This window comes from Streptomyces sp. NPDC042100, assembly GCF_055582325.1.
The window spans coordinates 339,269-450,706 of sequence record NZ_JBVJDK010000005.1 but is presented as its reverse complement, the minus strand read 5'-3'; the positions used below and the strand labels follow the sequence as shown (position 1 = coordinate 450,706).

Below are 111,438 nucleotides of genomic sequence, written 5' to 3'. Positions count from 1 at the left end.
GTGGCGTGCTCGACGCAGTCGATGCCCGCCTCCACCAGGTCCCGCAGCGAGTCCTCGGCGAAGCAGTGCGCGGTGACCCGGGCGCCGAGCCGGTGCGCCTCCGCGATGGCCGCCTCGACCTCGGGGCGCGGCCACGAGGGGGCCAGGTCGCCGAGGTCCCGGTCGATCCAGTCGCCGACCAGCTTGACCCAGCCGTCGCCCCGGCGGGCCTCCCGCCCCACGTAGGCCACGAGGTCGGCGGGCTCGATCTCGTGCGCGTAATTGCGGATGTAGCGCCGGCTGCGGGCGATGTGCCGCCCGGCCCGGATGATCTTCGGCAGGTCCTCGCGCTCGTCGATCCACCGGGTGTCGGAGGGCGAGCCCGCGTCGCGGATGAGCAGCGTGCCGGCGTCCCGGTCGGTGAGGGCCTGCTTCTCGGCGGTGGCCGCGTCCACCGGGCCGTGCCGGTCCAGCCCGACGTGGCAGTGGGCGTCGACCAGGCCGGGCAGCGCCCAGCCCTCGACCCGGACGGCCCCGTCGGCCAGGCTCCCGGGCCGCTCGAAGGTGATCCGCCCGTCGACGCACCACAGTTCGTCCCGTACGTCCTCCGGGCCGACGAGCACCCGCCCCTTCACGTGCAGCACCGTGTGATCGCTCATGGCGGCACTCTACGGGCGCCCGCCGCCGGCGGTGCGGGGGCCGTGGCGGGTCCGGCGGGGCCGGGTGGAGGAACCCTCTACGCTGGCAGGAGCTCCACCCGCCGCACGCGGGTCCGCGAGTGCGCACCACGCATTCGACACCGAATACCGAAGACCGAAGAAGGCACCGCCGTGACCGTGACACACCCGCTCCTGGACCTGGCCCCGCTGACCGCCGCGCACTTCGCGTCGATCGAGCGCCGGGTCGCCGCGCTGCTCTCCACCGAGCAGGACGTGGTGATCACCCAGGGCGAGGCGCTGTTGCCCCTGGAGGGCTGCATCCGCAGCGGCGCCCGGCCCGGCTCGACGGCCCTGAACATCGTCACCGGACCGTACGGGCAGACCTTCGGCGACTGGCTGCGCGACTGCGGGGCCACGGTCGTGGACCTGGAGGTGCCGTTCCACACGGCGGTCACCGCCGAGCAGGTGGCACGGGCGTTCGCGGAGCACCCGGAGATCGACTTCGTGTCGCTGGTGCACGCGGAGGCGGCGACCGGCAACACCAACCCGGTCGCCGAGATCGGCGAGGTCGTGCGGGCGCACGACGCGCTGTTCTACCTGGACGCGGTGGCCTCGATCGGCGCCGAGCCGGTGCTGCCGGACGCGTGGGGCGTGGACCTGTGCATCATCGGCGCGCAGAAGGCGATGGGCGGCCCGGCGGGCGTCTCGGCGGTGTCGGTGAGCGAGCGGGCCTGGGAGCGCTTCGCGGCCAACCCGCGGGCGCCGCGCCGCTCGTACCTCTCGCTGCTGGACTGGAAGGAGCGCTGGATCGACGGCGGCCGCAAGGCGCTGCTGCACGCGCCCGCGCAGCTGGAGATGCTGGCGCTGGAGGCGTGCGTGGAGCGGATCGAGGCGGAGGGCCTGGACGCGCTGATGGCCCGGCACGCCTCGGCCGCGGCGGCGACCCGCGCGGGCGTGCTGGCGCTGGGCGGGGGCCTGGAGCCGTACGTGCGCGAGGCGCGGGACGCGGCCCCGGTCGCGACGACGCTGCGCTCCCCGGCCGGGGTGGACGCCTCGGAGCTGGTCGCGAAGGCGCTGGCCGCCGACCCGTCGCTGCCGCTGATCGCGGGCGGCGGGGCACTGGCCAAGGAGATGATCCGGGTCAACCACTACGGGGTGGACGCGACGCCGGGCGCGGTCCAGTCCTCGCTGGCGGCGCTGGGCGCGGCCCTCACCGAGACGGGCCGCGCGGTCGACCTGGAGGCGGCCCGCCGCGCGGTCACGGAGGCCTGGGGGCGCTGAGCCGTCCCCGGACGGCCGGGCGCGCACGACCGACCCCGGTCACCCGCGCCCGGCCGTCCGGACCGGGACGACCCGTACGCGTACGGGTGCTCGTACCCCCTACTCGTACCCCCTGCTCGTACCCCCTGCTCGTACCCGTGCTCGCGTACGGCTCAGTCCGCGATGATCTCCAGCGCCCGCTCCACGTCCGCCGAGGAGTTGTAGAGGTGGAAGGAGGCGCGGAGGTTGCCCGCGCGCGCGGAGAGGAGGACACCAGCCTCGCGCAGGGCGTCGGCGCGGCTGCCGAGCCCCGGGACGCCGACGACCGTCGACTCGTCGGCGACGGGGGTGTGGCCGAGCTCGGTGAGGCCGGCCCGGAAGCGGGCGGCGAGCGCCTTGTTGTGGGCCTCGATCCGCTCGATGCCGATCTCCTCCAGGAGGGCCAGCGAGCGGGCGGCGCCGTGGTACGAGAGGAAGGCGGCGGGCTCGTCGAAGCGGCGCGCGGAGCGGGCCAGTTCGCGCACCGGGCCGTAGCTGTTGACCCACAGCTCCTCGCCCGTCACCCAGCCCGCGTGGATCGGCAGCAGCGCGTCCTGCGCCTCGGCCGTCACGGTCAGGAACGAGGCGCCGCGCGGGCACAGCAGGTACTTGTAGCCGCCGGCGACGGTGAAGTCCCACTCCCCCGCGTACAGCGGCAGCCAGCCCGCCGACTGGGTGGCGTCGAGGAGCGTGCGCGCCCCGTGCGCCGCGGCGGCGGCCCGGATCGCGGCGAAGTCGGCGGTCCGGCCGTCGGCCGACTGCACCGCCGAGAAGGCGACGAGCGCGGTCTCGGGCCGCACCGACTCGGCCAGCAGCTCCAGCGGCACGAAGCGGACCTTCAGGTCGCCGCGCACGGTGAAGGGGGTGATGACGGAGGAGAAGTCGCCCTCGGGGAACAGGATCTCGGCCCCGGCCGGCATGGACTGCGCCACCATGCCGACGTGGACGGAGACGGAGCTGCCGACCGCGACCCGGTCGGCGCCCACGTGGGCGAGCCGGGCGAAGGCCGCCCTGGCCTCGTCGACGATGTCGAAGCTGCCGGCGCCGTCCGGCCGACCCGCCGCCGTCTCCTCGGCGAGCAGGGTGACCGCCTCGACCGTCCGCCGGGGCAGCAGCGCGCAGGCGGAGGTGTTCAGATAGGTCTGCTTGGGGGCGAACTCGGCTCCGCCCAGGGGCTCCAGGATGTCCATGCCCCCAGCCTGGATTCCCCACGATCTCCCGTCAATCGCTATAGATCATGGAGAATCCCCAAGCGGCGCTTATGAGTCAGCCAGGCCGGACGGGTCCGCCAGGCGAGCCGGCCGAACCGGACGGGCCCGCAGGGGCTCAGCAGCCCTTGCCGTCGATGCCGCAGGCCTCGGCCTCGGCTTCGGCCTCGCCGCCCAGCGGCTGGAGCGCCCGTCCCTGCCAGGCCTGCTCCAGCGCCCGGGTGAAGACCTCGGCGGGCTGCCCGCCGGAGACCCCGTACTTCCGGTCCAGGACGAAGAACGGCACGCCGTTCGCGCCGAGCTCGGCGGCCTCGCGCTCGTCCGCCCGTACCGCGTCGGCGTACGCCGAGTCGTCGGCGAGCACGGCCCGCACCTCGGCCTCGTCGAGACCGGCCTCGACGCCGAGCGCGACCAGGGTCCCGGACTCGAAGACGGAGCGCTCCTCGGCGAAGTTGGCCCGGTAGGCGAGGTCGAGCAGCTCGTTCTGCCGGCCGCGCTCCTTCGCCAGGTGCAGCAGGCGGTGGATGTCGAAGGTGTTGCCGTGGTCGCGGCCCTCGGTGCGGTAGCCCAGGCCCTCGTCGTGCGCGTTCGAGGCGACGTGCGCCTCCATGGCGCGGGCCTCGTCGAGGGTGCGGCCGTACTTCGCCGCCAGCATCTCCAGGACGGGCGCCGTGTCGCCCTTGCGGCTGTTCGGGTCGAGCTCGAAGGAGCGGTGCACGACCTCGACGTCGTCGCGGTGGGCGAAGGCCGCGAGGCCCTTCTCGAAGCGGGCCTTGCCTATGTAGCACCAGGGGCAGGCGATGTCGCTCCAGATCTCGACGCGCATGGTGGGGCTTCTCTCCAGACGGGGGCGGGGTCGGGTGTCCGAAGGACGGAACGCCCCGCCCCGCCGGTTTCATTCCGCCGCCGCCTCCGGGGTCAGTGTGAGCCGGAGCACCAGGTGGTCCCCGGCGCGCGGGGAACACGGGCATGACTGGCCTGATAAACGGCTGGCACAGACGAGCGGGTGCGGCGGCTTTCGCGTTCATTTCGGAAGCAGTTTCGCCGGGGTCACCAGACGCGCCCGCTCGAATAGGTCACGGGCCGCATGGTTCTTCAAGAACGGACGAATTCGGCTGTGCATGGTGCGGATCCGCTCGTCCGCCCTTCCGGATTGAAGGCTGGGGTAATCCTCCAATGCGAGAGCCCACGTCTGACAGGCAGCTTCAAGGTGACCCATTTCGAGCTGCCTCTCGGCGAGGGTACAGCGATGCCGGACCCTGGCACGGCGATATACACTCTGCCGAATCCGGTCAGACTGTTCCATGGCTTCGATAGATCCGGCGATATCTCCGAGTTCGTATCGGACCTGGCTCGTGTGATACAGGAGTGACGACGGGTCGTAAGAGCCGAAAGCCTTGGACTGCGACTCTGCCTTTTCCATCGCCACTTCGGCTTCTCGCAGGTAGTGCCGCGCCTGGACACGAGCCCCCGTCTGCGCTGCCGCATGGGCTTGCTGCCCGACGAGAAAGGCACGCATTCGCGGGCCGGCTTGCGGTGAGGCAGCCGCAGCGGCGTCTGCGAGGCGCATCGCTTGCGCGCCGTGCCCCAAATCGACCGCCTGAACGCTCATCCCTCGAAGGGTCGTGCAGAACGTCAAGTGATCTTCAGAAGCGCCGGCGAGTTCAAGGGCTTTTAGGTAGTATTTCTGCGCGAGTCCGTGAAGCCCCTCGTCCACTGCCATATAGCCCGTGAGGTAACAGAGATCCGAGACCGCACCCATCATCGCTTTACGGACGGATTCCGGAGCTTCCATCCTCAGATACGGGGCCGCCGTATTCACCAAGAATGCGGCAGCCATGGGCCGGGCCGTGCGCCCTCCGAACTGGTCGTCCAGCTCAGAAATTCGCTCGGTCATCGCGGAAACGGTCTGGACATCGGCCATCCCTATGCGCTGCGCGTCGCCCTTCCGGACGGCTTCCATCCTGCCGACCACGTCCGGCCAGTTGGGAATGGTCAGCGCGACGGAGAAGAGGCCGACGCCGAGAACGCTCCGGCGGGACGGGTCCATGTCGTACCTCCCCAGGTCCAACAGCCCCTCCACCGTACTGGGGTGGGCGGGCTGCCGATCGATGAGAGTCGTGCGGAACCCGGCCTCACTGTGGGTCACTGGGCGCCGCAACTTGCGGGCAAGGGCTTCCAGGATCAGAGGCCGCACATCCTCTTTCGGCATGTGGCCCTTGAGCCACTGGTGCACCGATGGCTCTCGGTATCGCAGGGGCGTATCGCGCTCCGTCCCCAAGCGGTTGATCGCCTGCGCGAACTGCCGCAGCGTCCAACCGGTTTCCCGGTACAGCCGCTCAAGCCCCGCGTTCGGTTCCGGGTTGCCCACCGATCCTCAACTCCCCGCGCTGTGAAGCCGCTTAAAGCTCTTAAATCCTGCCCCTGTTGCAACGGTACCGCCGGGCGTAGTGGCGCGGTTGCCTAGTGCGAGCAGAGCTCACCGCATGGGACGACGCCACAGCGAAGGACCCCGGACATGGATTACAGGCCCGCCCACGAGACCGAAGGCCTGGACGAGTTGGCCGCCCTGATACGGGCGGGCGGGTTCTGGCGGCTCGCCCCGGAGTGGGTGCCCCGGAGCGGCTACACGCCGCCCACTCGGCCCGTATTGCTCCGGGTGCGCGACGGGTTGGAGCGGAAGGGGCGCCGTGAGCACACCTGAGAGCCCGCGCGAGCACCCGCGGGTGTGGGAGCCGGGAGAAGTCGTCCAGGACACGAGAACGGGCCGTGTGGGGCGCGTGATGGGCCACGTCGGTCCGCGCTACCAGCTTCGCCCGCTGAATGGGGGTAGGGAATGGGAAGCCGACCCGGCAGAGATGTCCCCGGCGCGGCAGTCGGACGCGCTTATGGAACGCGTGGCCGAAGCGAATCGGCTCAGCCGGGAGTACGTACCCCGGGCGTGGTGAACCACAAGCCCAAGCCGTACGGGAACACCGGTCTCTTCGTCGGGCTCAGGGTCTACGAGTCCTCGCACGAGATGGTTGGTGTTGTCGCCGGATTCAACCCCGGGGGCGTCGTCCGCCTTGTCCGGCCGACCGGCTACGAATGGGCTGCCCCTTGGACCCGCGTGCGGCCCGCCAACGAGCGGGAGCAGCGTCAGCTTGCCGCCCTCGCCAGGCTCCACCGAACGCGCTGTGCGGGGCTCGCCACATAGGCCGGCTCACGGCGCGAACCCATGAACTCCGCTCTCCTCCCGTGATCTCACAACGGAGGCTCCCCCGTCTTCTGTCCGGGAGGAGAGCGGCCACCACTCCCGCCCGTCGAGTGACGGCAAGGACGGTCGGGTGCAAGTGCAGTACTCCACACCCAACAGGAGGAAATAGCCATGACGGCTACCGCCAATGACCTTCGCACCGGCCGCGCGCTGGTCGAGTCGGCGCTGTTCGACAGCATCGCCGAATTCACCGTGACGCGCTTCGGCTACGACCAGGCGAAGGCGGAGCGCGCCACCGACCAGGCGTTGGCGTTCCTCGCCACGGTCGGCACCGCCACGGTCAAGATGGTTCCGAGCGACGACGTGTTCGCGGGCCGGTGCCAGCGCGGTCCACGCGTGCGTCTTCGTCGGATAGCCGACTTTCACCGCATAGGGACCAAGGTCCGTCTTGATCTCCCAAGCTGCGATTCTTCGGCAGCTCACCCATGAACGCATCCTGAGCGGGGAATGGGAGCGCGGAACGTGGAGCGCTCAGCCATGGCGACGGGGTGACAGCCTTTATGAGCTGTGGGAGCCACACCGAATCGAGGCGGACTCGCCCACGCCGAATCTCGGCGAAGCACTGTCGTGCGCCGTCGCCCTCGCCGCCCTGCATGAAAAGGGTTGGGTCCACGGGGACGTCCAGCCGGCCCACTTCATCATCGGGCGTTCTGCCGGAACGTTCCTGATTGATCTCGCCCTCACTCAGGGTGGCAAGGTTCCCCGTGGCTATGACTTCCCCTATCGGGGATGTCTCGTCCACTACGAAGCGCCGGAAATCTCGGCGAGCGTCCTGGAGTCGGGCACAGCCACGCCGACGCGGGAAGCCGACGTGTACGCACTGGGAGCCGCGCTGTTCATCAGCGCGACCGGGTGGCGTCACGTCGACTACCCCGACGACGCGCCCCGCGAGATCCAGCGGCAAGCCATCGTCGCGGACCCTCACCGACCGGTGAACATGCCGGGGGTGCTGGGGTCGCTCATCCCCCACATGCTCAGCCGCTCCCCCGCCGACCGGCCGACGAGCGCCGAGGTCTGCGAGACCCTGAGCGCTGCCCTGTAGGACCCTCTACGCCCCGTCCATGCGGTCTCCCCCGAGCCGCGTGGGCGGGGCTTTCGTGCGTTCATCCGCGCAGGTCAACGCCCCTGCGATAACCTGTGGTTCCGTTGGTTCACGCGCAGGCGATGTCGCTCCAGATCTCGACGCGCATGGTGGGGCTTCTCTCCAGACGGGGGCGGGGTCGGGTGTCCGAAGGGCGGAACGCCCCGCCCCGCCGGTTTCATTCCGCCACCACCGCCGGGGCGAGTGTGAGCCGCAGCACCAGGTGGTCCCCGGCGCGCGGGGTCTCCGGGTCCGGGCGCCAGCCGTGCGCCGCGTAGAACGCCTGGGCGCGGGTGTTCGGCGCGAACACCTCCAGGCGCGCGGCGGGCACCCCGGCGGCCCGCCAGGCGGCGACGCAGGCGGCGTGCAGGGCGGTGCCGACGCCGCCGCGCCAGCGGTCCGGGGCGACGTGGAGCTGGGTCAGGTGCATGACGCCCTCACGCTCCCCGTACGCGGCGACGCCGACGAGCGCGCCGTCCGCGTCCCGGGCCCGCAGCACCCGCCCGGCTGCGATCGCCGAGGCCCAGCCCGCCCGGGAGCGGGCGAGCTCCTCGGGCCCGGCGTAGGCGGCGTCGGGGAGGTGGCCCCGGTAGTAGGTGGCGCGGGCCTCTGCGTGGACGGCGACGACGGCGTCGAGGTCGGCGGGGACGGCGGGCGCGAGGTCGGGTCCGCCGGCAGGCGCGAGGCCGGGTCCGGCGGCGTTGTCGTGGCTGCTCTCGGTCATGGACCCTCAGGACGCGGCGCCGCCGCCCCCGGTTCCCGCACCGGGCCGCTCGGCCGGCGGCCCGCTGGTGCCCGGGGGCGGTCCCGTGCTCCCGCTCAGGCGCGCGGCACGCCCAGCGGGTTGTCGTCGCGCAGCTCCGGCGGGAGCAGGTGCTGCGGGGTCGACTGGTAGGTGACCGGGCGCAGCCAGCGCTCGACGGCGGTCGCGCCGACGGAGGTGGCCGTGGAGGTGGTCGCCGGGTAGGGCCCGCCGTGGTGCTGGGCGGCGGCGACGGCCACGCCGGTCGGCCAGCCGTTGACGAGGATCCGCCCGGCGAGCGGGGTGAGTTCGGCGAGCAGCGAGGCGGCGCCGGGGTCCTCGCCCGCGATGTGCAGGGTGGCGGTCAGGTTGCCGGGCAGCAGCGCGAGGACGGCGCTGACCTGCGCGCGGTCGGCGTAGCGGGCGACGACGGTGACGGGTCCGAAGCACTCCTCCAGGAGCGGTCCGTGGCCGCCCTCGGGCAGCAGCGCCGCCTCGACGGTGAGCACTCCGGCGCTGACGGTGTGCGCACCGCCCGCGCCGGGGGTGACGGGCGCGGTCACGCCGGGCAGCGCGGCGCGCTCGCTCACCCCGTCGAGGAAGGCCCCGCGCATCCGGTGGTCGAGCATCACGCCGGGTTCGGTCTCGCTGACGGCTGCGGTGAGGGCGGTGACGACCCGGTCGCCGGCCGCGCCCGAGGGCACGAGGACGAAGCCGGGCTTGGTGCAGAACTGGCCCTCGCCCAGGGTCATCGACCCGGCGAGCCCGGCGCCGATCTCCTCGGCGCGCTCCTCGGCGGCGCCCGGGGTGACCACCACCGGGTTGAGGGAGCCGAGTTCGCCGTGGAAGGGGATGGGTACGGGGCGGGCCGCGGCGGCGTCGAAGAGCGCCCGCCCGCCGCGTACCGAGCCGGTGAAGCCGGCCGCGGCGACCAGCGGGTGGCGGATCAGCTCGACACCGGCGTCGAAGCCGTGCACGAGGGAGACGACGTCCTCGGGGAGCCCGGCCTTGACGGCGGCCCGGCGCAGCAGGGCGGCGCAGAGCTCGGAGGTGGCGGGGTGGTCCGGGTGCGCCTTGACGACGACAGGGCAGCCGGCCGCGAGGGCGCTGGCGGTGTCGCCGCCGGGGACGGAGAAGGCGAGCGGGAAGTTGCTGGCCGCGTAGACGGCGACGACCCCGAGCGGGAGCTTCATGCGGCGCAGGTCGGGGGTGGGCGGGGTGGTGGCCGGGTCGGGCCGGGAGATCCGTACGTCGAGGAAGGCCGCCGCGTCGACGGCCTCGGCGAAGGAGCGCAACTGGGCCGTGGTGCGGGCGAGTTCGCCGGTGAGCCGGACGGGCCCGAGGGCGGTCTCGGCGTCGGCGGCCTCGATGACGTGGTCGCGGGCCTCGTCGAGGAGGTCGGCGGCGGTCCGCAGTAGGGCGGCTCTGGCGGTGCGGTCGGCGAGCGCGCCGAGGGTGCCCCGGGCGGCGCGCACCGCCCGGTCGATCTCCTCGGGGGTGGCCTCCACCGCGACCTGTTCGCGCGCCTTTCCCGTCCGGGGGTCCACGCTCCACACTGGTTCTGCCGCCAACGCCACACACCTCGTTCGCTATTCTGAACACCGTCCCGGTAGGTGAACCGAGGGACTCGGGGGACTCTATTGACGCCCGAGCCGTCTCCACAAGTGCTTCGGAAGAGGGGCGAGCGATGCCGACGAGCGACGCGGGCGGGGCGCCGGTCAAGTCCGCCGTGCGGACCGTGGAGTTGCTGGAGTACTTCGCCGGGCGGCCCGGGATGCACTCGCTGGGCACCGTGCAGGAGGCCGTCGGCTATCCGAAGTCGAGCCTGTACATGCTGCTGCGGACCCTGGTCGAGCTGGGCTGGGTGGAGACCGACGCGACCGGCACCCGGTACGGGATCGGGGTGCGGGCGCTGCTCGTCGGCACCTCGTACGTCGACGGCGACGAGGTGGTGGCCGCCGCCCGGTCCACGCTGGACCGGCTGTCCGACGACACCGCCGAGACCATCCACCTGGCCCGCCTGGACGGCGCCAGCGTCGTCTATCTGGCGACCCGTCAGTCTCCGCATCACCTCAGGCCGTTCAGCCGGGTGGGGCGCAGGCTGCCGGCCCACTCGACGGCGCTCGGCAAGGCGCTGCTCGCCACCCACAGCGACGCGCAGGTGCGGGCGCTGCTCCCCGAGACGCTGCCCGCGCTGACCGAGCACACGGTCACCGACCGGGAGTTGCTGATCGAGGAGCTGCGGGGCGTCCGGGAGCAGGGGTACGCGGTGGACCGCGAGGAGAACACGCTGGGGCTCCGCTGCTTCGGCGTCGCGCTGCCCTACCGGACCCCGGCCCGCGACGCCGTCAGCTGCTCGGTGCCCGCGGCCCGGCTGACCCCGGTGCACGAACAGCTCGTCAAGGACGCGCTGTTCGACGCCCGCGACCGGCTGGCCCTGGCGACCCGCCGCCTCTGAACGCGGACACCACGGCCCCTCGCCCCGACCCTGCCCCCACCTCTGCCCCCGCCTCTGCTTCCGCTCCCGCCCCGCCGCCGCGTCCGCCCCCGTCCCCTGAGGACCGGGCCGTCTCCCCCGTGCGGCGGAGGCGGTTCACCTCACGGCAGGAGGCGCGGGGGAGGGTCCGGACGGGACCGTGGGGGCATGACCTCACCGACGCTCCCCGTCCGCGCCGCCGCCGTCCCGCCGGGCCCGCTCCGCCCGGTGCTGCGCGCCCTCGCGATCGTGGCCTGCCTGCCGTACATCGCCCTGAAGGCCGTCTGGGTGGCGGGCGGGCGGCTCGGCATCCCGGACGGGAGTGTGCTGCTCGACCACCCGACGCTGATGGGCGTGGCCAACGGGCTCTCCGTGCTCGCCGACGCGGCCGTGGTGCTGCTCGCGCTGCTGCTCACCCGGCCGTGGGGGCTGCGGGTGCGGGCCTGGCCGCTGCTCTTCCCGCTGTGGGCGGCGATCGGCCTGATCGGGCCGATCATGGCGGCCTATCCGGCGCAGCTCCTGGCCGGCGCGCTCAGCGGTGCCGGCGGCGGCACGGCGGGCCCGCCCGACGAGCCCTTCCTGGACACCTGGGTCTTCCCCGTGGTCTACGGCGGCTTCATCGTCCAGGGGCTCTGCCTCGGCACGCTGTTCGCCCTGTACACCCGCGACCGCTGGGGACGGGTCTGGCGCGGGCGGCTCGGCGAGCTGCCCGCCTCGGTGAGCGGGCCCGGGACGCGCGCCGCCGCCGTCGCCGGGGCGCTGCTCGCCCTCGTACCGGCGGCCCTGTGCTTCCTGTGGGCCACCGGGCTCGGCGGGGGCCTGTCGCCCGCGTTCGCCGTCGCGTACGACACGGACCGGGCGGTCGTCGACGCCGTCCGGGGCGCCTTCCTGCTGCTCGCCGCCGGGTCCGTGCTCCTGCTCGCGCTGCGCCGGCCCGCCGGGCCGAGGGTGCGCACCGTGCTGGGCGTGGCCTGGGTGTCCACGGGTGCGGCCGGGTGCTGGGGCGCGTACATGACGCTGGTCTCGCTGCTGCCCGCCGCCGAAGCCGGGAAAGAGCCGTCGGGCCTGATGGTCACCGCCTACGCTGGCGAGATGATCACCGGATTCCTGCTGGCGGGCTGCCTCGCGGCCGTCCTCGGCCGCCGGAGCGCCGCGGCGTGACCCTGTTCCGGGACGCCCTGTTCGGGCAGCGGGCCCGGCGGCGCTGGCTGCATCTGATCCTGGGCGGCGCACTGTTCATGCCGTACTGGCTGGTCGGCACCGTCGCCGTCGGGCCTTTCACGCCGGACGGGAACGTCCTGGGGGGCGGCCTCGGCTTCCAGCTCGCGGCGTACGCGGTCGGGCTGCCGGTCGCCGCGCTGAGCGCGCTCTTCCCGCTCGCCCGGCCGATGTCGGTGGCGGCGGCGCGGGCGCTGTGCGGGGTCCCGCCCGGCCGGTTCGCCGACGGGCCGGCGCGGGGCGCGGGCGGGCGGGCCCGGACGGCAGCCTGGTTCGGACTGCACCTGGGGACGGGCGCCCTGCTCAGCGGGGCGACGCTGGCGCTGCCGCCGTTCGCGCTGGCGGTGTGCGCGCTGCCGTTCTCGGCGGGGCTGCGCGCCTCGGAGCTGGGCCGCTTCTGGGGCCTGGACCGGCCCTGGCTCGCCTGGGCGGGGCTGCCGCTCGGCCTGCTGATGCTGCTCGGGCTGGCGGGCGCCGCCGCCGGGACCGGCGCGCTGCTGGCCCGCGCGGCGCCCCGGCTGCTCGGGCCGGGCCCGGCGGACCGGCTGGCGGCGGCGGAGCGGCAGGCCGCCGAGCTGGCCGTGCGCAACCGGCTCGCCCGGGAGCTGCACGACTCGGTGGGGCACGCGCTGAGCGCGGTCACCCTCCAGGCGGGCGCGGCCCGGCGGGTCCTGGCGGCGGGCGGCGGGAGCCCGGCGGGCGCGGACCTGGACTTCGTACGGGAGGCGCTGACCGCGATCGAGGAGACCACCCGGCGCACGGTCGGGGAGCTGGACGCGGTCCTGGGGCTGCTGCGCCGGGGCGAGGACGACGGCGAGCTGGCCGCGCCCGGGCTCGACGCGCTGGACGCGCTGGTGCGGGGCGCCGGTCCCGGGGTGCGGCTCACGGTCGCGGGAAGCCTGGCGGAGCTGCCGGAGGCGGTGTCGCGGGAGGCGTACCGGATCGTGCAGGAGGGGCTGACGAACGCCGTGCGGCACGCGCGCGGGCAGCGGGTGACGGTGCGGATCGCGCTGTCGGGGGACGCGCTGGAGATCACGATGGAGAATCCGCTGCCCGGCGTCCCGCCGGTGGCCCGCCCGGACGGCGGGCGGGGGCTGCGCGGGGTCGCCGAGCGCGCCCGGCTGCTGGGCGGCACGGCCCACGCCGGCCCGGTGGACGGCGACTGGCGGCTGACGGCCCGGCTGCCGGTGGGGCGGGCGGGCCTGGTGGGCCAGGCAAGCCTGGCAGGGCAGGTGGGCCCGGTGGGCCCAGTGGGCCCGGTGAGACAGACAGGGCAGACGGGCCCGCTCGGAGGGGAGCGCTGATGGCGGGGGACGGCACGATCAGGATCGTGGTGGCGGACGACGAGCGGATGGTGCGGACGGCGCTGCGGGTGATCCTGGACGCCGAGCCCGGACTGGAGGTCGTCGGGGAGGCGGCCACCGGCGCCGAGGCGGTGTCGGTGGTGCGGGAGCTGCGGCCCGACGTGGTCCTGATGGACGTGCGGATGCCCGAGGTGGACGGCATCCAGGCGACCCGGACGATCCTGGCCGCGCTGCCGGAGCCGCCCAGGATCGTGGTGGTCACCACCTTCGAGAACGACGCCTACGTGTACGACGCGCTGCGGGTGGGCGCGGCCGGCTTCCTGCTCAAGCGGGCGGCGCCGGAGGAGCTGGTGAGCGCGGTGCGGCTGGTGGCGACGAGCGAGTCGCTGCTCTACCCGGCGGCGGTGCGCGGGCTCGCCGCCGAGCACGCGCGCCGGAACCCCCCGACCGCCCCCGTCTGGGCCGCGCGGCTGACCGAGCGGGAGGCGGAGGTGCTGCGCCGGATGGCGAAGGGACTGACCAACGCGGAGATCGCGGACGGGATGGGGGTCGGTCCCGCGACGGTGAAGTCGCACGTGGCCGCGGTGCTGGCGAAGACCGGGGCGCGGGACCGCACGCAGGCGGTGATCGCCGCGTACGAGTCGGGGTTCATCACCCCGCGCTGAGCCGCGGGGCCGGCCGGACACGGGGGTGCCGGCCGGCCCCGCTCCCCCGCGCGGGCCCGTACCGGCGCCGGAGGAACGTTCCCTGAGGAACCTGAGAAAGCTGAGAAAGCTGAGAAAGCTGAGAAAAGGGACACATCCGGAACGGCGCACCCCTCGCCGCTCGTCCCCTTGAGTGGGATGAACAAGACGATCAGGCGCGCCTCGGTCTTCTCGCTGCTCCTGGTGCTGGCCCTGCTGGGCCGTGCCACCTGGGTGCAGGCGTACGAAGGCAAGGCCCTCGCGGACGAGAAGAAGAACCGGCGGAACGTGATTGCGCAGTACGCGCATCCGCTCGGGAACATCATCGTGGCCGGTTCACCGGTCACCGGTTCCAAGGAGACGAAGGGCGGCGACCTCGCTTACAAGCGCGACTACACCGACGGGAAGCTCTACGCGGCGGTCACCGGGTACAGCTCCCAGGCGTACGGCGCGACGCAGCTGGAGGGGATCTACTCCGACGTGCTGGACGGCACGGACCCACGGCTGAAGAACCCGCTGGACGCGATCACCCGCAAGCAGACGGATCCGGGCTCCGTCGTGACGACCATCGACCCGGCCGTGCAGAAGGCCGGCTACCAGGCGCTGGGGAACAAGAAGGGCGCCGCCGTCGCCATCGACCCGAAGACGGGCCGGATCCTCGGCATGGTGTCCACGCCCTCCTACGACCCCTCGAAGATCGCCGGGCTCACCGACGGCGACACGTGGAAGCAGCTCACGGACGACCCGGACAAGCCGCTGGTCAACCGGGCGCTGCGGCAGCCGCTGCCGCCGGGTTCGACGTTCAAGCTGGTCGTCGCGGCGGCCGGTCTGGAGGAGGGACTGTACGACTCGGTGGACACGCCGACGCGCAGCCCCAACCCGTACAAGCTGCCCGGTACGACCCGCTACCTGGAGAACGAGAACCCCTCGGCGCCCTGCGAGAACGCGAGCCTGCGCACCGCGCTCCAGTACTCCTGCAACAACGTCTTCGCGAAGCTCGCGGTCGACCTGGGCCAGGACAAGGTGAAGGAGACGGCGGAGAAGTTCGGCTTCAACGACAAGGAGCTCGACGTCCCGGTCCGCGCCTACGCCAGCGTCTACCCCTCCGGCATGGACAAGGCGCAGACGGCGCTGACCGGCATCGGCCAGTTCGACGTGACGGCCACCCCGGTGCAGATGGCGATGGTGTCGGCGGCCATCGCCAACGACGGTCTGCTGGCGAGCCCGCACATGGTCTCCGAGGTCGTCGACTCGAACGGGGACGCGCTGAAGAGCTTCGAGGACGGGAAGGCGGACCGGATCATGTCCTCCAAGACCGCGTCGCAGCTGCGCAGCGCCATGCAGACGGTGGTCGACAAGGGCACCGGCTCCAACGCGGCGATCTCCGGCAAGGAGGTCGGCGGCAAGACGGGCACCGCGCAGCACGGCGAGAACAACAGCAAGACGCCGTACGCCTGGTTCACCTCGTACGCCAAGGACCCGGCCACCGGCAAGGAGGTCGCGGTGGCGGTGCTGATCGAGGACTCGGGCGCGGCGCGCTCGGAGGTCAGCGGCAACGGGCTGGCGGCGCCGGTGGCGCAGAAGATGATGAAGGCGGCGCTGAAGTGACACAGCACGGGTGACGGCACGGGAAGTGACGTAACGGCCGAAGTGCCGTGGAAGCGGGGGCCGGTGGCGCACCGGCCCCCGCTCCGCGATATGCAGGGCACATGCTTTCGACCGCACGTCTGCCCCGTTCCCCGTCCGGCTGGACCATGGCCGTCTTCGGCGCGCTCGCCGCCGCCCTGGGGGTGGTGGGGCTGGTGTCGCCCGACACCACGATCCGGCTCATGGGCCTGGACCCCGTCACCGCCGCGGACCGCGCGGACGGGGACCACACCCTCCTCTTCCTGACGGCTTCCTCCATGGCGGCGCTCAACATGGGCGTCTACTACCTGCTGGCCGCCCTGGCCGACTGGAAGCCCTTCTTCCGCTGGACGGTCCCGTTCCGGCTGCTCACCTGCACGGTCTTCACCCTCGCCGTCGTCACCGGCCGCGCCCCGGCCGGCTTCCTGGGCGTGGGCCTGTGGGAGGGCCTGGGCGCGCTGGCCACCGGGCTGGCCCTGAGGTACGAGAAGCGCGCGGCGGGCCTCCGGGGCCGACGGCCGACGGGCGCCGAGAGTTAGGGAATCCGCCCGATCCGCGGGCGCCTCCTCAGAGGCCAGCCTGCGGAGATGCGTCTTCCTCTCTATCTGTGCGCCGTCCTGGTCTCCGGCTTCGGCACCACCGCCCTGTGGCTGGTCTCCGGGATCTGGGTGAAGTCCCTGACCGGCTCCGACTCCCTCGCGGCGCTCACGGCCTTCGCGCTGTGGGCGCCCGCGCTGCTGGGCCCGCTGCTGGGCGGGCTCGTCGACCGGGTGCCCCGCCGGCCGCTGCTGGTGGCGGCGAACCTCGCCATGGCCGCCCTGCTGCCGTCGCTGCTGTGGGTGGACCGGGCGGACCGGGTGTGGCTGCTGTTCCTCGTGCTCTTCGTGTACGGGACGCAGGGCGCGCTCGTCGAGGCGGCGGAGGCGGCGCTCGCGGCGGGCGCGCTCGACCCCGAGCGGCTCGGCTCCTTCAACGGGCTGCGGCTGACCGTGAACGAGGCGGTGAAGCTGGTCGCCCCGCTGGTGGCCGCCGGGCTCTTCGCCCGGTACGGGGGCGGGCCCGTCGCGCTGCTCGACGCGGCGAGCTTCGCGCTGGCGGCGGGCGTCTTCGCGCTGCTGCGGGCGCGGGAGGCCCGGCTCCCGGCTACGGCCGGGGAGCGCGGCCGGCTCGCGGACGGGGCGCGGCTGCTGTGGGCCGCGCCGGTGCCGCGGGCGCTGGTGGCGGCGGGCGGCTTCACCATGTTCCTGGCCGGGCTCAACGGGGCCGCGCTCTACACGGTGGTGGACCGGGGCCTCGGGCACGCCCCGGCGTACGTGGGCGTGCTGTACGCGGTGCAGGGCGCGGGGTCGGTGGCGGCGGGGCTGGTGGCGGGGCCGCTGCTGCGGCGGCAGCCGGAACGGCTCCTCGCGGCGGCCGGGCTGGCCCTGTTCGCCCTGGGCGCGGCGGCGCGGGCCGTGCCGTACGACGCGGCGGCGCTGGCCGGGAGCGCGCTGGTCGGACTCGGGCTTCCCTGGGTGCTGATCGCCGCGCTGACGGCCGTCCAGCGGGGTGTCCCGCCGGAGCTGACGGGGCGGGCGGCGGGCACCGCGCACACCCTGCTCTTCGCCCCGAACGCGGTGGCGCTGGCGGCGGGCGCGGGCCTGGTCGCGGTGGCGGACGTCCGGCTGCTGCTGCCGCTGCTGGGCGCGGCGGGCCTCGCGGGGGCGGCGGCGCTGGCGCGGGCGCCCGATGCGCGGGTGGTGCCGGCCTCTTGAGGCGGAGGGAGGCGTGGGCTTCGATGGCGGGCAGGCGCCCACCGGCCCGACGAACGGAGCTCCGCCCATGCCGCCCATGCCGCCCCTGCCCAGCCCTCCCCGCACCGTCCTGCTCACCGGCGCCGCCGGGGGCGTCGGCACCCACATGCGGGAGCTGCTGCCCGCGTACGGCTACGCGCTGCGCCCGCTCGACGCGCGGCCCGTGCCCGGCGCCCCGGACGCGGTCGTCGCCGACCTCTCCGACCGGGCCGCGCTGCGGGAGGCGGTGCGCGGGGTGGACGCGGTGGTGCACCTCGCCGGGATCGCGCTGGAGGCGGAGTTCGACGCGATCGTGGCCGCCAACGTGACCGGGCTCCAGCGCCTGTACGAGGCGGTGCGCGAGGAGGGGGTGCCCCGGGTGGTGTTCGCGTCCAGCAACCACGCGGTCGGCTTCACGCCCCGCCCGCGCCGGGGGCAGCCGCCCGTCCCGGTCGCCACCCCGCACCGGCCCGACACCTTCTACGGCCTGTCCAAGGCGTTCGGCGAGGACCTGGCCCAGTACTACTGGGACCGGCACGGGGTGGAGACCGTGTCGGTGCGGATCGGCTCCTGCCTGCCCGAGCCGCAGTCGGTGCGGATGCTGTCCACGTGGCTGAGCCCGGCGGACTGCGCGCGCCTGTTCCACGCGGCGCTCACCGCGCCGGAGGTCGGGCACACCGTGGTCTACGGCTCCTCCGCCAACACCCGTGCCTGGTGGGACCTCGGCTCCGCGCGGGCGCTCGGCTACGCGCCGGAGGACGACGCCGAGGTGTTCGCGGAGCGGATCGTCGCCGCGCGCGGGCGGCCGGCTCCGGGCAGCGCCGAGGACGTGTACGTGGGCGGGGACTTCTGCGTGGACCCGCCGCGCCTGCCGCGCTGAGAGGGGCGGGCCCGGCCGGACGATGCGGGGGAGCCGGCCAGGCCCGGGTCGACGCGTGCGGCGGGCGCACGCGGACATTCCGACGATATGACCCGACCAAGATCGTCGCGAGCCGCGGAACGCGGCTGCCGTCCGGAAAGCGCGGAGCGTTCCCGCCACCCGGCCGGTCCGCGCCCCTCCGGCGGTTCCGGTCCGCGCCCCTCCGGCGGCCCCGACGGCCCCGGCGGCTCCGGCAGCCCAGGCGGCTCCGGCGGGCGGCCGTCAGCGGCGGAGGGTCTCCGACGGGGACTCGCCGTACCGCTCCCGGTAGCGGGCCGCGAACCGGCCCGGGTGGGCGAAGCCCCAGCGCCAGGCCACCTCCGTCACGCTCAGCCCGTCCGGCGCGCCCGCCCGCAGCTCCTCGTGGACCCGCTCCAGGCGCACCTCCCGTACGTACGCCATCGGCGACATCCCCACGTACTCCCGGAAGGACTCCTGGAGGCGGCGCACGCTGACCCGGGCGAGGGCGGCCAGCTCGGTGCTGGTGAAGGGGTGTTCGGGGCGGGCCCGCACCGCGTCCATCGCGCGTTTCACCGGTCCGGGGCGGGCCGGACCGCCCGGGTGGGCGAGCTCCTCGCGCCAGGGGTGCTCGGCGGCCAGCAGCAGCCCGTTGAGCAGGGCCTCCTGGAGCGGCCTGGAGACCAGCTCGTGGGTGGCGAGGCCGTCCCCGGCGAGCGCCCCGGCCGCCACCTGCCGGGCGAAGGTCACCCAGCTCAGGCCGGGGCCCCGGGTGATGTCGAGCCCGGCGGCGAAGGCGAGCCGGCCGCGCGGCGGGCGCCCGATCAGCCGCTCCAGGCGCTCGTGCAGCGCGGTGGCGTCGATCTTGACCGAGAGGGCGCGGCAGTCCCCGCTCCACCGGTCGAGGAAGGTGTCGCCCGCCGGGTCGAGGAGCACCGCCTCCCGGCTCGTGGCCACCATCCGGCGGCCCCCGGCGCCCTGGCGGAGCTCCATGGAGCCGCTCAGCGGGGCGTTGAGGTGGAAGGCGCCCAGCTCGCCGAAGCGCATCCGGACGTCGGCGCCGCAGGTGAGGTCGCCGATCATCAGCGGCCCGAGCCCGACGGTGTCGAAGCGCGCGGCGAAGGGCCGCTCCCCGACGTCGATGACGTCCATGAAGTTGGCGTAATAGCGCGCGCCGATCTCCTCGCGCGCCTCGTCCACGTCCCGCGTCCGGAAAGAACTCCCACCCACGGTTCGTAAGAATATTCGCATGACGGGGGCGGGCGGGAACGGCAGGATGCCGCCCATGCCGGCACCCCAGGGATTCGTCCACACGCACCGCGCCGACGGCACGGTCGTCATCACCCACCGCGGCCGCGCCGCGGCCACCCTGCGCGGCGCCCGCGCGGAGCGCTTCCTGGCCGAGGTCGAGGCGGGCGACCCGCAGCGGGTCATGGCCCGCTGGACCGGCTCGTACCGCTTCGGCAACGAGCGCACCGCGCGCGAGCACCCCCGTAACCGGAGTGGCCGAACGGGACGAAGGTAAGGGAACGGCAAAAGCGCCTCGCTCGTTACTCCCGGCATGACCGCAATGACCCCCGGCTCGAACATCCCTCTCACCGCCGCGCGCGTGGCGGTGGACGTCGCCGCGCCCGTGCGGCTCGACGTGTCGGGCCTGCTGCTCGGCGCCGACGGCAAGGTGCGCTCCGACGCCGACTTCATCTTCTACAACCAGCCCGCCGGCCCCGGCGTCTCCTACCGCTCCGGCGGCGGCACCGCCCCGGACGCGATCGTGGTGGACACCGCCGCCGTCCCGGCCGGCATCGAGAAGATCGTCGTGACGGCGAGCCCCGACGCCGCCGGTCAGACCTTCCAGGGCATCGAGCCCACGGCGACCGTGCGCGACGCCGACGACGGCAGCGTCCTCGCCACCTTCACCCCGCCGCGGCTCGGCACCGAGACGGCCCTGGTGGTCATCGAGATCTATCTGCGCAACGGCGCCTGGAAGGCCCGCGCGGTCGGCCAGGGGTACGCGAACGGGCTGGCCGGGATCGCGACCGACTTCGGCGTCAGCGTCGACGAGGAGCCGGCGGCCGTGCCCGCCGCCGCCCCGGCCGCCGCGCCGGCGCAGGCCCCCGCGCCCGTCGCCGTCCCCCCGGTCCCGGCCGCGCCGCCCGCCGCGCCGGCCGGCAGCGGGAAGATCAACCTGGACAAGGGCCGGGTCAGCCTCCAGAAGAACCAGACGGTGTCCCTGGTCAAGGGCGGCCGCCCGCTGCTCTCCCAGGTCAAGATGGGCCTCGGCTGGGAGCCCGCCTACCGGGGCAAGGACATCGACCTCGACGCCTCGGTCATCGCCTACGGCCCCCAGCGCAACCACCTGGACAGCTGCTACTTCGGCAAGCTGTCCATCCTCAACGGCTCGATCAAGCACTCCGGCGACAACCTCACCGGCGAGGGCGCGGGCGACGACGAGGTCATCGTGGTGGACCTCGGCCGGCTGCCCGCCGAGGCGACCGGCCTGGTCTTCACGGTGAACTCCTTCTCCGGGCAGAAGTTCACCGAGGTCGCCAAGGCCTACTGCCGGCTCATCGACGCCGCCACCGGCGAGGAGCTGGTCCGCTTCGACCTCACCACCGCCGAGCCGCAGACCGGCGTGATGATGGCCAAGCTGATCAAGCAGTTCACCGGCGAGTGGGAGATGACGGCGATGGGCGAGTTCGTGAAGTCGCGGACCGTCCGCGGCATGGTCAAGCCGGCGGCCCAGGCCCTCTGAGGCCCGGACCGCCCCGGGGCGCGCGCCCGCGCGCCCCGGCCGGGACAGCGCGCTGTCAGAACAGCGCGCTGTACGCGTTGAGGGCCGGCTGGCCGCCCAGGTGGACGTAGAGCACGGTCGAGTCCGCGCCGATCTCGCCCCGGTCCACCAGATCGACCAGACCGGCCATCGACTTCCCCTCGTAGACCGGGTCGGTGACCATCCCCTCGGTCCGCGCGGCCAGCCGCATCGCGTCCAGCGTCGCCTCGTCCGGGACGCCGTACACGCCCGCGTGGTAGCGGGCGTCCAGCTCGACGTCGGCGGCGGTCAGCGGGCGCTCCACGCCGATCAGGGCGGCGGTGTCCCGGGCGATCCGGGTGATCTGCTCGTGCGTCTCCGCCGGCTTCGCCGAGGCGTCCACGCCGAGCACCCGCCGGGACCGGCCGCCCTCCTCGGCGAGCGCGGCGAAGCCCGCCACCATTCCCGCCTGGGTGGAGCCGGTCACCGAGCAGACCACCACCGTGTCGAAGAAGACGCCCAGTTCGCGCTCCTGGTCGGCCACCTCGTACGCCCAGCGGGCGAAGCCGAGGCCGCCGAGCCGGTGGTCGGAGGCGCCCGCCGGGATGGCGTACGGCTTGCCGCCGGACTCCTCGACCTCGCGCAGCGCCAGCTCCCAGCTCTCCTTGAAGCCGATCCCGAACCCGGCCCGCACCAGCCGCACGTCGGCGCCCGCGAGCCGGCTGACCAGGATGTTGCCGACCTTGTCGTAGCCCGGGTCGGGCCACTCGACCCAGCTCTCCTGGACCAGCACGCAGCGCAGCCCGGCGTGCGCGGCGACGGCCGCGACCTGGCGGGTGTGGTTGGACTGCACGCCGCCGATGGAGACGAGGGTGTCGCAGCCCTGGGCGAGGGCGTCGGCGACCAGGTACTCCAGCTTGCGGGTCTTGTTCCCGCCGTACGCGATGCCTGAGTTGCAGTCCTCCCGCTTGGCCCACAGGGTGGCCCCGCCGAGGTGGGAGGTGAGCCGCTGGAGGGGGTGCGTGGGCGAGGGCCCGAAGAGCAGCGGATAGCGCTCGAAGTCGTCGATCGTCGGCATACGGGCTCCCTGGGTGGTCGCGGTCGTGCGGGTCCTGGACTGTCCGGCGGCGATCCGGCCGGTCCCGGACCGCCACCGCGCCGGCCGGGGCCTGTCCGGTGGATCAGGGTCGGACAGGTCCTGGCGCCGGCCGGGTGGGTGGGTCCGTCGCCTCGTCGGCGAGTTCCTCCAGGGCGCGCCATATCTCCGTCGTCACCCGCACCGCCTCCTCCGTGTCGCCCGCCTCGCACGCGTCGATCAGGCGCGCGTGGAGCTCGGTGGAGCCGCAGCTCCCGGCGTCCCCGAAGAGGCGGCGCTCGACCCGGCGGATCAGGGGCGTGTAGCGGTCGATGGTGGCGGCCACCGCGTGGTTGCCGCTCGCGCCGACGAGCACGTCGTGGAGCTCGTCGTCGGCGCGCAGCGCGGCCTCGACGTCCGAGGAGCGCACGGCCTCGGCGAAGCGCGCGTTGGCCTCGCGCATCGCGCGGATGCCCTCGGGGCCGAGCAGCGGCACGGCGGTGCGGGCGGCGAGTTCGTGCATCACCCGCACCACGGAGGCGGCGTCCCGCACCACCCGGCTGACCAGCCGGGTGACCCGGGTGTAGCTCTGCGGCTTGGTCTCCACGAGGCCCTCGTCGCCGAGCCGCACCAGGGCCTCGCGCACGGGCGCGCGCGAGAGGCCCAGACGGTCGGCGAGATCGGCGTCCTTGACCACGGATCCGGGTGCGAGCTCACCGCGCACGATGGCCTCGCGCAGCGCCTCGTACGCGCGGTCGCGCAGCAGGGTCCGGCCCACCGGCCGTAAAGCGTCCATGGGCTGACATGTTAGGTGTCAGCCCATGGGGGCACCAGGTCCTCAGACGTCAGCGACGGGGCTGCCGACGCCACGGTCCGGTGATGGCGAGCATGATGCCCGGCTCCTGGATGTTGGCGAAGAGGGTGTCGCCGTCGGGCGAGAAGCACACGCCGGTGAACTCGCTGTCGTTCAGGTCGTTGCGGGCGATCGGGTAGGTCCGGCCGCTCTCGGTCGCGCCGAAGAGGTGCTGGACGCCCTCGCCGTCCTCGGCGATGACGACGCCGCCGTACGGGGAGACGGTGATGTTGTCGGGGCCGTCGAAGGCGCCGTCCTCGTCCGGGGCGGCGTTGACGCCGAGCAGCACCTGGAGGGTGAGGGTGCGGCGCTTGGGGTCGTAGAACCACACCTGCCCGTCATGCGCGGCGCCGGGGCTCTCCGCGCGGGCGTACGAGGAGACGATGTACGTGCCGCCGTCGGCCCACCACATGCCCTCCAGCTTGCGGGCGCGGGTCACCTCGCCGGCGCCGAACTGCTTGCGGACGGGGGTCTTGCGGGCGTCCCGGTCGGGCACGTCGACCCAGTCCACGCCGTAGACGGTGCCGATCCTGGTGGCGCGGGAGAGGTCGTCGACGAAGCGGCCCGCCGAGTCGAAGCACTTGAAGGCCTGGAGGACACCGGCGGTGTCGGCGAGGGTCGCGAGGCGGCCCCGGCCGTGCTCGAAGCCCTTCGGCGGGACCCAGCGGAAGAACAGGCCGTTGGGGCCGGAGGCGTCCTCGGTGAGGTAGGCGTGGCCGCGCTTGGGGTCGATGACGACGGCCTCGTGGGCGTACCGGCCGAAGGCCTTGACCGGCTTCGGGTTCCGGTTGGCGCGGTGGTCCTGCGGGTCGACCTCGAAGACGTAGCCGTGGTCCTTGGTCATGCCGTTCTTGCCGGCCAGGTCCTCGGTCTCCTCGCAGGTCAGCCAGGTGCCCCAGGGGGTGCGCCCGCCCGCGCAGTTGGTGGAGGTGCCGGCGATGCCGACCCACTCGGCGACGGTGCCGTCGCGGTGCACCTCGACGACCGTGCAGCCGCCGGCCGCCGCCGGGTCGTAGACCAGGCCCTCGGTGAGCGGGACGGGGTGCGCCCAGCCGGAGCGGGGGCCCTTGAGCTCGTGGTTGTTGACGAGGTACGTGGTGCCCCGGCGGCCGGCGAAGGTGGCGGTGCCGTCGTGGTTGGAGGGCGTGAACTCGCCGGACTCCAGGCGGGTGACGCCACTGTGGGTGAGGACCCGGTACGTGAAGCCCTCGGGCAGGGCGAGCACGCCGTCCGGGTCCGGGACCAGCTCGCCGTAGCCGAGCCGGTGGCCGTGCCCGTGGCCGTGGCCGTGCCCGTGGCCCTCGCCGTGGCCGCCGAACTCCTGCGGATCGTCGGCGGCGAGCGCCTCCGGCGCGGTGGCGAGCGCGCCGACCGAGCCGGTGAGCGCGAGGCCGGCGCCGGTGGCGGCGGACTTCTTGGCGAACTCTCTGCGGTTGAGAGACATGACGGTTCTTCTCCCTGTCGTCACCCGGTGTCGCGGCACACGGTCGCGCCCCCGTATAAACGGCGGTTGAACAGAAAGGCGATCCTTCATGAACCTGCCACAGAGCGGCCGGCGTGTTCTGGTCAGCGGTGCCTCGCGCGGCCTGGGCCGCGCGGTGGCCCGCGCCTTCGCGGCGAACGGCGACCGGGTGGCCGTGCACTACGGCTCACGCGCGGAGGAGGCCCGGGCGACCCTCGCCTCCCTGGCGGGCACCGGCCACGCGCTGGTCGGCGGCGACGTGTCCGACCCGGCGGCCGCGGCGCGGATCGCGGACCGGGCGGCGGAGGCGCTGGGCGGACTCGACGTGCTGGTGAACAACGCGGCCGTCAACCTCCCGCACCCGCCCGCGACCACCCCGTACGAGGAGTGGGTGGAGCTCTGGCAGCGGCACGTCTCGGTGAACCTGCTGGGCACCGCGTATCTGAGCCAGCTGGCGGCCCGGCGGATGATCGAGGCCGGAGTGCCCGGCCGGATCGTCAACATCGGCTCGCGCGGCGCCTTCAAGGGCGAGCCCGACCACCCCGCCTACGGCGCCACCAAGGCGGCCGTGCACGCCCTGGGCCAGTCGCTGGCCGTGGCCCTCGGCCCGCACGGGATCGGGGTGGCCTCGGTCGCCCCGGGCTTCTTCGCGACCGAGCGGGTGGCGCCCCGGCTCGCGGGCCCGGAGGGGGAGGCGATCCTGGCGCAGAGCCCCTTCGGCCGGGTCGGCACCGCGGAGGAGGTCGCGGCGGCCGTCCGCTGGCTCGCCTCCCCCGAGGCCCAGTGGGCCTCGGGGACGGTGCTGGACCTCAACGGGGCCTCGTATCTGAGGACCTGAGGACCCGAGGACCCGAGGACTTGAAAGGCGGGGGCCGGGTCCGGGCCGCGTCCGGGCCGCGTCTGGCTCAGCCCTTCGAGCGGGCCTTGAAGGCCGCCTTGCGGGCCTCCTTCGCCGTGGGCTTGTCGCGGTGGAGGCGGCCCATGGCCTCCAGGACCTCGGCCGTCGCCGGGTGCTCGACCCGCCAGGCCGCCTCGAAGAAGCCGCCGTGACGGCTGGTCAGGCCCTCGATGAGGTCCTGGAGCTCGGTCAGGTCGCCGTCGGCGTCGAGGTGGGCCGCGATGGTGTCGATGGCCAGCCAGAAGATCATCGACTCCGGCGGGGCCGGGATGTCCGCCGCGCCGTGCTCGGCGAGCCAGACCCGGGCGAGCCCGCCGAGCTGCGCGTCGTCCAGGACCTCCCGCACGGCCGGCTCCGCCTCGGCGCCGACCAGCGACAGGGCCTGCTGCGCGTGGAGCCGGCGCAGCGGCGAGGCCGGGTCGGCGCCCCGGGCCGCGGCGAGCAGTTCACGGGCGGCGGTGCCGGCCTCGCGGGCGGCGAGCCAGCCGGCGGTCTCGGCGCGGGCGGCGTCCTGCGGGTAGCCGGCGATGCCGTCGAGGAGGACGTCGGCGCTCTGGTCGGCCAGCTCGCCGACCGCGGGGACGGCCAGTCCGGCCTCCAGCATCCGGGCGCGCACCCCGTACAGGCCGAGCGGGGTGAGCCGGACCATGCCGTAGCGGCTGACGTCCTCGTCGTCGATGTCCGGGACGGGCGGGGCGGGCTCCTCGCCCTCCTCGACCATCAGGGCCTCGTCGACGGGGTCGTACTCGACGAGCCCGATCGGTTCGAGGACGCGGAACTGCTCGTCGAGCCGCATCATCGCGTCGGAGACCTGCTCCAGGACGTCGTCGGTGGGCTCGCCCATGTCGTCGGGGACGACCATCGAGGCGGCGAGCGCGGGCAGCGGCACCGGGCCCTCGCCCGCCCCGCCCTCGCTGACGGTCAGCAGGTAGAGGTTGCCGAGCACGCCCTCCAGGAACTCGGCCTCGCCCTCCGGGTCCCAGTCCAGGGCCTCGAAGTCGATCTGCCCGTCCTCGCCGACGAGCGCGTCGAGGTCGTCGAAGAAGGGCGCGGCGGCGTCGGCGAACACGGCGTCGAAGCCCTCCAGCCAGATGGCCAGGACGTCCTGCGGGGAGCCGCCGGTGACCAGCGCCAGGTTCTCGCCGGGGGTGACGGTGCCGTCGGCGGCGCCCGGGTCCTCGGCGGACCCGTCCTCGGCGGACCCGTCCTCGGCGGACCCGTCCTCGACGTCGACCAGGCCGGTGTCCACGGCGATCCGCCAGGCCTCGCTCGCGTACGCCTCGGCGTCCGGGTCGCCGGTCAGGCCGAGGACCTCGGCGGCGGCGGGAAGCTGCTCGTCGACGAGCTCGCCGCCCGCCCCGACCCGGGTCTCGGGTCCGGCCCAGCGGGCGAGCCGCACGGCGCGCGCGAGGAGGGGGGTGGCCAGGGCGTCCCGCGCCAACTCCGCGTCCGAGTGAAGGCGGACGGGGGGAAGGGTCTGGCGGTCGGGTGCCATCTGGGGTGTTCTCCTCGACGAGTGCGGGGCCTTCGCGGCGCTGCGAGCGCCCTTCAGCGTAGACGCATTCGGCGGACGGTCCGGCGGTTCACGGAGGCGTCAGCCTTCGTACACCCGTCGACCACCCGCCGACCCTTGACAAGTGGAAGGGTCTGGAACGAAATTGACGCGCGTAGAACGTTTCGATCGTTTCTCCAAGCCCTCACGGAGCTCCCTGATGTCTTCCTCCATACCGAGATCGGCCGCCGTCGCCGCCGTCGTCTCCGCCGCGCTCGCCGCCGGCCTGCTGGGCGGCGCGTCCGCCTCGGCCGACGACGTGACCGCCGGGGCGGCCCCCGTACGCATCCACGACATCCAGGGCACGACCCGGGTCTCGCCGCTGGCGGGCAAGCCGGTCGCGGGTGTCACCGGCATCGTCACCGGCGTGCGCACGTACGGCTCGCGCGGCTTCTGGATGCAGGACCCGCAGGCCGACGACAACCCCGCCACCAGCGAGGGCATCTTCGTCTTCACGAGCTCCGTGCCGACCGTCGCCGTCGGCGACGCGGTCAGCGTCAACGGCTCGGTGACCGAGTACGTGCCGGGCGGCCTGACCTCGGGCAACCAGTCGCTGACCCAGATCTCCAAGCCGGTCGTCACCGTCCTCTCCCAGGGCAACGCGGTCCCGGCGCCCGTCACGATCTGGCCCTGGTCCGTCCCCTCCGCGTACACCCCGGAGGGCGACCCGGCGGCCGGCGGCTCCGTCAACGGCCTCACGCTGGAGCCGAAGAAGTACGCCCTGGACTACTACGAGTCCCTTGAGGGCACCAACGTCCGCATCGGCTCCTCGCGGGTGGTCGGCGCCACCGACCCGTACTCCGAGCTGTGGGTGTCGGTGAAGCCGTTCGAGAACCCCAACCTGCGGGGCGGCACGGTCTACGGCTCGTACGACTCCCAGAACACCGGCCGCCTCCAGATCCAGCAGCTCGCGCCGATCGCGCAGCAGCCCTTCCCCAAGGCGAACGTGGGCGACTGGCTGGTCGGCTCCACCGAGGGCCCGCTGGACTTCAACCAGTTCGGCGGCTACACCCTGGTCGCGAACACCCTCGGCAAGCACGTGGGCCTCGGCCTGAAGCGCGAGGTGACCCAGAAGCAGCACAAGAACGAGCTGGCGGTCGCCACGTACAACGTCGAGAACCTCGACCCGACCGACCCGCAGGAGAAGTTCGACGCGCTCGCCAAGGCGGTCGTCGAGAACCTGGCCTCGCCCGACATCGTCGCCCTGGAGGAGATCCAGGACGACAACGGCGCCAAGAACGACGGCACGGTCACGGCCGGCGAGACGGTGAAGAAGTTCACCGACGCGATCGTCGCGGCCGGCGGCCCGGCCTACGAGTGGCGCTCGATCGACCCGCAGAACGGCAAGGACGGCGGCGAGCCCGGCGGCAACATCCGCCAGGTCTTCCTCTTCAACCCGGAGCGGGTCTCCTTCGTGGACCGCGCGGGCGGCGACGCGACGACCGCGACCGGCGTCACGGGCACCAAGGGCGACGCCCACCTGACCCTCTCCCCCGGCCGCGTCGACCCGGCGAACACCGCCTGGGAGAACAGCCGCAAGCCGCTCGCGGGCGAGTTCCGGTTCCGCGGCCGCACGGTCATCGTGGTCGCCAACCACTTCGGCTCCAAGGGCGGCGACGAGTCCATCGTCTCGCACCACCAGCCCCCGACCCGCTCCTCGGAGACCAAGCGCCTCCTCCAGGGCCAGGCCGTGAACGCCTTCGTGAAGGACGTCCTCGCCCTGGACAAGCAGGCCGACGTGCTGGTCCTCGGCGACATCAACGACTTCGAGTTCTCCGGGACCACGAAGGCGCTGACCGACGGCGGCGCGCTGTACCCGGCGATCAAGTCGCTGCCGCGCAGCGAGCGCTACTCGTACGTCTACCAGGGCAACAGCCAGGTCCTCGACCAGATCCTGACCAGCCCCGGCGTGCGCCACTTCACGTACGACAGCGTGCACATCAACGCCGAGTTCGCGGACCAGAACAGCGACCACGACCCGCAGGTCCTGCGCTTCCGCCCGTAACACCCCCTTGGCACGGGTGTGCGAGACTGCGGGCCGTGATCCTGCGCCCCGCCACCCGTGCCGACCTGCCCGCCGTCCTCGCGCTGCTCGCCGACGAGGAGCGGGTGGTCGACCCGGCCTCGGTGCCCGTGACCCCCGCGTACGAGCGGGCGTTCGCGGACATCGAGGCCGATCCGCGCAACGAGGTCCTCGTGCTGGTGGAGGACACCCTCGTCCTCGGCTGCCTCCAGGCCACGTACATCCCCGGCCTCGGCAAGGGCGGCGCCGAACGGGCCCTGATCGAGGCGGTCCGGATCCGGGCCGACCGGCGCGGCGGCGGCCTCGGCCGGGACCTGATGGAACGCGCGGTGGCCCGGGCCCGCGCCCGAGGCTGCGCGCTGGTCCAGCTCACCAGCGGCAAGAGCCGGACGGCCGCCCACCGCTTCTACGCGTCCCTGGGCTTCGCCCGCAGCCACGACGGGTTCAAGCTGAGCCTTTAGCGGCGCACGGGCGACAGACGTCGTCGATGGGCTGATCAACCGATGGCGGGTACCCGGTGACGGTTCGTCGGCCGAGGGACCAATCCGGCGGACGGTCGCTAGCCGAGCAGATGGCCCCCGCCGTCCACGAGCAGCACCTCGCCCGTGATGTACGAGGCCCTGGCCAGGTCGTGGACGGCCTCGGCGATGTCCTCGGGGCGGCCCACCCGGCGCAGCGGCACCACGGAGGCGACGTGCTCCTTCGCCGCCTCGGCGCCCTCGACGCCGTCGAACCACGGGGTGTCGATGAGGCCGGGCGCGACCGCGTTGACCCGGACCTCGGGGCCGAGGGTCTTGGCGAGCAGCAGGGTCATGTGGTTGACGGCCGCCTTCGTCACCGCGTACGGGATGGAGCTGCCGCCGGGCCGGACGCCCGCCTGCGAGGAGATGTTCACGACGGCGCCGCGCGCCGCGCGCAGGTGGGGCACGGCGGCGGTGACGGTCTGCCAGACACCGATGACGTTGACGTCGTAGAGGTGGCGCCAGACGTCGGGCGAGGCGGCCTCGAAGTCGTCGTGCGGGATGAAGCGGGTGGTCCCGGCGCTGTTGACGAGCAGGTCGAGCCGGCCGAAGCGCGCCACCGTCTCCTCGACGAGGCGGGCGGCCTGGGCCTGGTCGGAGACGTCGGCCCGGAGGTAGTGGGCGCCGGGCAGTTCGGCGGCGAGCTTCTCGCCCGCCTCGACGGAGCGGGCGGAGTTGACGGCGACCCGGTAGCCCGCGGCGGCGAGCCTGCGGGCGACGGCGGCCCCGATCCCGGAGGAGGATCCGGTGACGAGGGCGACGGGCTGCTGTGCGGTCATGGTGCGGGTCCTTGTCTCGTGGCCTCCTGTCGCGCAGGGGGATCATGCCAGAGACGCGCGACGGCCCGCCGCCCCGGGCGGGGCGGCGGGCCGTGCGGCGGTGCCGGGGTCAGACGGCGCCTGGGTCAGGCGGAGTCGGTCGTGCGGGTGCTGCCGAGGATGGCGGCGTGCTCCAGGACGTCCTCCAGCGGGTCGTCGATCTGCCCGGTGGAGATGAGGGCGACCTTCGGGCCGTTGTGCGCGTGGCTGTGCGTCTCGTCGGCCTCGGCCGCTCCCGCCGGGAGCACCACGGCCGCGACGGCGAACGCGCCGGTGAGCACCGACCGCTTCCGGAGCGTCTCGCTGATCCTGGTCGTCATGTCGATCGACCTTCCCCTCGCCTGTGTGACTGTCGTACGGAACCCCCGCGCTCTGATAACGCGGGGACCCGTGCGTCAGTTGTGGCTGTGGAGGATCTCGTTGAGGCCGCCCCAGTTCGCCTTGTACGGGCGGGCCTCGACGGCGCCGGTGACCGAGTTGCGGCGGAACAGGATGTTGTCGGCGCCGGACAGCTCCAGGGCCTTGACGACCTGGCCGTCGGGCATGGTGACGCGGGTGCCCGCGGTGACGTACAGACCGGCCTCGACGACGCACTCGTCGCCGAGCGCGATGCCGATGCCCGCCTCGGCGCCGACCAGGGTGCGCTCGCCGATGGAGATGATCTGCTTGCCGCCGCCGGAGAGGGTGCCCATGGTGGAGGCGCCGCCGCCGATGTCGGAGCCGTCGCCGACGACGACACCGGCGGAGATGCGGCCCTCGACCATGGAGGTGCCGAGGGTGCCGGCGTTGAAGTTGACGAAGCCCTCGTGCATGACGGTGGTGCCGGCGGCGAGGTGGGCGCCGAGGCGGACCCGGTCGGCGTCGGCGATGCGGACACCGGCGGGCACGACGTAGTCGGTCATGCGGGGGAACTTGTCGATCGAGGTGACCTGGAGGTGCAGGCCCTCGGCGCGCGCGTTGAGGCGGACCTTCTCGATGTCGTCGACGGCGACCGGGCCGAGCGAGGTCCAGGCGACGTTGGCGAGCAGGCCGAAGACGCCGTCCAGGCTCTGGCCGTGCGGCTTGACCAGCCGGTGGCTGAGCAGGTGGAGGCGGAGGTAGGCGTCGTGCGCGTCGAGCGGCTTGTCGTCGAGCGAGGCGATGACGGTGCGGACGGCGACCACCTCGACGCCGCGGCGGGCGTCCACGCCGAGGGCCTTGGCGGCGCCTTCGCCGAGGGCGTTGACCGCCTCGTCGGGGCCGAGCCGCTCGGTGCCGGCCGGGCCGGGGTCGGCGGTCAGCTCGGGGGCGGGGAACCAGGTGTCGAGAACGGTGCCGTCGCCGGCGAGGGTGGCGAGGCCGGCGGCGACGGCGCCGGTGGTGCGAGGAGCAGTGGTCATGACGGAGAACCTAACCGGCGGGCCCCCGCGCGGGCCAACCGGTCTCAGGTGTCGGTCCCGCTCCTGGCGGTTCGGACGAGCCCCGCCCCGGCCGTTTCGGCGCTTCGTTCAGGCCCGGCTGAGGGCCCGGCTGAGGGCCCGGCTCAGGACCCGCCCAGCACCCGCCGGAGCATCTCGCGGGTGTACTCCTCGTCGTACCGGCCGCCGGTGAGCAGGACCTGGAGGCAGATGCCGTCCAGGAGGGCGATGACGGCACGGGCGGTGGCCGGGTCGGTGCGCGGGGCGAGGCAGGCGGTGACGTCCTCGGCCCATTCGTCGGCGACGGGCCGCAGGGCGGGGCGGCGCAGGGCGGCGAGGTAGAGCTCGTACTCCAGCTCCACGCCGGTCCGGTCGCCGCCGATCCAGACGCCGACGAGCCGGGCGAGGACGGCGGCGAGGTCGCTGCCGGGGTCGGCGATGCCGGGGTCCTCGCGCAGGGCGCGCCCGAGGTTGTCGTTGGCGCGGCGCAGGGCGGCGACGAGGAGTTCGTCGAGGGAGCCGAAGTGGTACGTGGTGGAGCCGAGCGGCACGTCGGCCTCGGCGGCGACGGTGCGGTGGCTGAGCCCGGCGATGCCGGCGCGGCCGACGACGCGCAGGGCGGCGTCGACGATCCGGTCGCGGCGGTCGGGGTCGTGGCGGCGGGGCCGGGCCATCAGTGGGCGCCGCCCATGTTGAGGACGGCGACCCCGGCGATGATCAGGACGATTCCGGCGATCTTGGCGAGGTTCATGGACTCGCCGAGGAAGAGCGCGCCGATGGCGGCGACGGCGGCGGTGCCGACACCGGACCAGATGGCGTAGGCGGTGCCGACCTGGAGCGTCTTGAGCGCCTGGGCGAGCAGGGCGAAGGCGATCAGATAGCCGGCGCCGGTGATCAGCGAGGGCACCAGCCTGGAGAAGCCGTCGCTGTACTTCATGGAGGTGGTGGCGACGATCTCCGCAGCGATCGCGCCCGCGAGCAGTCCGTATCCCATGTGTACGAGCGTACACAAGGGCGGGAGCTACCGTGTGGCCATGACATATCCCTCGGGGCCGCCCGGACACGGGCACGGATACGAGCACGGGCCCGGGTCCGGGTACGGAACCGGATACGGGCCCGCCTACGGCTACGGCTTTCCGCCCCCGCCCCCGCCGCCGAAGCCCGGCGTCATACCCCTGGCGCCGATGACCTTCGGTCAGGTCCTGACCGGCGCGTTCAGCGCCTTCGGCCGCTACTGGAAGCCGCTGCTGGGGATGGCCGCGACCGCGTACGGCATCGCCACGGCGGTCGTCGCCGGCGCGCTCCTGATCGCGTGGCACACGGTGTCCGACAACATCGACCGCCTCGCGAACCTGCCGCACGGCCGGGAACCCGACCTCGCGGACGTCCAGGGCCTGTTCGTCGCGCTCGGCTGCGTCTGGCTGACCGGCGCGGTCTGCCTGGTGCTGGCCAACGCCCTGCTCTGCGCCGCCGTCCCGGCCGTCGCGCAGGAGGCGGTCCTGGGCCGCCCGATCGGCTTCGGGGCCGTCTGGCACCGCGCCTGGTCGCGCGTGGGCGCGGTGCTGGGCTCGGTCGTCCTCTCGATGCTGGCGATGTTCGCGCCTGCGCTCCTCTTCATGGCCGGCGGCGGCGTCCTGCTCTTCGGCAGCGTCGCGCGCCTCGACGCGACGGACGGCGAGTACGCCGGCCCCGACACGGGATTCCTCGTCACCGCCCTGGTGCTCCTCCTCGTCGCCATGGCGACCGTCCCGGTCGGCCTGTGGCTCTGGGCGAGGTTCGCCCTGGCCCCCTCGGTCGCCGTCATCGAGAACGCGGGCGCCATGGGCTCCCTGCGCCGCTCGGCCGCCCTGGTCCGCGGCTCCTGGTGGCGGACCTTCGGCTGCATGATGGCGGCGGGAGCGCTCGTGGGCGCGGTGAGCGGGGCGATCCAGCAGGTGCTCTCGCTGGTCGCGTGGATCCCGATGTCGACCCTGACCTTCGACGCCGACGCCGGCCCCGCCGAGGTCCTCGGCTCGATGTCCGTCGTGATGAGCGTGGTCCTGGTCGGCAGCATCGCCTCCCAGGCCCTGCTGGCCCCCCTCCAGCCCCTGGTCGCCTCCCTCCTCTACGTCGACCAGCGCCTCCGCAAGGAGAACCTGGGCCCGGTACTGGCACGGGCGGCGGGCGTGGCCTGACCGGCCCCGGACACGCGTGAGGGCCGCACTCCCGAAGGGGTGCGGCCCTCACGCGTACGTACCTCGGCGAAGATCAGACGTTGAACCCGAGCGCGCGGAGCTGCTCGCGGCCGTCGTCCGTGATCTTGTCGGGGCCCCACGGGGGCATCCAGACCCAGTTGATCTTGAGCTCGTTGACGATGCCGTCGGTCGCGGACTTCGCCTGGTCCTCGATCACGTCGGTCAGCGGGCAGGCCGCCGACGTCAGCGTCATGTCCAGCGTCGCGACGTTCGACTCGTCGATGTGGATGCCGTAGATGAGGCCCAGGTTGACGACGTCGATGCCCAGCTCGGGGTCGACGACGTCGTACAGCGCCTCGCGGACTTCTTCCTCGGAGGCCGGCTTCATCGTGGCCTCGGCGTTCTCGGTCATGCCGACTTCCTCTCAGCGTCGGAACCCAGGGCCTGGGCCGTCGCGTCCTTCCACGCCATCCAGCTGAGCAGCGCGCACTTCACCCGGGCGGGGTACTTCGAGACCCCGGCGAACGCGACCGCGTCCTCCAGGATCTCCTCCATCGCGTCGTCCGGCTCGATCTGGCCCTTGGACTGCATCAGCTCCAGGAACGTGCCCTGGATCCGCTGAGCCTCGGCCAGCTCCTTGCCGACGAGCAGCTCGTTGAGGACGGACGCCGAGGCCTGGCTGATGGAGCAGCCCTGGCCCTCGTACGACACGTCCTCGATGCGCGAGCCGTCGTACTTCACGCGCAGCGTGATCTCGTCACCACAGGTCGGGTTGACGTGGTGCACCTCGGCGTCGCCGTCCCGCAGACCGCGCCCGTGCGGGTGCTTGTAGTGGTCCAGGATGACGTCCTGGTACATCGAATCCAGCTTCACGAGGCGTCCCCTAGCCGAAGAAGTTCCGTACGTGCTCCAGACCCGCGACGAGGGCGTCGACCTCGCCAGGGGTGGAGTACAGATAGAACGACGCTCGCGTGGTCGCCGGAATTCCGTAGCGCAGGCAGACCGGGCGCGCGCAGTGGTGGCCGACGCGGACGGCGATGCCCTGCTCGTCGAGGACCTGGCCCACGTCGTGCGGGTGGATGTCGCCGAGCGTGAAGGAGATCGCCGCGCCGCGGTCCTCGGCCGTGGTGGGGCCGATGATCCGCAGGTCCGGGACCTCCTGGAGGCGGCGGACGGCGTATTCGGTGATCGCGTGCTCGTGGCGCGCGATGTTCTCCATGCCGATCGCCGACAGGTAGTCCACGGCCGCGCCGAGGCCGACGGCCTGGGCGATCGGGGGCGTACCCGCCTCGAACTTGTGCGGGGCCGGAGCGTAGGTGGAGGAGTGCATCGAGACGGTCTCGATCATCTCGCCGCCACCGAGGAACGGCGGCAGGTCCTCCAGCAGCTCCTGGCGGCCCCAGAGCACGCCGATGCCGGTCGGGCCGCACATCTTGTGGCCGGTGAAGGCCACGAAGTCGGCCTGCAGCGCCTGCACGTCGAGCACCATGTGCGGGGCGGCCTGGGAGGCGTCGATGCAGACGAGCGCACCGACCTCCTGGGCCCGGCGGATGATCGTCTCGACCGGGTTGACCGTGCCGAGGAGGTTGGAGACCAGGGTGAAGGAGACCACCTTGGTCTTCTCCGTGATCAGTTCCTCTATGTTCGACAGGTCGAGCCGGCCGTCGTCGGTGAGGCCGAACCACTTCAGTTTCGCGCCGGTGCGCTGCGCGAGCAGCTGCCACGGGACGATGTTGGAGTGGTGCTCCATCTCCGTGATGACGATCTCGGTCTCGTGGTCCACGCGGTAGGGCTCGTCGGCCCAGCCCAGCATGTTGGCCACGAGGTTGAGCGACTCGGAGGCGTTCTTGGTGAAGATCACCTCGTCGCGGCTCGGCGCGTTGATGAAGGCGGCGACCTTGTCGCGGGCGCCCTCGTACAGCGCGGTGGCCTCCTCGGCGACCGTGTAGACGCCGCGGTGGACGTTGGCGTTGTGCCGCTCGTAGTACGCGTTCAGAGCGTCGAGGACCTGGCGCGGCTTCTGCGAGGTGGCCGCGGAGTCCAGGTAGACGATCTTCTTGTCGTCGTGGACCAGACGATCCAGGAGCGGGAAGTCCTTGCGGATCGCCTCGGTGTCGAGGAGGCCGGTCAGCCCCTGATGGGCGGAAGTCACGCGGATGCGCCACCCTTCACGTACTTGTCGTAGCCCTCGTTCTCCAGCTGGTCGGCGAGCTCGGCGCCACCGGACTCGACGATGCGGCCGTTCGCGAAGACGTGCACGAAGTCGGGCTTGATGTAGCGGAGGATCCGCGTGTAGTGCGTGATCAGCAGGGTGCCGACCTCGCCGGTCTCGCGGACGCGGTTGACGCCCTCGGAGACGATGCGAAGGGCGTCGACGTCGAGGCCGGAGTCGGTCTCGTCGAGGATCGCGATCTTCGGCTTGAGCAGTTCGAGCTGGAGGATCTCGTGGCGCTTCTTCTCGCCGCCGGAGAAGCCCTCGTTGACGTTGCGCTCGGCGAAGGCCGGGTCCATGGAGAGCTGCTCCATCGCGGACTTGACCTCCTTCACCCAGGTGCGCAGCTTGGGGGCCTCGCCGCGGACGGCGGTGGCGGAGGTGCGCAGGAAGTTGGAGACCGAGACGCCGGGGACCTCGACCGGGTACTGCATGGCCAGGAAGACGCCGGCGCGGGCGCGCTCGTCGACCGACATCTCCAGGACGTCCTCACCGTCGAGGGTGACGGTGCCGCCGGTGATCGTGTACTTCGGGTGGCCTGCCAGCGAGTACGCCAGGGTCGACTTGCCGGAGCCGTTCGGGCCCATGACGGCGTGGGTCTCGCCCTGCTTGATGGTCAGGTCGACACCCTTGAGGATCTCGCGCGGACCGTTCTCGGCCTCGACGGAGACGTGCAGGTCGTGGATTTCAAGCGTTGCCATGGGTGACTCAGGACTCCTGGGTGACGGAGACGAGCACATCGTCCCCTTCGATCTGTACGGGGTATACGGGGACGGGGCGCGTCGCGGGGAGACCGGACGGCTTGCCGGTGCGGAGGTCGAACGCGGAGCCGTGCAGCCAGCACTCGATCTGGCAGTCCTCCACCTCGCCCTCGGAGAGGGAGACGTTCGCGTGCGAGCAGATGTCGTGGATCGCGTACACCTCGCCCTCGGTGCGGACGACGGAGACCGGCGTGCCGTCGAGTTCCACCCGCTTCGGGGTGTCCTCCTCCAGCTCGCTCAGCGCACAGGCGCGGACGAAGGCCATCAGACGGACGCCTCCAGCTCCGTCTCGATCTTGGCGAGCAGGCGCTCCTGGACGTCCGGGAGGCCGATCTGCTGGACCAGCTCGGCGAAGAAGCCCCGGACGACGAGGCGGCGGGCCTCGGCCTCCGGGATGCCCCGGGACATCAGGTAGAAGAGCTGCTCGTCGTCGAAGCGGCCGGTGGCGGAGGCGTGGCCGGCCCCGGCGATCTCGCCGGTCTCGATCTCCAGGTTCGGCACCGAGTCGACCCGGGCGCCGTCCGTGAGGACCAGGTTCCGGTTGAGCTCGTACGTGTCGGTGCCCTCGGCCGCGGCCTCGATGAGGACGTCGCCGATCCAGACCGCGTGGGCGGCCTCGCCCTGCAGCGCGCCCTTGTAGGCCACGTTGGACTTGCAGTGCGGGACGTTGTGGGTGACCAGGAGGCGGTGCTCCTGGTGCTGCCCGGCGTCCGTGAAGTACAGGCCGAAGAGCTCGGCCTCGCCGCCGGGGGCCGTGTAGGTGACCCGGGGGTGGATGCGGACCAGGTCGCCGCCGAAGGTCACGACGACGGACTTGAAGGAGGCGTCGCGGCCGATCAGCGCGTTGTGCTGGGCGACGTGGACGGCCTTCTCGTCCCAGTCCTGGACGGAGACCACGGTGAGCTTGGCGCCGTCGCCGAGCACGTAGTCCACGTTGGCGGCGAGCACCGCGTCGCCGGTGTGGTCGATGACCACGACGGCCTCGGCGAAGGCGCCGAGCTCGATGATCTGGTGGCCGAAGGCGACCCCGCCCTGGCCGTGCACCGCGATGCGGATCGGCTCGGTGAGGACGGCCTCCTTGGCGACGGTCACGACCGAGGCCTTCTCGAAGGAGGTGTACGCCTGGGCGGCGACCCGGTCGACCGGCTTGCCGGCCTTGCCGAGGCGCGCGTCGTCGCGGCCCACGGTCTCCACGGTGACGCCCTCGGGGGCCTCGACGTCGACGCGGACGCCCTCGCCGGACACGACGGCGGTGCCGTCGTGCAGGCCGCGCAGGCGCTCCAGGGGAGTGAAGCGCCACTCCTCCTCGCGGCCGTGCGGGACGGGGAAGTCCGCCACGTCGAAGGACGGCGGGGCGCTCATGCGCGTGGCGACGGTGGACTCGGCGGCCACCGCGATGGAGCCCGCGGTGGTGGAGCCCGCGGGGATGTTCTGACCCTCAGCCATGGCTGTCGTCTTGCTCTCTTCCTGCGTACGTAAAGAAAATCGGTCGCTGCGGGGCGGTGCGGTGGGCCTTAGCCGACCGAACCCTCCATCTGCAGCTCGATCAGCCGGTTGAGCTCCAGGGCGTACTCCATCGGCAGCTCCTTCGCGATGGGCTCGACGAAGCCGCGGACGATCATGGCCATCGCCTCGAACTCGGTGAGGCCGCGGCTCATCAGGTAGAAGAGCTGGTCCTCGGAGACCTTGGAGACGGTGGCCTCGTGGCCCATGGAGACGTCGTCCTCGCGCACGTCCACGTAGGGGTACGTGTCGGAGCGGGAGATCGTGTCGACGAGCAGCGCGTCGCACAGGACGTTCGACTTGGCGCCCGGGGCGCCCTCGCCGATCTCGATGAGACCTCGGTAGGAGGTGCGGCCGCCGCCTCGCGCCACCGACTTGGAGACGATGTTGGAGGAGGTGTTCGGGGCCATGTGGACCATCTTGGCGCCGGCGTCCTGGTGCTGGCCCTCGCCCGCGAAGGCGATGGAGAGGGTCTCGCCCTTGGCGTGCTCGCCCATCAGGTAGACGGCCGGGTACTTCATGGTGACCTTGGAGCCGATGTTGCCGTCGACCCACTCCATGGTGGCGCCCTCGTAGGCGACGGCGCGCTTGGTCACCAGGTTGTAGACGTTGTTCGACCAGTTCTGGATGGTCGTGTAGCGGCAGCGGCCGCCCTTCTTCACGATGATCTCGACGACCGCGGAGTGCAGCGAGTCCGAGGAGTAGATCGGCGCGGTGCAGCCCTCGACGTAGTGGACGTAGGCGTCCTCGTCGACGATGATCAGCGTCCGCTCGAACTGGCCCATGTTCTCCGTGTTGATGCGGAAGTAGGCCTGGAGCGGGATCTCGACGTGCACGCCCTTCGGCACGTAGATGAAGGAGCCGCCGGACCACACGGCCGTGTTCAGCGAGGCGAACTTGTTGTCGCCGACCGGGATGACGGTGCCGAAGTACTCCTTGAAGAGCTCCTCGTGCTCCTTCAGGGCCGTGTCGGTGTCGACGAAGATGACGCCCTGCTCCTCCAGGTCCTCGCGGATCTGGTGGTAGACGACCTCGGACTCGTACTGCGCGGCGACGCCGGCGACGAGGCGCTGCTTCTCCGCCTCCGGGATGCCGAGCTTGTCGTACGTGTTCTTGATGTCCTCCGGCAGGTCCTCCCAGGACTCGGCCTGCTTCTCGGTGGACCGCACGAAGTACTTGATGTTGTCGAAGTCGATGCCGGAGAGGTCCGAGCCCCAGGTCGGCATGGGCTTCTTGCCGAAGAGCCGCAGACCCTTGAGGCGCAGCTTCAGCATCCACTCGGGCTCGTTCTTCTTCGAGGAGATGTCGCGGACGACGTCCTCGTTGAGACCGCGCTTGGCGGTGGCGCCGGCCGCGTCCGAGTCGGCCCAGCCGTACTCGTACCGACCCAGGCCCTCGAGCTCGGGGTGGCTGATCTCGGTGGTCATGCGGGGTTCCTCCCGGCCGTGCTTGCGGATGCAGGTGATGAACTGGTCTGTGGGCCCTGGGGGCCGCTGTGCGGGATGAAGGTCGTGCAGACGCCGTCACCGTGGGCGATGGTGGCCAGGCGCTGGACGTGGGTCCCGAGGAGGCGGGAGAAGATCTCCGTCTCCGCCTCGCACAGCTGGGGGTACTGCTCGGCGACGTGGGCGACCGGGCAGTGGTGCTGGCAGAGCTGCTCGCCGACCGGCGCGTGACGCGCAGTGGCAGCGTACCCGTCGGCGGTGAGCGCCTTGGCGAGGGCCTCGGTGCGGTCCCGGGGGTCGGCCGATTCGACGGCCTCGCGGTACGCCTCGGCCTGGGCCTCGACGCGGTCGCGGGCGAAGGCGGCGACGGCCGCCTCTCCCCCGGCGTTGCGCTCGATCCAGCGGAGCGCCTCGACGGCCAGGGAGTCGTACGACTGGTCGAAGGCGTCGCGACCGCAGTCGGTCAGCGCGAAGACCTTCGCGGGGCGGCCCCGGGTGCGGGTGCCGTAGACGCGCTTCTCGCGGGCCTCGACGACGGAGTCGGCGACCAGCGAGTCGAGGTGGCGGCGGACGGCGGCCTGGGTGAGGCCGAGCCGCTCGGCGAGATCGGCGACGGTCGAGGGCCCGTGATCCAGGATCGACCGCGCGACCCGGTTGCGCGTGGAACGCTCCCGAGTCGCGAGTTCCTCCACCGGAGCCGCGCCAACGTTTTTCACAACGCCATTGTTGCGTAATTAATCGGGGAGTGACAAGCCGCCCCGTCGGCGGTGACGATGTCGTACATCACTCAGGTAAGGCTTACCTGACCTGCGGAAATGATCATTCGTGGGATGTTTCCGGCCGCCCGGTGAACCAGTACGAGCCCCCCACCAGCAGCCCTCCGCCCACGATGTTGCCCGGCACCGTGTACAGCAGATTGCGCAGCAGGTCGCCGAAACCGGCCGTCCCGTCGAGGATCGCGAGCGAGAACAGCGACATGTTCGCGACGCAGTGCTCGAAGCCCACCGCCACGAACACCAGCACCGGCAGCCACAGCACGAACAGCTTCGCCGCGTCCCCCTTCGCCCGGTAGAACATCCAGACCGCCAGGCACACGAGCATGTTGCAGAGCACCGCCCGCCAGAAGAGCTGCCCGCCCGCGAGCGCCTCCTTGCCCGCCACCATCTCCGCCAGCATCGCCTTCGCCGACGGCGCCGACAGCACCCCGGAGGCGTGCACCATCGCCCCGAAGACGAAGGCTCCGACGAAGTTGCCGCCCAGCGACAGACCCCAGCTGGCGGCGAGATCACGCCAGCCCGTACGGCCCGAGAGCGCGCCCAGCAGCATCACCATGACGTTGCTCGTGAACAGCTGCGCCCCGGCGAACATGACGATCGTCAGCGCGATCGGGAAGACCGCCCCCTCCAGCAGCTTCACCGCCGCCGAGTGCTGGGCCACGAACGGCGACACCGCGACCAGCATCAGCACCTCGCCGACGCCGATGTACGCACCGGCCAGCACCGCCGAGACCGCGTACCGGCCCGGGCGCACCAGTTCATGCGCCTTGTGCTCGGCCTGACCGACCGTCTCCCGCAGGTTCTCCGCAACACTGATCACCCTGTCGACGCTAGTCCCGCCCCGGCCGGTGAAGCGCGCGTAAAGGTCCCGACTCAAGGGACCCGGGCCCCGCGCCGGAGGGACCTTCGCCCCCTCTCTAGACTTCCGGCATGCGAAACGAGTCCGACGCGCCCGCCGTCCGGGTCCGGGGCCTGGTCAAGCGGTACGGCACGAAGACCGCCGTCGACGGCCTCGACCTCGATGTCCGTGCCGGCACCGTCACCGCCGTCCTCGGGCCCAACGGCGCCGGCAAGACCACCACCGTCGAGACCTGCGAGGGGTACCGCCGTCCGGACGCCGGCACCGTGCGGGTCCTCGGCCTCGACCCGGTCGCCGACGCCGCCGCGCTGCGCCCCCGGGTCGGCGTGATGCTCCAGTCCGGCGGCGTCTACTCCGGCGCCCGCGCCGACGAGATGCTCCGCCACATGGCGAAGCTGCACGCCCACCCGCTGGACGTCGACACGCTCATCGAGCGCCTCGGCCTCGGCTCCTGCGGCCGGACCGGCTACCGGCGCCTCTCCGGCGGCCAGCAGCAGCGCCTGTCGCTCGCCATGGCCGTGGTCGGCCGCCCCGAGCTGGTCTTCCTCGACGAGCCGACCGCGGGCCTCGACCCGCAGGCCCGCCGCGCCACCTGGGAGCTGGTCCGCGAGCTGCGCGCCGACGGCGTCACCGTCGTGCTCACCACCCACTTCATGGACGAGGCCGAGGAGCTCGCCGACGACGTCGCGATCATCGACGCCGGCCGGGTCGTCGCCCAGGGCAGCCCCGAGGAGCTGTGCCGCGGCGGCGCCGAGAACACCCTGCGCTTCACCGGCCGCCCCGGGCTCGACCTCGGCTCGCTGCTCAAGGCGCTGCCGGACGGCACCGCCGCGGCGGAGCCCACCCCCGGCGCGTACCGGCTCACCGGCACGGTCGACCCCCAGCTGCTCGCCACCGTCACCAGCTGGTGCGCGCAGCACGGCGTGATGCCCGAGCGGATCTCGGTCGAGCGGCACACCCTCGAAGACGTCTTCCTCGAACTGACCGGCAAGGAGCTGCGCGGATGAGCACGGGTACGTACGCGCCGAAGCCGGGGGCCGCGCCCGTCGGCCGCATGATCGCCGCGCAGACCGCGCTGGAGACCCGGATGCTGCTGCGCAACGGCGAGCAGCTGCTCCTCACGGTGATCATCCCCTCGCTGCTGCTCGTGCTGTTCTCGACGGTGGACATCGTCGACACCGGCGCGGACAAGGCCGTCGACTTCCTCGCCCCCGGCGTCCTCGCGCTCGCCGTGATGTCCACCGCCTTCACCGGGCAGGCCATCGCGACCGGTTTCGAGCGCCGGTACGGGGTGCTCAAGCGACTGGCCGCCTCACCGCTGCCGCGCTGGGCGCTGATGACCGCCAAGACGCTGTCGGTGCTGGTCACCGAGGTGCTCCAGGTGCTGCTCCTGACCGCGATCGCGCTCGGGCTCGGCTGGTCGCCGCAGGGCGACCCGTTCTCCGTGCTGGTGCTGCTCGTGCTCGGCACCGCCGCCTTCTCCGGGCTCGGCCTGCTGATGGCCGGCACCCTGAAGGCGGAGGCGACGCTGGCCGCGGCCAACCTGGTCTTCCTGCTGCTCCTGGTGGGCGGCGGGGTGATGGTGCCGCTGGAGAAGTTCGGCGCCGCCGGCGACGTGCTGGCCTACCTGCCGATCTCGGCGCTCTCCGACGGGCTGCGGGACGTGCTCCAGCACGGCGCCTCGCTGCCCTGGGGCGACGCGGCGATCCTCGCGGTGTGGGCGGTGCTGGGCCTCGGCGCGGCGGCCCGGTTCTTCCGCTGGGAGTAGCCACGCGGCCGGGGCGGCCCGTCGGGTCCGGTCCGGGCCGGCCGGGTCCGGAGGGTGACCGCGCGGTGACGTTTCGCGGCACAAACGCCCGGAACACACCCCTCGTGAAAACGCGCACAAGCCCGCGCCTACGATAGGGCCCGTGCAGACCCCCCTCGCCTTCATCGCCCAGCGCTGGACCCCGTCCCCCCGGACGCTCCGGCGCGCCGCGCTCTCCGCCGTCGTGATGAGCGTCGTCATCATCGTCACCGGCGGCGCGGTCCGGCTGACCGGCTCCGGTCTCGGCTGCGACACCTGGCCCAAGTGCACGGACGACAGCCTGATCGTCACCTCCGAGCAGGGCATCCACGGCGCCATCGAGTTCGGCAACCGGATGCTGACGTACGTCCTGTCGGCCGCCGTCGGCTGGGCGATCGTCGCCGCCCGCTCGGTCAAGCCGCGCCGGCGCAGCCTCACCCGGCTCGGCTGGGCCCAGTTCTGGATCGTGATGAGCAACGCCGTCCTCGGCGGCATCACGGTGTGGATGGGCCTCAACCCCTGGACCGTCGCCGGGCACTTCCTCGCCGCCAACGCGCTCCTCACGGTGGCCGTGATCACCTGGCACCGCACCGGCGAGGGCGACGGCACCCCCAAGCCCCGCGTCCCGCGCCCCGTGCGCAAGCTGTCCTGGGCGATCGTCCTGGTCACCGTCCTGCTCATCGCGCTCGGCACCACCGTGACGGGCGCCGGCAAGCACGCGGGCGACTCCAGCGACGTGCCCCGGATGCCGTGGGACTGGACGAACGCGGCCCACATCCACGCGATCGCCGCCTGGGTCGTCTGCGCCCTCGCGGTCGCCATGTGGCTGGTGCTGCGCGTGGTGGACGCCCCCGACGACACCCGGGCCCGCGCCCGGGACCTGCTGATCGTGCTTCTGCTGCAGGGCGGCATCGGCTATGTCCAGTACTTCACCGGCGTCCCCGAGGTCCTGGTCGGCGCCCACATGCTCGGCTCCTCGCTGATGTGGGTCGCGGTGCTGCGGCTGGCCCTGAGCCTGCGCGAGCGGCCGACGGCCACGGCGCCCATCCCGGCCCAGGCCGACCCGGAGCTCGCGACCGCCTGACCGCGCGCACCGCGCCGCTCTCCACTCCACCCGGCCCCGGCCCGAGCCCCCCGCTCGCGCCGGGGCCGTGTCGCGCACAAGGCGGGGGCGCTCACTCCAGCCCGTACACCCGCCGCGCGTTGTCCGCGGCCAGCATGGCGGCGACGCGCCGCGCGTCCGCGCGGGACCAGGCGCCGTCGCCGACCCAGTCGCCCAGGACCCGGGCCAGCGCGCCCCGGAAGACGCTGGCGGCGACCACGTGGAGCTCGGGCAGGCCGCGGGCGCCGCTGGAGAACAGCAGCTTGCCGAAGGGGGCGAGCTCCAGGAACTCGGCGAGCACCCCGGCCGCGCGGGCCCCGGTGCGCGCGACGACCGGGCCGAGGTCCGCGTAGACGTGCGGGAAGTGCGCGGCGAGCCGGGCGGCCTGGCGGTGGTGCGGATAGCCGTGCAGCAGCACCAGGTCCGCGCCGAGGCCGCCGCCCGCCTCCGCGAAGGCGGCCAGGCCGCCGGGGTCGCGCTCCCCCACGTACAGCTGGAGGGGCCGTCCGGTGCCGAGCGCGATCCACAGCAGGTGGCGCAGCAGCACCGGGTCGTCGAGGGCCTCGCCCGCCCGGCGGCGGGCCAGCCAGCGGCCCGCGGCCCCGCGCACCTCGCCCGGCCAGGGCGGCTCGGGCGCGGCGACGAGCCCGCCGTGCGCGGCGGCGACGGAGAGGAAGGCGACGGCGCCCGCGGCGGCCCCGTGGACGGCCTCGGCGAGGTTGGCGAGGAGGGCCTCGACGGTGCCGGAGGTGTCGGCGACCTGCTGGGCGAGGAGCTCCAGGCGGACGATCTCGTGCGCGGCGGCGGCGCCGGTGGCGGCGAGCTCGGCGGGTCCGGTGAGGTCGCCGGGGAGTCCGGTGTCCACCAGGTAGGCGCCGATCCCGGAGGCCCGCAGCAGCCGGCGGCCCGACTCGGCGGCGCCCAGCTCCCGGCGGCGGGCGAGGTAGCGCGCGGGCGGGCAGTGGGGTTCGAGGCCGAGCAGCGGGGGGCACCAGCGGCGGACGGCGAAGCCGGTCTGGGTGTCGAAGAAGGTGGTGCCGGCGGCCGGGAGCCCGGCGGCCGGGGCGAGGTGCGTCTCGAAGCTGCCGAGGCCGAGCTCCGTACGGAGCACCCCGTGGCAGTACTGGTCCACCAGGCTCGGAGTGTCGATCATTCGGGGGGCTCCCACGTGTGGACGGGCTTCCACCCCTCCTAACGGGTGAGCCCCGCGCGAGGTTGTCGCCTTGCCGTGTCAGCTGTTGGCGGGGCCGCCGATCTGGATACCCGCCATCCGGGTCCACTCGTACGGGCCGGTGACGACCTTGGCGGCGAACTCGCCGTCGAACTCGTCGTGCAAGGTGAGGCCGGCCCGCTCGGCCGCCAGCTTCGCGGTCTCGTAGGTGGGGGCCACCAGGTCGCCCCAGCCGCCGTCCTCGCCGACGAGGACGATCCGGGTGCCGGCCTGGCCGATGTGGGCGAGCTGGCCCTCGGCGCCGCCGTGCTTCCCGGCGAACGCCCGGATCTCCTTGGCCAGCTTGGCCGCCCTGCGCTCCGCCTGCTTCGTCGTGTCTGCCATGGCAAGGATGCTACTCGCGGGTAGATCGACTGGCGACGGCCGGGGCACGTGGCGTGGGCCACGCGCCCCGGCCGTCGCCGGGGTCCGAGAGGACGAAGCGCTAGCGCAGGAAGGGGTCCACCGCGACCGCCACGAAGAGCAGCGACACATAGGTGATGGACCAGTGGAAGAGGCGCATCTCCTTGAGCTTGGCGCCGGTGGCGCCCGCCTTGGCCCGGTGGAGCAGCGCGTGCGCCTCCCACAGCCACCAGCCGCCGGTGGCCAGCGCCACGGCCGTGTAGAACCAGCCGGTGTAGCCCAGCGGGGTGAGCAGCAGGGAGACCGCGACCATGATCCAGCTGTAGGCCACGATCTGCTTGGCGACGACCTTGTTGGAGGCCAGCACCGGCAGCATCGGCACGCCCGCGCGGGCGTAGTCGTCCTTCACCTTCATGGACAGCGGCCAGTAGTGCGGCGGCGTCCAGAAGAAGATGACGAGGAAGAGGATGACCGCGGCCCAGGACATCGAGTTGGTGACGGCCGACCAGCCGATGAGCACCGGGAGGCAGCCGGCGATGCCGCCCCAGACGATGTTCTGCGCGGTGCGCCGCTTCAGGATCATGGTGTAGACCACGACGTAGAAGAGGAGCGCGCCGAGCGACAGGGCGGCGGACAGCCAGTTGACGAGCAGTCCGAACCAGAGCGTGGAGATCACGGCGAGGCTGAGTCCGAAGACCAGGCCCTCACGCGGCGTGAGCACGCCGGTGACCAGCGGACGCTGGGAGGTGCGGTCCATCAGGGCGTCGATGTCGCGGTCGATGTACATGTTCAGCGCATTCGCGCCACCCGCCGACAGATATCCGCCGAAACACGTGGCGAGCACCAGCCACAGATCGGGGACGCCCTGCTCGGCGAGGAACATCACCGGAACCGTGGTGATGAGCAGCAGCTCGATGATCCGCGGCTTGGTCAGCGCCACGTATGCCTTGACGCGGGCCCCGAACGGCCGATGGCCCCCCGGGCTGGGAGTCAAGACGACCCCTGCGGGTCGGGACTCGACGGCCGTCACGCACACCCCTGACAGAGAAATTCCCAGCAAGCTCCCCGGATGAAGACGGGGTGAAGACTTGCGCGTACCACGCCACTGTAGACGTTGCCCATACGCCGATCTTCGCGGGGGTGGGGTCGTGTTGGCGGGACCCACGCGCGGGTGCGCCCGGGGTACGTCCCAAGGGGTGGACACGCCCCGTGTCCGGCTCGGGAGGCGAACTCGCGCGACCCCCGGCAGTCTTTGCTGTGAGCGCACATATGAGCGGCATGAACACGAAAAGAGGGACGAATTCCGGGGGTAGGCTCGACATCGCCGGGACACCCTCAGTCACCGGCTACAGACATGCGGAGAGGAGCCCTGACTCAGGGTGAGCACTAAGCCGACGACCACAGACCTCGAGTGGACCGAACTGGACCAGCGGGCCGTGGACACCGCCCGCATCCTTGCCGCCGACGCCGTGCAGAAGGTCGGAAACGGCCATCCCGGTACGGCGATGAGCCTCGCGCCCGCCGCGTACACCCTCTTCCAGAAGGTGATGCGGCACGACCCGGCCGACCCGGAGTGGGTGGGCCGTGACCGCTTCGTGCTCTCCGCCGGGCACTCGTCCCTGACCCTCTACACCCAGCTGTACCTGGGCGGCTTCGGTCTCGAACTCGACGACCTGAAGGCGTTCCGCACCTGGGGCTCCAAGACTCCGGGCCACCCGGAGTACGGCCACACGGCCGGAGTGGAGACGACCACGGGCCCGCTGGGCCAGGGCGTCGCCAACGCCGTGGGCATGGCCATGGCCGCCCGCTACGAGCGCGGTCTGTTCGACCCGGAGGCGGCCCAGGGCACCTCTCCCTTCGATCACCACGTCTACGTGATCGCCGGCGACGGCTGCCTCCAGGAGGGCATCTCCGCCGAGGCGTCCTCGCTCGCCGGCCACCAGAAGCTCGGCAACCTGATCCTGCTGTGGGACGACAACCACATCTCGATCGAGGGCGACACCGAGACGGCCGTGTCCGAGGACACGATGAAGCGGTACGAGGCCTACGGCTGGCACGTCCAGCGCGTGGAGCCGCAGGCCAACGGCGACCTGGACCCGGCCGCCCTGTACGCCGCCGTCAAGGCCGCCGAGGCCGAGACCGAGCGCCCCTCGTTCATCGCGATGCGCTCGATCATCGCGTGGCCGGCGCCGAACGCCCAGAACACCGAGGCCGCGCACGGCTCGGCGCTGGGCGACGCGGAGATCGCGGCCACCAAGCGCGTCCTCGGCTTCGACCCGGAGCAGACCTTCGAGGTCACCGACGAGGTCATCGCGCACACCCGCGCCCTCGGCGACCGAGGCCGCGAGGCCCGCGCCGCCTGGGAGAAGTCGCTGGCCGAGTGGCGCACCGCCAACCCGGAGCGCGCGGCCGAGTTCGACCGCATCGAGGCCAACGAGCTGCCGGCCGGCTGGGAGGAGAAGCTCCCGGTCTTCGAGGCGGGCCAGGGCGTCGCCACCCGCGCCGCCTCCGGCAAGGTCCTCCAGGCGCTCGGCGCGGTGATCCCGGAGCTGTGGGGCGGCTCGGCCGACCTCGCCGGCTCCAACAACACCACGATCGACAAGACGTCCTCGTTCCTCCCCGAGGGCAACCCGCTCCCCGAGGCGGACAAGTACGGCCGGACGATCCACTTCGGCATCCGCGAGCACTCCATGGCCGCGGAGATGAACGGCATCGCCCTGCACGGCAACACGCGCGTCTACGGCGGCACCTTCCTGGTGTTCTCCGACTACATGCGCAACGCCGTGCGCCTGTCGGCCCTGATGCACCTGCCGGTGACGTACGTGTGGACGCACGACTCGATCGGCCTCGGCGAGGACGGCCCGACCCACCAGCCGGTGGAGCACCTGGCCTCGCTGCGCGCGATCCCGGGCCTGAACGTGGTCCGCCCGGCCGACGCCAACGAGACGGCGATCGCCTGGCGCGAGATCATGAAGCGTCACACCAAGGTGTTCGGCAAGGGCGCCCCGCACGGCCTGGCCCTCACCCGCCAGGGCGTGCCGACGTACGCGCCGAACGAGGACGCGGCCAAGGGCGGCTACGTGCTGTTCGAGGCGGACGGCGGAGAGGCGCGGCTCGTGCTGATCGCCACCGGCTCCGAGGTGCACCTGGCCGTCGAGGCCCGGGAGCGGCTCCAGGCCGAGGGCATCCCGACCCGCGTGGTCTCGATGCCGTCGGTGGAGTGGTTCGAGGAGCAGGAGCAGGCGTACAAGGACTCGGTCCTGCCGCCGGCCGTGAAGGCGCGCGTCGCCGTCGAGGCCGGGATCGGGCTGACCTGGCACAGGTACGTCGGCGACGCCGGCCGGATCGTCTCGCTGGAGCACTTCGGTGCCTCGGCCGACGCGAAGGTGCTGTTCCGCGAGTTCGGCTTCACGCCGGAGGCGATCGTCGCCGCCGCGCGGGAATCCCTCGCCGCCGCCACGCGCTGACGCCCATACGTACGACTTAATGGAGATGCAACTCTCATGACAGACGCTCTCAAGCGCCTCTCCGACGAAGGCGTCGCGATCTGGCTGGACGACCTCTCGCGCAAGCGGATCACGTCCGGCAACCTGGCCGAGCTCATCGACCAGAGCCACGTGGTGGGGGTGACCACCAACCCGTCCATCTTCCAGAAGGCCATCACCTCGGGCGACGGTTACGAGCAGCAGCTCGTCGACCTGGCCGTCCGCAAGGTGACGGTGGACGAGGCCATCCGGATGATCACGACGGCCGACGTGAGGGACGCCGCCGACATCCTGCGCCCCGTCTTCGACGCGACCGAGGGCCAGGACGGCCGGGTCTCCATCGAGGTCGACCCCCGGCTGGCCCACCAGACGGCCCCGACCATCGCCGAGGCCAAGCAGCTGGCCTGGCTGGTGGACCGGCCCAACACCCTGATCAAGATCCCGGCCACCCAGGCGGGTCTGCCGGCGATCACCGAGGTCATCGGCCTCGGCATCAGCGTCAACGTGACGCTGATCTTCTCGCTGGAGCGCTACCGCGCGGTCATGGACGCCTACCTGGCGGGCCTGGAGAAGGCCCGCGAGCGCGGCCTGGACCTGTCGAAGATCCACTCGGTGGCGTCCTTCTTCGTGTCCCGCGTGGACACCGAGATCGACAAGCGCCTCGACACCATCGGCACCGACGAGGCCAAGGCCCTCAAGGGCAGGTCCGCCCTGGCCAACGCGCGTCTCGCCTACGAGGCGTACGAGGAGGTCTTCGCCTCCGAGCGCTGGGCCGCCCTCGACAAGGCGCACGCCAACAAGCAGCGTCCGCTGTGGGCCTCGACCGGCGTCAAGGACCCGGCCTACAAGGACACCCTCTACGTGGACGACCTGGTCGCCCCGGGCACGGTGAACACCATGCCGGAGGCCACCCTGGAGGCCACCGCCGACCACGGCCAGATCGTGGGCGACACCATCCGCGGCACCTACGACGAGTCCCGTCAGGTCCTCGCCGCCGTGGCGAAGCTGGGCATCTCGTACGACGAGGTCGTCCAGCTCCTGGAGGACGAGGGCGTCGACAAGTTCGAGGCGTCCTGGAACGACCTGCTCAAGTCGACCGAGGCGGAGCTCGCCCGCCGCGCACCTTCGGAGGCGTAATCACCTTGAGCGCAGTCACCGGAGCGAACCCGCTCCGTGACGCCGCAGACCGACGGCTCCCGCGCATCGCGGGGCCGTCGGGTCTGGTGATCTTCGGTGTCACGGGCGATCTGTCCCGCAAGAAGCTCATGCCCGCGGTGTACGACCTCGCCAACCGCGGTCTGCTCCCGCCGGGCTTCTCGCTGATCGGCTTCGCCCGTCGCGAGTGGCAGGACGAGGACTTCGCGCAGGAGGTCCACGACGCCGTCAAGCAGCACGCCCGCACCCCGTTCCGCGAGGAGGTGTGGCAGCAGCTGATCCAGGGGATGCGCTTCGTCCAGGGCGACTTCGACGACGACGACGCCTTCGAGCAGCTGAAGGCCACCATCGAGCAGCTGGACAAGGCGCAGGGCACCGGCGGCAACTTCGCCTTCTACCTGTCCGTGCCGCCGAAGTTCTTCCCGCTGGTCGTCCGCCAGCTCAAGAAGCACGGTCTGGCCGACCAGAAGGACGGCTCCTGGCGCCGCGCGGTCATCGAGAAGCCCTTCGGGCACGACCTGACCTCCGCCAAGGAGCTCAACGAGGTCGTCCACGAGGTCTTCCCGCCCGACGCGGTCTTCCGCATCGACCACTACCTCGGCAAGGAGACCGTCCAGAACATCCTGGCGCTCCGCTTCGCCAACACCCTCTTCGAGCCGATCTGGAACCGGTCGTACGTCGACCACGTGCAGATCACCATGGCCGAGGACATCGGCATCGGCGGCCGGGCCGGGTACTACGACGGCATCGGCGCCGCCCGTGACGTCATCCAGAACCACCTGCTCCAGCTGCTCGCGCTGACCGCGATGGAGGAGCCCGCCTCCTTCGACGCCGACGCGCTCGCCGCGGAGAAGACCAAGGTGCTCGGCGCGGTGAAGCTGCCGAAGGACCTCGGCAAGTCGACCGTGCGCGGCCAGTACGCGGCCGGGTGGCAGGGCGGCGAGAAGGCCGTCGGCTACCTCCAGGAAGACGGCATCGACCCCCAGTCGAAGACCGACACCTACGCGGCCATCAAGGTGGAGATCGACAACCGCCGCTGGGCGGGCGTCCCCTTCTACCTGCGCACCGGCAAGCGCCTCGGCCGCCGGGTCACCGAGATCGCGGTGGTCTTCCAGCGCGCCCCGCACTCCCCCTTCGACCAGACGGCGACGGAGGAGCTCGGCCAGAACGCGCTCGTCATCCGCGTGCAGCCCGACGAGGGCGTCACCATGCGCTTCGGCTCCAAGGTGCCGGGCACGCAGATGGAGGTCCGGGACGTGTCGATGGACTTCGCCTACGGCGAGTCCTTCACCGAGTCCAGCCCCGAGGCCTACGAGCGGCTCATCCTCGACGTCCTGCTCGGCGACTCCAACCTCTTCCCCCGCGTCGAGGAGGTCGAGCTGTCCTGGCAGATCCTCGACCCGATCGAGCAGTTCTGGGACAAGCACGGCAAGCCCGCGCAGTACCAGTCCGGGACCTGGGGTCCGGTCGAGGCGGACGAGATGCTCGCACGAGACGGCAGGAGCTGGCGCCGGCCATGAAGACCGACCTGACGGACACCACGTCCTCCAAGATCAACAAGGCGCTGGTGCTCGGGCGGCGGGCCATCGGCACCCCGGCCGTCGGCATGGTGCTCACCCTCGTCATCGTCACCGACGAGGAGAACGCCTACGACGCGCTGAAGGCGGCCAACGAGGCGTCCCGCGAGCACCCCTCGCGGACCCTCGTCGTCATCAAGCGGGTCTCGCGCTCCCCGCGGGACCGCGCCAAGGCGCGGCTCGACGCCGAGGTCCGCCTCGGCGCCGACGCCAGCACCGGCGAGACGGTGGTGCTCCGGCTGTACGGCGAGGTCGTCGACCACGCCCAGTCGGTGGTGCTGCCGCTGCTGCTGCCGGACGCGCCCGTCGTCGTCTGGTGGCCGGTGAACTCGCCGGTCGACCCGGCGAGCGACCCGCTGGGCGCCCTCGCCCAGCGCCGTGTCACCGACACGTACGCCGCCGAGCAGCCCATCCAGGAGCTGACCGCGCGCGCGGACGCGTACACCCCGGGCGACACCGACCTCTCGTGGACCCGGATCACCCCGTGGCGCTCGATGCTGGCCGCCGCGCTCGACCAGGTCGCCTGCGAGGTCACCTCGGCCGTGGTCGAGGGCGAGGAGTTCAACCCGAGCGTCGAGCTGCTCGCGATGTGGCTGGCCGACCGGCTGAAGGTGCCCGTGCGGCGCGCGAAGTCGGCCGGGCCCGGCCTCACCTCGGTGCGGATGGAGTCGGACTGCGGCCCCATCGTGCTCGACCGCGCGGACGGCTCGCTCGCCACGCTCTCCATCCACGGGCAGCCGGACCGGGGCGTGGCGCTCAAGCGCCGCGAGACCGCCGAGCTGATCGCGGAGGAGCTGCGCCGCCTCGACCCGGACGACACCTACGCCTCGGCGCTGCGCTTCGGCCTGGAGCGGCTGGACGAGGAGGCGGCCACCACCGCCCCGCCCGTCCCGGCCGAGGAGGCCCCCGAGGCCGCCACGGAGGCCCCGGCCCCCGCGGCGAAGGCCGCGAAGAAGGCACCGGCCAAGAAGGCGGCGGCCAAGTGAGCGCCCCGCAGCTCGTCGTCCACCGCGACAAGGAGCTGATGGCGCGGGCCGCCGCGGCCCGGCTCATCACGAAGATCGTGGACGCCCAGTCCTCGCGCGGCTCCGCCTCGGTGGTGCTCACCGGCGGGCGCAACGGCAACGGGCTGCTCGCGGCCCTCGCCGCCGCGCCCGCGCGGGACGCGGTCGACTGGTCGCGGCTCGACCTGTGGTGGGGCGACGAGCGCTTCCTGCCCGAGGGCGACCCGGAGCGCAACGTCACCCAGGCCCGCGAGGCGCTGCTCGACAGCGTCCCGCTGGACCCGGCGCGGGTGCACGCCATGCCGGCCTCGGACGGCCCGTACGGCTCCGACGTGGACGCCGCGGCCGCGGCCTACGCGGCGGAGCTCGCGGCGGCGGCCGGCCCCGGCGACCACGGCGGGGTGCCCACCTTCGACGTGCTGATGCTGGGCGTCGGCCCGGACACCCATGTGGCCTCGCTGTTCCCGGAGCTCCCGGCGGTCCGCGAGACCGAGCGGACCGTGGTGGGCGTGCACGGCGCGCCCAAGCCGCCGCCGACCCGGGTCTCGCTGACCCTGCCGGCGATCCGGGCCGCGAAGGAGGTCTGGCTGCTCGCGGCCGGCGAGGACAAGGCGAAGGCCGCGGCCATCGCGCTGTCCGGCGCGGGCGAGGTGCAGGCACCGGCGGCCGGCGCCCGGGGCCGCGCGCGCACGCTGTGGCTGCTCGACGCGGCGGCGGCCTCGGAGCTGCCGCGCGCGCTGTACCCGCCGCACACGGCCTGAGGACACGTCACGGAGGCCCGGCTCACCGAGAGGTGAGCCGGGCCTCCGGCGTTGTCAGGGCCTCGCGGACCCGTCGGACACGGGCTGGTCGCGCACGGGCTGGTCGCGCACGGGCTGGTCGCGCACGGGCTCCAGGAAGGGGGCGAGGAGGTCCGGCACCGCGTCCGCCGCGAAGGTCAGGCCCTCGCTCTCGGCCGCGTCGTAGACCGCGTACGCGCCCTCCCCGGCGGCCGTCGTGGCGTTCAGCGTGAGCACGCCCGCGCGCCGCTGGAACCAGGACTGCTTGACGGTCCAGCCGATCACCCCGGCGCGCTGGAGGGCGACGGTGGAGCGGCGCACGGTGCCCGAACGGGTGACGAGGTAGGCGCCGCTGACGCCGTGTCCGAGATTGCGGTACGCGTCGAGGGCGAGGGCGACCCAGACCGGGGTCAGCAGGACCGCCGTCGCGCCCGCCACGTAGAGCAGCACCGGGGTCAGCCAGAGGCCGAGCCCGGCGAGCAGCGCGGCGGGGCCGAGTCCGCCCCACAGCGCCCAGCCGATCCGGCGGCGGCGCGCGGCCCGGGGGTGCCGGACGAGCGGGGCGCCGGTGGGCGGCTCGGTCTCCCGGAGCACCTGCGCGGCGATCCGGTCGGCGAGCGCGCGGGGCACCGGCGGGGCCAGGTTCTTGAGGTCGCCGTGCTTGTCGTCGTCGCTCTGGGCGAGCCCGGTGGCGACGGCGTCGACGCGGGCGGCGCGGAACAGGCGCACGCCGAGCGGCTCGACCAGCTCGACCCCGCGCAGCCTGCGCTCCTCCAGGGAGATGGAGCGGGCGGTGAACAGGCCCCGGCGGACCCGCAGGGTGCCGCCGGGCTCGCGCTCCAGGCGGTAGCGGTACCACATCTCGACCCAGAGCCCGAGGGCGCCGAAGAGACCGGCGACGACGGCGATCAGGACCAGGTCGACGATCATCCAGGTCAGCGACACCTCCTCGAAGCGGTCCCCTATCCAGTGGATGACCTCGTCCTGCGCGCCGAACCACTCGCTGACCTGCATCACGGCCCCGGCCGCCGCGGTGGCGAGCAGCGGGGTCACGAAGGAGACCGGGGCGTAGCGGATCCAGCTCGGGTCGACGGCGGCGAGGACGCCGTCGTCGACGGGGTCCTCGGGGCCCTTGGGGCGGGCGAGCAGGGTGTGGCGGAGCTGTTCGCCCTCGGCGCGGGCGACCAGGTCGAGTTCCAGGGTGGACTCGCTCCCGGCGTGCTCGCCGGTGCCGATGCCGACCTTGACGAGGCCGAGGACGCGTTGCAGGGGGTTCGCGGTGAGGTCGACGCTGCGGATCCGCTCGCGGGCCAGCGAGCGCCGCTTCACCACGACGAGCCCGGTGTGCAGCTCGACGAGCTCCGGGCCGATCCGGTAGCGGGTGCGGCGCAGCCTGATCCAGTCGGCGGCGGTGCCGCCGCCGATGAGCAGGACCGCGCCGGCGAGGACCCAGGCGGCGGCCTGCCAGGCGGGCCGGGAGCCGGCGGAGAGGCTGAGGAAGGCGGGCAGCGCGGCGCCGCCGGCGACACCGCACAGGACGGCCGCGCCGGCGAGCAGGCTGCGGGGGTGCAGCCGCCGCCAGCCGTGGCCGTCGCGCGCCCCGGGCCCCGGCCGCGCCTCGGGGCCCGCGTACGCCTCGGATCCCGGGGACGCCCCGGGGCGGGCGTCCGCGTCGCTCATGTCGCGTCCCCCGGGGTGATCCGGGTGATCGCGGTGAGCCGTTCCGCGAGCTCGGCGGCGAGCTCGTGGTCGAGGCCCTCGATGCGCAGCGCGCCCTTGGCGGAGGCGGTCGTGACGGTGACCGTGGCCAGCCGGAAGCTCTGCTCCAGCGGGCCGCGCACGGTGTCGACGGTCTGGATGCGGGACATGGGTGCGATCCGCCACTCCTGCCAGAGGGCGCCGGTGCGCACGTACACGGCGTCCTCGGTGACCTCCCAGCGGTGCACCCGGTACCACCAGGCGGGGAGGAGCGCGGCGCAGCCGAGCCCGAGGGCCGCGAGGAGCGCCGCCGGGAGCAGCAGCCAGAAGCGGGCCGGGGTGATCAGCCACCCCAGCACGCCCAGGACGGCCACCGGCACGGCCGTGGTGACGAGCAGCTGGGCCCGCCACCAGGGCACGGCCCGGCGGTCGACGGCGTTCCTCGGCGGGCGCAGCCGGACCGCCTCCTCCCCCGTGGTCATGGTCAGCCCCGGCCCCGCAGCGAGCGGTACGCGGCGACGAGTCCGGCGGTGGAGCTGTCCAGGCCCGCGCCGCCCTCGCCCTCGGTGAGGACCGGCTCGATCTTCTTGGCGAGGACCTTGCCGAGCTCGACGCCCCACTGGTCGAAGGAGTCGATGTTCCAGACCGCGCCCTGGACGAAGACCTTGTGCTCGTAGAGCGCGACGAGCTGGCCCAGCACGGACGGGGTGAGCGCGTCGGCCAGGATGGTGGTGGTCGGGTGGTCGCCCTTGAAGGTCTTGTGCGGGACGAGCTCCTCCGGGACGCCCTCGGCCCGTACCTCCTCGGGGGTCTTGCCGAAGGCCAGCGCCTGGGTCTGGGCGAAGAAGTTCGCCATCAGCAGGTCGTGCTGGGCCACCAGGCCGGGCGCGAGGTCGGCGACGGGCCGGGCGAAGCCGATGAAGTCGGCCGGGATGACCTTGGTGCCCTGGTGGATCAGCTGGTAGTAGGCGTGCTGCCCGTTGGTGCCGGGGGTGCCCCAGACGACCGGGCCGGTCTGCCAGTCGACCGGCTGCCCGTCGCGGGTGACGGACTTGCCGTTGGACTCCATGTCGAGCTGCTGGAGGTAGGCGGTGAACTTCGACAGGTAGTGCGAGTACGGGAGCACCACGTGCGACTGGGCGTCGTGGAAGGCGCCGTACCAGATGCCGAGGAGGCCGAGCAAGAGCGGGACGTTCTCCTCCGGCGGGGCGGTGCGGAAGTGCTCGTCCATCAGGTGGAAGCCGTCGAGCATCTCGCGGAAGGCGTCCGGGCCGATGGCGATCATGAGGGAGAGGCCGATGGCGGAGTCGTACGAGTAGCGCCCGCCGACCCAGTCCCAGAACTCGAACATGTTCGCCGTGTCGATGCCGAACTCCTCGACCTTCTCGGCGTTGGTCGAGAGGGCCACGAAGTGCTTGGCGACGGCGTCCTGGCCGGCCCCGAGCCCGGCGAGGAGCCAGTCGCGGGCGGAGGTGGCGTTGGTGATCGTCTCGATGGTGGTGAAGGTCTTCGAGGCGACGATGAAGAGGGTCTCGGCCGGGTCCAGGTCGCGGACGGCCTCGTGCAGGTCGGCGCCGTCGACGTTGGAGACGAAGCGGACCGTCAGGTCGCGCCGGGTGAAGGAGCGCAGCACCTCGTACGCCATGGCGGGGCCGAGGTCGGAGCCGCCGATGCCGATGTTGACGATGTTCTTGAGCGGCTTGCCGGTGTGCCCGGTCCACTCGCCGGCGCGCACCCTGTCGGCGAAGGCGCTCATCTTGTCGAGGACCGCGTGCACCTCGGGGACGACGTTCACGCCGTCGACCTCGACCACCGCGCCGCGCGGGGCGCGCAGCGCGGTGTGCAGGACCGCCCGGTGCTCGGTGTTGTTGATCTTCTCGCCCCGGAACATGGCGTCGCGCAGCTCGGCGACGCCGGTGGCGGCGGCGAGGTCGCGCAGGAGCGCCAGGGTCTCGTCGGTCACGAGGTGCTTGGAATAGTCCAGGTACAGGTCGCCGACGCGCCGCGTGTAGGTCGTGCCGCGCTCCGGGTCGGCGGCGAACAGCTCGCGCAGGTGTGTGGCGCCGAGCTGCTCGCGGTGCTTGCCGAGGGCCGCCCACTCGGGCAGCTGGTTGAGCCTGGTACGGCCTTCGTTACTCATCTCGGACATCGCCCATTTCTTCGTCTTGCCGCGTCGTGACGCGTGTCTGCCCCGCTGCACCTCCAACCTAATTGATCCGGTGTGCGAAACGCGTTCAGCTGCCGCCCCGGTGCAGCCGTCCCGCGTAGCGCGCTTCGAGGGCGGCGTTGCGCTCGTGGCCGCCGGGGACGTTGGCGGAGACGTAGACCGGCGGCTCGTGGCCCTCGGCGAGCAGCAGGGCGACGGCGTCGGCGACGGCCATCTGGACGAGCAGGGAGGAGGTGAGGGTGGAGATGCCGCAGAGCGCGCCGCCGCCGGGGAGCGGGAGGACGGCGTCGCCGGTGGGGGCGCAGTTGTCGAGGACCGTGTCGGCGAGGTCGGCGAGGCGGTGGCCGGCGGGGTGAAGGGCGGGGACGGCGCGGGTGTGCTCCAGGGAGGTCAGCGCGACGAGGCGGTGGCCGGCGGAGGTGACGGTGAGGGCCATGTCCACGATCGAGTTGTTGACGCCGGAGTTGGAGATGACGACGAAGAGGTCCTGGGGGCGGGGGGTGGCGAGGGCGTAGAGCCGCTCGGCGAGGCCCTCGGAGCGTTCGAGCAGCGGGTCGCGCAGGACGGCGGGGTCCTCGCCGCCGCGCAGGACGAGGTCGGCGAGGGCGATCCGGCTGGTCGGCACGAGCCCTCCGGCGCGGCCGGCGACCTCCAGCGCGGCGGCCTGCGAGTGGCCGGTGCCGAAGGCGTGCACGACGCCGTCGGCGGCGACGCAGTCGGCGATGAGCCGGGCGGCGGCGGGGACGGAGTCCTTGTTGGCGGCCACGGCCCGGTCGAGCGCGGTACGGGCGAGGTCGGCGAACTGGGCGGCGGTGGGGGCGGCTTGGGGCACCGGGGCTCTCCTCTGGATGACTGAACCAGGAATTGCTTGCCTTATCGGTTCAATGAACCAGCGCCGCGCGCCGCCCGTCAAGGGCACCGCGTAGGGCACAGCCTTCCGCGCGGGTACGGCCACCAGGACCGCGCCGCCCTCAGATCCCCAGCCGCGCCAGCGCCACCGCGCCCGCGAGTCCGTCCCGGACCGGGTCCGGGACCAGGCCGAGAGGGGCGACCCGGGCCGTCAGACGCGGGAGGAGCGGGCCGCCGGGACCCAGCAGGCCGCCCGTCACCACCAGGGGCTCGCCCGGCCGGGGACGCAAGGCCGCGACGGTGGCGGCCAGTTCGGCCGCCGCCCGGTCCAGCAGGGCCGACGCCACCGCGTCCCCGCCCTCGGCCGCCGCCACCACCAGCGGGCTCAGCGCGGCCAGCCGCACCGGCTCGGCCGCGTACGCGTACCGCACGACGTGCTCCTTGGTGCCGCCGCCGCAGAGCGCGGCCACCGGGCCGGTGAGGGCGGTCGCCGGGCCCCGGCCGTCCAGCGCCCGCAGCACGGCGCGCAGCGCCTCCCGGCCCAGCCAGAAGCCGCTCCCGGCGTCGCCGAGCAGCCAGCCGTCGCCGTCCGCCGCGCGGACCGCCCGCCGCCCGGCGACCCGGGCCGCCGCCGCGCCCGTGCCGGCGATCAGCACCAGCCCGTCCGCAGGGGTCCCGGCGCCGGCGGCGAAGGCGACGTCCGCGTCGCCCCGGACCTCGACCCGGCCCGCCCGGACCCCGACGAGGTCCAGCGCGGCCGTCAGGGCGGCGTGGGCCCGCTCCCGGCCGCCGCCGGGCCCGCCGCCCGCGAAGCCGCCCAGCACGGCCGCGACGGCCCCGGCGCCCGGCGGCAGGGCGCCCCGCAGGGCCTCGGCCAGGTGGCGGGCGAGCGCGTCGGGGGGCACCGACAGGGCGTTGCCCGGCCCCCCGGCGCCCTCGCCGAGCACCCGGCCGCCCGCCGCCTCGGCGAGCCGCGCCCTGGTCCGCGTACCGCCCGCGTCGACGCCCACGACCCATTGAATCCCGGATTCGTTCATCAGCCCGCATGGTGATTGATAGATTCATCGGAACACAAGACCCACGAAGGCACCTCATGATCACCGCGCTGATCCGCTCCGAACTCCCCCGGATGTCCGGCTCCTTGCGCAAGGTCGGCGACTGGGTCCTGGAGGACCCCGCCCGGGTCTCCGGGCTCTCCGCCGCCGAGCTGGGACGGCGCACGGGGACCTCGCAGGCCACCGTCACCCGCTTCTGCCACGCCCTGGGGCTCGACTCGTACCAGCGGCTGCTGCTCGAACTCGCCCGGGAGCAGGGGCGGGAGAGCGAGGCCGCCGAACGGACCCCGCTCGGCCCGGAGATCGGGCCCGACGAGCCGCTGGAGCAGGTCGTCGCCGCCGTCGCCCGGGCGGACCTGGCGGCCCTGCGGGCCACCGCCGAGCAGCTCGACCTCGACGCGCTGGAGCGGGCCGCCCGGGTCCTCGCGGGGGCCCGCCGGATCGACGTCTACGGGGTCGGCGCCTCCGGCGTGCTCGCCCTGGAGACCCAGGCCCGGCTCTTCGGCATCGGCTGCGAGGCCCGCGCCTGGACCGAGGTGCACGCGGCCGAGACCTCGGCGGCGCTGCTGGCCCCCGCCGACGCGGTCGTGGCGGTGTCCCACTCGGGCGCCACCCGCGAGGTGCTGGGGCCGCTGCGGCTGGCCGCCGAGCGGGGCGCGGCGACGGTCGCCGTGACCGGGGACCCGCGCTCGCCGGTGGCCCGCGCGGCCGGCGTCCACCTCACCACGACCACCGCCGGGACCGGCTTCCGGCACGGCGGCTTCGGCACCCGCCACTCCGTGCTGCTGATCCTGGACTGCCTGTACGCGCGCGTGGCCCAGCTGACCTACGCGCGCGCCACCGCCGCCCTCGCGCTCACGGCGCACATCGCCGAGGTGCACCGGTCCTGACACGCGTACGGGCCCCGGCCGCGCAGCGGGTGCGCGGCCGGGGCCCGTACGTCATGTCGTCACGTCGTGCTCAGATCTCGCCGCGCAGCTTGGCGAGCGCCTCCGCGAGGATCGCCTCGCCGTCCGCGTCGCTGCGCCGCTCGCGTACGTACGCGAGGTGCGTCTTGTACGGCTCGGTGCGCGGCGGGTCCGGCGGGTTGTCCCGGTCCTGGCCGGCCGGGAAGCCGCAGCGCGGGCAGTCCCAGGTCTCCGGGACCTGTGCGTCACTGGCGAAGCTCGGCTGGGTCTCGTGCCCGTTCGAGCACCAGAAGGAGATGCGGAGACGGGGCGCGGACTCGCCCCGCTCGGCCTCGCCCATCGGCCCCGCTCCGACCCGGCTTCCCCGGATCGCGTTGCCACTTGCCACGGTCGTAACTCCCTGCGTGATGGTGCTCGAAGATGCCCCAGTCTACGTAAGGCCCAACGCGCGTCCAGTGATTGGAGTTACCCGTCCATCTTCATCAGCAGGCCGAGTACGACAATGGAGGCGAACCAGAGCAGACCGACCACGACGGTGATGCGGTCGAGGTTGCGCTCGGCGACCGAGGAGCCGCCGACGGAGGACTGCATGCCGCCACCGAACATGTCGGAGAGACCGCCGCCCTTCCCCTTGTGCATCAGCACGAGCAGCATCAGCAGCCCGCTGAAGACGATCAGGGCGATCGAGAACCCCATAACCACGGCTGGACCAACTTCCTCGGACTTATACGGACGGGGGCCGGGCACCTGCCCGACCCCCGCAAGGGTACGACGTATCTCCGCTACCGCATACTCACTGGTCGCGGAAGCGCACGATCTTGACGAACTCGTCGGCGTCCAGCGAGGCACCGCCGACCAGCGCGCCGTCGATGTCGGCCTTGGCCATGATCTCGGCGACGTTCGAGCCCTTGACGGACCCGCCGTACTGGATGCGGATCTTGTCGGCCACGTCCTGCGAGTACAGCTCGGCGAGCTTGCCCCGGATCGCCGCGCAGACCTCCTGCGCGTCGTCGGCGCCGCAGACCTTGCCGGTGCCGATGGCCCACACGGGCTCGTACGCGATCACGATGGTCTCGGCCTGCTCGGCCGGGAGGCCCTTCAGACCGCCCTCGACCTGGGCCAGGGTGTGCGGCACGGCGTTGCCGGCCTCACGGACCTCCAGCTCCTCGCCCACGCAGAGGATCGGGGTGATCCCGTGCGCGAACGCGGCCTTCACCTTGGCGTTGCAGAGCTCGTCGGACTCGCCGTGGTACTGGCGGCGCTCCGAGTGGCCGACGGCCACGAAGGAGCACTTCAGCTTCGACAGCATGAGGCCGGAGATCTCGCCGGTGTAGGCACCGGACTCGTGCGCCGAGATGTCCTGGGCGCCGTACTTGATCTTCAGCTTGTCGCCGTCGACCAGGGTCTGCACGGACCGCAGGTCGGTGAAGGGCGCGAGGACCGCGACCTCGACCGCGTCGTAGTCCTTGTCGGTGAGGGCGAAGGCCAGCTTCTGGACGTGCGCGATGGCCTCAAGGTGGTTGAGGTTCATCTTCCAGTTGCCCGCCATCAGCGGGGTGCGGGTGTTGCTCATGAAAGGGTCAGTCCTCCAGTGCGGCGAGGCCGGGAAGCGTCTTGCCCTCAAGGTATTCGAGGGAGGCGCCGCCGCCGGTCGAGATGTGGCCGAACTTCGTCTCGTCGAAGCCCAGGTTGCGGACGGCCGCGGCGGAGTCGCCGCCGCCGACCACGGTGAAGCCCTTGCTGTCGAGCAGGGCCTGCGCGACGGCTGCGGTGCCGCCCGCGTAGTCGGGGTGCTCGGCGACGCCGACCGGGCCGTTCCAGAACACGGTCTCGGCGTCGACGATCTTCGAGGCGAACAGCTCGCGGGTCTTCGGGCCGATGTCCAGGCCCTCCTTGTCCGCGGGGATCTTGTCCGCGTCCACCGTCTCGAAGTCGGCCGGGGCCTTGGTCTTCAGGTCCGGGAAGTCCGTGGAGACCAGGACGTCGACCGGGAGGACGAGCTCGACGCCGGACTTGGCGGCGCGCTCCATGTACTCCGTGACCACCGGGATCTGGTCCTCCTGGAGGAGGGAGATGCCGACCTCGTGGCCCTTGGCCTTGAGGAAGGTGTAGGCCATGCCGCCGCCGATCAGCAGCCGGTCGGCCTTGCCGAGCAGCTCGTCGATGACGGCGAGCTTGTCGGAGACCTTGGCGCCGCCGAGGATCACGGTGTAGGGCCGCTTGACGTCCTGGGTGAGCTTCTTGAGGACGCCGACCTCGGTCGCGATGAGGTAGCCGGCCGCGTGCGGCAGGCGGGCGGGGAGGTCGAAGACCGAGGCGTGCTTGCGGTGCACCGCGCCGAAGCCGTCGCCGACGTACAGGTCGGCGAGCTCGGCGAGCTGGTCCGCGAAGGCGCCGCGCTCGGCGTCGTCCTTGGCGGTCTCACCGGCGTTGAAGCGCAGGTTCTCGACGACGGCCACCTGGCCGTCGGCCAGGCCCGCGACGGTCTCCTTGGCGGAGGGGCCGACGGTGTCGGTCGCGAAGGCGACGTCGGCGCCGAGCAGCTCGCCGAGCCGCGTGGCGGCCGGGGCGAGCGAGAAGGCCGGGTCCGGGGCGCCCTTGGGACGGCCCAGGTGCGAGGCGACGACGACGCGGGCGCCCGCGTCGGCCAGCGCCTTGACGGTGGGGACGACCGCGCGGATGCGCCCGTCGTCGGTGATGGTGGTGCCGTCGAGCGGCACGTTGAGGTCGGCGCGGACGAACACCCGCTTGCCGGAGACGCCCTCGGCGAGAAGCTCGTCGATCGTCTTCATCTGTTCACTGACTCCCTTGGTACGCGGTGGAGCACACGAACAGGGCCCGCACAGCGCGTCTTCGCGCTGCCCGAGCCCTGCTCACATCGAAAACCCGCCCTGAAGTTTAGAGCTGGCCGCCGACGAAGACGGTGAGGTCGACGAGACGGTTGGAGTAGCCCCACTCGTTGTCGTACCAGCCGAGGATCTTGACCGTGTTGCCTTCCTGGACCATCGTCATGAGGGAGTCGAAGGTGCACGACGCCGGGTCGCTGACGATGTCCGAGGAGACGATCGGGTCCTCGGTGTAGTACAGGATGCCCTTCAGCGAGCCGTCCTCGGACGCCTTCTTGAAGGCCGCGTTGACCTCGTCCTTCGTGACCTCACGGTCGAGGGTCACGACGAGGTCGGTGGCGGAGCCGGTCGGGACCGGGACGCGCATGGCGATGCCGTCCAGCTTGCCCTTGAGCTGCGGGAGGACCAGGGCGGTGGCCTTGGCGGCGCCCGTCGTGGTCGGGATGATGTTCTCGGCGGCGGCGCGGGCGCGGCGGAGGTCCTTGTGCGGGAAGTCCAGGATGCGCTGGTCGTTGGTGTACGCGTGGACCGTGGTCATCAGGCCCTTGACGATGCCGAAGTTCTCGTCGAGAACCTTGGCCATCGGCGCCACACAGTTGGTGGTGCAGGACGCGTTCGAGATGACGTGGTGGTTGGCCGCGTCGTACTGGTCCTGGTTGACGCCCATGACGATGGTGATGTCCTCGCCGCTGGCCGGAGCCGAGATGAGGACCTTCTTCGCGCCACCGGCGATGTGCTTCTCGGCGTCGGCCTTCTTGGTGAAGATGCCGGTCGACTCGATGACGATGTCGACGCCCAGCTCACCCCAGGGGATGTCGGCCGGGTTGCGCTCGGAGAGCACCTTGATGGTGTGGCCGTCGACGGTGATGGTGTCGGCGGTGTGGGTCACCTCGGCCTTGAGGCGGCCCAGGATGGTGTCGTACTTCAGCAGGTGGGCCGTGGTCGCGGTGTCACCCAGGTCGTTGACAGCCACGATCTCGATGTCGGCACCCTGCTCAAGGAGCGCGCGGAAGTAGTTGCGACCGATACGGCCAAAGCCGTTGATGCCTACGCGGATCGTCACGAACCGATCTCCTCGTTAGGTGACGCCGGGTGCTCTTCGCCGCCCGGCGAGCTTCTCTTTTGGGATGTCCCCGACCGCTTACGACCCTACCTCTCCGAGCGCCCGAGAGTGACATCCAGCGGGGCCGTCCGAGCCCCGGAACGGCCGGAAAAAGGCCGACAGCCCTTACCTCCCAAGAGGTAAGGGCTGTCGCGGGACCTTCGCCCCCACTACGGAGAGTCACCGAGAGGAGTGCTCGACTGAGCGCCCGAATCAGCGTCGGAGCGAAGTAAGGGCCTTTCCGAGCAGAGCCGCCCGATCCGCCGCATTGGGGACGTGCTCCAGGCCGAAGCCGAACAGCACGGTGTCACGGGTGGTGACGGCGGCCTGCGAGTGGAAGAGCGCCGCCGAGACGGTCCAGTCGGATCCGTTGCCCGGGCTGCCGGCCGGCGGACCCGGTACGGACCACTTCCCGGTCCCGTTCTCGAACCCCTCGGCGTCGGAGGCGGCCCCCGCGTTCAGCCGGAGGTCGTCGACGAAGGCGCCCATCTCGCCGGTGCCGGGGTCGGAGACGTACGAGACGGCCAGCTCGACCCGCTTGCCCGCGTAGGCGCTCAGGTCCACCTTGGCCTGCCGCCAGCCGTTGGACGGGCCGGTGAAGGCGTTCCAGGCGCCGGTGGTGCCGGTCGCCGCGCAGCCGTCCTGCCCGACCGTGAGGTAGTGGCCGAGGAAGGGGTGGCCCCGGACGTAGTAGCCCTCGCCGCAGTCGGCGGGCGGCTCGGCGGAGGTGCCGCCGTTGGCGTCGGGCAGGGTCGTCCAGTCGTCCTGGCCGACGGTGTGGGCCTCGACGATCAGGTTGTCGTAGCCGGGCTCGGTGTCGTAGCTGACCTGGAAGGTCAGGTTCGGCGCCTCGGCGGCCGTGACCCCGGTCAGGTCGACGGTCCGCGCGAGCCTCCCCCAGGTGTTGTCCGAGTGGCGCAGCGCCGCGAAGCGGGTGCCCTCGTACGGCTCGAAGGGGGTGCGCAGACCCGGGTAGTCGCCGGCCGCGGCGCTGCTGGCGAACTGCGGGAAGAGCTTCGGCTTCAGGGTGTCGGAGGTGACGGTGTAGGCGCCCGCGTTGTCGAGCGGGTTGCCCGCCGCCGCGCCGAGGGGCGCGCCGGCGCCGCCGAGGCGGCCGGTCCCGGCGAAGGAGGCCGGGCCGTTGAGCCCGGCCCTGCGGTAGGCGCCGAGGTAGTACTGGGCGAAGTCGTTGGACTGGGCGCGGCCGATGGTGACCAGGCCGCCGGACTTCTCGCCCGCGTTGACGAGCTTGCCGCCCTCGTTGAGGTAGGCGCGGACGGCGAGCACCGAGCCGCCGGAGGGCTCCTCGGCGCCGGTGTACCAGACGACGGAGCGGAAGTGGCTCAGGACGCCGAGGGGGTGCGGGGTGCCCTGGGTGGCGACGTCCCAGACGGCGGCCCGGCGGCCCTGGGCGGCGAGGGCCTTCACGTACAGCTCGGCGTCGCGGGCGGCGGCGGTGCCGCCCTCCTCGGCGAGGACGAGGACGTCGCCGCGGGGGCGTTCGGCCACGGTGTACGTGAACGGGGTGGACGCGGTGGCCTTGCCCTCGCGGGTGCGGGCCGTGTACCAGACCTCGACCCGGTCGCCCGGCTCGGCGCCCTCGACCTCGGCGCGGTACTGGTCGAAGTACAGGTTGTCCTCGCCGCCGAAGGTCTCGCCGCCCTTCCAGGGCTCCAGGCCCTCGCGGTGGGTGCGGCCGCCGTTGATCCGGTAGTTCAGGGTCTTGGCGCGCAGCGACTTGCGGGCCGTGACGGCGAGCTCCTGGTCCTGGCCTCGGGCGGCGTAGGAGGCGGCGAAGGCGTCCGGGGTGAAGTCGGGGGCCTCGATGCCGACCGGGGAGACGGGCCGGTCCGGGTGGACGGAGGACTCGGCGACGGCGAGCGCGAAGGGGATGTTCTTCGCGAACTCGGCCTGGATCAGCTTCTCGTCGTCCGGGAAGGTGAAGACGGAGGCGCAGTCCGCCGGGTCCCAGGCGTCGTTCGGGTCGACGCGGGAGGCGGTGGCGCAGGTCGACATCTCCGGGGTGAACATCTGCATCCCGTTGACGTTCGCCGCGTGTCCGTCGGCCTCGCCGTTGGTGATGTAGAGCTCGGAGGAGACCTGCGGGCGGTAGCCGGGGACCGCGGACTTCTGCGGGGTGCCGGCGAGCGCCTTGAGGGCGATGTCGTCGGGGGTGTCGGTGGCGACCTGCCAGCCGACCCCGTAGAGGAGCAGCTGGGCCGCGGAGTGGTAGTTGACGCCGTACTGGAAGCCGATGCGCTTCTCGAAGGCGTCGACGGCGCGGGTCTCGGGCTCGGAGCCGGCGCTGGGGCCCCGGTAGGTCTCGTCGGCCAGGTCGGGCGAGGAGCCCTCGTCGTCGTAGCCCCACTTGTAGGCGAAGTTGCGGTTGAGGTCGACGCCGTCGCCGGAGTCGATGCGCCCGTCGCCGTCGTTGTCCCGCAGGTTCTTGCGCCACTGGCGGTTGGCCGGGTCGGCGTGGGTGAAGTCGTAGCCGTCCGGGTTGGCGGAGAGCACGAACCACAGCTCGGTGGTGTCCACCAGCGTGGTCAGCCGGGAGTCCTTGCCGTAGCCGTCGAGGTAGTAGTGCATCAGCCGCCGGGTCATCTCGGGGGTGATCCACTCGCGGGCGTGCTGGTTGGACATGTAGAGCGTGGCGGGCTTCGAGCCGTCCCTGCTCTTGGTAGCGCCCTTGCTGATCTTGAGGGCGAGGATGTCCTGGCCCCGGACCGTCTTGCCGATGGAGACGACCTTGGTGATCCCGGGGTGGGACCGGGCCGTGTCCATGATCTCCTGCTTGAGGCCGCCGGGGCCGCCGTACGGGCGGAAGACGCCGTCCCCGGCGCCCGCGACCCGCTTCTCCGCCTGGGCGGAGAGGGTGTGCTCGGTGATCTCGACGCCCTCGCCGCGCAGCTTCCCGGCCTGGGCGTCGGTGAGGTAGAGCTCCACGGTGGCGGAGCCCTTGGCGGGCACCTGCTCGGTCAGCTCCCGGGCGTCGGTGCCGGCGTCGAGCAGCAGCGGCACCTGGTCCTTGCTCACCTTGGCCCGCCATACGGAGAGTGCGTCGCCGCGGGTCGCGCCGTCGGTGTTCGGCTGTGCCCCGGCGACGGGTGCCGCCGCCAGTCCCGCGATCAGCAGTGAACCGGCGGCGAGCACCGCTCTCACCCTGCGTCTCATAAGCCCCCCTTGCGCTTGTCTGCCACGAAAGTGAACAGACGCCAGGCTCGTGGTGACTCACGGGCCCCGTCAAGGGTGCGTACGGCGTGCCGCAAAGGAAGCCGCCGGTGCCTCAGAAAGGCACCGGCGGAAGGGAGTTGAACGGAATCGGCCGTTCAGCGGACGGGTCAGCCGACCAGGCTGTCGTCCAGCTCCTCCGTCAGGTTGGACTCGGTCCCCGGGATGCCCAGGTCCTGCGCCCGCTTGTCGGCCATGGCGAGCAGCCGGCGGATCCGGCCGGCCACCGCGTCCTTGGTCAGCGGCGGGTCGGCGAGCGCGCCCAGCTCCTCCAGGGAGGCCTGCTTGTGCTCCATGCGCAGCCGGCCCGCTGCGGCGAGGTGCTCGGGCACCTCGTCGGCGAGGATCTCCAGGGCCCGCTGCACCCGGGCGCCCGCGGCGACGGCCGCGCGGGCCGAGCGGCGCAGGTTGGCGTCGTCGAAGTTGGCCAGCCGGTTGGCGGTGGCGCGGACCTCGCGGCGCATCCGCCGCTCCTCCCAGGCCAGCACCGACTCGTGCGCGCCGAGCCGGGTCAGCAGGGCTCCGATGGCGTCGCCGTCGCGGACGACCACCCGGTCCACGCCCCGCACCTCGCGGGCCTTGGCCGCGATGGAGAGCCGGCGGGCCGCCCCGACCAGGGCGAGGGCGGCCTCCGGGCCGGGGCAGGTGACCTCCAGGGAGGAGGAGCGGCCGGGCTCGGTCAGCGAGCCGTGCGCCAGGAAGGCGCCGCGCCAGGCCGCCTCGGCGTCACAGGTGGCGCCGGAGACGACCTGCGGGGGCAGCCCCCGGATGGGCCGGCCACGGCCGTCCACCAGGCCGGTCTGCCGGGCCAGCTGGTCGCCGCCCGCCACCACCCGCACCACGAAGCGCGAGCCCCGGCGCAGCCCGCCGGGCGCCATCACGATCAGTTCCGAGCTGTGGCCGAAGATCTCCAGGATGTCCCGCTTGAGGCGGCGGGCCGCCATCGCGGTGTCCAGCTCCGCCTCGATCACGATCCGGCCGCTCACCAGGTGCAGCCCGCCCGCGAACCGAAGGATCGACGAGACCTCGGCCTTCCTGCAGCAGGTCCGGGTGACGGGGAGCCGGGAGATCTCGTCCTTCACCGCTGCCGTCATCGCCATGGGCCGATCCTTCCATGCATCCGAAAAATACGGTCGTACGCGGCGGCCAACAGCTCCGGGTCGTGCTTCGGAGCACCGTCGGGCCTGGCCACGGGCGCCAGCTCGACCGCGGCGCCGAGCCGCTTGGCGGCGTCGGCGAGGGACTCGCGGTCGGGCACGGCGGCCTCGTCGGCCAGCACCACGTCCAGGGCGAGTTTAGGGGCGTGTCGTCCCAAAACCTCCAAATGACGCTGCGGGGAGAAGCCCTCTGTTTCTCCGGGTTGCGGCGCGAGGTTCAGCGAGAGCACCCGGCGGGCCTTGGTCTCGACCAGGGCGTCGAGCAGCTCGGGCACCAGCAGGTGCGGGATCACCGAGGAGAACCAGGACCCCGGGCCGAGCACCACCCAGTCCGCGTCCAGGACCGCCTCGACGGCCTCGGGCACCGCCGGCGGGTCGTGCGGGACCAGGTGCACGGACTGCACCTCGCCGGGGGTGAGGGCCACGGTGGCCTGGCCGCGCACGGTGTCCACGTCCCCCGGGCGCTCCGGGTCGTGGCCCTTGACCAGGGCCTGGAGCTCCAGCGGCACGGCGGACATGGGCAGCACCCGGCCCTGCGCGCCGAGCAGCTTGCCGACCAGGTCGAGGGCCTGGACGGGGTCGCCGCCCAGCTGCTCCCACAGGGCGACGATCAGCAGGTTGCCCACGGCGTGGCCGTGCATCTCGCCCTGGGACTGGAAGCGGTGCTGGATCACCCGGGCCCAGGTCTGGCCCCAGTCGTCGTCGCCGCAGAGCGCGGCGAGCGCCTTGCGCAGGTCCCCGGGGGGCAGCACGCCGAGCTCCTCCCGGAGCCGGCCGCTGGAGCCCCCGTCGTCGGCGACGGTGACCACGGCGGTCAGGTCGCCGGTGATGCGCCGCAGGGCGGCGAGCGAGGCGGAGAGCCCCATGCCGCCGCCGAGCGCGACGACCTTGGGCTGCGCGCCGCGCCTGCGGAGCGTGCGCCGCACCGAGAGGGTGGAGGCACGCCGCTTGTACGGCTTCACTCGCGCCCCATGTCCCGGTGGACGACGACGGTCTCGACGCCTTCGGCGGCGATGCGGGCGGCCAGCTTCTCGGCGGTGGCCACGGAGCGGTGCTTGCCGCCCGTGCAGCCGACGGCGATCGTCACGTACCGCTTGCCCTCGCGGCGGTAGCCGGCGGCGATGAGCTGGAGCAGCTCGGTGTAGCGGTCCAGGAACTCCTTGGCGCCGGGCTGGTTGTAGACGTAGTTGGCGACCTCCTCGTTGAGCCCGGTGAAGGGGCGCAGCTCGGGGACCCAGTGCGGGTTGGGCAGGAAGCGCATGTCCACGACGAGGTCGGCGTCGACGGGCAGGCCGTACTTGAAGCCGAAGGACATGACGGTGGCCCGCAGCTCGGGCTCCTCGTCGCCGGCGAACTGGGCGTCCATCTTGGCGCGCAGCTCGTGCACGTTGAGGCTGGAGGTGTCGATCACCAGGTCGGCGTCGCCGCGCAGCTCGCGCAGCAGGTCGCGCTCGGCGGCGATGCCGTCGACGATGCGCCCGTCGCCCTGGAGGGGGTGCGGGCGGCGGACCGACTCGAAGCGGCGGACCAGGGCGTCGTCGGAGGACTCCAGGAAGACGATCCGGCGGGTCACCTGCTTGGCGTCGAGGGCGGCGAGGGAGTCGCGGAGGTTGTCGAAGAACTGCCGGCCCCGGACGTCGACGACGACGGCGATGCGGGCGACGTTGCCCTGGGAGCGGGCGCCGAGCTCCACCATGGTGGGGATCAGCGCGGGCGGCAGGTTGTCGACGACGAACCAGCCGAGGTCCTCCAGGCACTTCGCCGCGGTGGACCGGCCGGCTCCGGACATGCCGGAGATGATCACCAGTTCGGGGGTGGCCGCGTCGGCGCTGGTGTCGCCCGCGGGCTCGGTGGTGCCCGTGTCCATGTCTGGCGCTCCGTCTTCGTACTCGTTGTGCGGGTCGTTCCGGTCCTGCTGGTCCTGCGGGTCCTGCTCGTTGTGCCGGTCATGCGTGGTCATGCCGTCGTGCCCCCGTCGTCTTCCATGATCTCTCCTGTTGCCGTGTTCACGGCGGGCGCGGCCGGGGCCGCCGTCGCGAGGGCCACCGCCACGGCCTCCGCCGTCTTGCGGCCCATGCCGGGAACCTCGCAGATCTGCTCGATTGTCGCCTGCCGGAGGCGTTTGACCGAGCCGAAATGCTTGATGAGTGCCTGTTTGCGGGTCTCCCCCAGGCCGGGGACGGTATCCAGGGGGCTGGTCCGGATGCGCTTGTTCCGCTTGGACCGCTGGTAGCGGATGGCGAAGTCGTGAGCCGTGTCACGGACCCGCTGGAGGAGGTACAGCCCCTCGCTGGAGCGGGGCAGCACCACCGGGTCGTCCTCGCCCGGCAGCCAGACCTCCTCCAGGCGCTTGGCGAGGCCGCAGACCGCGATGTCGTCGATGCCGAGCTCGTCCAGGGCCCGGCGGGCCGCCGCGACCTGCGGCTGCCCGCCGTCCACCACGACGAGCTGCGGCGGGTACGCGAAGCGCTTCGGCCGCCCGTCGTCGTCCCGGCCCGAGGCGTCCCGGCCTTCGCCGTCCCGGTCCCCGGCGTCCTCGACGACGGAGACGTCCCCGTCGACCCACTCGCCGGTCCTCTCCTTCTCGGCGAGGTAGCGCTTGAAGCGGCGGCTGATCACCTCGTGCATGGACCGGACGTCGTCCTGGCCCTCGAAGCCCTTGATCTGGAAGCGGCGGTACTCCCCCTTGCGGGGCAGCCCGTCCTCGAAGACGACCATGGAGGCCACGACGTCCTCGCCCTGGAGGTGCGAGATGTCGAAGCACTCGATGCGCAGCGGCGCCGAGTCCAGGTCCAGCGCCTCGGCGATCTCCTCCAGGGCCCGCGAGCGGGTGGTGAGGTCGCTGGCGCGCTTGGTCTTGTGCAGCACGAGGGCCTGCTGCGCGTTGCGCGCGACGGTCTCCATCAGGTCCTTCTTGTCGCCGCGCTGCGGGACGCGCAGCGAGACGTTGGACCCGCGGCGCCCGGCGAGCCAGGCGCTGACCGCGTCGGCGTCGTCCGGCAGCGCGGGGACCAGCACCTCCTTGGGGACGCCCTCGCCGCTCTCCTCGCCGTACAGCTGCTGGAGGGCGTGCTCCACGAGCCCGGCGGTGTCGACGGCCTCGACCTTGTCCGTGACCCAGCCGCGCTGGCCGCGGACCCGGCCGCCGCGCACGTGGAAGATCTGGACGGCGGCCTCCAGCTCGTCCTCGGCGAGCGCGATCAGGTCGGCGTCGGTGGCGTCGCCGAGGACGACCGCGCTCTTCTCCATGGCCTTGCGCAGCGCGCCTATGTCGTCGCGCAGCCGGGCCGCCCGCTCGTACTCCATGTCCTCGGCCGCCAGCGTCATCTCCTTCTCCAGGCGGCGCAGGTACGTGCCCGTGCGGCCGGCCATGAAGTCGCAGAAGTCCTCCGCCAGTTCGCGGTGCTCCTCGGGGGTGACCCGGCCGACGCACGGGGCCGAGCACTTGCCGATGTAGCCGAGGAGGCAGGGCCGGCCGGCCGAGGCCGCGTTGCGGAAGACGCCCGCCGAGCAGGTGCGCACCGGGAAGACCCGCAGCATCAGGTCGACGGTCTCGCGGATCGCCCAGGCGTGCCCGTACGGCCCGAAGTAGCGCACGCCCTTCTTCTTGTGGCCGCGCATGACCTGGACGCGCGGATACTCCTCGTTCATGGTGACGGCGAGGTAGGGGTAGCTCTTGTCGTCCCGGTACTTGACGTTGAACCGGGGGTCGAACTCCTTGATCCAGGTGTACTCCAGCTGGAGCGCCTCGACCTCGGTCGACACCACCGTCCACTCCACGGACGCGGCCGTGGTCACCATCGTGGCCGTGCGCGGGTGCAGGCTCGCGAGGGGCTGGAAGTAGTTCGCCAGGCGCTGGCGCAGGGACTTCGCCTTCCCGACGTAGATCACCCGGCGGTGCTCGTCGCGGAATTTGTAGACCCCCGGCGAGTCGGGGATCTGTCCCGGCTTCGGGCGGTAGCTGGAGGGGTCGGCCATGGTTCCCACCCTACTGGCGGGGACCGACAGTCAGGCCGTGCCCGCCCGTTGGCGGGACACGGCGGACGGGGTTTCCGGACACCTCCGGGACCGGCTCCACGCGGGTCCGCCCCGCCACGCTCGGCGACGGAGCGGTGACGCGGTGGAGGGCCGTGGCGCGTTCCCGCCCACGGCCCTCCCCGGCGGCCGGGGGCCGCCCGGCGCGGTGGCGCCGGACGGCCCCCGCCGTGCGGGCCTCAGCCCTCCCCGGAGGCGCGCCGCCCGCGTATCACGGCCGTCCCGGTCAGGGCGAGGACCAGCACCGCCCCGGCGCCCGCCGCCGTGGACGCGGCGGTGACCGCGGACCCGCCGGCCGGGGCGGAGGCGGCGGCGGAGGCGGCCACGGCGGCTTCGGGAGCCGTCGCGGAGGCGGCGGCGGGGGCTCCGGTGCCGAAGCCGCCCGCCGCGCCCTTCCTGGCGTACGCGGACCCCGGCAGCTTGTCCCCGTACGCCTTCACGACCCGCTCCCGGTACGCGGCGAGGCTGGTCCCGTTCTTCCCGACCGCCCGTACCGCGTCCTCGTCCAGGGGGAGCACCTTCGCGCCCTTCTGGACGTACCAGGCGTCGATCTGCGGCTCGCGGAAGACGATGCCGCCGGGCAGCGCCCGCTCGCCCCGCGCCGTGTAGCGCTGCTCGTCGTCGCCGGTGGCGATGTTCACCACCCGCCAGCCGCCGTCCGCCGGGACGGTCCACAGCGAGGCGGTCCGGCCGTCGGCGGCGACCGCCTTGCTGGCGCGGAACTCCACCCGGGCCACCGGCGCGCCCGGCTTCCCGGCGACGAAGTCCGGCGAGAGGATCCGCACCGGCACGGACGCGCCCTCGATCCGGGGCGCGGCGGCAGCGGTCCGGGAGAGCGCGGCGCCGTCCTTCACGTCCCTGGCGAAGAAGCGGGCGACCGTGTCCAGCGTCTGCGGGGCGGCGACCGCCTGCTCCGGGCTCGGGGCGGCCGGCGGGACGGGCGCCGGGGCCGCGCCGGCCGGGGCGGCGCCGAGGACGGTGAGGGCGGCGGCGGCCAGCAGGCCGGCGCTCAGGGCACGCGTGCGTGCGGTCATCGTCGTCACGCCCCGATCCGGTAGAGGGAGTGGGTCCAGGAGAAGGAGCTGTTGTTGACGTACCAGTCGTGCGAGGCCCAGTTGTAGCGGTCGCTGGAGGGCCACGGGTCGCCCCAGTAGACCCAGCCGTTGGCGTCGTCGTAGCCGTAGATCACGTGCATGTGGCCGCCGCCGCTGGACCACTGGATGCGGGTCTCGACGGGCCGGTTGGCGTTGATCTCGGTCTGCACGGTGGCGTAGCGCAGCCAGCCGTCCACGTACGAGCCGGGGTTGATGCCGGCCCAGCTCAGTCCGGTCTGGACGTTGCCGAGGTTGGCCTGCGAGTTGGGGCACTCGTAGCCCTGCTGGCGGTTGAAGGCGGCGTTGCAGAACTGGTTCTGGCTGTAGGAGCGGCCGAACCAGGTGGCGATGGTGTTGCCGGCCGCCGCCCAGCACCAGTTGGTCTTCTGCTGGGCCTGCATGGTGATGTTGAGGCGCTTGTAGGCGTACGCCGAGACCGTGTCGCTCTGCGTCCCTGAGCCGGCCGGCGCGGCGGTGGCCGGCGTGGCGGGCAGGACGAAGAGGGCGGCGGCCGCGGCGAGTGCCGCGAACGAGAGCTTTCTCTTGCGCATCGCGTTCCTCCCGAGGCGGGGATGTGGGGAGTTGGAGGAGAGGAGCGCGTCCGGACGCTGGTCAGGAGCATCGGCCGTTGTCCGGAACGGGTCAACACGCTTCAATGCGGGGTGACGGCGAGCTGTGAACGGTGTGACCCGGCTGTGAACGGAGGCCCCCGGTCCACCAGCCCGCCTCTCCCGGGCGGCGCCGTGCTCCGTCCGCCCTGACGTGAACGTTCACTGAGGAGTCCTCGTGGGTCACACCGAGGCCGATCTGGCTCAGCTGCTGCACACCGGCCCCTTCCACCTGGCGCTGCGCACGGCGCTCGCGGTGCGCGGGCTGCCGCTCCAGCGGGTCCAGCACCATCTGGCGCACCGGGGCATCAAGGTCGGGGTGACCTCGCTGAGCTACTGGCAGCAGGGCGCCCGCCGCCCGCAGCGGCCCGAGTCGATGAAGGCGGTGCGGGCGCTGGAGGAGGTGCTCCAGCTGCCGGGGAACTCGCTGACCCGGCTGCTCGCCGAGGACACCGCCGCCCGCGCGGACGTCGAGCGCCCGGCGACCCGCTCGTACCGCTCGCTGGTGGAGGCGTCCGGGGTGGTCGAGGGGCTGCTGGCCGAGCTGGAGAGCCCGGCGGACGGGGGGCTGCACACGGTCGGGCACCACGAGCGGGTGCGGATCGGGGCCCGCCGTGAGCTGCTGGGCCGGGACTCGCAGCAGGTGGTGCGGGCGCACCGGGACGGCATCGACCGCTATCTGGCGATCCACTGGGGCGATCCGGGCTGCGATCCGGCCCGGGTGGAGGTGCGGGCGGCGGAGAACTGCCGCACGGGGCGGGTGCGGCGGCACGCGGAGACGGGGGTGCTGGTCGCGGAGCTGCTCTTCGACACGCGGCTGCGGGCCGGGGACACGTACTTCTTCTCGTACGGCTTCGAGGACGGCAGCGGCGGGGCGAGCCGGGAGTACGTGCGGGGCTTCAGCTTCGCGGGCGGGCAGTACGTGCTGCAGGTGCGCTTCGACGAGGCGGCGCTGCCGGTGCGCTGCCGGCGCTTCGCCCAGGCGTCGGCGGGCGCGCCGCGCGGCGGCCGGGCCGAGCTGACGCTGAGCGGCCGGCACCGCGCGGTGCACCTGGTGGAGCAGGGGGTGCGCCCGGGGATCCTGGGGATCGACTGGGACTGGGCGTAGCGGCGGGCGGCCGTCAGGCCTCCGGGCCCGCGACCAGCTTGCCGTTCTCGACGCGGACGGGGACCTCGGGGAGCGGCACGGTCGCCGGGCCCTGGAGGGCCTTGCCGGTGGTCACGTCGAAGCGGCTGCCGTGGCAGGGGCAGTTGCCCTCGTTGTCCTCGATCTTGTCGAGGACGCAGCCGGCGTGGGTGCACTGGGCGCTGAAGGCCTTGTACTGGCCCTTGGCCGGGCAGTGCACCAGGAGGCGCTGTTCGCGGTAGAGCTTGGCGCCGCCGACGGGGACCTCGTCGGGCGCGCCGAGGGAGACCGGCGCGGTCGGGGTCGGGGTCTGGGCGTGGCCGAGCTTGGAGTCCGTGGAGCAGGCGGAGACACCCAGTCCGGCGGCGCCGGCGAGGGCGGCGCCTTTCAGCACGGTGCGGCGGGTGGACTGGCCGGACATGAGCACTCCACGGGTTCACGGGTTCACGGGGAAATCGGTGACAAGCCACCCGAAGCGGGTGACCCGAACGACGATACCGGCGCGCTCCCGGGGCCCTGCGGCGGGGCTGTCGTGACGGGCGGGGCATGGGTTACCTTCCGGTACGTGATCGTCGTCGCCGGTGAGTCCCTGATCGACCTGGTCCCGGACGGGGCCGGTGGCCCGCTGTCCCCGCTGCTGCCCCGGCCGGGCGGCGGGCCGTACAACACGGCGGTGGCCCTGGGGCGGCTCGGCGCCCCGGCGGCCTTCTGCTCGCGGGTGTCGACGGACGCCTTCGGGGAGGCGCTGCTGGACGGGCTGCGGGCGGCCGGGGTGGCGACCGGGCCGGTGCAGCGGGGGCCGGAGCCGACGAGCCTGGCAGTGGCCTCGGTGGGCCCGGACGGCTCGGCGCGGTACGGCTTCTACGTGGAGGGCACGGCGGACCGGCTCTTCGCGCTGCCGGAGCGGCTGCCGGAGGAGGTGCGGGCGGTGGCCTTCGGGACCTGCTCGCTGGCCCTGGAGCCGGGTGCGAGCGCGTACGAGGCGCTGCTGCGGCGCTCGGCCCGGGAGGGCCTCTTCACGCTGCTGGACCCGAACGTGCGGCCGGGCCTGATCCCGGACCCGGCGGCCTACCGGGAGCGCTTCGCGGGCTGGCTGCCGTACGTGTCGCTGCTGAAGCTGTCGGAGGAGGACGCGGACTGGCTGGGCGGCTCGCCGGCCGGGTGGGCGGACCGGGGTCCTGCGGCGGTGGTGCTGACCCGGGGCGCCGGGGGCCTGACGGTCTTCGCGGGCGCGCTGGAGGTGTCGGTGCCGGCGGTCCCGGTGCGGGTGGTGGACACGATCGGCGCGGGCGACACGGTGAACGCGGCGCTGCTGCACGGGCTGGCCGGCCGCGACCCGGGCGCGCTGTCCCGGGAGGAGTGGCGGGAGCTGCTGTCCTTCGCGGCCCGCGCGGCGGCGGTGACGTGCACCCGGGCGGGCGCGGAGCCGCCGTACGCGCACGAGCTGGGCGACGGCTGAGGGGGTGGCCCCGCCGGATCGGCGGGGCCACCCCCTCGGGTGCCGGGGCGGGGTCCGTCAGGCCTTGCGGGTCCTGGCGGCGGCCTTCTTCGCGACGGCCTTCTTGGCGGGCGCGGCCTTCTTGGCGGCGGCCTTGGTGGCGGTCGCCTCGGTCGCCGTCTTGGCGGCGGCCTTGGTGGCCGTCTTGGTCGCCGTCTTGGTCACCGCCGTCTTCGTGGCCGTGGCCTTCTTGGCGGCGCCCTTCTTGGCCGCCGTCTTCGCCGTGCCGCGCGCGGCGGGGCCGGACGCGTCGCTGATCCGGTCGGCGCCCAGGACCTCGCGGAGGAACTTGCCGGTGTGGCTGGCCGGGACCGAGGCGACCTCCTCGGGGGTGCCCTCGGCGACGACGACGCCTCCGCCGCTGCCGCCCTCGGGGCCCATGTCGATGATCCAGTCGGCGGTCTTGATGACGTCGAGGTTGTGCTCGATGACGATCACCGAGTTCCCCTTGTCGACCAGGCCGGAGAGGACCTTGATCAGCTTCGAGATGTCCTCGAAGTGGAGGCCGGTGGTCGGCTCGTCCAGGACGTAGACCGTGCGGCCCGTGGAGCGCTTCTGGAGCTCGGAGGCGAGCTTGACGCGCTGGGCCTCGCCGCCGGAGAGGGTGGGCGCGGACTGCCCGAGGCGGACGTAGCCCAGGCCCACCTCGTGGAGCGTGCGCAGGTGGCGGGCGATGGTCGGGACGGCCTCGAAGAAGTCCAGGGCCTCCTCGATCGGCATGTCCAGGACCTCGGCGATGGACTTGCCCTTGTAGTGGACCTCCAGGGTCTCCCGGTTGTACCGGGCGCCGTGGCAGACCTCGCACGGGACGTAGACGTCCGGGAGGAAGTTCATCTCGATCTTGATGGTGCCGTCGCCGGAGCAGTTCTCGCAGCGTCCGCCCTTGACGTTGAAGGAGAAGCGGCCGGGCAGATAGCCGCGGACCTTCGCCTCCATGGTCTCCGCGAAGAGCTTGCGGACGTGGTCGAAGACGCCGGTGTAGGTCGCCGGGTTGGACCGCGGGGTGCGGCCGATGGGCGACTGGTCGACGTGCACGACCTTGTCGACGAGGTCGTCGCCGTCCACCCGGGTGTGCCGTCCGGGCACCGACTTGGCGCCGTTGAGCTCGCGCGCCAGGTGGGTGTAGAGGATGTCGTTGACCAGCGTGGACTTGCCGGAACCGGAGACTCCGGTGACGGCGGTGAGGACGCCCAGCGGGAAGGAGACGTCGATGTCCCGCAGGTTGTTCTCGCGGGCGCCGTGCACGGTGAGGCGGCGGTCCGGGTCCACCGGGCGCCGGATGTCCGGGGTGCCGATGGCCCTGCGGCCCGACAGGTACTGCCCGGTCATCGACTCCTCGTTGGCGAGGAGCTCCTTCAAGGGGCCGGAGTGGACCACCTTGCCGCCGTGCTCGCCGGCACCCGGGCCGATGTCCACCACCCAGTCGGCGACCTTGATGGTGTCCTCGTCGTGCTCGACGACGATGAGCGTGTTGCCCATGTCGCGGAGCCGGACCAGGGTCTCGATGAGCCGGTGGTTGTCGCGCTGGTGCAGGCCGATGGACGGCTCGTCCAGCACGTAGAGCACGCCGACCAGACCGGAGCCGATCTGGGTGGCGAGCCGGATGCGCTGGGCCTCGCCGCCGGAGAGGGTGCCGGCCGCGCGGTTGAGCGAGAGGTAGTCCAGGCCGACGTCGACGAGGAAGCGGAGCCGCTCGTTGACCTCCTTGAGGACCCGCTCGGCGATCTTCTTGTCACGGGCGTTGAGGGTGAGGCGGCCGAGGAAGTCGGCGCAGTCGCTGATCGACATCGCGGAGACCTCGGCGATGGACTTCTCCATCACCGTGACCGCGAGCACGATCGGCTTGAGGCGGGTGCCCTGGCAGGTGGGGCAGGGCACCTCCCGCATGTACCCCTCGAAGCGCTCGCGGCTGGAGTCGCTCTCGGCCTCGCTGTGCCGCCGCTTCACGAAGGAGACGGCCCCCTCGAAGGCGGGCGTGGTGTAGGCCCGCTCGCGGCCGTAGCGGTTGCGGTAGCGGACCTCGACCTGGGTCTTGTGGCCGTACATCAGGGCCTTCTTGGCCCGCTGCGGCAGCCCGGCGTACGGGATGTCGGTGCGGAAGCCCAGGGCCTGCGAGAGGCCGCCGATGAGCCGCCCGAAGTACTCCCTGGTGTGGCCGTGCGACCAGGGGTGGATGGCGCCCTCGTCGAGGGACTTCTCCTCGTCGGGGACGACCAGCTCGGGGTCGACCTCCATGCGGGTGCCGATGCCGGTGCAGTCCGGACAGGCGCCGAAGGGCGAGTTGAAGGAGAAGGAGCGCGGCTCCAGCTCCTCGAAGGAGAGGTCGTCGTACGGGCAGTAGAGGTGCTCCGAGTACATCCGCTCGCGCTCGGGGTCGTCCTCGGCGAGGTCGACGAAGTCGAGCACGACCATGCCGCCGGAGAGGCCGAGCGCGGTCTCGACGGAGTCGGTGAGCCGGCGCTTGGCGCTGTCCTTCACGGTGAGGCGGTCGACGACCACCTCGATCGTGTGCTTCTCCTGCTTCTTCAGCGTGGGCGGCTCGCTGAGCTGGATCGTCTGCCCGTCGACCCGGGCGCGGCTGTAGCCCTTGGTCTGGAGGTCGGCGAAGAGATCGACGAACTCGCCCTTGCGCTCGCGCACCAGCGGCGAGAGGACCTGGAAGCGGCTGCCCTCGGGCAGCTCCAGGACCTTGTCGACGATGGCCTGCGGCGACTGGCGGGAGATCGGGCGGTGGCACTCCGGACAGTGCGGCTTGCCGATGCGGGCGAAGAGCAGCCGGAGGTAGTCGTAGACCTCGGTGATCGTGCCGACCGTCGAGCGCGGGTTGCGCGAGGTCGACTTCTGGTCGATGGAGACGGCGGGCGACAGACCTTCGATGAAGTCGACGTCCGGCTTGTCCATCTGGCCGAGGAACTGGCGGGCGTAGGAGGAGAGCGACTCGACGTACCGGCGCTGCCCCTCGGCGAAGATCGTGTCGAACGCGAGGGAGGACTTGCCCGACCCGGACAGACCGGTGAAGACGATCAGCGAGTCACGGGGGAGGTCGAGCGAGACGTTCTTGAGGTTGTGCTCACGAGCGCCACGGACGATGAGACGGTCGGCCACGCCGGTCCGCACCTTTCTTGAGAGAGCGGATGTGCCTGAAGACCCAACAACCAAGGATGCCGGATGCTTCCCCCGAGCTTATAGCACGCACATTCGATTTCCGGAGTTCCGCCGCCCTCTTCACCCGAACGAGTGGCGGCACCCCGGCGGCGCTAGGGTCGGCGCCATGATCGACCATGTGCGTGACCTGACCTCCGTACGCGAGGCGACCGACCGGCTCATCGCCGAGGTCTCCTCCTGGGACAACGCGGCTCTCGCCGAGCCGTCACGGCTTCCGGGCTGGACCCGCGGCCACGTCCTCGCCCACCTGGCCCGCAACGCCGACGCCCTGGTGAACGTCCTCCAGGGCCTGCCGATGTACAAGGACGCCGCCACCCGCGACGCCGACATCGAGCGGGACGCCGCCCGCCCCCTGGACGCGCACCTCACCGACCTGCGCGCCACCGCCGAGCGCCTCCAGGACGTCTGCGCCGAGCCCGCCGACTGGGACCGGACCGTCGAGCTGCGCAACGGCATCACCGACAGCGCCTCGCGGCTGCCCTTCCGCCGCTGGGTCGAGGTCGCCCTGCACCACGTCGACCTGGGCGCCGGCTACGGGCTCGCGGACCTCCCCGAGGAGTTCCAGCTCCGGGAGATCGCCTTCCTCGCCGACCGCTGGTCCGGCCGCGCGGACGTCCCGCCGGTCACCCTGCGCACCCCCGACGGCGCCGACCTCGGCCGGACCGGCGGCGACGAGGGCGCCCCGGTCACCGTCACCGGCCCGCCGGCCGCCCTCCTCGGCTGGCTGGCCGGGCGCGGCGAGCCCGGCGCGGCGCTCACCGCCGAGGGCGGCCCGCTGCCCCAGCTCCCGCCCCTGTAGGCGCCGTTGCCGCCCCGGGCGCCCGCGCCCGGGGATAGGCTGAGGCCATGACGTACAGCGGAGCGGTGAAGGTCGGCGGACCTGCGGACGTGCACGAACTGACCGACCTGATGATCTCGAAGGTCGCGGTCGGCCCGATGGACAACAACGCGTATCTGCTGCGCTGCCGGGCGACCGGCGAGCAACTGCTGATCGACGCGGCGAACGAGGCCGGGACCCTGCTCACGCTGATCGGCGACGACGGCATCGCGTCCGTGGTCACCACCCACCAGCACGGCGACCACTGGCAGGCACTGGCGGAGGTCGTCGACGCCACCGGCGCGCGCACCTACGCCGGGGCGTACGACGCGGAGGGCATCGCCGTCCCGACCGACGTCCTCGTGCGCGACGGCGACACGATCCGGGTCGGCCGGGTCGAGCTCACCGCCCGCCACCTGGTCGGCCACACCCCGGGCTCGATCGCGCTGGTCTACGACGACCCGCACGGCCACCCGCACCTCTTCACCGGCGACTGCCTCTTCCCGGGCGGCGTCGGCAACACCTGGGGCGACGCCGAGGCCTTCGCCAGCCTGCTCGACGACGTGGAGACCAAGCTCTTCGGCACCCTCCCCGACGAGACCTGGGTCTACCCCGGCCACGGCGGCGACACCACGCTCGGCGACGAGCGCCCGAAGCTGCCGGACTGGCGCGCCCGGGGCTGGTAGCCACGGGCCGGTCCCGCCACCGAGCGGTCACACGCCGCTTTCCGGGCGGTTACGCCCACGAGTGGCCCGAGAACTGAACCAGGACCGCCGAGGGAGAAATCCGGTCGCGCCCGGAACGCCCCGTGACGACGCACGCCTCCCCCAGCGATCCCCCAGCACCCCCGCACGCCCCCGTAACCCGGACGGCGGGCGGGTAGTTGGCGCCACATGCGCCACAGTCACGCTCCGTCGATGGGGCGGCTCGCCGCCGCCTCACTCGTCGGCACCGCCATCGAGTTCTTCGACTTCTTCGTCTACGGGACGGCCGCCGCGCTCGTCCTCGGCCCGCTCTTCTTCCCGAACTTCTCGCCGCTGGCCGGCACCCTGGCGGCCTTCGGCACCTTCGCCGTCGGCTTCCTCTCCCGCCCGCTCGGCTCGGTCCTCTTCGGACACGTGGGCGACCGGTACGGGCGGCGGCCGGTGCTCTTCGCCTCGCTGCTGCTCACCGGCTGCGCCACCGTCGCCGTCGGCTGCGTCCCCACCTACGAGAGCATCGGCATCGCCGCGCCCGTCCTGCTGCTCGTCCTGCGCTTCCTCCAGGGCCTCGGGCTCGGCGGCGAGTGGGGCGGGGCGGTGCTGCTCACCGCCGAGCACGCCCCGGCGGACCGGCGGGCCCTGTGGGCGAGCTTCCCGCAGATCGGGCCCGCGGTGGGCTTCCTGCTCGCGAACGGGGTGATGCTGGCGCTGACCGCCGGGCTGAGCGACGCGGAGTTCCGGTCCTGGGGCTGGCGGGTGCCGTTCTGGGCGGCGGGGCTGCTCGCGGCGGCCGGGCTCGGGCTGCGCTCCTCGCTCGCCGAGACGCCCCAGTTCGAGGAGCTGGCCGCGTCGGGGCAGCGGGCGGAGGCGCCGTTGACCGAGGTGTTCCGGGGCCACTGGCGGCTCGTGCTGCTGACGGCGGGCGCGCTGGCCGTGGGCTACGCGGTCTTCTACGCCGTCTCCACCTGGGCGCTCGCCTACGGCACCGAGCGGCTGGGCGTGTCCAGCACGGTGATGCTGGTGTGCGTGATGGCGGCGGTGGCGGTGAAGGGGGCGGTGACCCCGTTCGCGGCGATGCTCGGCGACCGCTACGGGCGCCGCACCCTGTGCCTGGCCGGCTGCGCCGCCTCGGCGGTGTGGATGTTCCCGATGGTGGCGCTGCTGCACACGGCGGTGCCGCTGCTGATGTTCCTGGGCTTCCTGGGCTCGCTGCTGGCCTTCATCACGATGTTCTCGGTCGTCGCCGCCTATCTGCCCGAGCTGTACGAGCCCCGGGTGCGCTGCACCGGCGCCGCCGTCGGCTATAACCTCGCCGGGGTGCTCGGCGGGGCGCTCACCCCGATCGTGGCGACGGCCCTCTCCGAGGGCGGCGAGGGGCCGCCGTGGGGCGTGGCGGCCTATCTGACGGTGGTGGCACTGGTGAGCCTCGGCTGCTTCGCGCTGCTCCCGGAGACGCTTCCCGCACGCAAGGCGCCGCAGCCCGAGCCGGAGCCCGTCTGAGGCCCCGGGAACGGCACAGGGGCCGGTGCGGGTGTGTGACACACCCGCACCGGCCCCTCTCACGCCGGCCGTCAGGCGTCGACGCTGTCCTTCTCGCCGCCGTCGGCCGCCGGAGCCTCCGCGGCCTTGGCCGCCTCCAGCCGCTCCTGCTTCTTCGAGGCGATGAGGCTCGTGATCGTGGTGATGATCAGGACACCGCAGATGACGGAGAGCGAGAACGGGATGGAGATCTCCGGGACGTGTACCCCGGACTCGTGCAGCGCGTGCAGCACCAGCTTCACGCCGATGAAGCCGAGGATCACCGACAGGCCGTAGCTGAGGTGGACCAGCTTCTTGAGCAGGCCGCCGATCAGGAAGTACAGCTGGCGCAGACCCATCAGCGCGAAGGCGTTGGCCGTGAAGACGATGTACGGGTCCTGCGTGAGGCCGAAGATCGCCGGGATGGAGTCGAGGGCGAAGAGGATGTCGGTGGTGCCGATCGCCAGCATCACGACCATCAGCGGGGTCAGGATCCGCTTGCCGTTCTCCCGGATGAAGAGCTTGGTGCCGTGGTAACGGTCCGCGACGCCGAACTTCTTCTCGATCGACTTGAGGAGGCGGTTCTCCTCGAACTCCTCCTCGTCGTCGTCGGCACGGGCCTCCTGGATCAGCTTCCAGGCGGTGTAGATGAGGAACGCGCCGAAGATGTAGAAGACCCACGAGAAGCTCGTGATGATCGCGGCACCAGCCGCGATGAAGATCGCGCGGAGCACCAGGGCGATCAGCACGCCGATCAGCAGCACGCGCTGCTGGAGGTGCGAGGGCACCGAGAACTTCGCCATGATCAGGACGAAGACGAACAGGTTGTCCACGCTGAGCGACTTCTCGGTGATGTAACCCGCGAAGAACTCGCCCGATGCCTGGCTGCTGCCCCAGATGAGCAGGCCCAGGCCGAACAGCACGGCGAGGACGATCCAGACGATCGTCCAGATGCCGGCTTCCTTGACCGACACGTCATGGGGCTTGCGCCCGATGAAGAAGTCGACCGCGATCAGGGCGCTCAGACCGAGAACGGTCAGCACCCACAGGGTCATCGAAACGTCCACTGCGCCTCCGGCGTCGTACGGCTTGTGATCAGCGTCGTCGCTGCCGGAGGTCTCTTCCACCCGGGGGAAAACCGGGCCGACGCCCCGGGATCAGATCGTCGATCTGTCCGTACTGACGGGTACGCCGCGCATGGGGAGTACTCCCCTCCGCGTGAAACAGAGTACCCGAATAACCAAGGGAAGGTAAAGAGAAGGGTAAACGGGACTCAAAACACCAGGTCATCGGCCCCATTGCCGACGGGCGTCGGTCACCTGGGAGAGCACCTGCCGGAGCACCGAGCTGCCCGGCGGGACCACCGGCGGCTCATACGTCCAGGCGTGCCCGACCCAGGGATCGGCGAGGTGGTCGTCGGGCACCGGGGTGAGCCGGGTCAGCGCACGCCACAGCGGGTCGAGCACCGGCCCGTACCCGGCGGCGTCCGCACGGTCCGCCACCATCAGCAGGTGCAGGCCGACCTCCGGGCCCTCGTCGGCGAGGTAGCGCAGCTGGTTGACCGTCCGGTCGTCGAAGCCGTGCGGGAAGTCGTGCACGACCAACAGGTGCTCCGCGGTGTCGAGGCCCGGCGGCAGGTCCTCGGCGGCACCCGCGCGGGAGGCCATCTGCAGCAGGTCCACCCGCTCGGTCAGCTGGGCCAGGACGGCCGCGACCCCGGCGGCGCCCGCCGCGGGCGGGCCGGCCAGCACCCCGGACCCGACCAGCGGGGCGAAGGCGCTCGCGCCCGCGCCGGCCGGGTCGATCACCCGGACCCGGAAGCAGTCCGCCGGGTGGACGGCGACCAGCCGCGCGACCAGCGAGACGGCCGTGTCCAGGGCGAGCCGGCGCAGCTCCGCCTCGTCCAGGAGCGCCGCCGCCTCGGAGTGGCCGCGCCCCGAGTCCACCCACAGGCCCCGGGCCAGCGGGAGCCGGGCGAGGAAGGGGATGCGCAGGGCGGTGCGCTCGGGGAGGTGAAGATCGCCGAGCCGGACGGCCATCGGCGCCTCCATGGGCACCCGGTAGGCCTGCCAGACGGGACTGTCCCAGCGCGCGTACGCGGCGGGCAGGGCCGCCTCGACGACCTCGGACTCGGCGGCGAGCTGGGCGAGGTCGCGGTCGAGGGCCTCCTGCGCGCGGGCGGTGAGCTCGTCGTGCTTCGCCTTGGCGGCGGCCCGGGCGGCGTCCCCGGCGCCGCCGATCCGGCTGCGCGGGTCGGACAGCGCCCGGTCGAGCTCCTGGTCGAGCCGGGACTCGGCGAACTGGCAGGCGCTGCGATAGGCGGCGGCGGTGCGGGCCAGGTCCTCGAACATGCCCCACACCTGGTTGTAGAGGCGCTCGTCCATGGACCAGCCGGTGGCGTCGCCCGCGACGGGCGCCGGGTGGCCCGGCGGGGCGGGCGGAGCCGGGGGCCGCTCGGCCGGCGGGGCGGTCTCGGCGGCGGGGCGGCGGCGCGGGTGGGTGTAGTCCACGGGCCCGCCGGGTGCGGCCGGGGCCGTAGGTGTGGCGGGGGCGGCGGGCGTGGCGGGGGCGGGTCTGCGGGCGCGGTCGGCCTCGGGGACGCGCGGGGGCGGGGCGGCGACGGCGCGGGCCAGTCCCTGGGCGACGGCCTCCAGGATCGCGCCGGCGAGCTCGGCGGGGCGCTCCAGGCCCTGGTCGGTGAGGAGCGCGGCGAGCCCGCCCTCGTACCCCTGGCCGACGGCGCGGACCTTCCAGGCGCCCTGGCGGCGGTAGAGCTCCAGGGCGACGAGCGCGGACTCCCGGTCGAGTCCGGTGATGGTGTAGTCGGCGACCTCGGCGCCGTCGGGCGCCGTGACCGTCAGGACCGGGGAGGCGGAGGCCCCGAAGCGGGCGGGTCCCTCCACCCCGACGGGCAGCGCCAGCAGGACGCAGACGCGGTGGACGTCCGGGGCGACGGCCTCCAGGTCGACGGCGAGGCGGTGCCGGGCGGCGGCCTGCCGGGGCACCTCGATCCCGGGCAGCGCGTGCGCGCCCGGGTGGGCGACGGCCCCGGCGCCCGGCACACGGCCCGCCTCGTCTGCCAGGGTGGCCGCGGCGAGGACCGGATGACCGGCCGAGACCCGGATCTCCAGGCGGGTGTGGGGCAGGGGGTGGTTCTGCCCCCGGACCAGCTCGGCGGTCATCGTCTGTGTCTCTCCGTGCGTGCGGACGTCGTGCGCGGGCCGTGCTCGGGTGGCGCCGGGGCGGCGCCCGGCGGTGCTCGGGTGGTGCCCTGGTGGTGCTCGGACCGCTCTACAGGACCGGGAAGATCGCCGGCATGAGGTCCTGGAAGGTGCGGCCGTTGGCCCCGTTGCCCAGGGCCGTCATCTGCCAGCCCGCGCCGGCCCGGTGGACCTTGGCCATGATCTGGGCCGTGTACTGGCCGCCGCCGGCCAGCGTGTAGCGGGCGAGCTCCTGGCCGTTGGTCTCGTCGACCAGGCGGCAGAAGGCGTTCTGCACCTCCTGGAAGGTCTGGCCGGTGAAGGAGTTCACCGTGAAGACGATCTGGTCGATGTGGACCGGGACGCGCTGGAGGTCGACCAGGATCGCCTCGTCGTCCCCGCCCTGTCCGACGCCGCCCACCAGGTTGTCACCGGTGTGGCGGACCGAGCCGTCGTCGCTGACCAGGTGGCGGAAGAAGACCACGTCCACGGGCTGCTTGTCGGCGAAGAGGACGGCGGAGGCGTCCAGGTCGATCTCGCGGGTGCGCGAGCCGAACAGGCCGCGGCGGGGCGCCGCCTGCCAGCCGAGACCCATCCGCACGGAGGTGAGGCTGCCCCCGTCCTTCTTCTCCAGGCTGATGGCCTGCCCCTTGGTCATGTTGACCGTCACGCGCTGCCCCTCTCATCGGTGTGAGCAGCACCCTACGCAGGGGCACTGACAACGCGCCGGGAGCGGGCCGGTTTTGTGTCGTTCTTGCAACACACCGGGCCCGCCTCCGGGCGCTCGGCGCGGCCGGTCAGGCCAGGCCGACCTCCTTCATCTGGCGCAGCTCCTTCTTCAGCTCGGAGACCTCGTCGCGCAGCCGGGCGGCGACCTCGAACTGGAGCTCGGCGGCGGCGGCCTTCATGCGGTCGGTCATCTCCTCGATGATCGAGGCCAGTTCGGCCGCGGGGCGGTCGCCCAGCTCGACGGTGGAGCCGGACTTCGCCGCCCTGCCCTTCGGGGCGTGCGCGGCCAGCGAGGGGACGGGGGCCTTGGCGCCCTTGCCGTCCTTCGCCTTGCGGTAGCCGCTGCCGAGCAGCTCCTCGGTGTCGACCTCCTCGCGCGCGATGGTGGCGACGATGTCGTTGATCTTCTTGCGGAGCGGCTGCGGGTCGATGCCGTGGGCCTCGTTGTACGCGACCTGCTTCTCGCGGCGCCGGTTGGTCTCGTCGATGGCCTGCGCCATCGCCGGGGTGATGGTGTCCGCGTACATGTGGACCTGGCCGGACACGTTGCGCGCCGCGCGGCCGATGGTCTGGATGAGGGAGGTGCCGGAGCGCAGGAAGCCCTGCTTGTCGGCGTCGAGGATGGCGACCAGGGAGACCTCGGGCAGGTCGAGGCCCTCGCGGAGCAGGTTGATGCCGACCAGGACGTCGTACTCGCCGGCGCGCAGCTCGCGCAGCAGCTCGATGCGGCGCAGGGTGTCGACGTCGCTGTGCAGATAGCGGACCTGGATGCCGAGCTCCAGGAAGTACTCCGTGAGGTCCTCGGCCATCTTCTTGGTGAGGGTGGTGACCAGGACCCGCTCGTCGCGCTCGGCGCGCAGCCGGATCTCGTGGACCAGGTCGTCGATCTGGCCCTCGGTGGGCTTGACCACGATCTCGGGGTCGACGAGTCCGGTCGGGCGGATGATCTGCTCGACGAAGCCGTCGCCGCGCGAGAGCTCGTAGGTGCCGGGGGTGGCGGAGAGGTAGACGGTCTGGCCGATCCGCTCCTGGAACTCCTCCCACTTCAGCGGCCTGTTGTCGAGGGCGGAGGGGAGCCGGAAGCCGTGGTCGACCAGGGTGCGCTTGCGGGAGGCGTCGCCCTCGTACATCGCGCCGATCTGCGGGACGGTGACGTGCGACTCGTCGATGACGAGCAGGAAGTCCTCCGGGAAGTAGTCCAGGAGGGTGTTGGGCGGGGAGCCGGGCTCGCGGCCGTCGAAGTGCATCGAGTAGTTCTCGATGCCGGAGCAGGAGCCGATCTGGCGCATCATCTCGATGTCGTACGTGGTCCGCATCCGCAGGCGCTGGGCCTCCAGGAGCCTGCCCTGCTTCTCCAGCTCCTTCAGGCGCTGCTCCAGCTCGCGCTCGATGTCGTTGACCGCGCGCTCCATGCGCTCGGGTCCCGCGACGTAGTGGCTGGCGGGGAAGACGTAGAGCTGTCGGTCGTCGCTGATGACCTCGCCGGTGAGCGGGTGCAGCGTGGAGAGGGCCTCGATCTCGTCGCCGAACATCTCGATGCGGACGGCGAGCTCCTCGTAGACCGGGAAGATCTCGATGGTGTCGCCGCGGACGCGGAAGGTGCCGCGGCTGAACGCCAGGTCGTTGCGGGTGTACTGGATGTCGACGAAGCGGCGCAGCAGCTGGTCCCGGTCGATCTCGTCGCCGACCCGGAGGTCGACCATCCGGTCCACGTACTCCTGGGGGGTGCCGAGGCCGTAGATGCAGGAGACGGAGGCGACCACGACGACGTCCCGCCGGGTCAGCAGCGAGTTGGTCGCGGAGTGGCGCAGCCGCTCGACCTCCTCGTTGATCGAGGAGTCCTTCTCGATGTAGGTGTCGGACTGCGGGACGTACGCCTCGGGCTGGTAGTAGTCGTAGTACGAGACGAAGTACTCGACCGCGTTGTTCGGCAGGAGCTCGCGGAACTCGTTGGCCAGCTGGGCGGCGAGCGTCTTGTTGGGCGCCATCACCAGCGTGGGGCGCTGGAGCTTCTCGATCATCCAGGCGGTCGTCGCCGACTTTCCGGTGCCGGTGGCGCCGAGCAGGACGACGTCCTTCTCACCGGCACGGATGCGCCGGTCGAGCTCGGCGATGGCGGCGGGCTGGTCGCCGCTGGGCTGGAAGGGACTGACGACCTCGAAGGGCGCCACCGTACGTTCGATCTGGGAAACGGGCCGCATGGAACCACCGTACGACCCGGCACTGACAGCCGGGCGGTGATCGGCCCGGTGCCGTGGCCGGAGGAGGTCGCTCACCAGTCCTGGGAGCGGTGGGTGCCTCGGTGGGCGGGCCGGCGCGCGGTGCGGGCGGCGGGCCGCGCGGAGGACCAGTTCGCCGGTTCGCCGTAGGCGGGGGAGCGGCGCGGGGCGGGCACGCCGGGGGCGCCGTGGCGGTAGCCGCCGCGGGCCGTGGGGCGCTGCCAGTCCGGCTCGCCCATGACGAGCAGCGGGTCGAACATGACGACGACGGCGGCCAGCAGCAGGAAGACGGCCGGTCCGATCAGCATGGGCAGCAGCAGGGAGGCGGCGGAGTCGCCGGTGCCCGGGACGGGCGTGCCGTGCAGCCGGACGTCGACCGCGGCCATGCCGGTGTAGTGCATCCCGCTGACGGCGACGCCCATCACGATGCTGGCGCCGAGGCTGGCGAGGAAGCCGTGGACGGAGACGGCGGCCCAGAGGGCGACGGTGGCGGCGACGACGGCGATGACCACGGAGAGGGCGACGGTGGCGGTGTCGTAGGTGATCTGGCCGTGCAGCCGCATCCCGGCCATGCCCAGGTAGTGCATGGTGGCGACGCCGAGGCCGGTGATGGTGCCGCCGGTGACCAGGGTGAGGGCGGTGGCGCCGCGGTAGCCCACGATGAAGATGCCGATGCCCACCATGAGGATGGCGACGCCGAGGCTGGCGAAGGTGAGGGGCCGGTCGTAGGCGACGGGCGCCTGCCGGACCGAGAAACCCATCATGGCGATGAAGTGCATGGTCCATATGCCGGTGCCGATGGAGGTGGCGCCGAGCGCGAGCCAGCCGGCCTTGAAGGTGTCGTCGTGGCGGAGCGAGCGTGTGGTGCAGCGCAGTCCGAGCGCGCCGCCGAGGCAGGCCATGAGGAAGGCCGCCACCGGTGTGACGAGTCCGTAGCTGAATCCGTCGACCGTGCCCTGCATGAGCGTCTGTCCTCCACCCGTGGCGCAACGTCGTCCGAAAACAGTCGGTACCGCTGAGTAGTGCTATCGGATTATGGCGTCCGGCGGGCCCTGTCGGCCATGCCGTCCGGGAATTGCCGTGCCCGGTTGTCAGTGCCGGGCCGTACGGTGGGCGGCATGGAGAGCGAGGGTCCGGTGACACCCCGGACGGCGGGGCGGGCGGAGTGGACGGTGGTGCCGAGCGCCATCGGTCCGCTGCTGCTCGCCGCCACGGAGCGGGGCCTGGCGAGTGTCGTCTTCCACGCGGACGACCGGGTGCGCGAGCGGGCGCTGGGACGGCTGGCGGGGGCGCTGGGCGGGGAGCTCGTGGGGTGTTCCACGGGGCTGCTGGCGGAGCCGGTGCGGCAGCTCGCGGCTTATTTCGACGAGGGGCTCCGGAGCTTCGACGTCAAGCTCGACTGGTCGCTGGTGTCCGGATTCAACCGGCAGGTGCTGCGCGAGCTGGCGGCGGGCGTGCCGTACGGCACGGTGGTGGGGTACGGGGAGCTGGCCCGCCGGGTCGGGCAGCCGGGGGCGGCCCAGGCGGTGGGGGCGGCGATGGGCGCCAATCCGCTGCCGGTGGTGGTGCCGTGCCACCGGGTGGTGGAGCGCGACGGGGGCATCGGCGGCTTCGGCGGCGGCCTGGAGACCAAGCGCCGGCTGCTCGCCCTGGAAGGGGTGCTGCCGGAGCCGCTGTTCTGAGCCGGGGCCGTCCCGGGCGGGCCGCTCCCGGCGTTCCCACGCTGTGGGAAGGCTGGCACTATGCGTAAGTGACCAGCACCCCAGACGCCCCTGACGCCGTCCAGTCGGACGGGATATCCGGCCCCCTCTCCCCCGCGCGGCTCCCGGCGCTGCGGCGGCGCATCCAGGCGGTGCTGATCGCCACCCAGATCCTGGGCGGGCTCGGCATCGCCACCGGAGTGGCGCTGGCCGCGGTCCTCGCCAAGGAGGTCAGCGGTACGGAGGCGCTGTCGGGGCTCGCCTCGACGGCGTCGGTGGCGGGTCCGGCGCTGCTCGCGATGCCGCTCGCCTCGCTGATGACGCGGCGCGGACGGCGTGCCGGTCTGGTCCTCGCCTATCTGGTCGGCGCGGTCGGCGCGGGGGTCGCGGTGCTGGGCGCGGTCCTCGGCAGCTTCCCGGTGCTGCTGCTCGGCCTGGTGGGTTTCGGGGCGGGTTCCTCGGCCAATCTCGCGGCCCGCTTCGCCGCCGCCGACCTGGCCGAGCCGGACCGGCGGGCGCGGGCCATCTCCACGGTCGTGTGGGCCACCACCATCGGCGCCGTCCTCGGGCCCAACATCGCCGCCCCGGCCGGGGAGTCCGTGGCGGGTCTCGGCATCCCGGTGGCGGCCGGGCCCTTCGTCTGGGCGTCGGGCGTGTTCGTGGTCTCGGCCCTCGTGGTGGCCCTGCTGCTGCGCCCCGACCCGCTCCTGACGGCGCGTGCGCTGGCGGGCCCCGAGGGGGACGAGGCGGCGGAGGGGCGCTCCCTGAAGGCGGGGTTCCGGGCGGTCCGGGAGTCCTCGCGGGCCCGGCTCGCCCTGGTCACGGTGGCCGGCTCGCACACGGCGATGGTGTCGATCATGTCGATGACCCCGGTCGCGCTCAGCCACCACGGGGCGGACATCCGGCTGATCGGGCTGGTGATCAGCGGGCACATCGCGGGCATGTACGCGTTCTCGCCGGTGATGGGCTGGCTGTCGGACCGGCTCGGCCGGCTGACGGTGATCGGCCTCGCCGTCGCCCTGATCGCGGTCGCCGCGCTCCTCGCGGGCACCGCCGGGGCGAGCCACGGGCAGACCGCGCTGGGCCTGTTCGTGCTCGGCCTGGGCTGGTCGGCCGGGCTGGTCTCCGGCTCGGCGCTCCTGACGGACTCGGTCCCGCAGGCCGCCAGGGCGGCCGTGCAGGGCGTCTCCGACTTCATCATGAACACCTCGGCCGGCGTGGGCGGTCTCGCGGCGGGGCTCATCGTCTCGACGGCGGGCTACGGCTGGCTGAACGCGGTGGGCGCCTGCCTGCTGGTCCCGATGGCGCTGCTGGCGCTGCGCGGCGCGGCCCGGCGGGCCTGAGGGACCGATACCGGGCCGCCCTGGGCGCCCGCCAGGCCCCCCCGGCCCGCCGCCCGCGCGGGCGTCAGCGCGGCACCACCGGCGAGCTCGCCCCCTCCGCCGTCCGGCGCGGCGCCCCGGTCCCGTCGGCCGGCACGCTCCACACCGCGCCCCCGTAGGCGTACGCGACCGTGCCGGGGCCGGTCCAGGAGGCCTGGTCGTCGACGGAACGGGTCTCGGCGAGCGGGTGTTCGCGCAGGGTGGCGAGGTCGAGGACGTACAGCCGCCAGGGTGCGGCGGGGTCGGTGGAGACCTTCTTCTTGTAGGCGATCCGGGTGCCGTCCGGGGAGAGCGAGGGGCACTCGACATTCTCCTTGAGCGCGCGCGCCGACCATGTCCGCAGGTCGCCCTGGACGAGGTAGGTGTGCCCGCCGGTGGCGACGGTGGCGTAGAAGCGGTTGTCGTCGGCGGCGAAGGAGACGCCCCAGTAGTTGACGTCGGGGGCGTGGTGGCGGCGCCCGTCCAGGGTGAGCGGGATCTGCTCGATGTTCTTGATCAGGTAGCCGGTGCGCAGGTCGAGGATGGAGGTCCGGGTGGCGAACGCGGAGGTGTTGTAGGAGTCGCCGCTGGCGAAGGCCGTCCAGGCGAGCACCTGGCCGGAGGCGGAGACCCGGGCCCGGTTGGGGATGCCGGGCAGGCTCATCCGGCGCACCTCCTTCAGCCGCCGGTCGAGCACCAGGACGTACGAGCGGGCGGGGAGGCCGGGGCGGCGCTGGAGGCAGAGGGCGGTGCCCCCGGCGGCGTGGAAGCGGTCGCAGCGGGGCCCGCCGGCGATCCGGCCGCCGGGCGCCGCCGGGTCCTGGCGGGCGACGCGGCCGGTGGCGGTGTCGCGGAACCAGAGCGCGTCTCGGGGCCCGTCGAGTCCGAAACCCGCGTCGGCGCCCGTGTTCGCCGCGTTCGGGTGCTCGGCGGCGGCGCGCAGGGTGTAGGCGGTGGCGCCGCCGAGGAGCAGCAGGGTGCCGAGGACGAGTGCCCACAGACGACGGGCGGTCATGGCGTGGTCCTTCCGTGCGGGGGTTCGGCGGGCAGCAGACGGGCCGCGCAGCAGAGGGCCGCGAGAAGCCCGGCGCAGGCGAGGAGGAGGGCGGTGGACGGGCCCCAGAAGGTCCAGGCGGCGCCGAAGCCGGTGGCGGCGGCGACCTTGGCGAGGGCTTGGGCGGTCTGGACGACGGCGAGGCCGCCGGCCCGCCGGCCGGCGGGGAGCAGCGGTCCGGTGAGCGCCATGAGGACGCCGTCGGTGGCCGCGTAGAAGACCCCGAGGAGGGCGAGGACGCCGCCGACGAGGACCGCGTCCGGGAGGGGGGCGAGGAGCAGGGCCATGGCGAGGAGCAGGGCGCCGTGCCCGTACAGGAAGGGGCGGCGGCGGCCCACGCGGTCGGCGAGCCGTCCGGCGGGGACGGCGAGCAGCAGATAGCCGGCCGCCGCGCCGAGCGGCAGGAACGGGAACCAGGTGGCGTCCAGGCCGGTCCGGTGCTGGAGCAGCAGGTAGAGGAAGGCGTCGCCGACGGTGGCCGCGCCGAGCAGCGCGGCGGCGAGCGCGACCCGGCGCACGGCGGGCAGCCGGAGCGGGGCGAGGGGGCGGAGCGCGGCGGAGGGGCGGCGCGGGGCCCGCGCGGGGGGCGCCGTCGCGCGGGCGCCGCCGGGGACGAGGACGGCGAGGAGCAGCACGCCGAGGAGCCCGACGCAGAAGCTGACGACGAAGACGGCGTCGTACGCGTCGGCGGTCGCCCACAGCAGCGCGAAGGCGGCCAGGGGGCCGAGGAGGGCGCCGGTGGTGTCCATGGCCCGGTGCACGCCGAAGGCGCGGCCGAGGGCCTCGGGCGGGGTTTCGAGGGTGATGAGGGCGTCGCGCGGGGCGGTCCGGATGCCCTTGCCGAGCCGGTCGGCGGCGAGGGAGGCGGCGATGAGGCCGGTGGCGCCGCCCGCGAGGAGCAGGCCGAGCCGGGAGCAGGCGGAGAGGGCGTAGCCGATCCCGGCGATCCGCTTGTGCCGGCCGCCCCGGTCGGCGGCGTGGCCGCCGATCAGCCGGACGAGCGCCGTGGCGCCGTTGAACAGGCCGTCGAGGAAGCCGAACTGGAGCGGTGTCAGGCCGAGGCCGAGGACCAGGTAGAGGGGCAGGACGGCGGTGACCATCTCGGAGGACACGTCGGTGACGAGGCTGACGGTGCCGAGGGCGAGGACGGTGGCGGGGACGCGCCGCCGCACCCCGGAGGGTGCGGGCGGCGCGTCGCGGCGACCGGTGGTCGCGAGGTACATCAGTGGCAGGTGTAGGTCGGGCCGGTGTCCTTGACCGAGCCGTCGGTGCCGACGTACTGCCAGGTGTACGTGGTGTCGGTGAAGTCCAGCTTCAGCACCCCGTACGGGCCGCTGATCCGCTTCTGGCTGTTGGGCTGGACGGTCTCGATGGGGTAGGGCTCGGCGCCGCCCATGCCGCCGACGATCTCGACGATGCCGTCGGCGGTCGCCTTGCCGTTCGGGTCCTGCGGGGCGAAGCGCTCGTAGTGGTGGTCGTGCCCGTTGAGGACGAGGTCGGTCTTGGCGGCGTAGAGGATCTGCCAGACGGGCTTGGAGACGGGGTCGTTGCCGTGGCCGCCGGAGGAGTACAGCGGGTGGTGGAAGTAGGCGGCGACGCAGCCCTTGGCGTTGCGGGCGAGGTCGTCCTTGAGCCACTGGATCTGGGCGGGGTCGTCGAAGGAGTTGGAGTCGAGGGCGACGAAGTGCCAGTTTCCCTCGTCGTAGCTGTAGTACGACTTGCCCTGGGGGTACGCGATCGAGCCGAAGTACGCCTTGTAGCCGGCGAGCGAGCCGGCCGGGTCGTAGGTCTCGTGGTTGCCGGGAATGGGGCGGGTCTTGGCCTTGAAGGCGCCCCAGGTCTTGTCGTAGTAGGCGCGGTAGTCGCTGAGGCGGGCGTCGTCGTACTGGTTGTCGCCCATCGTCAGATAGAACTTCGGGTCGATCCGCTGGGCCTGGGCCGCGGTCTTGGGGTGGGCGCAGGAGCTGCTGGAGGCGGTGCACTGGGCGGCGATGTCACCGGCGGCGACGACGGTGAAGGCGCCGGTGGGCGGGGTGGTGCCGTCCGTCGTCCCGTACACCTCGACCTCGTAGAGGGAGTAGCCGTACGCGGTGCCACGGGCGGTGCCGTAGACGCGTAGATAGCGGCCCTTTCCGGAGAGGCCGGTCCAGTCGTCGGTGCCTCCGTTGCCCGCGGTCTCGGTGACGACGGCGGTCCAGGTCGCGCCGTCGGCGGAGACCTCGACGCGGTAGGCCTTGGCGTAGGCGGCCTCCCAGGAGAGGCGGACGCGGCTGACGGTGGCGGGGGCGCCGAGGTCGACGCGCAGCCACTGGGGGTCGGAGCCCTCGGCGCTGGCCCAGCGGGTGGCGGAGTCGCCGTCGAAGGCCTTGGCGGGGGTGAGGGTGGAGTCCTCGTTGGAGGAGGAGGTGGCGGGCCGGCCGCGGGAGAGCAGCGGGTCGGCGGCGTCGGCGCGCCCGGGGGCGGCGAGGAGGAGGCCGCCGGTCAGCAGGACGAGGGCGGCGAGGAGGAGGGACAGGACGGAGCGGCGTGGTGGGGCGGAGGCGTACAGGCGCATACCTGGGGCTCCCTGGCCTGGGGACGGCGAGAGCTGGACACCGGTGCGGGCAGCGCGGCCCGGCCCGCGTGGCAGGGAGCGCCACGGGGCGTGCTGCGGTGCACGGCGGCCGGGTCAGAGCTCTCGCTGAGCGCGTCACGCCCGCTCCCGGGTGGTCCCGGGCGCGGGCGCCGCGCCAAGCCGCTGCCGGGATCGTAGTGGATAGGAAAGTTTCCTACCAGACCACGGAGCGGTGTCCTCCGAAAGCCGTCGGAGGAAGATTCGGAAGCCGGCCGGAAGCCGATCCGGAGACCGATACGGCAGCCGATCCGGAAGTCGGGCCGGGGGCTGGTTCGGAGGCCGGCCCGGAGGCTGCTTCGGAGGTCGATCCGGAAGGCTGCTTCGGCAGCCGGTCCGGAGGCCGGCTCAGAGGCTGATGTGGTACGCCTTGCGCAGGGTCTCGTGGACGGTCCAGGTGGTGCGGTCGCCCTCGCGGAGCACGCACGCGTCGCCGGGACCGATCTCCAGGGTCTCGCCGCCCTCGACCTCGACGGTGGCGCGGCCGCTGACGACGACGAAGAGCTCGTTGGCCTCGGTGTCGGTGACCACGCCGGGGGTGATCTGCCAGATGCCGCGCAGCTGCTTGCCGTCGGCGGACTCCCACAGGACCTTGCCGGTCACCTCGGGGGTGCCGGAGACGATCTGGCCGGGGTCGAGCGGCTCGGCTTCGAGCTCGGCATCGGGGATGTGGACGGCGAACGAGGGCTGCGCGTGAGTGGTCATGGCCGGTGACTGTAGCGGGGCCCGGGAGCCGCCCGGGGGCCGGGACCGCCTGGACGGACTCCCTCCGTTTCCCGCTCCGACCAGGCACTTCTCCGGTGGCTCCGGGACAACGGAATCCGCAGGAGGGGTTTGGCGCCGGGGCACGCGCGAAGGGGCGGGCGAAGGCGACCGGGAGGGGGTGCGGGGCACCGAATCCGTAGGGGCGAGCGTGCGGAACGGGCGCACGGAGAGGGCGTGCGGAGAGGGCGCACGGAAAGGGCGTACGGAGAGGGCGTACGGAGAGGCGCGGGCGCGCGCGGGCACGCGGAAGCCGCCGGCCGCGCGCGTCGGGGTGCCGGAGGTCGCCTGCCCCGCCCCGCCATCCCCGGGTGCGCGGGAGGCGCGGGAGGCCACGGCGCCGCCAGGGACGGGCACTTCCGGCCAGTGGTACCGAAAACGGCTCACCGCGCGGAGGAGGGAGAACCGCGTCGCCGCAGGTCAGCGACGGCGTCTCGGGTGGGCCCCATGGCGGGCTGGCGAGTTGTGGCCGACCCCCTGGCAACGGTCCCGCGCGGGCCCCACACTCCAACCGGAACACCCCGCTCCTCCTCCCCAACCCCCACCACGGACAGGAGAGTGCGATGCCCCCCACCCGAACCCTCACCCGCGCGGCCGTGCTCGGCGCGGCGGTCCTGCTGACCGCCGCCACGGCCCTCCCCACCGCCTCCGGAGCCACCGCCTCCGGAAGCACCGCCTCCGGGACCGCCGTCGCCGGAGCCACGGCCGCTCCGGGCGCCGCTCCGGCGACGAACGGCGCCGCCCCCGGGGCCGACTACAAGGCCGCCCACGACACCCTCGGCCCGCAGCGGCTCACCCCCGCCCAGCGCAGACTCGCCGCCGCCAAGCAGGCCGCCGCGGACCGTCCGGCCACGACGGCCACCCGCGCGCTCACCGGATACAAGCTCTCCGGCGCCCTCCACCAGTCCCAGCAGACCTCCTACTGGTGCGGCCCGGCCGCCCTGGTGATCACCCAGTCCGCCCACGACGAGGTCGCCGGCCGCTCGCAGCGGGCGGCGGCGACGCTGCTGCGGACGACCACCGCCGGGACCGCCTGGTACGGCATCGACATCGACGTGCCGAACCCGACCGGCTACCCGATGGCGGACGCCCTGAACGCCCGCCTGCCCGGCGCCGGTTACGTGCCCCGGGCCCTCCCGTACACCCCGACCGCCGCCGACAAGGCCGCCTTCCGGCGGCACATCACCCACAACACCGACAACGACTACGCCATCGCGGGCAACGCCTGGGAGGTGCCGGGCGGCCCGCACCTCGTGGGGCACCCCAACGTCGAGATCTTCCACTGGGTCTCGATCGACGGTTACAACACCGGCACGGCGGCCGGGCAGGTCGACTACCTCGACCCGGTCGGCGGGGTCAGCACCGGCGTCATCTCCTGGGCGGGCGCGGTGCCGAAGTCCGCGCACATCTCGTCCGACACCCTCACCACCATCATGGGCGGCCGTGGATACGTCTGGTAGACGCCGTCTCCCGCGTCTCCGTCCCCCGGGTCTCCGCCTCCTGCCGGTGCCGCTCCTGACGGCCGCCCTGCTGCTCGCGGGCTGCTCCCCTGGTGACGGCACCGGCGGCGGCACGGACGGCAAGGGTGCCCCGCCCGCGCCGACGTCCTCCCCGTTCGCGGCCCCGGCTCCAGCCCCGGCCCCAGCTCCAGCCCCGGCCCCGGCCCCAGACGCGGAGGCCTGCCGGGTCCCGCTGCCCGCCGCCTGGCGCGCCGCCTTCGCCGCGGGCGAGTACCGCCCGCCGCCGGGCGAGCAGGCCGTCCTCACCGAGACCGGACCGGGCTGGACGGTGCTCCAGCTCAGCGGCCCCGCCGGGCGCCGCGCCGCCCTCGTACGCCGTGGCGGGGCGGCCCCGGAGACCCTGCTCCGGCTCGCCGACCCCGTCGAACACCAGCTGCTGGCGGCGGACTTCGACGGGCGCCGCTGGGCCGTCCTCGCCGTCCTGGAGGGCCGGACCCTGGACAGCCCCTGGAGCCTGTACGTGTGGGACGCCACGACCGGCGCGGCGCGGCGGCTCGCCCGCGCCGACCGGCCGGGCCCGCTCCCCCGCCCGTACGTCCGCGACGGCACCGTGGTGTGGGCGCAGGGCACCGGCTCCGGCACGGCCGCCGTGCTCGCGGCCCCGGCCGCCGGCGGCGCCCCGCGCGCGTGGCACACGGGTGTGCTGGACGGGCCGTTCACCGCGGGCGGCCTGCTGGTGTGGCGCGAGGCCGCGGGCGGCGGGACCCGGCTGGCCGCCATCTCCCTGCGGGACGGGCGCCCGGCGGCGCTGCCCCCGCCGATCGCCGCGCTGCGCGACATCCGGGCGGCGGTCTCCGACGGCCGGAGCTGGGCCTGGGTGGCGGGCGAGAGCGCGCCACGCCTGATGGTGTGGCGCGCGGGCGAGTCCCGGCCCTCGGCCGCCGTGACCGGCTCCCTCGCCGCCGACGGCATGGACCAGCTCCGCGTCTCCGGCCGCCTGGTCACCTGGCGCACCCCGGAGACCTCCTACGCCCTGGACCTGGTCGCGCGCGCGTACGCCGAACTCACCCCCGCCTACGGCTACGCGCAGGCGGCGGGCGGCGGGCTGGCCCTCGCGTACAGCGTCGGCGACGCGAAGACGGCCGGGGCCCGCCCGGTGATCCAGGTGGTGGACGCGGACCGGCTGCCCGGCCTGCCGGGATGCGGCTGACCGGGGTGCGGCCGGCCGGGGTGCGGCCGAAACGCCCGCCCGCGCGGGGGCGCGTTGTGGCCGATGCGCGCCACCGAGGTTTGCGGGGACCGGAGTTGCGTCAGAGATCCCCCATGTCCACACAGGTGTCCGAGGAGGTACGGGAGGCGCTCCACGAGCGGCGTCCCGTCGTCGCGCTGGAATCGACGATCATCGCGCACGGTCTGCCGCGCCCGCGCAACCTGGCGGTGGCCCGCGAGCTGGAGGCGCTGGTGCGGGAGGGCGGGGCGGTCCCCGCCACCATCGCCGTGCTCGACGGCACGGCCCGGATCGGCCTGGACGAGGCGGGGCTGACCCGGATCGCGGAGGACCCGGCGGTACGGAAGCTGGGGCACCGAGATCTGGCACCCGCGCTCGCGACCGGCGCGACGGGCGCGACGACGGTCTCCGCGACGGCCTGGCTCGCGGACGCGGCGGGCATCCGGGTCTTCGCGACCGGCGGGCTCGGCGGCGTCCACCGGGAGTGGGCCGAGACCCAGGACGAATCGGCCGACCTGCGCCTGCTCGCCCAGGTCGGCGTCACCGTCGTGTGCGCGGGGGTCAAGTCGATCCTGGACGTACCGGCGACGCTCCAGCGCCTGGAGACCCTCGGGGTCACCGTCGTCGGCTACGGGACGGACCGCTTCCCCGGCTTCTACCTGGCCTCCTCGGGCGAGCCCGTCGACTGGACCCTGCGCGACCCGCGCGAGGTGGCGGCGGTGATACGCGCGCAGGACACCCTCGGCGGCCCGCGCGCGGCGCTGATCGTCGCCAACCCCGTCCCGCGCGGGGAGCAGTTGGACCCGGAGCTGCACGACCGGGTGCTCGCCCAGGGCCTGGCGGCGGCGAAGGAGAAGGGCGTCACGGGGCAGGCGGTCACGCCCTTCCTGCTCGACCATCTGACCGTCCACACCGAGGGCGCGTCCCTGGAGGCCAATCTCGCGGCGGTACGGGGCAATGTGCGGCTCGCGGCGCGGATCGCGGCGGCCTACCGCGAGCGGCCGTGACCGGCGCGGGCGGGCTGCTGGTCGTCGGGGACGTCGTCACGGACGTCGTCGCCCGGCACCGCGAGCCCCTGAAGGCCGCGACCGACACCCCCGCGCGGATCCGCACCCTTCCGGGCGGCGCGGGGGCGAACGTGGCCTGCTGGGCCGCCCGTTCGGGCTGCGCGGACGTCCGGCTGCTCGGGCGGGTGGGCACCGACTCGGCGTCCTGGCACGGGGCGGAGCTGCGCCGCGCGGGCGTGCGGCCCCTGCTCGCCGTGGACCCGGACGCGCCGACCGCGTCGGTCATCGCGCTGGTGGGGCCGGACGCGGAGCGCACGTTCCTCACCGACAGCGGGGCCTCGCTGCGGCTGGCGCCCGGGGACTGGTCGCCGGAGCTGCTGACCGGGATCGCCCGGGTGCACCTGTCGGGGTATCTGTTCTTCGCCGCACCGAGCCGGGAGACGGCCGCGCGGGTGCTGGCGGACGCGCGGGCGGCGGGCGTGCCGGTGAGCGTGGACCCGGCGTCGGCCGGGTTCCTGGCGGAGCTGGGCGCGGACCGCTTCCTCGGGGCCGCGGCGGGTGCCGCCTGCCTGCTGCCCAACGCGGACGAGGCCCGGGTGCTGACGGGGCTGCCCCGCGCGGACGAGGCGGCGGCGGCCCTGAGCCTGCGCTTCCCGCTGGTCGCGGTCACCCTGGGCGGCGAGGGCGCCGTCCTCGCCGCCGACGGGCGGGTGACGGCCCGGGTGGGCGCGCCGCCGGTCCGGCCGGTGGACTCCACCGGCGCCGGGGACGCCTTCACGGGCGCCTTCCTGGCCGCCCTGCTGGCCGGCGCGGCCCCGTCCCGGGCCGCCGTCGCGGGCTGCCACGCGGGCGCCGAGGCCGTCACCCGCGTGGGCGGCCGCCCGGAGCCGGGACGGCCACCGGGCGGGGCGGGGGCCTGACACGCGGCGCGGGGCGAGAGCTCGGCACTCGGCGGAGGGGAGGCGCGGCACCACGCTGCCGAGCGGAGGCGTAGCCCGCGCTACGGGGAGCCGCCGCCTCACGCGCAAGCCGCACGCGTAAGCGGCACGCGCCTCACCCGCCCCCGGCGCGGAAGCCCGCCCAGGCCGGCCGTCGCGGGTCGTCCACGCGGACGACGGCGTCGGCGGCGTCGGCCGGGCCGACCTCCTGCTCGTACCGCTCGAAGGCGGGCAGGGTCCAAGGCTCCTCGGTGCGGCGGGCCAGGGCGGCGGGCGACAGGCGCAGATGGACCGTCAGGTCGAAGGGGAACCAGCGGCCGAGCAGGAAGGGGCCGTGCAGGACCAGCACGCCGCCGGGCGGCAGCGGTACGGCGGGACTGCGGGTGGCGCGGTCGGTGACCGGGTCCCACAGGTCGGGCAGGACCCGCCCGGAGCCGCCCGCCTCCAGCGGCCCGAAGACCTCCCGCCACAGCGCCCCGGTGTCGGACCAGCCGCCGTAGTAGGTGTCCGGGTCCCGCTTGCCGTACTCGAAGCGCAGCGAGGCGGGCCGCAGGAAGCCGCCCGTGCCGACCACGAGCACCGACCGGCCGCGCAGCCGCAGCGCCTCGGCGAGCCGCTCCGCGAACTCCGCGCCCGGCGCCGCCGGGGCGCCGTCCACACCCGCCTTGAGCCAGGCGCTCCCGTCGGCCGGCCGGGCCCCGTCGAGCCGGTCGGCCACCGCGTCGGCGAGCCGTTCCCAGCTGATCGCTTCGAATCGCATCCGTCCCGTCCTTGACCTTGTCGTTGGCGGCAGGGTTCGACCCTCACCGTATGGACACCAGCACGCAGCAGCACAACAGGGTCGTCGTGGTCACCGGGGCCGGGACGGGGATCGGCCGGGCCACCGCGCGGGCCTTCGCGCGCGAGGGGGCCGCGGTCCTCGCCGTCGGGCGCCGCCCGGAACCGCTCGCGGAGACCGCCGCCGGCTTCCCGGGCATCCGCCCCCTGGTCGCGGACATCACGGCGGACGGCGCGCCCGAGGCGATCACGGCGGCGGCCACCGACGCGTACGGACGGCTCGACGTGCTCGTCAACAACGCCGGGGTCGGCGGCGGCGGACCGCTCGGCACACTGGACCGCGAGACGATCGGCCCGCTCCTGGCGACCAACCTCGTCGCCCCGGTCCTGCTCGCCCAGGCCGCCGTCCCGGCGCTCGCGGCCGCCCGGGGCGTGATCGTCAACGTGACGACGACGATCGGCCAGCGCGGCTGGCCCAACGGCTCGGTCTACCCGGCGACGAAGAGCGCCCTGGAGACGCTGACCCGCTGCTGGGCCGTGGAACTCGCCCCGCGCGGGGTGCGGGTCGTCGCCGTCGCGCCGGGCGCGATCGAGACGCCGATCGCCGACCACATGGGGCTGTCCCCGGAACGCCGGAAGGCCCTGCGGGACTGGCAGCTCGCGCACATCCCGATGGGCCGGATCGGCCGCCCGGAGGACGTGGCCTGGGCGGTCACCGCGCTGGCCGCGCCGGGCGCCGGCTATCTGACGGGCACGGTGCTGCCCGTCGACGGGGGCGCCCTGGTGGCGTGAGGGCGGCGTGATACGACTGCGCGGGGAGGTGATGTCCTTGCGCATCGGCGAACTCGCCCGGCGGACGGGGACGACGGCACGCGCCCTGCGTCACTACGAGCAGGCGGGCCTGCTGGGCTCGGCACGCGCGGCCAACGGATACCGGGTGTACGAGGAGGGCGCGGTGGTGCGCGTCGCCAACATCCGCTACCTGCTGGACGCGGGTCTGACACTGGACGACGTGACCGCGTTCGCGAGCTGCCTCGACGGCGACCTGCCGTCCGTGCGGCCGTCCGCGCGGGGCCTGGAGATCGCCCGCGAACGCCTCGCCGTCCTCGACGCCCGCATCGCCGCCCAGACGACCGCCCGCGACCGCCTGGCGGCGACACTGGCGCGCTCCCGCGCGGGAGACGCGGGAGACGCGGGAGACCCGGGAGACGCGGAGAACGCACGGACCTACGCCGAGTAGGCCCCCGGAGCCCGCTCCGGCGCCCGCCCTCACCCTCCGCCCGCGCGGGCGCGCGCGGGCGTCGCCTCCGCCGCACCTGTCCTCACCCCGACCCCTGCCTCCGTCTCCACGACCTCCGCCCGCCCCGCCGCGACCGCGTCGGCGAGCGTCGTCTCGCCGTTCGCGAGGGCCCGGCAGGTCGCCGCGTCGGTCAGCAGGCGCAGTTCCGCGTCGGAGGCCGGGCCGTCCCCGTACTCCGCGCGGCCGTCGGCCCCCGCGCGTACGTGGAACTCCCCCTCGTCGAGGGTGACCTGGACGACCCGCGCGCCCAGCGGTTCGAGGGCGGTCAGGAGCGGGATCGCGAACCAGTGGGCGCGCACCGCGTCGGTGGGCCGGGGCTCGTGGAGGGCGGGTGCGCCCCAGGCGGCGAGGGCGCGCAGGACGGGGAGCAGGTCCCGGCCGCGGGCGGTGAGCTCGTACACGTACGCGGAGACGGGCGGCGGCAGCCGGCGGCGGGTGACCAGCTCGGCGCTCTCCATGTCCTTGAGCCGCCCGGCGAGCATGTCGGTGCTGACGCCCGGGAGGTCGGCGTGCAGATCGGTGTAGCGGCGCGGCCCGGCGAGGAGTTCACGGACGATCAGGAGCGTCCAGCGGTCGCCGACGGCGTCGAGGGCACGGGCTGCGGCGCAGTACTGGTCATAGCTTCGGCGGCGTGGCATGCGACGCAGTCTAGACATGTTGTTGGACTTTCCAAGCTCGAACTTGGTAAAACCAAGCATCAACGTTTCTGGGGAGGTCGGCGCATGCAGTTCCGGCAGTCGAGCAAGCTGAGCGAGGTCTGCTACGAGATCCGCGGCCCGGTCATCGAGCACGCCAACGCCCTGGAGGAGGCGGGTCACAGCGTTCTGCGCCTCAATACCGGAAACCCCGCGCTCTTCGGCTTCGAGGCGCCCGAGGAGATCGTCCAGGACATGATCCGGATGCTTCCGAAGGCCCACGGCTACACCGATTCGCGCGGCATCCTCTCCGCCCGCCGCGCGGTCGCCCAGCGCTACCAGTCCATGGGGCTGCGGGACGTCGACGTCGACGACGTCTACCTCGGCAACGGGGTCTCCGAGCTGGTGTCGATGGCCGTCCAGGCGCTCCTGGAGGACGGCGACGAGGTCCTGATCCCGGCCCCCGACTTCCCCCTGTGGACGGCGGTCACGACCCTCGCGGGCGGCAAGGCCGTGCACTACCTGTGCGACGAGTCCGCCGACTGGTACCCCGACCTCGACGACATGGCCGCGAAGATCACCGACCGGACCCGCGCCGTCGTGATCATCAACCCGAACAACCCCACGGGCGCGGTGTATCCGAAGGAGATCGTCGAGGGCATCCTCGACCTCGCCCGCCGGCACGGCCTGATGGTCTTCGCCGACGAGATCTACGACCAGATCGTCTACGACGACGCCGTCCACTACCCGGCCGCCTCGCTCGCCCCGGACCTGGTCGTCCTCACCTTCGGCGGCCTCTCGAAGACGTACCGGGTCGCGGGCTTCCGCTCCGGCTGGCTGGTCGTGACCGGCCCCCGCGAGCACGCCCGCAGCTATCTGGAGGGCCTGACGATGCTGGCCTCCATGCGGCTCTGCCCCAACGCCCCCGCGCAGTACGCCATCCAGGCCGCGCTCGGCGGCCGGCAGTCGATCCACGAGCTCACCGCCCCCGGCGGACGGCTGCGCGAACAGCGCGACCGGGCCTGGGAGAAGCTGAACGAGATCCCCGGCGTCTCCTGCGTCAAGCCGAAGGGCGCCCTCTACGCCTTCCCGCGCCTCGACCCCGCCGTCCACAAGATCCACGACGACGAGCGCTTCGTGCTCGACCTGCTGCTCCGGGAGAAGATCCAGGTCGTGCAGGGCACCGGCTTCAACTGGCCGCGCCCGGACCACTTCCGCATCCTCACCCTGCCGTACGCGGACGACCTCGACGCCGCCATCAGCCGCATCGGACGCTTCCTGAGCTCCTACCGTCAGTGACCCCGGGACACGGCCGGAACCCGGACCACGGGCAGGGCCTGAACCCCGGGCGGGATCCCGGGCAGGACCACGGCGGGCCCCGGGAACGGCGGCGGGTCCGAGGGCGTAGCCGGCCCCCGGACCCTGGTGATGCCGCTCCTCTTCACACGCCGGCACGGTTGAGGACCCGGGTCAGTCGTCATTGCGTCGCGTCCTGCCATTGGACCACCGCCGATCGAAGCTCGGCGGACCAGATTCGAACTGGCATTTCGACGCACCAGGGCCCGGGCCCGGTCGATCCGGCGATGAGCGGCGCATGCTGAGTCTGGAGCGAGAGTCTGAGATTGATCGCGGTCGCCTCTGCCTGCTTGGGCCACCCCGGCACGGTGAGCGCCGGGAGGAGGATTCGAACCCCCACTGGAACCGCGTTCGTCACGACAAGGCTCAGCTTCAGCTTTGCGCTCCTCGCGCACCCCGGCCGCGCTCGCGGCCGGGGAGTTCATGGTCGGGCTACCCGAAGAGGTAGCCGAAGACGGCGTCGCCGACACGCCGGTCGGTGACCTCCCCGCCGTTCGCCTCCTCGCGGGCGAACTTGACAGCCTGCTGGAGCTTCTCGACCCGCTCCACCAGCTCGTTCACCCGCCGGGCGGGCAGCGCGCCGGAGAACTTCACGGTCGTCCAGTACCCCACCGGGATGTCCTCGTAGTACACCTCGACCTGCGCCGGGTGCTTCTCCGTCGCCTCCGCCTTGACGTGGTTGCGGGGCACCTTCTTCGTACGGACCGTGCGGACCGGCTCGGTCTTCCACGCGTCGGTCGACGGGTCCTGCGTCCACGACTCGGCGGCGTCGAGGACCGGCAGCTTGCGGACGAAGGTGAGGATGTCCGTCAACTGCTTCTCCAGGAAGAGCAGATACCCGACGGGCACCCCGTCCACCAGCACCCGCCCGTCGACGGTGATGTCGGCGCGGGCCTCGCAGTTCGCCCAGTCCTTGGTGGCGGTGACGTCGAAGAGTCGGGTCAGCGTCCGCGCGGTCTCGCGCAGCACGTCCTCGGCCTTGACCTGCACCAGCGTCGACTCGGGCGGAAGCTGCTCGCCCTCCTCGTCCTTCGGCTGGTACGTACGGGAGATGCCCGCCAGCAGGCCCGGCTTCTGGAGTCCGTGGTGGGCGGTGGTCAGGTCCTGATGCGCCCGGGACTTGACGCCTTTCTCTACTGCGATGATCTGATTGAGTTTCGTTGCCACGCGACCGACCCTAGAGGGCGGCGCTCGGCGAATCGAACTGTTTTTCCTGCCGGTTGGCGGCACGCGCCGACGGGGCGTCGGGGCCGCGTCGAGAGTGCGAGGAGCGAATCCGTCATGGATGCGGCGCTGATAGCCGTCGTCGGAACCCTGCTGGGCGTGGTCGCCACGCACTGGTTCCAGGGCCGGGCCACCGAGCGGACGGCGGCCCTGGCCAGGACCGAACAGCTGCGGCAGGAGCGGATCGCGACCTACAGCGCGTTCGCGGGCGCGGTCGTCGACTACCGGCACAGCCAGAACGACCGCTGGTTCCGGGCGCGTCTGGAACCGGGCTCCGAGGAGGCGGAGGAGTCCCGGCACGCCTCCTACCGACAGCGCACGGTCGCCCGCCAGGCCCTCTTCCGGGTCCAGTTGGTCTGCGACGACCCGCGCACCCGCCAACTCGCCGAGGACGCCTTCGAGGTGACCCACTGCATGCACGAGGCGGCGGACGACGAGGAGCGCGGCGTGCGCTCGGAACGGGCGAAGGAGGCCCTGGCCCGCTTCATCTCGTCGGCGGCACCGGGAGTCCGCTGACCCCGGACCGGGGAGGGAGTGCGAGGGGACGCGAGGGGATCCAGGGGGACGCGAGGGGATACGGGCATCGCCCCCGTCCCGTACGGGTAGGAGGTCCTCGTGGATCTCGTCGCCCCCGTCGTCGTCGAACCGCTCAAGCGGCGCCGCTGCTCGGAGTGCCGCCGGGGGCCGCTCGACCGGGTGATCGTCGAGTACGGCTCCTTCGTCTGCCTCGACTGCGCCGACCTCGGCCACCTCGTCTTCCTGCGCCGCGGCGACACCGCGCTGACCCGCAGGGCCCGCGAGGGCAGCGCGCTGTGGGCGGTGGTGGTCCGCCACAACAGACGGCGCACCCGGTACGAGCGCCAGGGCCTGCTCGTCGAGGAGGCGGCGCTGCGGCGCGCGGAGACCGCCTGCCTCGCGGACGCGGAGGCGCGGGCGCGGCGCCGGGCCCGCGACGCGGAGCGCCGGGCCGGGCGGGACGCGCTGATCACGGCGGCGCTGGAGGAGGAGATCCTGCGCCTGTTCCCGGGCTGCCCGGCCGACCGGGCGGCCGAGATCGCCGGGCACGCCTCGACGAAGGGCAGCGGCCGGGTCGGGCGCACGGCCGCCGGCCGCTCACTGGACCGGGGCGCGGTCACGGCCGCGGTGCGGGCCGCCGTGCGGCACGTGGACACCGACTACGACACGCTGCTGATGACCGGGATCCCCCGGCACCAGGCCCGGACGAGGGTCGCGCCCGCCATCGAGGCGGTGCTCCGGGCCTGGCGTACCGGCTGAGCGGGCGCGCGAGAGGCGTCCGGGTCAGCCCTGCTCGCCCGCGCGGCGGGCCCTGCGGTACATCAGCGCGCCGCCGAGGAGCAGCGCGGCGGCGGCCGGGGCGGCGAGGCCGACCGCGTCCGAGCCGGTGCTGGCGAGCTGGACCGAGCTGGACTGCGGGGCCGGGGCGGGCGGCACCTCGTCGCCCTTGCTCGGGGCGGGCGGCACGTGGCGCGGCGGGGTGGGCGGGCGGGGCGTCGGGTGCTCGTCGCAGGGCTCGTCGGACGGACCGTTGACGGCGGTGTTGCCGAAGGCCGGGTTGCCGATGCCGACGACGTTCAGCGAGTTGCCGCTGAGGTTGACCGGGAGGTCGATCGGGAGCTGGAGCCCGTTGCCGGAGAGCACGCCGGGCGAGCCCTTGGCGAGGCCCTCGGCGGTCGCGCCGCCCCCGTTGGAGGAGCCGCCGGTCCGCCCGCCGTGGTCGGAGGAGCCGGCGCGCGGGGTGCCCGGCAGGTCCTTGTGAGCGGGGCCGCGGCCCTCGGAGCCGCGTCCCGACGGCGCCGAGGAGCGGTTCTCACAGCCGTTGCCGAACGCCGGGTTGAGCAGTCCGACGACGTTGACGGTGTTCCCGCAGAGGTTGACCGGGGCGTGCACGGGCAGCTGAACTGCGTTGCCGGAGCCCACCCCCGGCGAGCCGACCGCGGCACCCTGGGCCGCGGAGTCGGCGTGGGCGGCGCCCGCCGAGAGCGCGAGCGCGCCACCGGTGACCAACAGTGTGGCCAGACCACTTCGGCGAATCTGCCTCATGGCTTCCTGCCTTCCGGATGTCTTCACGGGCAGTCGCCCGTACCCGAAATAACGCCATCCGTGAGGTGCCCGGCTCCGACCGATGACGGGTTTCACTCCATCGAGCGAGTGTGGCGCGATGGATCATGTCCCGACGTCGGGGGTTCGCGGAGCGTTACCGTGACGCGGGAGGGGGTCGGGGTGACCGTGGGGCTGGAGCGACTACGGGCCGGCAGGGCCGGACGCGGACCGCCGGCGGACCCACGAGGGCGTCCGCACCGTGCTGTTCGCCGTCCGCAACGTGATCCCGGCGACCCGGCTGAGGGAACGCGCGGCGCGGGACGGGCGGATCCGGCGGTCACAGCGAGCCACAGCGGCGAACTCCGTTCATCACAAGGGAAGTTGACCATCTTCTCACACGGCGGCGGCCTGTCGGGCGGTCACCTCCCGAGCAGGGTGGTGACGACACCGACCGGGTCGGCCTCCGGGGTGCCGCGCGGCCACCAGTCCTCGCGGTCGAGGTCCGATTCGTAGCCGTACCAAAGGCCGTCGCGGCCGAAGCGGAGCTGGAGGGAGCGGGTGGAGAGCCGGTTGCGCCAGGGCCGGAAGGCCGGGTGCTCGGCGGCGAGCAGGGCGGGCCGGGCGCGGTCGAAGGGCCCGGCAGGCGGGTCCCAGGGCTCTTCGAGGACCGCGAGCCCGGCCGGTCCGCCCTGGCGCCAGGCGGCCACCGCGCGGGCCAGGTCGGTCGGGGTGCGGTCGAGGGCGTGGGACAGGTCGCGGTAGAGGGCGCGGGTGGAGGCGGTGAGCCCGGAACCGGGGTGGGCCGCGGCCAGCCGTACGGCGTCCTGCCAGGGGGTGAGCGCGGCGACGGGGTCCCGGCCGGTGGCGAGGAAGGCGTGGGCGCGGGCCGCGGCCTCGCCGGCGAGGAGGTCGAGGGCGAGCGGGTCGGGGGCTTCCGGATCGGCGGGGAAGACGGCGGGCCGGCCGGGCTCGGCGGGGACGGGCAGCGGCGGCGGCAGCGGCGGCAGGCCGCGCCCGGTGAGCGGGGCGAGCGCGGCGCGGGCGGGGACGGTGGGGAGGTCAGGGGCGGTGCCGGGGCGCTCGGCGGCGGACCGGGTCGCGTTGCGCCGGGTGAGATCGGCGAGGAGCTCCTGTTCGCCGCGGCCCCGCATGAGGAACAGGACGAAGGGGTCCTCGTCGAGGAGCCGGGCGGCCTGGTAGCAGAGGGCGGCGGCGTGCTTGCAGGGGTAGCCGTCGTCGGGGCAGGAGCAGTCGGGGACGAGGTCGCCGGGGGCGGGCAGCAGTCCGGTGACGACCTCCAGGGCGTGCGGGACGTCCTTGTCGAGGAGGGCGGCGATGTGCTCGGGGCGGGCGGCGGCCTGGTCGAGGAAGCTCTCCCAGTCGTCGTCGCCGAGGGTCCGCAGCCGGATCTCGGTGCGGTACGGGCGCGGTCTGCTGCCGTGCACGTAGGCGACGACCCGGCCCGGTGTGACGGTGATCGCGTCCACGTGGCCGCGCTGGGCGTACGTCCTGCCGCGGGCGAGCCTGGCCTGGTCGAGCGCGGTGCCCTCCAGGGACTCGACCCAGGCGTTGCCCCACCAGGTCGCGGCGAACCGTCCGTCGGGCGCCTTGCGCGGGGCGAGCTGGGGGAAGGTCCGGCGCCGGTCGTCGTGGCGGGGCAGGGCGGGGGGCGTGCGCGAGGACCGGGTGCGGGCGAGGGCCTCGGCGGGCCGGGGGGAGGGGCGGCGGGCGCCGGGGGTCATGACGGCCTCCTCAGGGACACCAGGTCGGCCAGCTCGCGGTCGGTCAGTTCGGTCAGGGCGGCCTCGCCGCCGCCGAGGACGGCGTCGGCGAGGGCCCGCTTGGCGCGCAGCATCTCCGCGATGCGGTCCTCGACCGTGCCCTCGGCGATCAGGCGGTGCACCTGGACGGGCTGGGTCTGCCCGATGCGGTAGGCCCGGTCAGTGGCCTGCTCCTCGACCGCCGGGTTCCACCAGCGGTCGTAGTGCACGACGTGCCCGGCCCGGGTGAGGTTGAGGCCCGTGCCGGCGGCCTTGAGGGAGAGCAGGAAGACGGGGACCTCGCCGGCCTGGAAGCGGTCCACCATGCGCTCCCGCTCGGGCACGGGCGTGCCGCCGTGCAGGAGTTGGGCGTCGACGCCGCGGGCGGCGAGGTGGTCGGCGAGCAGCCGGGCCATCGACACGTACTGCGTGAAGACGAGGACCGCGCCGTCCTCGGCGAGGATCGTGTCGAGGAGCTCGTCGAGGAGGGCGAGCTTCCCGGAGCGCCCGGAGAGCCGCACGGCCCCGGCGCCCGCGCCGCTGGTGCCGCGGTTTCCCGGGGAGCGCTCCTTCAGATACTGGGCGGGGTGGTTGCAGATCTGCTTGAGCGAGGTCAGCAGCTTCATGATCAGTCCGCGCCGGGCCATGCCCTCGGACTCCTCGATCCGCGCCATGGTCTCGCGCACGACGGCCTCGTAGAGCGTGGCCTGCTCGCGGGTGAGGGCCACGGGGTGGTCGGACTCGGTCTTGGGCGGCAGCTCG

General features: G+C 73.2%; 105 protein-coding genes (2 of these 105 only partly in view). 43 read left to right on the top strand and 62 right to left on the bottom strand.

Annotated elements, in window-relative coordinates; genetic code table 11:
* Positions 1–638: the 5' portion of an amidohydrolase family protein gene (locus tag ACZ6J5_RS14470; RefSeq protein ID WP_469391215.1), read on the bottom strand. 457 nt of this gene lie to the left of the window's left edge; 638 of the gene's 1,095 nt are visible here — the first part of the coding sequence; the start codon lies at positions 636–638; the stop codon falls past the left edge of the window.
* Positions 639–815: 177 nt separating this feature from the next.
* Between ACZ6J5_RS14470 and ACZ6J5_RS14465 the strand changes: the two genes are divergently transcribed.
* On the top strand, positions 816–1,919 hold the full coding sequence (locus tag ACZ6J5_RS14465; protein WP_469391377.1) for a pyridoxal-phosphate-dependent aminotransferase family protein: 1,104 nt from the start codon (positions 816–818) through the stop codon (positions 1,917–1,919).
* Positions 1,920–2,071: 152 nt separating this feature from the next.
* Here the strand turns inward: ACZ6J5_RS14465 and ACZ6J5_RS14460 are convergent, their stop codons facing one another.
* The 3 genes from ACZ6J5_RS14460 to ACZ6J5_RS14450 form a co-directional block, all read right to left on the bottom strand.
* Positions 2,072–3,127, bottom strand: a complete 1,056-nt coding sequence (locus ACZ6J5_RS14460; RefSeq protein WP_469391213.1) for an aminotransferase class V-fold PLP-dependent enzyme — start codon at positions 3,125–3,127, stop codon at positions 2,072–2,074.
* A 136-nt stretch (positions 3,128–3,263) separates the two neighbouring features.
* Complete coding sequence (locus ACZ6J5_RS14455; RefSeq protein ID WP_469391211.1) at positions 3,264–3,971, bottom strand: DsbA family oxidoreductase; 708 nt, start codon at positions 3,969–3,971, stop codon at positions 3,264–3,266.
* A 198-nt stretch (positions 3,972–4,169) separates the two neighbouring features.
* Positions 4,170–5,516, bottom strand: coding sequence for a tetratricopeptide repeat protein (locus ACZ6J5_RS14450; RefSeq protein WP_469391210.1), 1,347 nt, complete (start codon positions 5,514–5,516; stop codon positions 4,170–4,172).
* Between the two features lie 147 nt (positions 5,517–5,663).
* On the opposite strand from ACZ6J5_RS14450, the gene ACZ6J5_RS14445 reads away from it, so the two are divergent.
* The 3 genes from ACZ6J5_RS14445 to ACZ6J5_RS14435 all read left to right on the top strand — a co-directional run bounded on the left by ACZ6J5_RS14445 (position 5,664) and on the right by ACZ6J5_RS14435 (position 7,443).
* Positions 5,664–5,849 carry a hypothetical protein gene (locus ACZ6J5_RS14445; protein WP_469391208.1) on the top strand — a complete coding sequence of 62 codons (186 nt, stop codon included), beginning with the start codon at positions 5,664–5,666 and terminating at the stop codon, positions 5,847–5,849.
* Positions 5,850–6,512: 663 nt separating this feature from the next.
* Positions 6,513–6,830, top strand: a complete 318-nt coding sequence (locus tag ACZ6J5_RS14440; protein ID WP_469391206.1) for a hypothetical protein — start codon at positions 6,513–6,515, stop codon at positions 6,828–6,830.
* A complete protein-coding gene (locus tag ACZ6J5_RS14435) occupies positions 6,790–7,443 on the top strand; it encodes a protein kinase family protein (protein WP_469391204.1) in 654 nt (217 codons plus the stop codon). Before ACZ6J5_RS14440 ends, ACZ6J5_RS14435 begins: the two co-directional genes overlap by 41 nt.
* A 217-nt stretch (positions 7,444–7,660) precedes the next feature.
* Here the strand turns inward: ACZ6J5_RS14435 and ACZ6J5_RS14430 are convergent, their stop codons facing one another.
* Both ACZ6J5_RS14430 and ACZ6J5_RS14425 read right to left on the bottom strand, forming a co-directional pair.
* Positions 7,661–8,206, bottom strand: a complete 546-nt coding sequence (locus ACZ6J5_RS14430; protein WP_469391202.1) for a GNAT family N-acetyltransferase — start codon at positions 8,204–8,206, stop codon at positions 7,661–7,663.
* A 95-nt stretch (positions 8,207–8,301) separates the two neighbouring features.
* Positions 8,302–9,795: an aldehyde dehydrogenase (NADP(+)) gene (locus ACZ6J5_RS14425; protein ID WP_469391200.1), complete on the bottom strand. Its 1,494-nt coding sequence runs from the start codon at positions 9,793–9,795 to the stop codon at positions 8,302–8,304.
* Positions 9,796–9,911: 116 nt separating this feature from the next.
* Between ACZ6J5_RS14425 and ACZ6J5_RS14420 the strand changes: the two genes are divergently transcribed.
* From ACZ6J5_RS14420 to ACZ6J5_RS14385, 8 genes are all read left to right on the top strand, one after another.
* A complete protein-coding gene (locus tag ACZ6J5_RS14420) occupies positions 9,912–10,682 on the top strand; it encodes an IclR family transcriptional regulator (protein ID WP_469391198.1) in 771 nt (256 codons plus the stop codon).
* A gap of 186 nt (positions 10,683–10,868) precedes the next feature.
* A complete protein-coding gene (locus ACZ6J5_RS14415) occupies positions 10,869–11,861 on the top strand; it encodes a hypothetical protein (RefSeq protein ID WP_469391196.1) in 993 nt (330 codons plus the stop codon).
* Entirely contained in the window at positions 11,858–13,222 is a 1,365-nt protein-coding gene (locus ACZ6J5_RS14410) for a sensor histidine kinase (RefSeq protein WP_469391194.1), read from the top strand. The genes ACZ6J5_RS14415 and ACZ6J5_RS14410 overlap by 4 nt, the downstream gene beginning before the upstream one ends.
* On the top strand, positions 13,222–13,887 hold the full coding sequence (locus ACZ6J5_RS14405; protein ID WP_469391192.1) for a response regulator transcription factor: 666 nt from the start codon (positions 13,222–13,224) through the stop codon (positions 13,885–13,887). The genes ACZ6J5_RS14410 and ACZ6J5_RS14405 overlap by 1 nt, the downstream gene beginning before the upstream one ends.
* A 177-nt stretch (positions 13,888–14,064) precedes the next feature.
* Positions 14,065–15,513, top strand: a complete 1,449-nt coding sequence (locus tag ACZ6J5_RS14400; protein ID WP_469391190.1) for a peptidoglycan D,D-transpeptidase FtsI family protein — start codon at positions 14,065–14,067, stop codon at positions 15,511–15,513.
* A gap of 101 nt (positions 15,514–15,614) precedes the next feature.
* Positions 15,615–16,070, top strand: coding sequence for a hypothetical protein (locus ACZ6J5_RS14395; RefSeq protein WP_469391188.1), 456 nt, complete (start codon positions 15,615–15,617; stop codon positions 16,068–16,070).
* Positions 16,071–16,118: 48 nt separating this feature from the next.
* A complete protein-coding gene (locus ACZ6J5_RS14390; protein ID WP_469391186.1) occupies positions 16,119–17,285 on the top strand; it encodes an MFS transporter in 1,167 nt (388 codons plus the stop codon).
* A 67-nt stretch (positions 17,286–17,352) separates the two neighbouring features.
* Positions 17,353–18,183 carry an NAD-dependent epimerase/dehydratase family protein gene (locus tag ACZ6J5_RS14385; RefSeq protein WP_469391184.1) on the top strand — a complete coding sequence of 277 codons (831 nt, stop codon included), beginning with the start codon at positions 17,353–17,355 and terminating at the stop codon, positions 18,181–18,183.
* Between the two features lie 261 nt (positions 18,184–18,444).
* Here the strand turns inward: ACZ6J5_RS14385 and ACZ6J5_RS14380 are convergent, their stop codons facing one another.
* Positions 18,445–19,410, bottom strand: coding sequence for an AraC family transcriptional regulator (locus ACZ6J5_RS14380; RefSeq protein WP_469391182.1), 966 nt, complete (start codon positions 19,408–19,410; stop codon positions 18,445–18,447).
* Positions 19,411–19,465: 55 nt separating this feature from the next.
* On the opposite strand from ACZ6J5_RS14380, the gene ACZ6J5_RS14375 reads away from it, so the two are divergent.
* On the top strand, positions 19,466–19,705 hold the full coding sequence (locus tag ACZ6J5_RS14375) for a hypothetical protein (protein WP_469391180.1): 240 nt from the start codon (positions 19,466–19,468) through the stop codon (positions 19,703–19,705).
* Positions 19,706–19,741: 36 nt separating this feature from the next.
* Positions 19,742–20,932 carry a TerD family protein gene (locus ACZ6J5_RS14370; protein WP_469391178.1) on the top strand — a complete coding sequence of 397 codons (1,191 nt, stop codon included), beginning with the start codon at positions 19,742–19,744 and terminating at the stop codon, positions 20,930–20,932.
* A 55-nt stretch (positions 20,933–20,987) separates the two neighbouring features.
* On the opposite strand, the gene ACZ6J5_RS14365 is transcribed toward ACZ6J5_RS14370, so the two are convergent.
* From ACZ6J5_RS14365 to ACZ6J5_RS14355, 3 genes are all read right to left on the bottom strand, one after another.
* Complete coding sequence (locus ACZ6J5_RS14365) at positions 20,988–22,007, bottom strand: 1-aminocyclopropane-1-carboxylate deaminase (protein ID WP_469391176.1); 1,020 nt, start codon at positions 22,005–22,007, stop codon at positions 20,988–20,990.
* A gap of 103 nt (positions 22,008–22,110) precedes the next feature.
* Positions 22,111–22,800, bottom strand: coding sequence for a GntR family transcriptional regulator (locus tag ACZ6J5_RS14360; protein ID WP_469391175.1), 690 nt, complete (start codon positions 22,798–22,800; stop codon positions 22,111–22,113).
* 49 nt (positions 22,801–22,849) lie between these two features.
* Positions 22,850–24,301, bottom strand: a complete 1,452-nt coding sequence (locus ACZ6J5_RS14355; RefSeq protein ID WP_469391173.1) for an alkaline phosphatase PhoX — start codon at positions 24,299–24,301, stop codon at positions 22,850–22,852.
* A gap of 88 nt (positions 24,302–24,389) precedes the next feature.
* On the opposite strand from ACZ6J5_RS14355, the gene ACZ6J5_RS14350 reads away from it, so the two are divergent.
* On the top strand, positions 24,390–25,157 hold the full coding sequence (locus tag ACZ6J5_RS14350) for an SDR family NAD(P)-dependent oxidoreductase (protein WP_469391170.1): 768 nt from the start codon (positions 24,390–24,392) through the stop codon (positions 25,155–25,157).
* A gap of 67 nt (positions 25,158–25,224) precedes the next feature.
* Here the strand turns inward: ACZ6J5_RS14350 and ACZ6J5_RS14345 are convergent, their stop codons facing one another.
* Positions 25,225–26,712 carry a hypothetical protein gene (locus ACZ6J5_RS14345; protein ID WP_469391168.1) on the bottom strand — a complete coding sequence of 496 codons (1,488 nt, stop codon included), beginning with the start codon at positions 26,710–26,712 and terminating at the stop codon, positions 25,225–25,227.
* Between the two features lie 217 nt (positions 26,713–26,929).
* Here ACZ6J5_RS14345 and ACZ6J5_RS14340 point away from each other — a divergent pair, with 217 nt between their 5' ends.
* Together ACZ6J5_RS14340 and ACZ6J5_RS14335 are read left to right on the top strand one after the other, a co-directional pair.
* Positions 26,930–28,774, top strand: coding sequence for an endonuclease/exonuclease/phosphatase family protein (locus ACZ6J5_RS14340; RefSeq protein ID WP_469391167.1), 1,845 nt, complete (start codon positions 26,930–26,932; stop codon positions 28,772–28,774).
* Positions 28,775–28,809: 35 nt separating this feature from the next.
* Complete coding sequence (locus tag ACZ6J5_RS14335; protein ID WP_469391165.1) at positions 28,810–29,253, top strand: GNAT family N-acetyltransferase; 444 nt, start codon at positions 28,810–28,812, stop codon at positions 29,251–29,253.
* A gap of 98 nt (positions 29,254–29,351) precedes the next feature.
* On the opposite strand, the gene ACZ6J5_RS14330 is transcribed toward ACZ6J5_RS14335, so the two are convergent.
* From ACZ6J5_RS14330 to ACZ6J5_RS14310, 5 genes are all read right to left on the bottom strand, one after another.
* On the bottom strand, positions 29,352–30,092 hold the full coding sequence (locus ACZ6J5_RS14330) for an SDR family NAD(P)-dependent oxidoreductase (protein ID WP_469391163.1): 741 nt from the start codon (positions 30,090–30,092) through the stop codon (positions 29,352–29,354).
* Between the two features lie 125 nt (positions 30,093–30,217).
* Positions 30,218–30,451, bottom strand: coding sequence for a hypothetical protein (locus ACZ6J5_RS14325; protein WP_469391161.1), 234 nt, complete (start codon positions 30,449–30,451; stop codon positions 30,218–30,220).
* Positions 30,452–30,526: 75 nt separating this feature from the next.
* Positions 30,527–31,510, bottom strand: coding sequence for a 2,3,4,5-tetrahydropyridine-2,6-dicarboxylate N-succinyltransferase (dapD, locus tag ACZ6J5_RS14320; RefSeq protein WP_469391160.1), 984 nt, complete (start codon positions 31,508–31,510; stop codon positions 30,527–30,529).
* A 143-nt stretch (positions 31,511–31,653) separates the two neighbouring features.
* On the bottom strand, positions 31,654–32,202 hold the full coding sequence (locus ACZ6J5_RS14315; protein WP_469391158.1) for a TetR/AcrR family transcriptional regulator: 549 nt from the start codon (positions 32,200–32,202) through the stop codon (positions 31,654–31,656).
* Positions 32,202–32,522: a DMT family transporter gene (locus ACZ6J5_RS14310; RefSeq protein ID WP_469391156.1), complete on the bottom strand. Its 321-nt coding sequence runs from the start codon at positions 32,520–32,522 to the stop codon at positions 32,202–32,204. The genes ACZ6J5_RS14315 and ACZ6J5_RS14310 overlap by 1 nt, the downstream gene beginning before the upstream one ends.
* 40 nt (positions 32,523–32,562) lie before the next feature.
* On the opposite strand from ACZ6J5_RS14310, the gene ACZ6J5_RS14305 reads away from it, so the two are divergent.
* Complete coding sequence (locus tag ACZ6J5_RS14305; protein WP_469391154.1) at positions 32,563–33,702, top strand: oxidoreductase; 1,140 nt, start codon at positions 32,563–32,565, stop codon at positions 33,700–33,702.
* A gap of 73 nt (positions 33,703–33,775) precedes the next feature.
* On the opposite strand, the gene ACZ6J5_RS14300 is transcribed toward ACZ6J5_RS14305, so the two are convergent.
* The 9 genes from ACZ6J5_RS14300 to ACZ6J5_RS14260 form a co-directional block, all read right to left on the bottom strand.
* Positions 33,776–34,114 (bottom strand): metal-sulfur cluster assembly factor, encoded by a 339-nt coding sequence (locus tag ACZ6J5_RS14300; RefSeq protein WP_362483377.1) that lies wholly within the window; start codon positions 34,112–34,114, stop codon positions 33,776–33,778.
* Positions 34,111–34,575: a Fe-S cluster assembly sulfur transfer protein SufU gene (sufU, locus tag ACZ6J5_RS14295; protein WP_469391151.1), complete on the bottom strand. Its 465-nt coding sequence runs from the start codon at positions 34,573–34,575 to the stop codon at positions 34,111–34,113. Before sufU ends, ACZ6J5_RS14300 begins: the two co-directional genes overlap by 4 nt.
* 10 nt (positions 34,576–34,585) lie before the next feature.
* Positions 34,586–35,854, bottom strand: a complete 1,269-nt coding sequence (locus ACZ6J5_RS14290) for a cysteine desulfurase (protein WP_469391149.1) — start codon at positions 35,852–35,854, stop codon at positions 34,586–34,588.
* A complete protein-coding gene (sufC, locus tag ACZ6J5_RS14285) occupies positions 35,851–36,615 on the bottom strand; it encodes a Fe-S cluster assembly ATPase SufC (protein ID WP_351664868.1) in 765 nt (254 codons plus the stop codon). Before sufC ends, ACZ6J5_RS14290 begins: the two co-directional genes overlap by 4 nt.
* A gap of 7 nt (positions 36,616–36,622) precedes the next feature.
* On the bottom strand, positions 36,623–36,940 hold the full coding sequence (locus ACZ6J5_RS14280) for a bifunctional 3-phenylpropionate/cinnamic acid dioxygenase ferredoxin subunit (RefSeq protein ID WP_362483372.1): 318 nt from the start codon (positions 36,938–36,940) through the stop codon (positions 36,623–36,625).
* Positions 36,940–38,121: a Fe-S cluster assembly protein SufD gene (gene sufD / locus ACZ6J5_RS14275; RefSeq protein WP_469391146.1), complete on the bottom strand. Its 1,182-nt coding sequence runs from the start codon at positions 38,119–38,121 to the stop codon at positions 36,940–36,942. Before sufD ends, ACZ6J5_RS14280 begins: the two co-directional genes overlap by 1 nt.
* 68 nt (positions 38,122–38,189) lie before the next feature.
* On the bottom strand, positions 38,190–39,605 hold the full coding sequence (gene sufB, locus ACZ6J5_RS14270) for a Fe-S cluster assembly protein SufB (RefSeq protein ID WP_385555528.1): 1,416 nt from the start codon (positions 39,603–39,605) through the stop codon (positions 38,190–38,192).
* Positions 39,602–40,339: a helix-turn-helix transcriptional regulator gene (locus ACZ6J5_RS14265; RefSeq protein WP_469391144.1), complete on the bottom strand. Its 738-nt coding sequence runs from the start codon at positions 40,337–40,339 to the stop codon at positions 39,602–39,604. Before ACZ6J5_RS14265 ends, sufB begins: the two co-directional genes overlap by 4 nt.
* Positions 40,340–40,442: 103 nt before the next feature.
* Positions 40,443–41,219: a formate/nitrite transporter family protein gene (locus tag ACZ6J5_RS14260; protein ID WP_469391142.1), complete on the bottom strand. Its 777-nt coding sequence runs from the start codon at positions 41,217–41,219 to the stop codon at positions 40,443–40,445.
* A gap of 110 nt (positions 41,220–41,329) precedes the next feature.
* On the opposite strand from ACZ6J5_RS14260, the gene ACZ6J5_RS14255 reads away from it, so the two are divergent.
* From ACZ6J5_RS14255 to ACZ6J5_RS14245, 3 genes are all read left to right on the top strand, one after another.
* Positions 41,330–42,265, top strand: coding sequence for an ABC transporter ATP-binding protein (locus ACZ6J5_RS14255; RefSeq protein ID WP_469391140.1), 936 nt, complete (start codon positions 41,330–41,332; stop codon positions 42,263–42,265).
* A complete protein-coding gene (locus ACZ6J5_RS14250; protein WP_469391138.1) occupies positions 42,262–43,026 on the top strand; it encodes an ABC transporter permease in 765 nt (254 codons plus the stop codon). The genes ACZ6J5_RS14255 and ACZ6J5_RS14250 overlap by 4 nt, the downstream gene beginning before the upstream one ends.
* Before the next feature lie 142 nt (positions 43,027–43,168).
* Positions 43,169–44,128, top strand: a complete 960-nt coding sequence (locus ACZ6J5_RS14245) for a COX15/CtaA family protein (protein ID WP_469391136.1) — start codon at positions 43,169–43,171, stop codon at positions 44,126–44,128.
* A 91-nt stretch (positions 44,129–44,219) separates the two neighbouring features.
* Here the strand turns inward: ACZ6J5_RS14245 and ACZ6J5_RS14240 are convergent, their stop codons facing one another.
* The 3 genes from ACZ6J5_RS14240 to ACZ6J5_RS14230 form a co-directional block, all read right to left on the bottom strand.
* Complete coding sequence (locus ACZ6J5_RS14240; protein WP_469391134.1) at positions 44,220–45,299, bottom strand: amidohydrolase; 1,080 nt, start codon at positions 45,297–45,299, stop codon at positions 44,220–44,222.
* Between the two features lie 78 nt (positions 45,300–45,377).
* On the bottom strand, positions 45,378–45,701 hold the full coding sequence (locus ACZ6J5_RS14235) for a hypothetical protein (protein WP_469391133.1): 324 nt from the start codon (positions 45,699–45,701) through the stop codon (positions 45,378–45,380).
* Positions 45,702–45,801: 100 nt separating this feature from the next.
* On the bottom strand, positions 45,802–46,749 hold the full coding sequence (locus ACZ6J5_RS14230; RefSeq protein WP_469391131.1) for a heme o synthase: 948 nt from the start codon (positions 46,747–46,749) through the stop codon (positions 45,802–45,804).
* Between the two features lie 349 nt (positions 46,750–47,098).
* On the opposite strand from ACZ6J5_RS14230, the gene tkt reads away from it, so the two are divergent.
* From tkt to pgl, 5 genes are read left to right on the top strand one after another with little or no spacing between them, the layout of a single operon-like run.
* Positions 47,099–49,186, top strand: a complete 2,088-nt coding sequence (gene tkt / locus ACZ6J5_RS14225) for a transketolase (protein ID WP_469391129.1) — start codon at positions 47,099–47,101, stop codon at positions 49,184–49,186.
* 36 nt (positions 49,187–49,222) lie between these two features.
* Positions 49,223–50,341 (top strand): transaldolase, encoded by a 1,119-nt coding sequence (gene tal, locus ACZ6J5_RS14220; RefSeq protein WP_469391127.1) that lies wholly within the window; start codon positions 49,223–49,225, stop codon positions 50,339–50,341.
* Between the two features lie 5 nt (positions 50,342–50,346).
* The gene (zwf, locus tag ACZ6J5_RS14215) at positions 50,347–51,879 is read left to right on the top strand and encodes a glucose-6-phosphate dehydrogenase (protein ID WP_469391125.1); all 1,533 of its coding nucleotides are present in this window, start codon (positions 50,347–50,349) and stop codon (positions 51,877–51,879) included.
* Positions 51,876–52,922, top strand: a complete 1,047-nt coding sequence (gene opcA, locus ACZ6J5_RS14210; protein WP_469391123.1) for a glucose-6-phosphate dehydrogenase assembly protein OpcA — start codon at positions 51,876–51,878, stop codon at positions 52,920–52,922. Before zwf ends, opcA begins: the two co-directional genes overlap by 4 nt.
* Positions 52,919–53,701 (top strand): 6-phosphogluconolactonase, encoded by a 783-nt coding sequence (gene pgl, locus ACZ6J5_RS14205; RefSeq protein ID WP_469391121.1) that lies wholly within the window; start codon positions 52,919–52,921, stop codon positions 53,699–53,701. Before opcA ends, pgl begins: the two co-directional genes overlap by 4 nt.
* A 54-nt stretch (positions 53,702–53,755) precedes the next feature.
* On the opposite strand, the gene ACZ6J5_RS14200 is transcribed toward pgl, so the two are convergent.
* The 5 genes from ACZ6J5_RS14200 to ACZ6J5_RS14180 form a co-directional block, all read right to left on the bottom strand.
* Entirely contained in the window at positions 53,756–55,399 is a 1,644-nt protein-coding gene (locus ACZ6J5_RS14200; RefSeq protein ID WP_469391120.1) for a PH domain-containing protein, read from the bottom strand.
* The gene (locus ACZ6J5_RS14195) at positions 55,396–55,899 is read right to left on the bottom strand and encodes a PH domain-containing protein (protein ID WP_469391118.1); all 504 of its coding nucleotides are present in this window, start codon (positions 55,897–55,899) and stop codon (positions 55,396–55,398) included. Before ACZ6J5_RS14195 ends, ACZ6J5_RS14200 begins: the two co-directional genes overlap by 4 nt.
* Positions 55,900–55,901: 2 nt before the next feature.
* A complete protein-coding gene (pgi, locus tag ACZ6J5_RS14190; protein ID WP_469391116.1) occupies positions 55,902–57,566 on the bottom strand; it encodes a glucose-6-phosphate isomerase in 1,665 nt (554 codons plus the stop codon).
* Positions 57,567–57,651: 85 nt separating this feature from the next.
* Positions 57,652–58,416, bottom strand: a complete 765-nt coding sequence (locus tag ACZ6J5_RS14185) for a sugar isomerase domain-containing protein (RefSeq protein WP_469391114.1) — start codon at positions 58,414–58,416, stop codon at positions 57,652–57,654.
* Positions 58,417–58,555: 139 nt separating this feature from the next.
* Positions 58,556–59,470 carry an N-acetylglucosamine kinase gene (locus ACZ6J5_RS14180; protein ID WP_469391112.1) on the bottom strand — a complete coding sequence of 305 codons (915 nt, stop codon included), beginning with the start codon at positions 59,468–59,470 and terminating at the stop codon, positions 58,556–58,558.
* A gap of 56 nt (positions 59,471–59,526) precedes the next feature.
* On the opposite strand from ACZ6J5_RS14180, the gene ACZ6J5_RS14175 reads away from it, so the two are divergent.
* On the top strand, positions 59,527–60,378 hold the full coding sequence (locus ACZ6J5_RS14175; protein WP_469391111.1) for a MurR/RpiR family transcriptional regulator: 852 nt from the start codon (positions 59,527–59,529) through the stop codon (positions 60,376–60,378).
* 70 nt (positions 60,379–60,448) lie between these two features.
* Here ACZ6J5_RS14175 and ACZ6J5_RS14170 read toward each other — a convergent pair whose 3' ends face one another.
* The 12 genes from ACZ6J5_RS14170 to ACZ6J5_RS14115 all read right to left on the bottom strand — a co-directional run bounded on the left by ACZ6J5_RS14170 (position 60,449) and on the right by ACZ6J5_RS14115 (position 74,412).
* Positions 60,449–60,784: an RNA polymerase-binding protein RbpA gene (locus tag ACZ6J5_RS14170; protein WP_003976875.1), complete on the bottom strand. Its 336-nt coding sequence runs from the start codon at positions 60,782–60,784 to the stop codon at positions 60,449–60,451.
* A 77-nt stretch (positions 60,785–60,861) separates the two neighbouring features.
* A complete protein-coding gene (gene secG / locus ACZ6J5_RS14165) occupies positions 60,862–61,092 on the bottom strand; it encodes a preprotein translocase subunit SecG (RefSeq protein ID WP_362470785.1) in 231 nt (76 codons plus the stop codon).
* Positions 61,093–61,189: 97 nt separating this feature from the next.
* Positions 61,190–61,945 (bottom strand): triose-phosphate isomerase, encoded by a 756-nt coding sequence (gene tpiA, locus ACZ6J5_RS14160; protein WP_469391375.1) that lies wholly within the window; start codon positions 61,943–61,945, stop codon positions 61,190–61,192.
* Between the two features lie 31 nt (positions 61,946–61,976).
* Positions 61,977–63,188: a phosphoglycerate kinase gene (locus ACZ6J5_RS14155; RefSeq protein WP_469391109.1), complete on the bottom strand. Its 1,212-nt coding sequence runs from the start codon at positions 63,186–63,188 to the stop codon at positions 61,977–61,979.
* Between the two features lie 106 nt (positions 63,189–63,294).
* A complete protein-coding gene (gene gap / locus ACZ6J5_RS14150) occupies positions 63,295–64,305 on the bottom strand; it encodes a type I glyceraldehyde-3-phosphate dehydrogenase (protein WP_469391107.1) in 1,011 nt (336 codons plus the stop codon).
* 252 nt (positions 64,306–64,557) lie between these two features.
* Positions 64,558–67,518, bottom strand: coding sequence for a M14 family metallopeptidase (locus ACZ6J5_RS14145; protein ID WP_469391105.1), 2,961 nt, complete (start codon positions 67,516–67,518; stop codon positions 64,558–64,560).
* A 167-nt stretch (positions 67,519–67,685) separates the two neighbouring features.
* On the bottom strand, positions 67,686–68,675 hold the full coding sequence (whiA, locus tag ACZ6J5_RS14140) for a DNA-binding protein WhiA (protein WP_046911893.1): 990 nt from the start codon (positions 68,673–68,675) through the stop codon (positions 67,686–67,688).
* Positions 68,666–69,694, bottom strand: a complete 1,029-nt coding sequence (locus tag ACZ6J5_RS14135) for a gluconeogenesis factor YvcK family protein (protein ID WP_469391103.1) — start codon at positions 69,692–69,694, stop codon at positions 68,666–68,668. The genes whiA and ACZ6J5_RS14135 overlap by 10 nt, the downstream gene beginning before the upstream one ends.
* Positions 69,691–70,599, bottom strand: coding sequence for an RNase adapter RapZ (gene rapZ, locus ACZ6J5_RS14130; protein ID WP_469391373.1), 909 nt, complete (start codon positions 70,597–70,599; stop codon positions 69,691–69,693). The genes ACZ6J5_RS14135 and rapZ overlap by 4 nt, the downstream gene beginning before the upstream one ends.
* Before the next feature lie 89 nt (positions 70,600–70,688).
* Complete coding sequence (gene uvrC, locus ACZ6J5_RS14125) at positions 70,689–72,710, bottom strand: excinuclease ABC subunit UvrC (RefSeq protein ID WP_469391102.1); 2,022 nt, start codon at positions 72,708–72,710, stop codon at positions 70,689–70,691.
* Between the two features lie 236 nt (positions 72,711–72,946).
* Complete coding sequence (locus ACZ6J5_RS14120; protein WP_469391100.1) at positions 72,947–73,801, bottom strand: hypothetical protein; 855 nt, start codon at positions 73,799–73,801, stop codon at positions 72,947–72,949.
* 5 nt (positions 73,802–73,806) lie between these two features.
* The gene (locus ACZ6J5_RS14115) at positions 73,807–74,412 is read right to left on the bottom strand and encodes a papain-like cysteine protease family protein (protein WP_469391098.1); all 606 of its coding nucleotides are present in this window, start codon (positions 74,410–74,412) and stop codon (positions 73,807–73,809) included.
* Positions 74,413–74,647: 235 nt separating this feature from the next.
* Between ACZ6J5_RS14115 and ACZ6J5_RS14110 the strand changes: the two genes are divergently transcribed.
* Positions 74,648–75,577 (top strand): hypothetical protein, encoded by a 930-nt coding sequence (locus ACZ6J5_RS14110; RefSeq protein WP_469391096.1) that lies wholly within the window; start codon positions 74,648–74,650, stop codon positions 75,575–75,577.
* Positions 75,578–75,590: 13 nt separating this feature from the next.
* Here ACZ6J5_RS14110 and ACZ6J5_RS14105 read toward each other — a convergent pair whose 3' ends face one another.
* The gene (locus ACZ6J5_RS14105; RefSeq protein WP_329419659.1) at positions 75,591–76,016 is read right to left on the bottom strand and encodes a Rieske (2Fe-2S) protein; all 426 of its coding nucleotides are present in this window, start codon (positions 76,014–76,016) and stop codon (positions 75,591–75,593) included.
* 144 nt (positions 76,017–76,160) lie between these two features.
* Between ACZ6J5_RS14105 and ACZ6J5_RS14100 the strand changes: the two genes are divergently transcribed.
* Positions 76,161–77,054 carry a carbohydrate kinase family protein gene (locus ACZ6J5_RS14100; protein WP_469391094.1) on the top strand — a complete coding sequence of 298 codons (894 nt, stop codon included), beginning with the start codon at positions 76,161–76,163 and terminating at the stop codon, positions 77,052–77,054.
* A 57-nt stretch (positions 77,055–77,111) separates the two neighbouring features.
* Here the strand turns inward: ACZ6J5_RS14100 and uvrA are convergent, their stop codons facing one another.
* Positions 77,112–80,198, bottom strand: coding sequence for an excinuclease ABC subunit UvrA (uvrA, locus tag ACZ6J5_RS14095; protein WP_469391093.1), 3,087 nt, complete (start codon positions 80,196–80,198; stop codon positions 77,112–77,114).
* A gap of 166 nt (positions 80,199–80,364) precedes the next feature.
* Between uvrA and ACZ6J5_RS14090 the strand changes: the two genes are divergently transcribed.
* The 3 genes from ACZ6J5_RS14090 (at position 80,365) to ACZ6J5_RS14080 (ending at position 83,276) form a co-directional block, all read left to right on the top strand.
* Positions 80,365–81,057: a maleylpyruvate isomerase family mycothiol-dependent enzyme gene (locus tag ACZ6J5_RS14090; RefSeq protein ID WP_469391091.1), complete on the top strand. Its 693-nt coding sequence runs from the start codon at positions 80,365–80,367 to the stop codon at positions 81,055–81,057.
* Between the two features lie 47 nt (positions 81,058–81,104).
* Positions 81,105–81,761: an MBL fold metallo-hydrolase gene (locus ACZ6J5_RS14085; RefSeq protein WP_469391089.1), complete on the top strand. Its 657-nt coding sequence runs from the start codon at positions 81,105–81,107 to the stop codon at positions 81,759–81,761.
* A 231-nt stretch (positions 81,762–81,992) separates the two neighbouring features.
* Positions 81,993–83,276, top strand: coding sequence for an MFS transporter (locus ACZ6J5_RS14080; protein WP_469391087.1), 1,284 nt, complete (start codon positions 81,993–81,995; stop codon positions 83,274–83,276).
* Between the two features lie 71 nt (positions 83,277–83,347).
* Here the strand turns inward: ACZ6J5_RS14080 and ACZ6J5_RS14075 are convergent, their stop codons facing one another.
* The 5 genes from ACZ6J5_RS14075 to ACZ6J5_RS14055 all read right to left on the bottom strand — a co-directional run bounded on the left by ACZ6J5_RS14075 (position 83,348) and on the right by ACZ6J5_RS14055 (position 90,404).
* Positions 83,348–84,361, bottom strand: a complete 1,014-nt coding sequence (locus ACZ6J5_RS14075) for a TerC family protein (RefSeq protein ID WP_469391086.1) — start codon at positions 84,359–84,361, stop codon at positions 83,348–83,350.
* A 219-nt stretch (positions 84,362–84,580) separates the two neighbouring features.
* Positions 84,581–86,476, bottom strand: coding sequence for a TerD family protein (locus ACZ6J5_RS14070; RefSeq protein WP_469391084.1), 1,896 nt, complete (start codon positions 86,474–86,476; stop codon positions 84,581–84,583).
* A gap of 109 nt (positions 86,477–86,585) precedes the next feature.
* Entirely contained in the window at positions 86,586–87,164 is a 579-nt protein-coding gene (locus ACZ6J5_RS14065; protein WP_469391082.1) for a TerD family protein, read from the bottom strand.
* A gap of 127 nt (positions 87,165–87,291) precedes the next feature.
* Complete coding sequence (uvrB, locus tag ACZ6J5_RS14060; RefSeq protein WP_469391080.1) at positions 87,292–89,424, bottom strand: excinuclease ABC subunit UvrB; 2,133 nt, start codon at positions 89,422–89,424, stop codon at positions 87,292–87,294.
* A 71-nt stretch (positions 89,425–89,495) separates the two neighbouring features.
* Positions 89,496–90,404, bottom strand: a complete 909-nt coding sequence (locus ACZ6J5_RS14055; RefSeq protein ID WP_469391078.1) for an MHYT domain-containing protein — start codon at positions 90,402–90,404, stop codon at positions 89,496–89,498.
* Between the two features lie 156 nt (positions 90,405–90,560).
* Here ACZ6J5_RS14055 and ACZ6J5_RS14050 point away from each other — a divergent pair, with 156 nt between their 5' ends.
* Both ACZ6J5_RS14050 and ACZ6J5_RS14045 read left to right on the top strand, forming a co-directional pair.
* A complete protein-coding gene (locus ACZ6J5_RS14050; RefSeq protein ID WP_469391077.1) occupies positions 90,561–91,124 on the top strand; it encodes a methylated-DNA--[protein]-cysteine S-methyltransferase in 564 nt (187 codons plus the stop codon).
* A 68-nt stretch (positions 91,125–91,192) separates the two neighbouring features.
* Complete coding sequence (locus ACZ6J5_RS14045; RefSeq protein WP_469391075.1) at positions 91,193–92,485, top strand: MFS transporter; 1,293 nt, start codon at positions 91,193–91,195, stop codon at positions 92,483–92,485.
* Positions 92,486–92,549: 64 nt separating this feature from the next.
* On the opposite strand, the gene ACZ6J5_RS14040 is transcribed toward ACZ6J5_RS14045, so the two are convergent.
* The 4 genes from ACZ6J5_RS14040 to ACZ6J5_RS14025 form a co-directional block, all read right to left on the bottom strand.
* Positions 92,550–93,518, bottom strand: coding sequence for a TolB-like translocation protein (locus ACZ6J5_RS14040; RefSeq protein WP_469391074.1), 969 nt, complete (start codon positions 93,516–93,518; stop codon positions 92,550–92,552).
* A complete protein-coding gene (locus ACZ6J5_RS14035; protein ID WP_469391072.1) occupies positions 93,515–94,780 on the bottom strand; it encodes an MFS transporter in 1,266 nt (421 codons plus the stop codon). Before ACZ6J5_RS14035 ends, ACZ6J5_RS14040 begins: the two co-directional genes overlap by 4 nt.
* Positions 94,780–96,111: a discoidin domain-containing protein gene (locus ACZ6J5_RS14030; RefSeq protein WP_469391070.1), complete on the bottom strand. Its 1,332-nt coding sequence runs from the start codon at positions 96,109–96,111 to the stop codon at positions 94,780–94,782. Before ACZ6J5_RS14030 ends, ACZ6J5_RS14035 begins: the two co-directional genes overlap by 1 nt.
* Before the next feature lie 405 nt (positions 96,112–96,516).
* Positions 96,517–96,873 (bottom strand): cupin domain-containing protein, encoded by a 357-nt coding sequence (locus tag ACZ6J5_RS14025; protein WP_469391069.1) that lies wholly within the window; start codon positions 96,871–96,873, stop codon positions 96,517–96,519.
* Between the two features lie 620 nt (positions 96,874–97,493).
* Between ACZ6J5_RS14025 and ACZ6J5_RS14020 the strand changes: the two genes are divergently transcribed.
* The 4 genes from ACZ6J5_RS14020 to ACZ6J5_RS14005 all read left to right on the top strand — a co-directional run bounded on the left by ACZ6J5_RS14020 (position 97,494) and on the right by ACZ6J5_RS14005 (position 101,545).
* The gene (locus ACZ6J5_RS14020; protein WP_469391067.1) at positions 97,494–98,390 is read left to right on the top strand and encodes a hypothetical protein; all 897 of its coding nucleotides are present in this window, start codon (positions 97,494–97,496) and stop codon (positions 98,388–98,390) included.
* Positions 98,391–98,436: 46 nt separating this feature from the next.
* Complete coding sequence (locus ACZ6J5_RS14015; RefSeq protein WP_469391065.1) at positions 98,437–99,600, top strand: hypothetical protein; 1,164 nt, start codon at positions 98,437–98,439, stop codon at positions 99,598–99,600.
* Between the two features lie 113 nt (positions 99,601–99,713).
* Positions 99,714–100,625 carry a pseudouridine-5'-phosphate glycosidase gene (locus ACZ6J5_RS14010; protein WP_469391063.1) on the top strand — a complete coding sequence of 304 codons (912 nt, stop codon included), beginning with the start codon at positions 99,714–99,716 and terminating at the stop codon, positions 100,623–100,625.
* The gene (locus ACZ6J5_RS14005) at positions 100,622–101,545 is read left to right on the top strand and encodes a carbohydrate kinase family protein (protein ID WP_469391061.1); all 924 of its coding nucleotides are present in this window, start codon (positions 100,622–100,624) and stop codon (positions 101,543–101,545) included. Before ACZ6J5_RS14010 ends, ACZ6J5_RS14005 begins: the two co-directional genes overlap by 4 nt.
* A gap of 133 nt (positions 101,546–101,678) precedes the next feature.
* Here ACZ6J5_RS14005 and ACZ6J5_RS14000 read toward each other — a convergent pair whose 3' ends face one another.
* The gene (locus ACZ6J5_RS14000) at positions 101,679–102,323 is read right to left on the bottom strand and encodes a nucleoside/nucleotide kinase family protein (RefSeq protein ID WP_469391060.1); all 645 of its coding nucleotides are present in this window, start codon (positions 102,321–102,323) and stop codon (positions 101,679–101,681) included.
* 50 nt (positions 102,324–102,373) lie between these two features.
* Between ACZ6J5_RS14000 and ACZ6J5_RS13995 the strand changes: the two genes are divergently transcribed.
* Together ACZ6J5_RS13995 and ACZ6J5_RS13990 are read left to right on the top strand one after the other, a co-directional pair.
* Positions 102,374–103,132, top strand: a complete 759-nt coding sequence (locus ACZ6J5_RS13995; protein ID WP_469391058.1) for an SDR family NAD(P)-dependent oxidoreductase — start codon at positions 102,374–102,376, stop codon at positions 103,130–103,132.
* A 37-nt stretch (positions 103,133–103,169) separates the two neighbouring features.
* Positions 103,170–103,580: a MerR family transcriptional regulator gene (locus tag ACZ6J5_RS13990; protein WP_469391371.1), complete on the top strand. Its 411-nt coding sequence runs from the start codon at positions 103,170–103,172 to the stop codon at positions 103,578–103,580.
* A 29-nt stretch (positions 103,581–103,609) separates the two neighbouring features.
* On the opposite strand, the gene ACZ6J5_RS13985 is transcribed toward ACZ6J5_RS13990, so the two are convergent.
* Positions 103,610–104,296 (bottom strand): winged helix-turn-helix transcriptional regulator, encoded by a 687-nt coding sequence (locus tag ACZ6J5_RS13985; RefSeq protein ID WP_469391056.1) that lies wholly within the window; start codon positions 104,294–104,296, stop codon positions 103,610–103,612.
* A gap of 66 nt (positions 104,297–104,362) precedes the next feature.
* Here ACZ6J5_RS13985 and ACZ6J5_RS13980 point away from each other — a divergent pair, with 66 nt between their 5' ends.
* Positions 104,363–105,574, top strand: a complete 1,212-nt coding sequence (locus tag ACZ6J5_RS13980) for a pyridoxal phosphate-dependent aminotransferase (RefSeq protein WP_469391054.1) — start codon at positions 104,363–104,365, stop codon at positions 105,572–105,574.
* 489 nt (positions 105,575–106,063) lie between these two features.
* On the opposite strand, the gene ACZ6J5_RS13975 is transcribed toward ACZ6J5_RS13980, so the two are convergent.
* The gene (locus ACZ6J5_RS13975) at positions 106,064–106,798 is read right to left on the bottom strand and encodes a DUF7873 family protein (protein WP_469391052.1); all 735 of its coding nucleotides are present in this window, start codon (positions 106,796–106,798) and stop codon (positions 106,064–106,066) included.
* 114 nt (positions 106,799–106,912) lie between these two features.
* Here ACZ6J5_RS13975 and ACZ6J5_RS13970 point away from each other — a divergent pair, with 114 nt between their 5' ends.
* Positions 106,913–107,371, top strand: coding sequence for a hypothetical protein (locus ACZ6J5_RS13970; RefSeq protein ID WP_469391051.1), 459 nt, complete (start codon positions 106,913–106,915; stop codon positions 107,369–107,371).
* Between the two features lie 99 nt (positions 107,372–107,470).
* Positions 107,471–108,130 carry a DUF2293 domain-containing protein gene (locus ACZ6J5_RS13965; protein WP_469391049.1) on the top strand — a complete coding sequence of 220 codons (660 nt, stop codon included), beginning with the start codon at positions 107,471–107,473 and terminating at the stop codon, positions 108,128–108,130.
* A 24-nt stretch (positions 108,131–108,154) separates the two neighbouring features.
* Here ACZ6J5_RS13965 and ACZ6J5_RS13960 read toward each other — a convergent pair whose 3' ends face one another.
* The 3 genes from ACZ6J5_RS13960 to ACZ6J5_RS13950 form a co-directional block, all read right to left on the bottom strand.
* Positions 108,155–108,916, bottom strand: a complete 762-nt coding sequence (locus ACZ6J5_RS13960) for a chaplin (protein ID WP_469391047.1) — start codon at positions 108,914–108,916, stop codon at positions 108,155–108,157.
* A gap of 419 nt (positions 108,917–109,335) precedes the next feature.
* Positions 109,336–110,658 carry an SWIM zinc finger family protein gene (locus tag ACZ6J5_RS13955; RefSeq protein ID WP_469391045.1) on the bottom strand — a complete coding sequence of 441 codons (1,323 nt, stop codon included), beginning with the start codon at positions 110,656–110,658 and terminating at the stop codon, positions 109,336–109,338.
* A protein-coding gene (locus ACZ6J5_RS13950; protein WP_469391044.1) for a DEAD/DEAH box helicase crosses the window boundary here: on the bottom strand, positions 110,655–111,438 show its 3' end. The gene runs 2,117 nt beyond the window's last position; only the last 784 of its 2,901 coding nucleotides appear in the window; its start codon lies beyond the right edge, outside the window; it ends in the stop codon at positions 110,655–110,657. Before ACZ6J5_RS13950 ends, ACZ6J5_RS13955 begins: the two co-directional genes overlap by 4 nt.

Bases quoted from the DNA above. Each gene is read 5' to 3' on its own strand.
- ACZ6J5_RS14040 (WP_469391074.1), bottom strand. From the start codon at position 93,518: ATGACCGCCCGTCGTCTGTGGGCACTCGTCCTCGGCACCCTGCTGCTC.
- ACZ6J5_RS14445 (WP_469391208.1), top strand. From the start codon at position 5,664: ATGGATTACAGGCCCGCCCACGAGACCGAAGGCCTGGACGAGTTGGCC.
- secG (WP_362470785.1), bottom strand. From the start codon at position 61,092: ATGGGGTTCTCGATCGCCCTGATCGTCTTCAGCGGGCTGCTGATGCTG.
- ACZ6J5_RS14315 (WP_469391158.1), bottom strand. From the start codon at position 32,202: ATGGCCCGGCCCCGCCGCCACGACCCCGACCGCCGCGACCGGATCGTC.
- ACZ6J5_RS13955 (WP_469391045.1), bottom strand. From the start codon at position 110,658: ATGACCCCCGGCGCCCGCCGCCCCTCCCCCCGGCCCGCCGAGGCCCTC.
- ACZ6J5_RS14360 (WP_469391175.1), bottom strand. From the start codon at position 22,800: ATGGACGCTTTACGGCCGGTGGGCCGGACCCTGCTGCGCGACCGCGCG.
- ACZ6J5_RS13995 (WP_469391058.1), top strand. From the start codon at position 102,374: ATGGACACCAGCACGCAGCAGCACAACAGGGTCGTCGTGGTCACCGGG.
- ACZ6J5_RS14440 (WP_469391206.1), top strand. From the start codon at position 6,513: ATGACGGCTACCGCCAATGACCTTCGCACCGGCCGCGCGCTGGTCGAG.
- ACZ6J5_RS14175 (WP_469391111.1), top strand. From the start codon at position 59,527: ATGATCACCGCGCTGATCCGCTCCGAACTCCCCCGGATGTCCGGCTCC.
- ACZ6J5_RS14030 (WP_469391070.1), bottom strand. From the start codon at position 96,111: ATGCGCCTGTACGCCTCCGCCCCACCACGCCGCTCCGTCCTGTCCCTC.
- ACZ6J5_RS14385 (WP_469391184.1), top strand. From the start codon at position 17,353: ATGCCGCCCATGCCGCCCCTGCCCAGCCCTCCCCGCACCGTCCTGCTC.
- ACZ6J5_RS14330 (WP_469391163.1), bottom strand. From the start codon at position 30,092: ATGACCGCACAGCAGCCCGTCGCCCTCGTCACCGGATCCTCCTCCGGG.
- ACZ6J5_RS14395 (WP_469391188.1), top strand. From the start codon at position 15,615: ATGCTTTCGACCGCACGTCTGCCCCGTTCCCCGTCCGGCTGGACCATG.
- ACZ6J5_RS14250 (WP_469391138.1), top strand. From the start codon at position 42,262: ATGAGCACGGGTACGTACGCGCCGAAGCCGGGGGCCGCGCCCGTCGGC.
- ACZ6J5_RS14255 (WP_469391140.1), top strand. From the start codon at position 41,330: ATGCGAAACGAGTCCGACGCGCCCGCCGTCCGGGTCCGGGGCCTGGTC.
- ACZ6J5_RS14010 (WP_469391063.1), top strand. From the start codon at position 99,714: ATGTCCACACAGGTGTCCGAGGAGGTACGGGAGGCGCTCCACGAGCGG.
- whiA (WP_046911893.1), bottom strand. From the start codon at position 68,675: ATGGCGATGACGGCAGCGGTGAAGGACGAGATCTCCCGGCTCCCCGTC.
- ACZ6J5_RS14405 (WP_469391192.1), top strand. From the start codon at position 13,222: ATGGCGGGGGACGGCACGATCAGGATCGTGGTGGCGGACGACGAGCGG.
- ACZ6J5_RS14460 (WP_469391213.1), bottom strand. From the start codon at position 3,127: ATGGACATCCTGGAGCCCCTGGGCGGAGCCGAGTTCGCCCCCAAGCAG.
- ACZ6J5_RS14035 (WP_469391072.1), bottom strand. From the start codon at position 94,780: ATGTACCTCGCGACCACCGGTCGCCGCGACGCGCCGCCCGCACCCTCC.
- tal (WP_469391127.1), top strand. From the start codon at position 49,223: ATGACAGACGCTCTCAAGCGCCTCTCCGACGAAGGCGTCGCGATCTGG.
- ACZ6J5_RS14055 (WP_469391078.1), bottom strand. From the start codon at position 90,404: ATGCAGGGCACGGTCGACGGATTCAGCTACGGACTCGTCACACCGGTG.
- ACZ6J5_RS14370 (WP_469391178.1), top strand. From the start codon at position 19,742: ATGACCGCAATGACCCCCGGCTCGAACATCCCTCTCACCGCCGCGCGC.
- dapD (WP_469391160.1), bottom strand. From the start codon at position 31,510: ATGACCACTGCTCCTCGCACCACCGGCGCCGTCGCCGCCGGCCTCGCC.
- ACZ6J5_RS14240 (WP_469391134.1), bottom strand. From the start codon at position 45,299: ATGATCGACACTCCGAGCCTGGTGGACCAGTACTGCCACGGGGTGCTC.
- ACZ6J5_RS14365 (WP_469391176.1), bottom strand. From the start codon at position 22,007: ATGCCGACGATCGACGACTTCGAGCGCTATCCGCTGCTCTTCGGGCCC.
- ACZ6J5_RS13960 (WP_469391047.1), bottom strand. From the start codon at position 108,916: ATGAGGCAGATTCGCCGAAGTGGTCTGGCCACACTGTTGGTCACCGGT.
- ACZ6J5_RS14345 (WP_469391168.1), bottom strand. From the start codon at position 26,712: ATGGCACCCGACCGCCAGACCCTTCCCCCCGTCCGCCTTCACTCGGAC.
- ACZ6J5_RS14085 (WP_469391089.1), top strand. From the start codon at position 81,105: ATGACGTACAGCGGAGCGGTGAAGGTCGGCGGACCTGCGGACGTGCAC.
- ACZ6J5_RS14455 (WP_469391211.1), bottom strand. From the start codon at position 3,971: ATGCGCGTCGAGATCTGGAGCGACATCGCCTGCCCCTGGTGCTACATA.
- ACZ6J5_RS14415 (WP_469391196.1), top strand. From the start codon at position 10,869: ATGACCTCACCGACGCTCCCCGTCCGCGCCGCCGCCGTCCCGCCGGGC.
- opcA (WP_469391123.1), top strand. From the start codon at position 51,876: ATGAAGACCGACCTGACGGACACCACGTCCTCCAAGATCAACAAGGCG.
- ACZ6J5_RS14195 (WP_469391118.1), bottom strand. From the start codon at position 55,899: ATGACCACGGGGGAGGAGGCGGTCCGGCTGCGCCCGCCGAGGAACGCC.
- ACZ6J5_RS14350 (WP_469391170.1), top strand. From the start codon at position 24,390: ATGAACCTGCCACAGAGCGGCCGGCGTGTTCTGGTCAGCGGTGCCTCG.
- ACZ6J5_RS14145 (WP_469391105.1), bottom strand. From the start codon at position 67,518: ATGAGACGCAGGGTGAGAGCGGTGCTCGCCGCCGGTTCACTGCTGATC.
- tpiA (WP_469391375.1), bottom strand. From the start codon at position 61,945: ATGGCGGGCAACTGGAAGATGAACCTCAACCACCTTGAGGCCATCGCG.
- ACZ6J5_RS14355 (WP_469391173.1), bottom strand. From the start codon at position 24,301: ATGTCTCTCAACCGCAGAGAGTTCGCCAAGAAGTCCGCCGCCACCGGC.
- ACZ6J5_RS14280 (WP_362483372.1), bottom strand. From the start codon at position 36,940: ATGGCCTTCGTCCGCGCCTGTGCGCTGAGCGAGCTGGAGGAGGACACC.
- ACZ6J5_RS14115 (WP_469391098.1), bottom strand. From the start codon at position 74,412: ATGCGCAAGAGAAAGCTCTCGTTCGCGGCACTCGCCGCGGCCGCCGCC.
- ACZ6J5_RS14325 (WP_469391161.1), bottom strand. From the start codon at position 30,451: ATGACGACCAGGATCAGCGAGACGCTCCGGAAGCGGTCGGTGCTCACC.
- ACZ6J5_RS14420 (WP_469391198.1), top strand. From the start codon at position 9,912: ATGCCGACGAGCGACGCGGGCGGGGCGCCGGTCAAGTCCGCCGTGCGG.
- ACZ6J5_RS14020 (WP_469391067.1), top strand. From the start codon at position 97,494: ATGCCCCCCACCCGAACCCTCACCCGCGCGGCCGTGCTCGGCGCGGCG.
- uvrC (WP_469391102.1), bottom strand. From the start codon at position 72,710: ATGGCCGACCCCTCCAGCTACCGCCCGAAGCCGGGACAGATCCCCGAC.
- ACZ6J5_RS14300 (WP_362483377.1), bottom strand. From the start codon at position 34,114: ATGACCGAGAACGCCGAGGCCACGATGAAGCCGGCCTCCGAGGAAGAA.
- pgi (WP_469391116.1), bottom strand. From the start codon at position 57,566: ATGTCCGAGATGAGTAACGAAGGCCGTACCAGGCTCAACCAGCTGCCC.
- ACZ6J5_RS14080 (WP_469391087.1), top strand. From the start codon at position 81,993: ATGGGGCGGCTCGCCGCCGCCTCACTCGTCGGCACCGCCATCGAGTTC.
- ACZ6J5_RS14400 (WP_469391190.1), top strand. From the start codon at position 14,065: ATGAACAAGACGATCAGGCGCGCCTCGGTCTTCTCGCTGCTCCTGGTG.
- ACZ6J5_RS14025 (WP_469391069.1), bottom strand. From the start codon at position 96,873: ATGACCACTCACGCGCAGCCCTCGTTCGCCGTCCACATCCCCGATGCC.
- sufC (WP_351664868.1), bottom strand. From the start codon at position 36,615: ATGGCAACGCTTGAAATCCACGACCTGCACGTCTCCGTCGAGGCCGAG.
- ACZ6J5_RS14120 (WP_469391100.1), bottom strand. From the start codon at position 73,801: ATGACCGCACGCACGCGTGCCCTGAGCGCCGGCCTGCTGGCCGCCGCC.
- ACZ6J5_RS14390 (WP_469391186.1), top strand. From the start codon at position 16,119: ATGCGTCTTCCTCTCTATCTGTGCGCCGTCCTGGTCTCCGGCTTCGGC.
- ACZ6J5_RS14070 (WP_469391084.1), bottom strand. From the start codon at position 86,476: ATGACCGCCGAGCTGGTCCGGGGGCAGAACCACCCCCTGCCCCACACC.
- ACZ6J5_RS14155 (WP_469391109.1), bottom strand. From the start codon at position 63,188: ATGAAGACGATCGACGAGCTTCTCGCCGAGGGCGTCTCCGGCAAGCGG.
- ACZ6J5_RS13970 (WP_469391051.1), top strand. From the start codon at position 106,913: ATGGATGCGGCGCTGATAGCCGTCGTCGGAACCCTGCTGGGCGTGGTC.
- sufB (WP_385555528.1), bottom strand. From the start codon at position 39,605: ATGACCACCGAGATCAGCCACCCCGAGCTCGAGGGCCTGGGTCGGTAC.
- ACZ6J5_RS14105 (WP_329419659.1), bottom strand. From the start codon at position 76,016: ATGTCCGGCCAGTCCACCCGCCGCACCGTGCTGAAAGGCGCCGCCCTC.
- uvrB (WP_469391080.1), bottom strand. From the start codon at position 89,424: ATGCGGCCCGTTTCCCAGATCGAACGTACGGTGGCGCCCTTCGAGGTC.
- rapZ (WP_469391373.1), bottom strand. From the start codon at position 70,599: ATGGACACGGGCACCACCGAGCCCGCGGGCGACACCAGCGCCGACGCG.
- ACZ6J5_RS13985 (WP_469391056.1), bottom strand. From the start codon at position 104,296: ATGTCTAGACTGCGTCGCATGCCACGCCGCCGAAGCTATGACCAGTAC.
- ACZ6J5_RS14305 (WP_469391154.1), top strand. From the start codon at position 32,563: ATGACATATCCCTCGGGGCCGCCCGGACACGGGCACGGATACGAGCAC.
- ACZ6J5_RS14235 (WP_469391133.1), bottom strand. From the start codon at position 45,701: ATGGCAGACACGACGAAGCAGGCGGAGCGCAGGGCGGCCAAGCTGGCC.
- ACZ6J5_RS14340 (WP_469391167.1), top strand. From the start codon at position 26,930: ATGTCTTCCTCCATACCGAGATCGGCCGCCGTCGCCGCCGTCGTCTCC.
- sufD (WP_469391146.1), bottom strand. From the start codon at position 38,121: ATGGCTGAGGGTCAGAACATCCCCGCGGGCTCCACCACCGCGGGCTCC.
- ACZ6J5_RS14050 (WP_469391077.1), top strand. From the start codon at position 90,561: ATGGAGAGCGAGGGTCCGGTGACACCCCGGACGGCGGGGCGGGCGGAG.
- ACZ6J5_RS14180 (WP_469391112.1), bottom strand. From the start codon at position 59,470: ATGAACGAATCCGGGATTCAATGGGTCGTGGGCGTCGACGCGGGCGGT.
- ACZ6J5_RS14310 (WP_469391156.1), bottom strand. From the start codon at position 32,522: ATGGGATACGGACTGCTCGCGGGCGCGATCGCTGCGGAGATCGTCGCC.
- ACZ6J5_RS14375 (WP_469391180.1), top strand. From the start codon at position 19,466: ATGCCGGCACCCCAGGGATTCGTCCACACGCACCGCGCCGACGGCACG.
- ACZ6J5_RS13980 (WP_469391054.1), top strand. From the start codon at position 104,363: ATGCAGTTCCGGCAGTCGAGCAAGCTGAGCGAGGTCTGCTACGAGATC.
- ACZ6J5_RS14200 (WP_469391120.1), bottom strand. From the start codon at position 55,399: ATGAGCGACGCGGACGCCCGCCCCGGGGCGTCCCCGGGATCCGAGGCG.
- ACZ6J5_RS14430 (WP_469391202.1), bottom strand. From the start codon at position 8,206: ATGACCGAGAGCAGCCACGACAACGCCGCCGGACCCGGCCTCGCGCCT.
- ACZ6J5_RS14090 (WP_469391091.1), top strand. From the start codon at position 80,365: ATGATCGACCATGTGCGTGACCTGACCTCCGTACGCGAGGCGACCGAC.
- ACZ6J5_RS14000 (WP_469391060.1), bottom strand. From the start codon at position 102,323: ATGCGATTCGAAGCGATCAGCTGGGAACGGCTCGCCGACGCGGTGGCC.